Raw genomic sequence first — 96,640 nt, 5'->3', positions numbered from 1 at the left:
AACAATTTGGTGAGGTGTCCGAGTGGCTGAAGGAGCACGCCTGGAAAGTGTGTATACGGCAACGTATCCGGGGTTCGAATCCCCGCCTCACCGCCATATTCTGAGAAGAGCTCGTACGAAAGTACGGGCTTTTTTTTCGCATGTGACCCGTCCTGGCGGGGTGAGAAGCCCGGACCCGGGTTCGACAACTGGCGGCAGCCAGTTGGACAGACCGCGAACGCAGTGAACGGGCTGCCCGCAGGGCGAGCGAAGCGAGTCAATCCCCGCCTCACCGCCATCTTCTAAGAAGAGCTCGTACGAAAGTACGTGAAAATCAGTGGCTGATTACTATACCCACTAGTCGTAGGATACGGCAAATATGGCTTTGCTTTGGACTTCTCCAGGCTGTAGTGCTTCCTCCTTCACGCGGACATATTTCGCGGTAATCGGGAAGGTGTACTGATTCTCAATGGCCGCCATTTTAGTTAGTTTGTTCATCAGAGTATCGCCCAGTTTTAACGGTGTCGTTGCGTTACCATTATAAATCTGGAACCCAACCCCCTTAGCACCATTAAGCGATGTGTTTTTCAGAATGGTTCCACTATCATCCCATTCACCGCGCGCAACTTTAAAAGTCACAGGATTAGTCGTGACGTTATAAACACTGTCACAATTTAAAACCAGATCTATAGAACCTGATTTTGTGTTATTGGCAGATTGCATCTCACTTATCGTTGTTTCTGGCATTCTTATTTCGTAAGTCGGTTGCGAGAAACTACAGGTTGTAGGTTTGTGTTTGATGCTAAATTCTATATTCTGAGTATAAGAAACATCACTATTTAGTCGCCCAGAAAACCAACAATAAAGCCATGATATGATATTATTATTGCAAGAGTTATCTGTTAGTATGCTAATAGCGGGGCGCGGGATGGTTATCTTGTCGATATTGGTGGTTATTGTATGGTCTACTTTACTCGTTGGTGCAACATATTCTGCCTTAAGAGTGAATGGCTTGGTATTTATAACATCCTGAGTGTTATATTCTTTTGGAGAAGCACCCAAGGAATCAGTTCCAGTAGAAACAGGAAAACCACTACTCTCAAGGTTAAATTTCATAAAAATTGATTTCCCCGAATCCGACTCTCTAAGTTCAACGATATAATCTTTTAACGGTGTTGCATAATACATTTTATCGCTTGTTGCATTACATGTGAACGTATCCACTAAGTTTGTATTAATCACAGCCGTTACCGTATCTTGTGCCATATCTAGTTCTATCGTTTGGCTTGCTGTTGTATTAGGCCCCAAGGTACATTTAGCCTGTCCCAAAAATGGCAAAGCCAGTAAAAACAAAAACCAATATTTCTTCATAAACAAATCCTTTAACGACAAATATAAACTTTATTCTCATCAATAACGTTATCAAAGGTAATAGTGCAGAATTGTTCCTGCTGTTTATTAACCGAGACGCGAATCGACGCGGGAACATCATTGGTGCGAATAAATATCCGGCTTCCCTGTCCTACTAAGCCCACATTGTTGCCGCTTTCATCTTCAACCTCATAACCAAACGGCAACGGAGAGCCATCAGGGCGTTGGGAGATGAAATACCAGGGCTTGCGTTTATCAGTCTCAAACTGCGTCATCACTACCGCCCCACGATAAGGAACGGTGTTTTTACGGTTACCCAGTAGCGCCACATCGCTTTTACTGTCGGCAATATCCAACATCAACGTATTTTCACGATACGGCGTCAGGTTGTCATAAATAGCGTAGCCTCTGCTATCCGTGGTCAGGTAACGATATCCCTGCACCGCCGCTCCCTCCAGTCCCGGCGCTTTGACGATGGCGAACGTATCGGAAAGTCTGGGAGCCAGTGCCACCCCGTCCGACCACGCGACTAAACCGCCTTGAATATTACCGCTAACTTGTTGATATCTTTTCGACTGGCTATAGCTGCCACCAATAGTCGCCAATGGCGCACGCCAGGTCAGGTTTCCACCTGCTGTTGTTTCGCTGCCCTGGTGTTGATGGCTTAAGTTAGCCCCGTAGCTGAACTGATCGCGACTCCCCGCTACACCGCTGAGGCTGGTATTATTCGACCGATAGCCGTCTTTATCAAAAGTGGTCGAGTTAGAAACAAATAAATCTCGTCGTTTTTCAGTGATTCCATCGCCCCACGAGAAGGGAATTGAGAAATATAAGTTAATGCGTCTATCTTCGCGGTTATCTTCATCGTAGGTCTGGCTAACAGACAAGGTATAACTAAGGCGTTCCCAGGAGTTCGAATAGCTGAGTTGATAATCTTTCTCTGTCCCGCTGCGTTCCCAATAATCCCGCCATTGACCGCTGACCGACAGATATCCCCAATTTTCCGGTAATGACTGGTTTATATTTACAGAAAAGCTGTTCTTACGACCAAAATCGTACTGATAATAGTCGGCGATATCATAAACTGAGTCATCTTCTCGATTATAGCTTTTCCTGTTATTTGCCCAGACGTGATCGTTAAAAGTACGATAATCTCGAGAAGAATAACGCCAGGCCGCCAGCGAAAATTGCGTTCCACTTTGAGAGAGATATTTGTTCCAGGCAATCTGATAACTTTGACCATTAAACACATCACCGTTATCTTGTTCACTGTGGGAATGGGTAAAATCAACCGATACAGCACCAATCGGTGTATTCCATCCCGTGCCGAGAACAAACGATGAGTAATTATCAGACAACTGCGTGCCAGCATAGAGTGTCAGCAAATTATTAAGGCCATACTGATAGCTTCCCTGAATAAAATCTGACTGATCGCTGGCTCCCTCAATACGACTACGTCCGGCAGCAAATTCATATTTCGAAACGCCCGGTTGCAACATATTTGGTACAGATGAATAAGGTACACGATAACGCGACACCGAACCGTCAGCTTCTTTAACGGTTACTTCCAGATCTGCACCACCACCAGCAAGTTGCAAATCATCAATGGCGAATGGACCTGGCGGAACCTCTTTCTGGTAAACCACAAAGCCATTTTGTTCGATAGTGACAAGTGCGTTACTTTGGGCAACACCACGCACCACTGGAGTAAAGTTCTGTTTAGAGTTCGGCAACATCTGCATATCGCGCCACAGGCGTACACCGCGAAAACGCACGGAATCAAAAACATCAGAACCGGTATACATTTCACCAGCACGCAATGTGCCAAGAATCTGTGGAATTCCGCGCTCCAGATATAACGTGTTACTCTTCCATTTACCGCTGCTCTCGTCACTTTTCGTATAATTGGCATTTGAATGCAACTGCCAGCCCAGAAGATTCAAACCACTATTCAGATTTAAATAGCTACTTTTATTATCTCCTCCGTGCTTATAATTACTGTAATACTGACTGGCATAATAAGACGTATATAATGCGTTAATCCCGCGATCCCATGCCTCAGGCGGGACATATCCGCGTTCATACTCAACGACATAGGCCTGGGGTACACTTAACTTCAGGTTAAAATGCCCAATATCATAGTCAACGCTGCCGCCCTGTACCGCTTCCCGAAGTGGTACACATTCTACACTTTTATCGATATTAATGCCTTCAGTGAGGATACCTATTTGCTTTAACTGCTCCCAGGATAAACATGTTGCATCCGGATCATCTTTAATATCGACATTATAATGTCCGCGCCACTGATTATTCAGGTAAACATCCATATCATAGATACCAGGCATCGGCTTATCACTATCAATATGATAGTCAGAAATTTTTTCCCCATTTAATCCGCCAATCATAAAATGGGTGTCAAATGTTTCATCTTCCGCCCATGCAGGAGAAGTAGCCAACACCGACAGGATAGCCAGCGTAATAGAATTAAGTTTAGACATAATCAATCCCTGATCTATTTGACGGTTTTTACTTTTTCACTCAAATAGTTTCCATTATCATCAATAAGTGTAATTGTATATTGATTGATGGCTGAGGCTGTGGTTATAGTCTTATCTGACCAGGGGGCTAATAACAACGTTTCCTTATTTATCTTTGCATTCCCGGTAAACTCAGGAATAGTTATCCAGTTTGCGGAGTTGTTTTTGATATTAACACCGCCATTGGCATGTTTAATACTCAGACGACGAAAACTTTCTTTATCCACGCCAGTAAGCCCTTCAGGGCGGTAGATAAATTTAATACGGTTTTGCATGGCGAATTTAATGCCATTCTTATCTTCTAATTCGGGGCAATTAGGTGGGATGTCTAGCACATTGAGGAAGAACAGGCTTTCGCGATCTTTTGGTAGTGTATTCGCCAATTTTTTGATTTTGAGTTGTTGCCCTTCCCCCCCTTTTACGTGAGCGACCGGTGGCGTCAACACAAACGGAACATGAATTTTTTCTGGGGGTAGGCTGGTATCGCCATCATCAATCCATGACTGAACCAGGGCGCTACGATTACCTTCATTCATTAACTGAACGGTAATCTCTTTTTTCTGTTCTGGATAAATAACACGAGTGCCGTAGATATAGACACCCCCCCACGCAGGCGTGACCATGCCGGCCAGCAAGAAGGCTATAAATTTTTTCATGATAACAATCCTTGTTATTGAAAATCGGCGACCGAAGCCGCCGATAAACACGGTATTAATCTGTCACGACAGTCATTGTCAGGGCAGATTTAACATCACCCGGGGTCACTGTTTCACCAGACTTTGCATATTTTGCACTAAAGTTAAGCGTATACAAACCATCCACACCTTGTCCATTTAATTCAATAACACCATCCTTTGTGATTTTCTCTTCGTTACCATTATTAACATAATAGACAGCAAACCCTGCGCCATTATCCGAAGCAGTATTAACCGTAATATTGTTATTAGAGTCAATGAATTGAGAACTGGAAAACGTAATTCTTGGCGTTTTATCTCCAACACATTGAACTTTTAGAGGCACGGTAGTTGTATTTGAATAAGTATCAACGGTATTGCCAACAGCTACATTTTCAAATTGATCAGCACCAATTTCGTTCATAGCAATGGTTGCAGTACTACCGTCGATAAATTGACAAGTAGTTCCTGCAACTTTACCGGTAATAATCAACTCGCCCTGTTGATTCCCTTCTGCAAAAGCCCCTGCGCTCATAAAAAGAGAAGATAATACTGCAACTGCAATAATTGAACGTTTCATAGTCTATTCCTTAACTAATTTATTCCAGGTGATTAAGAGTCTTTGTCCTCTCGGAAATGAATTTCGCAAATTACATTTGCTATCGCAATGTAAACAAGTTGTTTTCGTGATTCAAATCAAATTATAAAAAATACATAACAAACAAAAAATACCCATAAAAATATTCACCTTGTTTACTATTCGGCATTATTTGATGTCTTTGCACGGTAGATTAATACGTATAATTAATTGCGGGTTGTTTATTTTAAATAAATATCCGTATACTGATGACAATGTTAGGTATTGAACTCTTTATTCTATTTCCAGCCAGAAATAGGCTTTTCAATAGACAAAAAGACCTGACGGTAAGGCCAGGTCTTTTATACATTACATTACAACTAACCAATCAAAACCAGGGAATTGTAGCGGTTGCGCTTAATCCATAACTACTGAATACCCCTTTAACCGGTTCTGTACGCAAATCCCCGTGTCGGATAAACAACTTGAACTGTTGCTGACTCGACAAACTCTTCATATTAAGAAAAGGTAAGTCGGTCCGCTGTTCAGCTTGCGTCGCCAGTCGCTCAATCGCCTGTTCTTCAGTAAGCCAGCCTTTTTTCACTGAACGCCTTAACAGACGCTGGGGGTTACTTTTAACCTGCACACGGCTTACGACTCGCCAGCCCTTTATTTCTGGAACGGGAGTGACAGGTGAACATTGGCAATAGTCCGTTAGTCCTTTACGCCACGCTGAGGCTTCAAGCGCCTGTAATGTCTGGGCGCTACCATGCAAGCGTAAACGCGCTCCTGGCATAACATTTACGTCCGGGAAACTTACGCCGATATCGCCTTGCCCTCTTGCACCTAATGCCCGATGCAGTTTGGCAACTAACGCCGCCATCAACATTTCGCTCGAAAATTCAGGATCTGGCAGAACGCGGATCTCAAGGTAGTGATCCATTGGCAGCTCCTTATTCCGATTTCTCACCAAAGACACCGCCGCGGATCAGCACAGCCATCACGTAGTGCTGCTGCTCAACGTCTGGTTTCATCCCTTTCGTCACCCAATTGTCCAGTAAGGTATAAAAGTCGAGTTTTTCTTTCGGTTGACGGCAGGCCACACCGCGACTGGTTACAGAACCGTATGGTTCCACGGCGATAGCACCTAATTCATCCACTTTTGGATGCCAGGTATCGATGGTACGTAAAGCATTGCCAATCTTCTGAGAGTGGATACCGGCAATGCCAGCCACCTGGTATAACACGCGACTTTTGCTACTGTTACTGTCGAGTACCAGATCCTGCGACGGGAAAACTTCTTGCCCGGCGCCAAGACGGACCTGCGCTTCAACGGTAAGCATCACCCACTCTTTTCCGCTCAATCCTTGTTCAATCGTTGCCGCCAGTTTCGTGACGCTACTCTGGCCCTGATCAAATTGACGTAAAGAGAAGTCATGGCTGTTAAAAGTCCATGATTTGTCGTTAGCGGTGACTTTCACCTGAATTTGCTCGGCACCGATACGGTTACGCCACAGAAAACGGCCATTTGCCAGATTCAGGGCATAGCGAAGCGCCAGTTCTTTAAAGCCATGTTCGCTGATATAACCTTCAATAACGTCAGAAAGCACCTCCTGATAGGCCATATCATTACATACTGAAGGTGAGGATAAATTACCCAGCACGCGCAGCGTAAACATCACTTTTAGCGTATCCGCATCTACCGGAAGCGCTGCCACATCTACCCGCTGCAAGTTGGCTTTTTGGATTTCTGCATTCAGCTTTAACGCATTACTGGAAATTGCATCTTTCAGGCGATTGGAGATGGTTCCGCGAACCGCTTTCTCCTGAATCTCAATAGGTTGCCATTCATTTCCTTGCCAGTTACCTGCGTACATCACCGCGTCAGAGGTTGCCAGTTTGCGCTCAAATGCCAGTACCGACGCCGTTTTTATTGTTACAGGAGCCTTTGCCATAATTATGTCCTTATTCTGTATCGTCATCTTCATTAGTAATAGGGTCGTCAACGACTGGTATTGCCGAGCAATAGTAGCCAGTGTCCGTTGTACGGTAACGCCACATCAGCGGTTGCAAGCCAGTAATACGATGTAATCCGCGCCATTCGCCAATGCCATAAACTGCTTCGGCAAAGGCAAATGGTGTTGAGGTATCGCGCGCATTTTCAACTTCACCGGGTGCGTAAACAGGAGAAATGCGTTGGTAGCCACACATTAACGGTACCAGGAAACCAGGCATTGGCTTCGGCTGGTATACCCATTGTGCGCTGTTGTCTTCTGCCGGAGATTCGGCCTGATATTTAACGGCAGCAAAATCAAGCCAGGCATCAAGCAACGATATATCGGGATGTTGTTGGTGATGATCAGCCAGCCATTCACTGCGATCGTAAAGCGCATAGCCAGGCATTAAACGCCAGATGATTTTACGCAGTTGCTTTTCATCTTCAGGGGCATGAAAAAGCTGTGGTTCGCGCATGTCAACAATGCTGCCGCCCGCCAGTTTGTGGCTCTGGCAGAGCATTTTCAGATGGTCGCAAAGAGCTTTTCTGCCATATTCACCATTGGTAATTTCGCCATTACATTCAATCAGCAGAGAAACCGTCAGGTGCATACGGCCCTCTTCATTGAACGAGGCGGTTTTACCTTCTCTGGTTAATGGGTTACGGGTGAGAGCGAATTGAAAATCGCGCCCGGAGCTGTACGCCTGAATATGCTGTTCATGGCTTACTACCGCACAACCGTCAAAACTTACGCCAAATTCATCCACGACTTTTCGAGAAAGCGCATGGACATAACCGAGAAAATGGGTCATCGACGGGAATCCCCAGGTCAACCCGGAGACGGCGTTAGCGTTTTCGATGCGTACATGGGGTAACAAGAGCAGATAACTCATTTCAGCGCCTCCTGCAAAACGGCTTCCATTTCACGCATCCGTTGAGTAAACAGGGACTGACTGCGCCACTCCCTTTGCTCGACAGCACCGACATCGAAACGGGCTTTTTTCAGGCGATAGTTCAGCCAGCGCGCGAAATCATCGGCTACCGTCTCTTGCCAATCATTTTTCTCACGTTCCAGTTTGAAAGTCTCATCTGAGAGGCTTCGCCACGGGTCCAGCCAAAGTTGTTGGTGGCGAGGTAAGTCTGGTGATTGCGCGGACCATCCCTGCCATTTTTCTTGCTGAAATGAAGACGCCTGCATGAACAGCAAATCAATCAACTCGTCAATATATTTCGCCCGCGCAGTACGGATATGAACATTGTTTATGTCAACCTTCAGCAGGTAAGTCATCCGGGCTATGATGCCTGAAGCCGCCCGATTGAAATCGCCGCGTAGGGAAAAAATACTGCGCATGTTTTGTGGTGCGCGATCCAGCGTCTCCCAGGTAGGTGGCATTGATGGCAACAGCCAGACACGGCCACCACGCACACTATTGAGCAGAGAAATATTCTGCGGTTTTGTGCCACCAAAATGCATTTCGGCAAGATTAGGAAACCGGATATCTGGCTGAGAGTGCCATTTTCCTGCTTTGCGGGCATCGCGAATGGCTTTCGATTCCTCACTAAAGCGAACAGCCGTTAGCTTTTCATACATCGCCTGCGCCAGTGAACTGGAAAACAGCGGGCAGAGCAGATGATAGCCATCATCGACAGGGAAATAGATTTGCTTCGAAAGTTTATGCGCTTTAATCCACTCCGAAGCATATGCTTCACTAAAGCATTCAACCCATTGTTTTAATTGTTCAACATCCAACGCAAAAGCATTTAATGATTGATAATCGCCACGTTTTAAACTGGCGAGTAATGAATCACCGTTGACTTTCGTTAGCAGTAGCTTTGCAACATCAAAAACGGCTGCGTTACCTTCTGCATCCTCTTTAATAATTGCCAGTGATGCTGTATTTAAATATCCTTCGCTGACGAATTTCTCCAAATAACGTCCATATGCTTTGGAGTCACCATTACTATATTTTGTCCCGTGGGAGATTATCCTTATAGTACGAACACGCTTTGCCGCATCCGTTAACCAGTTACGTGGCAGGTAGCGTGCTTCGAGTTCCTGTCGCTCCAGAGCGATAACGCTGGCGTCCTCGCCCTGCTCCAGTCGCTTTGCTGCTTCTTTTTCAAAGGCTTCGATTTTGGGTTGCCTTCGCGAAGCGATGTAGTCAGTAATAAATTGTATTAGCGCCGTTTTTTCCATCTCGGCTCCTTTCGTTAATCCATCAAATTGAAGTTGCTCCCTGACTTCACTGAAAAATCTCCGTAGCCCAACCAGGCTTCAGTACAACGACACACACAGCAAAAGGGGCAACGCCCGTGGTGATAATCATGGATAGTTCACCTAGAGGTATCTACGTTTCAATCTAGTTAAACCCATGCAATAACCAAGAGTAATATTACCATGCATAAAATATTTGCCACACAATGGTTTAATAACTAACATTCACGCACTGCCATCGGCAGCTAAGAAATAGAGGTATCTCCGGATACGGACTTGTAAACTGCCGTACAGGCAGCTAGCGCCCCATCACAGGTTGCGAAACACACCTAACCAGGGGTGATAACGCCAGTCATCGACCGCATCTTCTTCACTGGCCGGTACTCTCACTTCAGCAAACATTTCTCCAACACGCTGTATTTCACAACCTTGCTTATCAGCTAAATTCAACAAAACGTGTTGGTAATCCATCACGCCCCAGCAAGCGACGCCGCTGGCGCATCTCACCTCTTCTCGCCTGAAATTCCCTTGCGCTTTACGCTCGTTGTCGCCCGTGCGGGAATAGAAACGCGCTTCGCTTTCTTCATCATCCATATGCAGAAAAAACACCGCCTCCGGCAAAGGGGAATATCGAAATGGCGTCTGGCGCTGCATCCAGCCGTTCCAGCTTAGCGGTGCACGCCACCATTGCGCCGCCACCACATGTTTGCTTTTACTGCTCATCAATTCGGCGGATAAACGACTATGTTCAAGATCAGCCAGTTTGTTGTCATTATTGGCAGACAGGATCCGCGGCAAGGCGTTAATCGTCCGGTAGTCCGCGATCGGAATCAGTTCGCAAATATCGTGGCTATCCAGCAAGTGTTCTTTTGTTTCGAAACCAGGCTTACAAAATGCGGGGGCTTTTTTCTGCAATGATTTGATATTGCTACGCAAAATAACTAGATTCTCACTGGTCGGCACATTTCTACGGTGGCGCTGAATACGTCCGGCAAATTGAATAATCGAACGCATGGAGCTTGGTTCAATAATTCCCCAGTCCGCATCCCAGTCACGCCCCACTTCTATAACCGATGTCCCCAACACCACAAAAAGATGGTGCGATTCCGGACTGTTATGTAAGGCATCTGCGATATCTTCGTTGCTCCAGAAATCGAGTTCGTTATGACGAGTAAAAGCGCGATCCAGCCGCTTCTCAATATCTGAACGCACCGCCAGCGGGTGTCGGGAGTGGTAAACACAGTAATGAATGCAGACATCTTCTGGTGAAGGAATGGCAATCAGGGCTTTGGTCACCGCAACCAGTGGGTTGATATTCGCGAAACGCACCAGGCCAAGCGAAACGGTTTTACCGCTTTCGTGTCGCTGGCGATGCGCCTGATGCAACTTCAGCATTTGCGTATGCACCGTCTGGGCCACACTTTCGGTAACGTCTTGTATCGCGCTTGATGCAGATGAAATTGAAGCTACACGCCCGAAATGCAGTCGCTCTTTTTCAGCCAGCATCACCGCTCGCCGTGCAACAAATTTGGCATGTGCATCACGAAACCCAGGCCCGTCGCAAATGTGCGTTGCATCAGCATCTTTTTCATCAAACCAGGCACAGCAGATATTGACGGGCCTACCGTTGGTACCACAAGACGTCTGCCACATTTTACGCCCGGCGAGATAAGCCGCGAACAACGCCTGAATCAGCCCTGGAGGTAGCGTCGCCGAGGAAAGTAATACCCGCGCTCCCAGCATCCCGGCCCAGTTAATCAAACGACATACCGCATGAAGATCGGCAATATCAAAGTCATCAGGTTCGTCGAGCACTAAATCGCTGGTTAACAGGCGCAACATCGCCGGAAGCTGTTTCCCGCCACGCACACCCTCGGTCGCAGAAATAAGATGATCAATCGTCGAGACCAGAATCGGCGCGGTCACTAACTCCTTAAGTTTGCTGTCATCCTTCAACCATTTTTCCAGCGCCCCGGTATGCAGGCTGCCTTCGTACTTAACGAACTGTTGCTCCTCTGTTGGCGACTCTTGTGAAGCACTTCCGTAATCATTGTCTATTTTTTCCTGCTGCCACAGTTGCTTAACTGCCGACGAACCAATCAGTACCGCCAGCTCATCCTCACCCAGTCCAAGCCGACTGCGCAGAGCATCGCCGGTTTGCAAAGTCAGCGTGCGCAATCCCAGCGCAACGGTAAAGCGGCACCCTTCTCGCTCGTCGGCAAGTGCATACATAATGCGGGCGTTCGCAAAGGTTTTACCACACCCCGTCGAGGCCATATTGACGCCGAAAAATCCCTCTTCCCGACTTCGTTCACGTAGCGCTCGCGCCACATCCCAGGCTTTATCTTGCCAGCGATATTTCACATCTGTGACCCGCTGGCTAAAACCTTTATGTCGGGCAATTGCCGGAAGCGATGCCCGTGTGTGCATCAGTTGCCGCCCAAGCAGATACGCATGATGCGCGACGCCCACAAGGTGCTCGTCTACCCGTTGTTTGAGCGTGCCGCTTTGGCGATCGCTATTTGCCCAGACGATATATTCCGGGTCCTGCCATTTTTGCTGCGCGTCATTAGATGAATAGTAGTGATCGGCAAGCATCAGGCAAAAACGCGCCATATGTAAGGGGAACAACTGTTCCATCTGCCCGTATGTCTTTAAACCGAGCGCGTTGCTTGCCCGGCGAGAAATCTGACGCGCTTTTTCCCGCCAGCTCGCGCTTTGAAGCGGCGTTCCTGACGGAAACTGCCAGACTTGCTCAAAATCCTGTTGCGTCCAGTCATTTTTGCGGTGGTTAACGGCATTCCAGTCAGCATTCAGTTGCTTCTCCAGCCAACTTTCACACCCTTTGCATGATTGTTCCGGCTGTGGAGAAAGATTCTCCGGCATTCGATGATGGGAAAGGATCAGCCAACCTACCGTCCTGGCTAGCGGTTGCAGCGAACTGAATGGACTATTTGAAAAATGAGGCGTGTCTTTTTGCAGACGTTCAAGAATCGCAACTTCATCATCTGCCGTTAATTCCCCGAGTTTCTCCAGCCACACATCGTCTGGCTGTTCACCAACAAACGCCTGAAAGAGCCGCAGTGAGATCCATTCATGCCGATAAGGTTGATAACTGCGTGCGCTCTTATGGGTCAGGCTTTGCTGAAAGCTGCGTCCTGCTTTACCAAAATCATGAAACAACCCGGCGATAGCCGCCAGCAGCGCAATGCTCTCCGCGCATTGCCAGCGATTTTCTTCTTTGTTCACCAGGCTGGTTTGGGTTGTTCGATTCGTGGGAACGCGTCCCTGTGCATTAAAACGACGAATATTACCCACAATCCACATCAACTCCATTTGCCCGTTCTTTTTCAGCCAGTGACATGCCACTGCGGTATTTCGCCTGGCAGTTTTGCGCAGTAAACGGCGGAGTGTATTAACGCCTTCCAGAGTAATCACTGTTTGCCATGCGGCATCACCGGTGCGTTCAGCAAACTGATCAATAATACGGCAGCTTTCCACGCGGGCGTTTTTTGTACAGCGCGAGATAATCAGAACATTCATTGATCAGCCTTAGCCAGTGCCTGGGCCGTATCTTGCAAAGAGGTGATCATGACATCCAGCGCATCCGCTTGTTGAAAGATATTGATGCAGCGTTGACGAAACTCCTGAGCATCTTCTCCCGCCATTGCGGCAATAAATGCTTGTGGCATAACCAGGGCATCTTTAATCAGATCGGCAAGGTCAAAAACGAGGCCACCGCGACGTGTTTTACCGTGCATTACTGCTAAACCGTGCGGGATCCCGGTTACCCACGCTGCCACTGCTGCCAGCCCATAAGCCAGATAATTACCCTGATCGAGGAAGCGGTTAGCCATATCAATCCCACCGCCCCGTTTTGCGCGAGTAAAGTCGCCATAGCCCACGGTTTGGCTCACCATTTTGTAGAGTGCTTTGGTCAATTTGGCCTCTACGAGCATAAGCTGCGTATGGTTTTCCGCCGCGTCTATTTCTTCACGAGTACGATTTAGTAGGGTCTGCAGTGCATTAGCATCAGGCTGAAAGGCGTGTTCACGCTGCATTTTCGCGCTGGTCCAGTGCTTATCGATATGTGTCAGGCGGATTAACTGAAAACGTTTCGCGGCGGCAAGTCGTTTATCTTCAGCAAACCAAAAAGACACCCACTGCTGAAGATATTCTGTAGGGCGATATTCACTTTGCGGACTGAGCCAGGAGACATCAACTTTATTTGCCGAATACAGCGGCGTGCCATCCGTACCACAAAAACCCACCATCACCCCGGCATGGGCAAATTCACGCATCGCCGCCTGAGTAACGGATGTTCCCATCCCCAACATCAATGCCGTGGTATTCGCAATGGGGATATTCCAGTAGTACGACTCCTTACCTTCACTGGTAACATATTCCACTCGCCCACCATTCACCTGCACCCGGCATTTTTCCAGATAATAAATATTGGCGCGTTTAGAGTGGAGAATGGTTTTGAGGTCAGATGGAGTAAGGTAATTGGAAGACATAAACACATCCTGTGATTATTTTTATTTGAAGGAGTTAGGATTAGTACAACATTGATTTCTGTGCGAGAAATTGATTTCTATCGCAATTATCACAATTGTTATTGCGTGTTGTGGCTAATGGTTCGGAGTTGAGAACGCCATAACGCAGCTAAATTTCTGCCATCATCGTATTTGTGAAACTGCCTGTACGGCAGTGAACGATGTATCTGACCCCGATTACATTGCTCAACATTTCTAAGCTGCCTGTGCGGCAGTGAACCGGCAGCAGCCAGCTCCGGGACAGAAACTACCTTTCTAAGCTGCCTGTACGGCAGTGAACGCCCGAATTCGCGAGAAAGGCCTGAATGTAGATTTCTAAGCTGCCTGTACGGCAGTGAACTTACTGACGAGAGCTGGAGTAAGCGTCATGGTTTTCTAAGCTGCCTGTACGGCAGTGAACATCAATCGGGCAGCGCTGCGGGTCAATCAACTTTTCTAAGCTGCCTGTACGGCAGTGAACTTGGGCGATATTAATGATCCGGGTGCCACCCTTTTCTAAGCTGCCTGTACGGCAGTGAACTGGCCAGCTCGGTGAAAACGGCGTCGCCGGTTTTTCTAAGCTGCCTGTACGGCAGTGAACGTTTATCTCTATCACGCGTATCTCGCGTACATTTTCTAAGCTGCCTGTACGGCAGTGAACGGTTTCAGCTAATCAATGAAATCGCGCGGACATTTCTAAGCTGCCTGTACGGCAGTGAACCATTAATTTGTTCACGGGCCTCATCCGTGTATTTTCTAAGCTGCCTGTACGGCAGTGAACTCTTAAAGTAGTTGCTGTTTAGGCCGTGTTGTTTTCTAAGCTGCCTGTACGGCAGTGAACGTGGTATTGCGATTTAGTGGGTGGCACTGAAGTTTCTAAGCTGCCTGTACGGCAGTGAACTGGGTTTTGTGGGTACGGACTTTGTTCTTAATTTTCTAAGCTGCCTGTACGGCAGTGAACGCCGAATCTCGGCGCGACGGCACCCGCCACCGTTTCTAAGCTGCCTGTACGGCAGTGAACTTCGTCCAGTAGTTGCACGTTTACAGCGAAACTTTCTAAGCTGCCTGTACGGCAGTGAACAAAAATCGGACTTGAGCTGTTCGGCCCGAACTTTTCTAAGCTGCCTGTACGGCAGTGAACTCAAATACTACACGTTTAGCCCGTTGTTAATAAAGCAAAACCATCTCATTTTCCTGCTGCAACCCTTTTTTATTCTTACCTTTCAGCAGCGTTAATTATCAACAACTTACCATCATCATCAAAAAAAGGGTCCGAACTTCCCCCACCCCATAAACAAAAAGTCCGTAACCTCTGACGAGATTACGGACTTCACCAACCTACTTAACAATCTGATTAATGCGCGGCTTCCGGTTTATGCTTTTGTGCACTCTGGAACCCGTAGGTCAGCTCATTTTTATCTTTATCCAGCGCGACTGTCACCTGGCCACCATCCACCAGCGAGCCAAACAGCAGTTCGTTAGCGAGCGGTTTTTTCAGGTTATCCTGAATCACACGAGCCATCGGACGTGCGCCCATCGCCCGGTCGTAACCTTTCTCAGCCAGCCAGTTACGCGCTTCCTGGCTCACTTCCAGAGAAACACCTTTCTGATCCAACTGAACCTGCAACTCGACGATAAACTTATCAACCACCTGGTGGATCACGTCTGTAGAGAGATGATCGAACCAGATAATGTTGTCGAGACGGTTACGGAACTCCGGCGTAAAGATCTTCTTGATCTCTTCCATCGCATCGGTGCTGTTATCCTGCTGGATAAGACCAATGGATTTGCGCTCGGTTTCACGCACCCCGGCGTTGGTGGTCATCACCAGTACCACGTTACGGAAATCGGCCTTGCGCCCGTTGTTATCGGTCAGCGTGCCGTTGTCCATCACCTGCAACAGAATGTTGAATACGTCCGGATGCGCTTTCTCGATTTCGTCCAGCAGCAGCACCGCGTGCGGATGCTTGATGACCGCATCGGTCAACAGACCGCCCTGATCAAAACCAACGTATCCTGGAGGCGCACCAATCAGGCGGCTGACAGTATGACGTTCCATATATTCGGACATATCAAAGCGCAGAAGCTCAATACCCAGTGCTTTGGAAAGCTGTACCGTCACCTCGGTTTTCCCGACCCCGGTTGGACCAGCAAACAGGAATGAACCAACAGGTTTATGTTCGTGACCTAAACCCGCACGCGCCATCTTGATGGCCTCGGTAAGCGCTTCAATGGCTTTATCCTGACCGAAGACCAGCATTTTCAGGCGATCGCCAAGATTTTTCAGCGTATCGCGGTCACTCTGAGAAACGCTCTTCTCAGGGATACGTGCAATACGGGCTACCACGGACTCGATATCCGCCACATTCACCGTTTTCTTGCGCTTGCTTACCGGCATCAAACGTGCGCGAGCGCCCGCTTCGTCGATAACGTCAATCGCTTTGTCCGGCAGATGACGATCGTTAATGTATTTCACCGCCAGCTCCACCGCCGCACGCACCGCTTTCGCGGTATAACGCACATCGTGGTGCGCTTCGTACTTCGGTTTCAGGCCATTGATGATTTGCACAGTTTCTTCGATCGACGGTTCAGTAATATCGATTTTCTGGAAGCGACGCGCCAGAGCACGGTCTTTCTCGAAAATGTTGCTGAACTCCTGATAGGTCGTCGATCCAATCACGCGAATTTTACCGCTGGAGAGCAACGGTTTGATCAGGTTGGCTGCATCTACCTGCCCGCCAGACGCTGCGCCCGCTCCAATGATGGTATGGATCTCATCGATAAACAGGATGCTGTTAGTATCCTGTTCCAGCTGCTTGAGCAACGCTTTAAACCGTTTTTCAAAATCGCCGCGATATTTGGTGCCTGCTAACAGGGAGCCGATATCGAGAGAGTAAATCGTACAGTCAGCCATGATTTCCGGCACATCGCCCTGAACAATTCGCCAGGCAAGACCTTCAGCAATCGCAGTTTTACCGACGCCAGACTCCCCAACCAGCAGCGGGTTGTTTTTACGGCGGCGGCAGAGAACCTGAATGGCGCGCTCCAGTTCCTTCTCACGACCAATCAGCGGGTCAATTCCGCCCACGCGTGCAAGCTGGTTCAGATTAGTCGTGAAATTCTCCATACGGTCCTCCCCACCAGCTTGTTCTTCACTGCTCGGCTGGTTTCCTGGTTCAGAAGACTGAGATGGCTCGTCTTTACGCGTGCCATGAGAAATAAAGTTCACCACATCAAGACGGCTGACTTCATGTTTGCGCAACAGATACGCCGCCTGCGACTCCTGTTCACTAAAGATAGCGACCAGAACATTCGCACCGGTAACCTCACTGCGACCGGAGGACTGAACATGGAAGACCGCACGCTGCAATACACGCTGAAAACTCAAGGTCGGCTGCGTGTCGCGCTCCTCTTCACTGGCGGGCAGAACAGGTGTGGTTTGTTCAATAAAGGCTTCCAGTTCCTGACGGAGCGCAACCAGGTCCACGGAACACGCTTCCAGCGCCTCCCGGGCCGATGGGTTACTGAGCAATGCCAGTAACAAGTGCTCGACGGTCATAAACTCATGACGGTGCTCGCGCGCTCTGGCGAAAGCCATATTTAAACTGAGTTCCAGTTCTTGATTGAGCATAGGCACCTCCCCCAATTTTTATACCTGCATTCAGGCTTTTTCCAGCGTACACAGCAATGGATGCTCGTTCTCCCTTGCGTACTTGTTCACCATCGCCACTTTGGTTTCTGCAACCTCAGCGGTAAAGACTCCGCAAATGGCCTTCCCCTGGTAGTGAACAGCAAGCATCAATTGCGTTGCACGTTCTACATCATAAGAAAAGAATTTTTGTAACACGTCAATAACAAACTCCATTGGAGTGTAATCATCATTGACTAATATCACTTTATACATAGATGGCGGTTTTAGCGCGTCGCGAACTTTTTCTTCCGCCAGTTGATCAAAGTCCAGCCAGTCGTTCGTTTTACCCATTGTCAGTTATCATCTTCGGTTACGGTTACCGGCAGAACGCTCTGCCGCTGACAAGAGCGTATTTGCCTGACCAATCTACTCCACATGATAGATAATTATCATCTATCGTTGGTATAAGCGACATCAGTGACATTACTGTCAATAGCGTTAACTGCTTCAAATTTTTGATGCATACCTACCCCCTGGCCCCTGTCAAACGCTTGACGACTCGCCCCATTTCTCTAAATTGTATTTCAAGAGTTGGCGAGGTTTTGAACTGCCCCCTCTCTGACCCCGGTTTATTCCATCTTACTTATATAAGATTTGCGAAGGATGTCGAAGCATGGAAAAGGGTACTGTTAAGTGGTTCAACAACGCCAAAGGGTTCGGTTTCATCTGCCCTGAAGGCGGTGGCGAAGATATTTTCGCTCATTATTCCACCATCCAGATGGATGGTTACAGAACGCTAAAAGCTGGACAACCCGTTCAGTTTGATGTCCACCAAGGGCCAAAAGGCAATCACGCCAGTGTTATTGTGCCCGTCGAAGTAGAAGTAGCAGTCGCATAGCTCTTCTGTCTCATTGTGTACATCCTAAAGGCAAAATGCCAGCCCGATCGGCTGGCATTTTTATCTCAAAAATCACTCTCGCGCCAAAGCATCCACTGGATCCAGCCGTGCCGCATTTCGTGCAGGTAGCCAGCCAAATAAAATGCCCGTAACGGTTGAGCATAAAAACGCCAGCAGCAACGCCAGTGGAGAAAAGCCTATCTCCCAGCCGGGTAAAAAAAGCTGTAGGGTGAAGGCAATTAACAGCGACAGCATTATCCCCATCGCGCCGCCCACCAGGCAAACCAGCACGGCTTCAATCAGAAATTGTTGCAGAACATCGCTGGCACGCGCGCCAACAGCCATGCGAATACCAATTTCCCGCGTCCGCTCCGTTACTGACACCAGCATAATATTCATAACGCCAATGCCGCCTACCACCAGCGAAATCACCGCCACCAGAGTCAGAAACAGTTGTAAAGTACGTGTGGTTTTTTCGACTGTTTTCAAGACGCCGTCCATGTTCCAGGTAAAGAAGTCTTTTTTGCCATGGCGCAGCGACAACAAACGGGTGAGTTGTTGTTCCGCTTCGGTGCTGTCAAAGCCTTCTTTTACTCTTACAGTGATGGAGTTCAGCCACGACTGGCCCATAACCCGCCCGGACATGGTGCTGTAAGGTAACCAGACGCGCAGCACTTTACTGCTACCAAACATCGACTGTTTTTCTTCCGCCACGCCGATGACTCTCGCAGGCATATTACCAACCAGAATGACCTCACCAATCACATCGGCCTTATGCGGGAAAAGCTGGCGGCGGGTGTTACTGTCGAGAACCACCACCTGTGCGCGGCCGTTCAGTTGCTCCTGGTTAAAGGTGTTCCCTTCGCTGAAGGTCATGCCGTAGACATTGAAATAATCGCCGCTCACACCGTTGGCGCTGGCGGCAACATCAACATTGTTATAACGCAGGCGCAGGTTTTGCGAGACAGCGGGCGTGGCAGAGGCGACCCACGGTTGTTTTTGGATGGCGATTAAGTCGTCGTACTTTAGCGCCTGCTGATATTGCGGATCGTCATCGCCAAAATCTTTCCCGGGATAGACATCAATAGTATTCGTACCAATAGAACGAATATCCGCCAGCACCATTTGTTTGGCGGCATCGCCCACCACGACGATAGAAACCACCGACGCAATACCAATAATAATCCCCAGCATGGTCAGTAAGGTGCGCATTTTATTCGCTGCCAGCGCCCGCCACGCCATCGTCAGCGCCTCATTAAAACCACTGACGAATTGCCGCCAGCCAGACGCCGTTTTGACTATCGATTCCGTCCCCGTGGCGGCATTCACCTTTTCAATGGCGGGAGGATTACGCACAATTTCGCCGTCACGAATTTCGATTACCCGCTCCGCCTGAGCCGCAACCTGTGGATCGTGGGTAACGATAATCACCGTGTGCCCGCGATCGCGCAGCTGATGCAATATCGCCATCACCTCTTCGCCAGAATGGCTGTCCAGTGCGCCGGTAGGTTCATCGGCGAGGATCACCTGCCCACCGTTCATTAACGCACGAGCAATACTGACACGCTGCTGCTGGCCACCGGAAAGCTGGGCCGGATAATACTCTGCACGGTCTTCCAGCCCCAGTCGTTGCAGCAACTCCTGAGCGCGCAGCAATCGCTGTTTCCGCTCAAGACCAGCATAGACGGCGGGTACTTCAACGTTCTGCTCGGCGGTTAAGTGCGAAAGCAAATGGTAACGCTGGAAAATAAAGCCGAAATGCTCGCGACGAAGCTGCGCCAGCGCATCGGCGTCCAGCGTGGCAACATCCTGGCCGGCAACGCGATAGGTTCCACTGGTCGCTTTATCCAGGCAGCCGAGAATATTCATCAGGGTCGATTTACCGGAGCCCGAAGCACCGACAATTGCCACCATCTCACCTGCATAAATATCCAGGCTGATGCCCTTTAGCACCTCAACCTGCTCGTCTCCAGCAGGATAGCTACGGCGAATATCCTTTAGTTCGAGCAAGGGCGTCATTGTTCAGCTCCTGGTTTGGCCTCACCAATCACCACTTCATCGCCCGCTTCCAGCCCTTTGACAATCTCAACATCGGTGTCATTGCGCGCGCCAATCGTCACTTCGCGCTCGCGTATTTCGCCATTACGCAGCAGTTTGATTTTATAACGTTTATCACCAACCGAATCCCCCAGTGCCGACAACGGAATGGTGAGTACGTTTTTCACATCAGTGAGTTGAATGTGGACTTGCGCAGTCATATCCAGGCGCAGTAAACCATTGGGGTTTGGCACTTCAAAACGGGCGTAGTAGAAAATGGCGTCGTTGACCTTTTCTGGCGTCGGCAGCACATCTTTAATCTGCCCCTCGTAGCGCGTCAGCGGATCGCCAAGCACGGTGAACCAGGCTTTTTGACCGGGTTTCAGGTGAATGACATCTGCTTCCGACACCTGCGCTTTCACCAGCATGGTACTCATATCTGCCAGCGTCAGAATGTTTGGCGCTTGTTGTGCGGCAATTACCGTCTGCCCTTGCAGAGTGGTGATTTGCGTAACTTCACCTGCCATCGGGGCAACGATGCGGGTGTAATCGAGATTCGTTTTCGCCGTGTCGAGTGACGCCTGATTCCGTTTGATTTGCGCGTCGATAGTGCCTATTTGCGCCTGTTTAACTGCCATCTCCGTCGCTGCGGTGTCGAGATCCTGTTGCGAAACCGCCTGCGTTTGCGCCAGTCGTTGCTGGCGTGAGTATGTCACCCGTGCCAGTTTCAGTTCTGCTTCTGCCTGTTGCCTTTGCGCACGCAGCTCCATCAGTGTCGCTTCCACTTCCTTGATCTGGTTTTCAGCCTGTTCAGGATCAATAACCCCTAAAAGCTGGTCTTTTTTTACTTTATCGCCAATCGCCACCGACAGCGTTTTCAACTGACCGCTGACCTGCGCGCCCACGTCAACCTTACGCAGCGCGTCCAGCTTTCCGGTCGCCAGCACGCTTTGCTGCAAATCACCGGGGCGGACAATCAATGTCTGATAAGTCGGCACGGGCGCGTTGAGTGTTCTCCACAACGCAATCAGCGCAGCGATGACTATCACCAGCGCAATAGCGTAACGCTTCTTAAGGTTTTTTCGCTTTTTCATAAATACTCTGAATGCTCCATATGCGCGCACGGGGCTGCCAACTTCAACGAAACATCAACAAAAATCTAAAATTTACGTTAGTAATTATACGATTGATGTTTGGTTAAGATGCCCGATGGTGAAATCGGTGTTACGTATAATCATTGATTTTATGAATATGTCTCAGATCACTGAACGCGCATTTACACCATCTGAATCTCTTAGCAGCATGTCTCTTTTCCTTAATCTGGCAGGGGGTCAGTGGCGGCCGGGTAAATTCTGGCATCGCCGTCGGTTTCGCCAGAAATTTTTGCTGCGCTCTTTGATTATGCCGCGTTTAAGCGTTGAGTGGATGAACGAACTCTCCCACTGGCCTAATCTCAGAACGCTGTTAACGCGTCAGCCGCGCCTGCCGGTTCGCCTGCATCGCCCTTACCTTGCCGTGAATATGACCCGTAAGCAATTGCTGGAGGCGTTACGTTACCATTATGCGTTGCTGCGCGCGTGCATGTCGGCGGAAGAGTTCAGCTTATATTTGAACACCCCGGGACTGCAACTTGCGAAGCTGGAAGGAAAAAACGGCGAGCAGTTCACGCTTGAACTGACCATGATGATCTCAATGGATAAGGAAGGTGACAGCACAATTCTATTCCGCAACAGCGAAGGTATTCCTCTGGCGGAGATCACATTTACACTGTGTGAGTATCAGGGGAAAAGGACGTTATTTATAGGCGGGCTGCAAGGTGCGAAATGGGAAATTCCACACCAACAGATCCAGAATGCGACGAAAGCCTGCCACGGGCTATTTCCCAAACGACTCGTGATGGAAGCGGTCTGCCTCTTCGCCCAACGCTTACAGGTCGAACAAATTATTGCTGTCAGCAATGAAACACATATTTACCGCAGCCTGCGTTATCGCGATAAGGAAGGAAAAATCCATGCTGACTATAACGCGTTCTGGGAATCGGTCGGTGGCGAATGCGACGCTGAACGCCATTACCGCCTTCCAGGTCAGATAGCACGAAAAGAGATTGTGGATATCGCCAGTAAAAAACGGGCTGAATACCGTCGACGCTACGAGATGCTTGACGCTATTCAGCCGCAGATGGCAAGGATGTTTTGCGGTTAATCAGCCCGACCGCGCGCCAGCCACAGCACGCGTGAGAACATTTTTTTCAGCAGCGTCGGTACGGAGTCCACACCACGACGTCCGGCCTCCATTGCCACTTCAATGGCAAGGTCGGGCTTGGAAGAGCGATGGATCGCTTTTGAAATAATTTTGCGCAAATTCATCGGCACGTTTTCCGGGATCTGCGCCACGCGATGGAACACGTCGGAAAACCCCTGGCGATACATAAAATGTTCCATATCCAGCGCCGGTAACGTTGTCAAATGTTCACGTTCAGCTTCGCGATCGTTATTCAGCAGGCTGCGCACCGTTGCGGCATATTTCTTCCCGGCTTCATCGCCATCGACCAGCACATGCCACTCAATCCCCATCCGCCGGGCAAATTTCACCAGTGGTTTTAGCCCGGACTGAGCAAACTCAATGACCTTAATCCCTTCGGCATCGAAATGGTGTCCACACTGGCGCGCCAGTTCGTTGATAACCCAGGTTTCTGTTTCCCCTTCCACCAGCAACCAGCAGCGAGCAAACAGCGATGACGGACGATTAAAACGAATGTGAAAAGAGATGCGGCGGCTGTCTTCGGTGCTCAAGCCACTTGGCCCCAGACGCCAGGCGGCAACACGAGAAGATTCACGCACCAAGCGGCAAACATGTTCCACTGGAGTTAACGAAAGCAGCTCGCCAGAGTTGGTGGTAGCAATACGTTGTAAAGGCAAAAGATTCAACAGATGCCAGGCAACGGAAAGCATAATCGGATGCAGGCGGGTTTCTGGATCTTCAATTAGCAATAACGGACGCGCGTCTTTATCCAGTCGCAATGACCCTTTTGCCTGCAATAAAGTGGCAAACAGGCCGAGTAAAATGACTCGATACGAACGCCCCCCTGGTCTGTCAATCATCCGGTTGATGATATCGAGGTAACGCCAGCTCCGTTGCTCATTGCTGGCTCGCCGACGCATTAAGCGATATCTCGCCTGCCCGGCCCCTTGCTCCGAGAAATAATGCTCAAGCAGTTGCACCATTGCCGAAAGCCCCTGACGAATCTGCCCATCGGAGAGATTTTGCGGGTGTGAGGATAACTCGCGGGCGAGAAAATCCAACTGGCGCGCGGTGACTTCCACATTGGGTACATTTGGTACAGTTCCATTGCGAATGCGGCGCATAAAACGGGCGTCGCGCAAACGCAGAACCGGCATTAAACGCACCACATGACGCGCCTGATCGTTAATATCTTCGACATCAATCGGATGACCGTCTTTATCAAGAAAGCTGCGTAACGTCATCACGCTACCGTCTTCCGCACTTTCCCCTTCCAGGCGATAAAAAATGCGGTGATAACCATCGGTGCATGGCGTCCAGCACGCTTCCAGCGGACGATAACGGCGCACCCGATGCCGTCCTGGCTGCAACTCACGAAAGGTCAGAATGATATGCAAATGATGTTCTCGCCCGTTGATATCCCCCGGCGGAAACCAGAAATCATCGCGCTCAAAATGGTAGAGATCTGACTCTGGCGATAACAGCAGGGTTAAGGCGTCCAGTAAACTGGATTTACCCCACGCGTTCTCCCCAATCAGGACGTTGTTTTGTTCCAGCATCAATGACAATCGATTAATGCCGCGAAAGCCCACAATTTCAACGCGCTCAAGAATCATATCCCCTCCAGAAATATGTAACTTATCCTTTACCCCAGCAGTATAACGAGAAAGGCTGTAGCAATACGTGATGACATCACAATTAAGCATGGCAAATGTCTGAAAAATGAGCGAATAATTGTGTCAGATGCCTTCTCGCTGATTTCTCCCGAAAAAACAATGAAATCAAATAATTAACCTTGTGGATTATTTTTATTACCCCCAAAGGTTTAATTTCGTGGTTTGCACTACACTGTCAATCAGGCAAATGACTATATGAGGGAACTGACTATTGCCCTAAATCAAAATTACTGGATTTATTTATCTGGCGAATAGCTCGTCTTCGTTTTTAAAATACCCACGCATTATTTCTGTCGTCACTTTTTTACGACGACCCGATAAAACGACCATATTTTTCACAGGGTCAATTTTTAATTGAGGTGGATATGTTCAGAAAATTAGCAGCAGAATGTTTTGGCACTTTCTGGCTTGTATTTGGTGGCTGCGGTAGCGCAGTGCTTGCAGCAGCATTCCCGGAATTAGGTATTGGCTTTGCCGGTGTTGCACTGGCGTTTGGTCTGACCGTGCTGACCATGGCCTTCGCTGTCGGTCATATTTCTGGTGGTCATTTTAACCCGGCGGTCACTATTGGTTTATGGGCTGGTGGCCGTTTCCCGGCAAAAGAAGTCGTTGGTTACGTGGTAGCCCAGGTTATCGGCGGTATTGTTGCGGCGGCACTGCTGTATTTAATCGCCAGCGGTAAAGCTGGGTTTGACGCAGCGGCCAGCGGCTTTGCTTCTAACGGTTATGGTGAGCATTCACCGGGCGGCTATTCCATGCTTTCTGCACTGGTGGTTGAACTGGTATTGAGTGCCGGTTTCTTGCTGGTGATCCACGGTGCAACCGACAAATACGCGCCGGCAGGCTTTGCGCCGATCGCGATTGGTCTGGCGTTAACCTTGATTCACTTAATCAGTATTCCGGTGACTAACACTTCCGTTAACCCGGCGCGCAGCACCGCAGTTGCCATCTTCCAGGGCGGCTGGGCGTTAGAACAGCTGTGGTTCTTCTGGGTAGTGCCAATTGTCGGCGGTATTATCGGTGGTCTGATTTACCGGACCCTGCTGGAAAAACGCGATTAATTAGCATTGGCATTTTATCTGCCCTGATTGTTTTATCATCGACGTTACAAACCGCACGGGTGTTGGTGGCGTCAAAATCGCTGAAGCGTTCCCCGAAGGCCGGGGCAGCCCACATGGATGTGGGCTGAGGGCGCGTCTTACAGGGACGTTACCTCGCGCCCGACCCGGTAGCCGAAGGGGATAAGCTGAAGGTACCGCGCAGCGGCGATTTTGTTCGCCAGAGCCCGGGGGTGCAGGGGGCGGCGGCGATTGGCCGCCCCCTGCGTGCTCCCTGCGCCAGTGGCTTTATATGGCATTGCACATGAAAGGAGCGCAACAATGCTAAACACTCATAGAGAATTAAAAATCCCCCTCTGATGCATAACATTTCCTTTTAATTGCAACTTTACTCGTCCTTCCGCTTTCAGTAGTGTGTCATCGCGCATTTCGACTTCTTCTTTGCAAGGACTGGGTTTTCATGTTTTCTGGGCTGTTAATCATTCTGGTTCCCCTGATTGTGGGTTACCTCATTCCGCTTCGCCAAAAAGCTGCGTTAAAACGCATTAATCAGCTATTAAGCTGGATGGTTTATCTCATTCTCTTTTTTATGGGTATCAGTCTGGCGTTTCTCGATAATCTCGCCAGTAACCTGTTGGCGATTCTGCATTATTCCGCTGTCAGTATTACCATTATTTTACTGTGCAATATTGTCGCCTTGCTGTGGCTGGAACGCGGTTTGCCGTGGCGCAATAGCCACCAGCAAGAGAAATTGCCGTCGCGTATTGCGATGGCACTGGAATCGCTGAAACTGTGTGGCGTCGTGGTGATTGGTTTTGCTATTGGCCTTAGCGGATTAGGTTTTTTACAGCACGCTACCGAAGCCAGCGAATACACGTTAATTCTGTTACTTTTCCTCGTCGGTATTCAGCTGCGTAACAATGGCATGACCTTAAAGCAGATTGTCCTTAATCGCCGGGGAATGATTGTCGCCGTGGTGGTGGTTGCCAGTTCTTTAATTGGCGGTTTAATTAACGCCTTTATTCTTGATCTCCCCATCAATACCGCGCTGGCAATGGCCTCCGGTTTCGGCTGGTATTCTCTTTCCGGTATTTTGTTGACCGAATCTTTTGGTCCGGTAATCGGGAGCGCGGCGTTCTTCAATGATTTAGCGCGTGAGTTGATCGCCATTATGTTGATCCCTGGCCTGATTCGCCGTAGCCGCTCTACTGCACTGGGCTTATGCGGTGCCACATCAATGGATTTCACCCTGCCCGTTCTTCAGCGTACAGGTGGGCTGGATATGGTCCCGGCAGCGATTGTTCACGGTTTTATTCTCAGCCTGTTAGTGCCGATCCTCATCGCCTTTTTCTCCGCATAATACCTCTCTGGCGGTAGATCCCTGCCGCCAAAATTGCGCTAAATCAATCTCCCTTAAAGTTGCATGAAAAATCCCTTTTATCCCCGCGTTAAGCGACTTAACCTTAAACATGTATATTAAATATAACTTTAAAAGGTGTGATCATGTTTTGTGTGCAATGTGAACAAACTATCCGTACTCCGGCAGGAAACGGCTGCTCATACGCGCAGGGGATGTGTGGTAAAACGGCGGAAACCTCTGACCTTCAGGATTTACTCATCGCGGCGCTGCAGGGGCTTTCTGCCTGGGCTTTAAAAGCGCGTGAATACGGCATTATCAACCACGATGTAGACAGCTTCGCGCCGCGCGCATTTTTCTCAACCCTGACCAACGTTAACTTCGATTCTCCGCGTATTGTCGGCTACGCTCGTGAAGCGATTGCCCTGCGCGAGGCGCTGAAAGCACAATGCCTGGCTGTAGATGCCAACGCCTGCGTCGATAACCCGATGGCTGACCTGCAACTGGTGAGCGATGATCTCGGCGAACTGCAACGTCAGGCAGCTGAATTTACGCCAAATAAAGATAAAGCCGCGATTGGCGAAAACATTCTCGGCCTGCGTCTGCTGTGCCTGTATGGCCTGAAAGGTGCGGCGGCCTATATGGAACACGCCCACGTTCTCGGTCAATACGACAACGATATTTATGCCCAGTACCATAAAATCATGGCGTGGCTGGGGACCTGGCCTGCCGATATGAACGCGCTTCTTGAGTGTTCAATGGAAATCGGCCAGATGAACTTCAAAGTGATGAGCATTCTGGATGCAGGCGAAACCGGTAAATACGGTCACCCGACGCCAACCCAGGTCAACGTCAAAGCGACGGCGGGCAAATGTATCCTGATTTCCGGTCACGATCTCAAAGATCTCTACAACCTGCTGGAACAGACCGAAGGTACGGGCGTTAATGTCTACACCCACGGCGAAATGCTGCCTGCTCACGGCTACCCAGAGCTGCGTAAATTCAAGCATCTGGTCGGTAACTACGGCAGCGGCTGGCAGAATCAGCAAGTGGAGTTCGCTCGCTTCCCTGGCCCTATCGTGATGACTTCGAACTGCATCATCGATCCAACCGTAGGGGCTTATGACGATCGTATCTGGACCCGCAGCATCGTTGGCTGGCCGGGCGTGCGTCATCTGGATGGCGAAGATTTCTCTGCGGTCATTGCCCAGGCGCAACAAATGGCGGGCTTCCCGTACAGCGAAATTCCGCACCTGATCACCGTGGGCTTTGGTCGCCAGACGCTGCTTGGCGCAGCAGATACGCTGATTGATCTGGTGAGCCGTGAAAAACTGCGTCATATCTTCCTGCTTGGTGGCTGTGACGGCGCACGCGGCGAGCGTCACTACTTCACCGATTTCGCCACCAGCGTGCCGGATGACTGCCTGATCCTGACCCTCGCCTGTGGTAAATATCGCTTTAACAAACTCGAGTTTGGCGATATCGAAGGTCTGCCGCGTCTGGTGGATGCTGGTCAGTGTAACGATGCTTACTCAGCGATTATTCTGGCTGTCACTCTGGCAGAAAAACTGGGCTGTGGGGTGAACGATCTGCCGCTGTCGCTGGTGCTCTCCTGGTTTGAACAGAAAGCGATTGTCATTCTGCTGACACTGCTTTCTCTGGGCGTGAAAAATATCGTCACCGGCCCGACGGCACCTGGTTTCCTGACACCAGATCTGCTGGCGGTGCTGAACGAGAAATTCGGCCTGCGTTCTATCACCACTGTTGAAGAAGACATGAAGCAACTGTTGAGCGCGTAAGGAGTTTGTCGATGACGATGCCAACGAATCAATGCCCGTGGCGGATGCAGGTTCATCACATTACGCAAGAAACGCCGGATGTGTGGACGATTTCCCTGATTTGCCACGATTACTACCCATATCGCGCCGGGCAATATGCACTGGTCAGCGTGCGAAACTCAGCGGAAACGCTGCGTGCTTACACCATTTCCTCCACGCCTGGCGTGAGTGAATACATCACACTGACCGTGCGGCGGATTGATGACGGTGTTGGCTCCCAGTGGCTGACCCGCGATGTAAAACGCGGTGACTATCTCTGGCTTTCGGACGCGATGGGGGAATTTACCTGCGACGATAAAGCAGAAGATAAATTCCTGTTACTGGCGGCAGGCTGCGGCGTTACGCCAATTATGTCGATGCGTCGCTGGCTGGCGAAAAACCGTCCGCAGGCCGATGTGCAGGTGATCTACAACGTGCGTACGCCGCAGGATGTAATTTTCGCCGATGAGTGGCGTCATTATCCGGTAACACTGGTGGCGGAAAATAACGTTACCGAGGGGTTCGTTGCCGGACGCCTGACTCGTGAACTGCTGGCAAGCGTTCCTGATTTAGCCTCACGTACCGTGATGACTTGTGGTCCGGCACCGTATATGGATTGGGTGGAACAGGAAGTGAAGGCGCTCGGCGTGACGCGTTTCTTTAAAGAGAAATTCTTTACGCCAGTGGCGGAAGCGGCGACCAGCGGTCTGAAATTCACCAAACTGCAACCGGCGCAAGAATTTTACGCTCCGGTTGGCACCACGCTGCTGGAAGCGCTGGAAAGCAATAAAGTTCCGGTTGTCGCCGCCTGTCGTGCGGGTGTTTGCGGCTGCTGTAAGACGAAAGTGGTTTCCGGTGAATATACGGTGAGCAGCACAATGACGCTGACCGACGCCGAAATCGCTGAAGGTTACGTACTGGCCTGCTCCTGCCATCCGCAGGGAGATATGGTGCTCGCGTAATCGCCTTATGCCCGATGATATTCCTGTCATCGGGCTGTTTAACCGTTAGTGCCTCCTTTTTCTCCCATCCCTTCCCCCTCCGTCAGATGAACTAAACTTGTTACCGTTATCACATTCAGGAGACGGAAAACCATGAAACAAACGGTTGCAGCTTATATCGCCAAAACACTCGAATCAGCAGGCGTAAAACGCATCTGGGGAGTCACGGGTGACTCTCTGAACGGTCTTAGTGACAGTCTTAATCGCATGGGCACCATCGAGTGGATGCCTACCCGCCATGAAGAAGTGGCTGCCTTTGCCGCTGGCGCTGAAGCACAACTTTCAGGAGAACTGGCGGTCTGTGCCGGATCGTGCGGCCCCGGCAACCTGCACTTAATCAACGGCCTGTTCGATTGCCACCGTAATCACGTTCCGGTACTGGCGATTGCCGCCCATATCCCTTCCAGCGAAATTGGCAGCGGCTATTTCCAGGAAACCCACCCGCAAGAGTTATTCCGCGAATGTAGTCACTATTGCGAGCTGGTTTCCAGCCCGGAGCAGATCCCACAAGTGCTGGCGATTGCCATGCGCAAAGCGGTGCTTAACCGTGGCGTTTCCGTTGTCGTGTTACCGGGCGACGTGGCGCTAAAACCTGCACCAGATGGGGCGACCACGCACTGGTATCATGCGCCACAGCCAGTCATAACACCGGAAGAAGAAGAGTTACGCAAACTGGCGCAACTGCTGCGTTATTCCAGCAATATCGCCCTGATGTGTGGCAGCGGCTGCGCGGGGGCGCATAAAGAGTTAGTTGAGTTTGCCGGGAAAATTAAAGCGCCTATTATTCATGCCCTGCGCGGTAAAGAACATGTCGAATACGATAATCCGTATGATGTCGGAATGACGGGATTAATCGGCTTCTCGTCAGGTTTTCACACTATGATGAATGCCGACACCTTAGTGCTGCTCGGCACACAATTTCCCTACCGCGCCTTCTACCCGACCGATGCCAAAATTATTCAGATTGATATCAACCCAGCCAGCATCGGCGCGCATAGCAAGGTAGATATGGCGCTGGTCGGCGATATCAAATCAACCCTGCGCGCATTGCTGCCACTGGTGGAAGAAAAAACCGATCGCAAGTTTCTGGATAAAGCGCTGGAAGATTACCGCGATGCCCGTAAAGGGCTGGACGATTTAGCTAAACCGAGCGAGAAAGCCATTCACCCGCAATATCTGGCGCAGCAAATTAGTCATTTTGCCGCCGATGACGCCATCTTTACCTGTGACGTTGGCACACCTACGGTATGGGCGGCACGTTATCTGAAAATGAACGGCAAGCGTCGCTTATTAGGTTCGTTTAACCACGGTTCGATGGCTAACGCCATGCCACAGGCGCTGGGCGCGCAGGCAAGCGAGCCAGAACGCCAGGTGGTCGCCATGTGCGGCGATGGCGGTTTTAGCATGTTGATGGGCGATTTCCTCTCGGTAGTGCAGATGAAGCTGCCAGTGAAAATTATCGTCTTTAACAACAGCGTACTGGGCTTTGTGGCGATGGAGATGAAAGCTGGTGGTTATTTGACTGACGGCACCGAACTACACGACACCAACTTTGCCCGCATTGCCGAAGCGTGCGGCATTACGGGTATTCGCGTGGAAAAAGCCTCTGAAGTCGATGAAGCCCTGCAACGCGCTTTCTCCATCGACGGTCCGGTGCTGGTGGATGTGGTGGTTGCCAAAGAAGAATTAGCCATTCCACCGCAGATCAAACTCGAACAGGCAAAAGGTTTTAGTCTGTATATGCTGCGCGCAATCATCAGTGGACGCGGCGATGAAGTAATCGAACTGGCGAAAACAAACTGGCTAAGGTAAAAAGGGTGGCATTTCCCGTCATAATAAGGACATGCCATGATTGATTTACGCAGTGATACCGTTACCCGACCGAGCCGCGCCATGCTCGACGCGATGATGGCCGCCCCGGTTGGGGACGACGTTTACGGAGACGACCCTACCGTTAATGCTCTGCAGGACTATGCGGCAGAGCTTTCCGGTAAAGAAGCCGCCATTTTTCTGCCTACAGGCACTCAGGCCAACCTGGTCGCTCTGCTCAGTCACTGCGAACGCGGCGAAGAGTATATTGTCGGTCAGGCGGCGCATAACTATCTGTTTGAAGCCGGTGGCGCAGCAGTACTGGGCAGTATTCAACCGCAACCCATCGATGCTGACGCCAACGGCACGTTACCGCTGGATAAAGTGGCGATGAAAATCAAACCCGACGATATTCACTTCGCCCGCACCAAATTGCTCAGTCTCGAAAACACCCACAACGGCAAAGTGCTGCCGCGTGAATACCTGAAAGAAGCATGGGAATTTACCCGTGAGCGCAATCTGGCGCTGCATGTTGACGGTGCGCGCATCTTTAACGCCATCGTGGCTTATGGCTGCGAACTAAAAGAGATCACGCAATATTGTGATTCGTTCACCATTTGTCTGTCGAAAGGTCTTGGTACGCCAGTAGGTTCGTTACTGGTCGGTAACCGTGACTACATTAAACGTGCCATCCGCTGGCGGAAAATGACCGGCGGCGGGATGCGCCAGTCCGGGATCCTGGCAGCCGCCGGGATGTATGCGCTGAAAAATAACGTCGCGAGGCTGCAGGAAGACCACGATAACGCCGCCTGGATGGCGGAGCTGTTGCGTGAAGCAGGCGCAGATGTGATGCGTCAGGACACCAATATGCTGTTTGTTCGCGTCGGGGAAGAAAATGCTGCCGCGTTAGGCGAATACATGAAAGCGAGAAACGTACTGATTAACGCCTCGCCGATTGTCCGCCTGGTGACGCATCTTGACGTCTCACGCGAGCAACTGGCTGAAGTCGCCGCCCACTGGCGCGCATTCCTGGCGCGTTAAGGAGAGAGACGTGCCGCAACGCATTTTAGTTCTCGGTGCCAGTGGCTACATTGGTCAGCATCTGGTGCGTACACTCAGCCAGCAAGGGCATCAGATCCTGGCGGCGGCACGTCATGTCGACAGGCTTGCAAAGCTGCAACTGGCAAACGTCAGTTGCCATAAAGTCGATCTCAGCTGGCCGGATAACCTTCCGGCCCTGTTGCAGGATATCGATACGGTCTATTTTCTGGTGCACAGCATGGGCGAAGGCGGCGATTTTATCGCTCAGGAGCGTCAGGTGGCTCTCAACGTCCGTGATGCGCTGCGCGAAGTGCCAGTTAAGCAATTAATCTTTCTCAGCTCGTTGCAGGCTCCGCCACATGAGCAGTCGGATCATCTGCGCGCCCGTCAGGCCACGGCGGATATTTTGCGTGAAGCCGGTGTGCCGATTACTGAATTGCGCGCCGGAATTATCGTTGGCGCAGGTTCAGCGGCGTTTGAAGTGATGCGCGATATGGTCTACAACCTGCCGGTATTAACGCCGCCACGCTGGGTACGTTCACGCACCACGCCCATCGCGCTGGAAAACCTGCTGCACTATCTGGTGGCACTGTTAGATCATCCGGCCTGCGAACATCGGGTCTTCGAAGCCGCTGGGCCAGAGGTGCTCAGTTATCAACAACAATTTGAACATTTTATGACCGTGAGTGGTAAGCGCCGCTGGTTGATCCCCATCCCCTTTCCCACCCGCTGGATTTCGGTGTGGTTTCTCAATGTGATTACTTCCGTACCGCCCACCACCGCCAAAGCGTTGATTCAGGGGCTGAAACACGATCTGCTGGCAGATGACACCGCGTTACGTGTACTCATTCCACAACCGCTGATCGCTTTCGATGATGCGGTACGTCGCACATTGAAAGAGGAAGAAAAACTGGTCAACTCCAGCGACTGGGGATATGACGCGCAGGCTTTTGCTCGCTGGCGACCAGAATACGGTTACTTCGCCAAACAAGCCGGTTTTACGGTTAAAACGTCCGCCAGCCTTCACGCGCTATGGCGGGTAGTCAATCAAATCGGCGGTAAAGAACGTTATTTCTTTGGCAATATTTTGTGGCAGACCCGGGCGCTAATGGACCGCGCGATCGGTCATAAACTGGCGAAAGGTCGCCCTGAGCGGGAATATTTGCAGACGGGAGATGCGGTAGATAGCTGGAAAGTGATTGTCGTTGAAGCGGAAAAACAACTTACGTTGTTATTTGGTATGAAAGCACCGGGACTGGGGCGGCTTTGTTTTACGCTGGAAGATAAAGGCAACTACCGCACCATAGACGTTCGCGCTTTCTGGCATCCGCACGGCATGCCAGGCCTGTTTTACTGGCTTTTCATGATCCCTGCGCATCTGTTTATTTTTCGCGGTATGGCAAAACGAATCGCCAGACTTGCAGAACAAATCACAGATTAATCGAAAAAAACCTGCGTGATTCTTTCATGTTTCCCATTGCATCAAGGGGGAAATCACGAAAGAATGCGCACGTCGTCTTATCAACAACAGTGGAATGATATGAAGGTACTGGTTACCGGCGCTACCAGCGGCTTAGGTCGAAACGCGGTTGAATTTTTATGCCAGAAAGGCATCAGCGTGAGAGCGACCGGTCGCAACGAAGCGATGGGCAAATTGCTGGAAAAACTGGGCGCAGAGTTTGTCCGGGCGGATCTGACCGAACTTGTCTCATCGCAGGCTAAAGTGATGCTCGCAGGCATTGATACGCTGTGGCACTGCTCCAGCTTTACTTCGCCGTGGGGAACGCAGCAGGCTTTCGATCTGGCCAACGTTCGCGCTACGCGTCGCCTGGGCGAATGGGCTGTTGCCTGGGGAGTGCGTAACTTTATTCATATTTCTTCGCCTTCACTGTACTTCGACTATCATCACCACCGGGATATCAAAGAAGATTTTCGCCCTCACCGCTTCGCTAACGAGTTTGCCCGCAGCAAAGCTGCCAGCGAAGAAGTGATTAATATGCTTTCGCAGGCGAATCCACAAACGCGCTTTACTATTCTGCGCCCACAAAGTCTGTTCGGACCGCACGATAAAGTGTTCATCCCCCGCCTGGCGCATATGATGCACCACTACGGCAGCATTCTGTTACCGCATGGCGGCAGTGCGCTGGTCGATATGACCTACTACGAAAATGCCGTGCATGCCATGTGGCTGGCAAGCCAGGAAAACTGCGACAAACTGCCTTCCGGCAGGGCATACAACATTACCAATGGTGAGCATCGTACACTGCGCAGCATCGTGCAGAAGCTCATCGACGAACTGAATATTGATTGTCGTATTCGTTCAATTCCCTACCCGATGCTGGATATGATCGCCCGCAGCATGGAGCGTTTAGGCCGCAAATCAGCGAAAGAGCCGCCGCTAACCCACTACGGCGTCTCCAAGTTGAATTTTGACTTTACGCTGGATATTACGCGTGCACAGGAAGAGTTAGGTTATCAGCCTGTCATCACGCTGGATGAAGGGATCGAGAAAACTGCCGCCTGGTTACGCGACCACGGAAAACTGCCGCGCTAATCCTGACCGTATTTCTCCAGCAACGCTTGTGCAATTGCCAGAGTTTCTGCATCCGCTTCGCCGTTATATAACGTCGGGCGGAAGTGCATCTGGAAAGCCATAATCACTCGTTGCTGTTCGCCAGGAGTCATTTCTGGTTTCACGTCATAGCCATAACGGGCCAACAGTTCCAGCAATGAGACGGTATCTACCGGTGTGTGCGGCGCGCGCCCGGCAAGATAAAAGTTCACCCGCTGCGCATCAGGCCAGGCACCAATCCCCTCTTGTGCCAGTTGCTGCCAGGGAAATAATGGACCGGGATCATCTTTGCGCTGCGGCGCAATATCTGCATGAGCCACTACGTTTTCCGGTTTGATGTGATAGCGGGCGATAATATCCTTCGCCAGTGGAATGAGCGCCTGAATTTGTGTCGGTTCAAATGGCGCAAAATATTTCACCCCCGCTGATGTTTTCCAGCCGCGATTTTCCAGCTCAATGCCAATAGAGGTGTCGTTAAGGCGAGTTGCCCCGCGCCAGGCGCTAATCCCCGCATGCCAGGCCAGTTCCTGTTCCGGTACCAATTGCCAGATACGCGGCTTGCCGTTGTAAAGTGGTGGCTCGGCAGGAACCAGGTAATGCGAACTTACGTGCTTATCGGTCAGTGTCGCCAGTGACGTATCAAAGTCCTCTGCGGTGTAGTGGATCACCAGCACTTTAATGCGCGGATACGCCGCCTGCGCCTGGCGTCGGGTATCAAGCTGGTATCCCTCTTTCTCGACAATGCCTTTTTCGCCTGCACACCCAGCCAGGAATAAAGCGGCGGCAACCAGCCAGAAGACTCTGCTCATCGACGCGTTTTCACCGCCGTTCCGCTGACGCTAACCATCAGCATACTGCCGTTTTGCCCGACCGTTTCGTAGTCGATATCAATGCCGACCACGGCGTCAGCCCCCAGCGCTCGCGCCTGCTCACCAAGTTCCTCAAAGGCTATCTCCCGCGCTTTACGCAGTTCTTTTTCATACGCACCGGAACGTCCGCCAACGATATCGCGGATCCCCGCAAAGAAATCGCGAAAAATGTTAGCGCCTAAAATCGCTTCGCCGGTCACCACACCGCAATATTCAACGATGGTCTGGCCTTCAAGTGTTGGGGTTGTGGAAAATTGCATGATCGATCTCCTTGTTTGCTAAGCCTTCGATCTTCAAAGCATTATCGGACTGATACGCTATTATTGAAAGGATATCATTATTATCGTAGAACGCTTTCAAGGTGTTCGCTTATAAGGAAATCATTATGCGCTACAGCAAATTGACTATGCTTATCCCTTGCGCACTGTTACTCAGTGCTTGTACCACCGTCACGCCTGCCTATAAAGATAATGGCCCCCGTACGGGATCTTGCGTTCAGGGCGGACCTGACAGCGTGGCCCAGCAGTTTTATGACTACCGCATTTCGCACCGCAGTAACGACATTACCGCTCTGCGTCCATATTTAAGTGACAAACTGGCAACTTTGCTGAGTAATGCCAGCCACGATAACAGCCATCGTGAATTATTAAGCAGCGATCCGTTCTCCAGTCGCACCACTTTGCCTGACAGCGCACAAGTTGCCAGCGCCTCGACCATCCCAAATCGCGATGCGCGCAATATTCCGCTGCGGGTGAATCTGAAACAAGGCGACCAGAGCTGGCAGGATGAAGTGTTGATGATTCAGGAAGGACAGTGTTGGGTGATCGACGATGTACGCTATTTAGGTGGCAGCGTACACGCACCTGCCGGCACTCTGCGCCAGTCCGTTGAGAACCGCTAAAACCTTGATTAAACGATAACCCCCATAAATTGTCTGGCATTCTGTGAAGAATGCCGACATTTATGCTCGCCGCCCTTCGCCGCCGTTATTTTGTGCTATGTTTATTGAATAATGCGCTTTGCTTTTAACTTTTAAAGCAGAAATATTGCATAATTATTCTGTCAAAGGTACTATCTTCGACTTCAATAGCTATCCGACTGCCAGTATACGAGTGTCAATGAGTATTCAATTAAACGGCATTAATTGCTTCTACGGCGCGCATCAGGCGCTGTTCGATATCACGCTGGATTGCCCGCAAGGCGAAACGCTGGTGTTACTTGGCCCCAGCGGCGCGGGGAAAAGCTCGCTGCTGCGTGTACTCAATCTGCTAGAGATGCCGCGCTCCGGTACGCTCAACATCGCAGGCAACCATTTCGATTTCACTAAAACGCCATCTGACAAAGCGATCCGCGAGCTGCGTCGTAACGTCGGGATGGTGTTTCAGCAATACAACCTATGGCCGCATCTGACGGTACAGCAAAACCTGATTGAAGCGCCCTGCCGCGTGCTGGGGTTGAGTAAAGATCAGGCACTGGCCCGTGCAGAAAAACTGCTGGAACGTCTGCGTCTCAAACCTTATAGCGATCGTTACCCGCTGCACCTGTCTGGTGGTCAGCAACAACGTGTCGCTATCGCCCGCGCGCTGATGATGGAACCGCAGGTACTGCTGTTTGATGAACCGACCGCCGCGCTGGATCCGGAAATTACCGCACAAATCGTCAGCATTATTCGTGAGCTGGCGGAAACGAATATTACCCAGGTGATCGTCACCCACGAAGTTGAAGTGGCGCGTAAAACCGCCAGCCGTGTGGTGTATATGGAAAACGGTCACATCGTAGAACAAGGCGACGCGAGCTGCTTTACCGAGCCGCAAACCGAAGCATTTAAAAACTATCTCTCTCACTAAGATTCGGGATAACAACAATGAAAAAAGTTCTGATTGCCGCGCTAATTGCAGGTTTTAGTCTTTCCGCCACAGCTGCCGAAACCATTCGTTTTGCTACCGAAGCCTCTTATCCTCCGTTTGAATCGATGGATGCGAATAACCAGATCGTCGGTTTTGACGTCGACCTGGCGCAGGCGCTGTGTAAAGAAATTGATGCGACCTGTACTTTCTCTAACCAGGCGTTTGACAGCCTGATCCCAAGCCTGAAATTCCGTCGCGTAGAAGCGGTGATGGCCGGGATGGATATCACCCCGGAGCGTGAAAAGCAGGTGCTGTTTACCACCCCGTACTATGACAACTCTGCCCTGTTTGTGGGTCAGCAAGGCAAATACACCAGTGTTGATCAGCTGAAAGGCAAAAAAGTCGGCGTGCAGAACGGGACGACACACCAGAAGTTCATTATGGATAAGCATCCGGAAATCACTACCGTTCCGTATGACAGCTACCAGAACGCAAAACTGGATCTGCAAAACGGTCGTATCGACGGCGTCTTCGGAGACACCGCGGTGGTCACCGAGTGGCTGAAAGATAACCCGAAACTGGCGGCAGTGGGCGACAAAGTGACCGATAAAGACTACTTCGGCACTGGTCTTGGCATCGCGGTACGTCAGGGCAATACTGAGCTGCAGCAGAAACTCAACACTGCGCTGGAAAAAGTGAAGAAAGATGGCACTTACGAAACCATCTACAACAAATGGTTCCAGAAGTAATTCCTGATGAATGAATTTTTTCCTTTAGCAAGCGCCGCCGGGATGACCGTCGGCCTTGCCGTTTGTGCATTGATTGTCGGGCTGGCGCTGGCGATGTTCTTTGCGGTATGGGAGTCAGCAAAATGGCGTCCTGTCGCGTGGGCAGGTTCGGCGCTGGTGACGGTTCTGCGCGGCCTGCCAGAAATTCTGGTGGTGCTGTTTATCTATTTTGGCTCCTCACAGCTGCTGCTGACGCTTTCGGATGGCTTCACCATCAATCTTGGGATCGTACAGATCCCGGTGCAGATGGACATCGAGAACTTCGACGTGAGCCCGTTCCTTTGTGGTGTCATCGCTCTGTCGCTGTTGTATGCCGCCTATGCCTCGCAAACGCTACGCGGTGCATTAAAAGCGGTGCCAGTTGGCCAGTGGGAATCCGGTCAGGCGCTGGGGCTGTCGAAATCGGCTATTTTTTTCCGCCTGGTGATGCCGCAGATGTGGCGTCATGCGTTGCCTGGCCTCGGTAACCAGTGGCTGGTGCTGCTGAAAGATACCGCGCTGGTCAGTTTGATTAGTGTGAATGATTTAATGCTACAAACCAAAAGCATCGCTACCCGTACCCAGGAACCATTTACCTGGTACATTGTGGCGGCGGCGATTTACCTGGTGATTACTCTATTGAGTCAGTACATTCTCAAACGCATTGACCTGCGCGCGACACGTTTTGAGCGGAGGCCCAGCTAATGTTTGAGTATTTACCCGAACTGATGAAAGGGCTGCACACCAGCCTGACGCTAACCGTTGCCTCGCTGATTGTAGCGCTGATTCTGGCGTTAATTTTTACCATCATTCTGACGCTGAAAACGCCGGTGCTGGTATGGCTGGTGCGGGGTTATATCACGCTATTTACAGGTACGCCGCTGTTGGTGCAGATCTTCCTGATTTACTACGGTCCGGGCCAGTTCCCGACGTTGCAGGAGTATCCGGCACTGTGGCATTTACTGTCAGAACCGTGGCTGTGTGCACTGATTGCGTTATCGCTGAACAGTGCGGCGTATACCACGCAACTGTTTTACGGTGCCATTCGCGCGATCCCGGAAGGTCAATGGCAATCCTGTAGCGCCCTGGGAATGAGCAAAAAAGACACGCTGGCGATCCTGCTGCCGTATGCCTTTAAACGCTCGCTCTCTTCTTATTCCAACGAAGTGGTGCTGGTGTTCAAAAGTACCTCTCTGGCTTACACCATTACGTTGATGGAAGTGATGGGTTACAGCCAGTTGTTGTACGGACGCACCTACGATGTAATGGTGTTCGGTGCGGCGGGGATTATTTACCTGATCGTTAACGGCCTGCTGACGCTGATGATGCGCCTGATCGAGCGTAAAGCGCTGGCGTTTGAGCGACGGAATTAATATGGCTGCGTGCTGATGCCGGATGCGGCGTACATTAGCTGGATGATTTGTAGGTCTGATAAGACGCGTCAGCGTCGCATCAAACACCAGCACATACCCCACATAGTGCATAAATTATTATAATAAAGACGGACAACCCACTAAGTTGTCCGTCTTTTTTTATTCCAATTAAATTATTTAATCATATTTATTGCATATAAATTCACTTAATGGCATTGTTATCACATGCCGCAGACACGGCCAAAAATCATAAGATTGACAGACGGGAGTTCCATCATGAAAAAGTTAGTTCTTGCCGCATTACTTGCATCCTGTGCGTTCGGCGCTTCTGCCGCGGAGAAAATCAATTTTGGCGTATCAGCGACCTATCCTCCGTTCGAGTCGATGGATGCCAATAACCAGATTGTCGGCTTTGATATCGACCTGGCAAAAGCCTTGTGCAAACAAATGCAGGCAGAATGTACTTTTACTAATCACGCGTTCGACAGCCTGATCCCGTCGCTGAAATTCAGAAAATATGACGCCGTTATCTCCGGTATGGATATCACGCCAGAGCGTAGCAAGCAGGTATCGTTTACCACGCCCTACTATGAAAACTCAGCCGTCGTAATTGCCAAAAAAGATACCTACAAAACGTTTGCCGATCTGAAAGGTAAACGTATTGGGATGGAAAACGGCACCACGCACCAGAAATATATTCAGGATCAGCACCCGGAAGTGAAAACTGTCTCCTATGACAGTTATCAGAATGCCTTTATCGATCTGAAAAATGGCCGTATTGATGGGGTATTTGGTGATACAGCGGTGGTGAACGAATGGCTGAAAACCAATCCGCAACTGGGCGTTGCGACTGAGAAAGTGACCGATCCGCAATACTTCGGCACCGGCCTGGGTATCGCTGTACGTCCTGATAACAAAGCTCTGCTGGAAAAACTGAATAACGCGCTGGCAGCGATTAAAGCAGACGGCACATATCAGAAAATCAATGACCAGTGGTTCCCGCAGTAATTGAGACTGATGACAAAAGTAAGATTGCCTGATGCACTACGCTTATCAGGCCCGCATCAACTCTGCAATGTATTGATTTAGCATGATTTTGTAGGCCGGATAAGGCGTTCACGCCGCATCCGGCATGAACAAATCGCACCTGATCAGCAATCTGAAGCCGCACCTGCGGCTTTTTTATTGCTTCACCAGCAGCGTCAGCACTTCATAGTGCGCGGTGTGCGGGAACATATCAAAAAGCTGTACCCGCTCAATGCGATAACCAGGCAGTTCGCGAATATCTTTGGCCATCGTTTGAGCGTTACAGCTGGAGTAAATGATAAAACGTGGTGCCATCGTTGCGAGATAATCACACAGCGGTTTACCAATGCCGCGGCGCGGCGGGTTAACCAGCACCAGCTCCGGCACATCTCCCTGAGCGGTGGCAAACTGAGTGGAATCCAGCGCCTGAAATTGCAGACGCGTTAAGCCCAGTTCAGCGGCTGATTGCTTCGCACAGGCAATGGCTTCTGGCGCAATTTCGATCCCGGTTAACTGCATGTCAGCCGTCGCGCAGTGTAAACCAAACCCCCCCACGCCGCAGAACAGATCCCACATATGTTTAACCGGCAGCAGCCGTACCCAGTCGCGCGCGGTGGCATACAGCTGGCTGGCGACCGCCGGATTAGTCTGGAAGAAACTTTGCGGGCGGATCCACAGCGGCACATCGTTAAAACGCTCTGCCAGCGACTGTTGTTCCGTCAGGTAGATCTCCGTCTCCCCTTCCATAATCGCCATATGTACCGGCTGAATGTTGACGGTAATGACTTTCAGCTGCGGCAATTGTGCCTGTAACCACGGCAATGCCTTACGCAGTTGTGCCAGTTTGGTTTCAGAACGCAGTACAAAGCGCAGCATCATGCCGCCATCACTCTGGCTTTCAGTCAGCAGAATGTATTTCAGTTCGCCACGCTTACGCGCCACGTTGTAGGGCGTTAACCCCGCACGGGCGATAAACGGTTTTAACACCGCAAAAACGGGCGCAAATGAGGCAGGATAAAGCGGGCAATCGCAAAGATCTTCCGGCGTGCCGTCGCGATGCAGCATTCCGAGCCGTGGTTTTTCAACACTGCCACTCACCACCATTTTGGCTTTATTACGAAACCCTTGTTTCGGGCCAGACACCGGCGCGCACCATTCCTCAACCGGAAAATCGGCCAGCAGATTCTTAAGATCGGCGGTTTTAGCGGAGAGTTGCTGTGGTATCGGCTGCGTTATCCACTGACAGGAACGACAGCGACCCGCGTCGTAAAGTGCGCACTGCATACATTGACCTTCACATCATCAGGGGCGACGATTATACACATTATTGCAACTGGAAGAACCGCCGACTGGTCGAGGGAACGAACAGCAGCATCAGGATGAGCATATCCGGCAGCTTCTGCAGCATCAGGCTATGGAAGATTTCACGTTTTGATTCACCGGGAATGCTGAACAACTCCGGATAACCATAACCCAGCGAAGCAGCCCACAAGTAACTGGCGGCCGTGATTTGTGTCAGCAGATACAGCCAGCGCGCCCAGCGACGCCCTTTCACCAGCGAAAACGCACACCAGATCTCAATAAAAACCAGCGCCAGACTGCTTAAAAAGACCAGTGTTAAACTCCAGGTTTGTACGCTGCGATGAATGAACTCGCCAATACCGCGCACGCCTAATGTATTGAAAATCATCAACACGTCGAGGCCACGGATCATAATAATGGCGAGCGCCGCCACCTGCACCAGCGCAGGCACATTCAGGCGAGCATGTGATGAAGATGTTTTCTTAAAAAATCCCAACGGTTCGTCTTCCATGAAAACAATGCCGCGACATGCGCGGCATTATGTAGCCAGGTTGGCAAATTTTAGTGTCTTCAGCCACGTCTTGCACGCTGGATATCGCGTATCCGCTGCTTTTCTGCGCGAGCCATCAGATACCAGGCGATAAATCCGACAATTCCGACCGCACCGAGAATTAACGTTGCAAGTGCGTTAATTTCTGGATTCACCCCCATCCGCACGCTGGAGAAGACCAGCATCGGTAACGTGGTGGCTCCCGGCCCGGAAACAAAGCTGGCAATCACCAGATCATCAAGCGACAAAGTAAAAGCCAGTAACCAGCCAGAAATGATCGCGGGCATGATCATCGGTAGCGTAATGACGAAAAACACTTTCAGCGGCATCGCACCGAGATCCATCGCCGCTTCTTCTATCGATCGATCCAGTTCCCGCAGACGCGACGAAATAACGACTGCCACATAAGCCGTACAGAAAGTGACATGCGCCAGCCAGATGGTGAGCATACCGCGGTCCGCAGGCCAGCCAATGGCATGAGCAAGCGCGACGAATAACAACAACAGCGACAAGCCCGTGATGACATCTGGCATCACCAGCGGCGCGGTGATCATAAAGGCAAAACCATTTGATCCGCGAAACCTGCCAAAGCGCACCAGCACCACCGCCGCAATTGTCCCGAGGATCGCCGCCGCCGTCGCCGCACAGGCCGCAATTGTCAGGCTTAAACCAACCGCACTCATCATTGCGTCATCGCGCAATAACTCACCGTACCAACGCGTTGACCAGCCCGCCCACACCGTCACCAGCTTCGAGCTGTTAAATGAATAGATAACCAGCATCAGCATTGGCGCATAAAGAAAGGTGAAGCCCAGCAGCAAAATCACAATCCGCCAGGGCGAACGAACGACCGGTAAATTATTCATCCGTGTTCTCCCACACTTTTTTGCTGATACTTGTGGAACCACATAATAGGCACGATTAGCAGCAACAACATGATAATCGCCACTGCCGAGGCGACAGGCCAGTCACGGTTATTGAAGAACTCCTGCCACAGCACGCGGCCAATCATGATGCTATCCGGACCGCCGAGCAGTTCCGGGATCACAAACTCGCCAACCGCAGGAATAAAGACCAACATCGATCCGGCAATAATTCCGCCTTTGGTGAGTGGCACGATCACGGTAAAGAAAGTTTTCAGCGGTCGTGCACCGAGATCCAGTGCCGCTTCCACCAGCGAATAATCAATACGCATCAACGCGGTGTAGATTGGCAGCACCATAAACGGCACATAGGCGTAAACAATGCCAATATAGACCGCCAGGTTGGTATGCAGAATGGTCAGTGGTTGATCGATAACGCCCAGCCACAGCAGGAAGTTATTCAGCACACCATTGTTTTTTAATATTCCCATCCAGGCATAAACGCGGATCAGAAACGAGGTCCACGACGGCAGGATCACCAGCAGCAATAAGATATTGCGGGTCGAGGGTTTACTGTGCGCCACCGCCCACGCCAGCGGGTAGCCAAGCAATAAGCAGCAGATGGTCGAAATCGCTGCCACCTGTAACGACTGGAGATAAGCATCGAAATAGAGCGGATCGTCGGTAAGTTGCAGGAAATTACCAAGATTGAGGGTGATTGACAGTTGCCCGTCGGCCCACTCCATCAGTTCGGTATAAGGCGGAATAGCTCGCGCCATCTCTGCAAGACTTATTTTAAAGACAATCAGAAATGGCAGCAGGAATAGCAAAATTAACCAGATATACGGCAGGGCAATCACCAGTTTGCGCCCGTGCTTCATCTGCCACTGCGTAAGCCACTGTTTTAACCCGCCCGGCTGGACAGGAGGTTCAAGTGTACTCATCTTTGCTCCTTAAACCGTCAGCACCACACAACTGTCCACTTCCCAACATAAACGAACTTCATCACCCCAGGTCGGTAGCCCTTTGCGGTGACGATGCGCGTTTTGTAGCTGGGCGCTAATCATCTGCCCGCTTTTCAGTCGAACGTGATACACCGAAAGATCGCCGAGATAGGCAATGTGTATCACCTCCCCCACCGCGAAGTTACAACCATTGGCGGGCGGCTCCTCGCAAAGCATGATTTTTTCCGGTCGCAGCGCCACATGTACCGGCACGTTATCGACCACTGACGCCAGCGGATCGACTTTCAGCGGATGGACCAGCCCCGGTGAATCGAGCAACAGGCCGTCTTCCTGACGCTCTTTTAGTAGCCCTTCAAAGACGTTGACTGAACCAATAAACTCGGCGCTGTAGCGGGTAGTCGGATGCTCGTAAATCTCTTCCGGCTCGCCAATCTGAACAAATTTCCCGCGATTCATAATGGCGATACGCCCCGCCATGGTCATCGCCTCTTCCTGATCGTGAGTCACCATTACGCAGGTCACGCCGACACGCTCCAGAATATCCACCACTTCAAGCTGCATCCGGTCACGCAATTTTTTATCCAGCGCGCCCATCGGCTCGTCGAGCAGTAATAGTTTCGGGCGCTTGGCAAGGCTTCGGGCCAGGGCCACACGCTGGCGTTGGCCACCGGAAAGCTGATGCGGTTTGCGTTTGGCGAACTCCTGCATATGTACCAGTCCGAGCATCTCGTTGACCCGGCTGGCAATTTCCGCTTTTGGCAATTTGTCCTGCTTCAGGCCAAAGGCGATGTTCTGTTCCACGGTCATATGCGGAAACAACGCGTAAGACTGAAACATCATATTGATGGGGCGTAGATAAGGAGGAACCCGTGACAGGTCGACGCCATCAAGCATAATCTGCCCGGCAGAAGGTTGTTCAAAACCTGCCAGCATACGTAGCAGCGTGGATTTACCACAGCCGGATGCGCCCAGCAGTGCAAAGATTTCGCCTTTATAAATGGTCAGACTGACATCATCGACCGCATGTTGACCATCGTAGGATTTGGTCAAATTACGGATTTCTAATAGTGGTGTCAGCGACTTACGACTTTTCGCCTGCGGGCGAGGGATAGCGTCATTCACGGCTGCTCTCCGGCATTGAATGTGTGCAAGCGCACCATGATGGTGCGAATTGCCGGCGGGTGTGGTGCACCCGTCCGGCATCTACAACAGCAGATTATTTTCCGCTCTTCACTTTGGTCCAGGCACGAGTGCGCACTCGATCGATTTTTGGATCCTGCACTTGTAGTGTGAACATTTTGGCGCGAACGTCCGCAGGCGGGTAAATTCCTGGGTTATCACGGACTTCCGCACTCACCAGCGGCGTGGCTGCTTTATTGGCGTTAGCATAGAACACATGGTCGGAGATATGCGCGACCACATCCGGACGCAGCAGGTAATTCAGGAACTGATACGCTTCGTCTTTATTTTTGGCATCCGCAGGCATGGCGAATACATCAAAGAATGCCATCGCCCCTTCTTTCGGAATCGAGAAAGAGACATTCACACCGTTTTTCGCTTCTTTCGCGCGGTTAGACGCCTGCCACACATCGCCCGCCCAGCCAATAGCGACGCAAATATCGCCGTTTGCCAGATCGTTAATGTATTGAGATGAATGGAAATAACGAATATTCGGACGCAGCTTTAACAGCAGATCGGTTGCCGGGCCAGTGTAATCATCCGCTTTGGTGCTGTTGGGATCTTTGCCGAGATAATTCAGCACGGTGGCAAACACTTCTTCCGGCGCATCGAGGAACGAGACTCCGCAGCTTTTCAGTTTTTCCAGATTTTCAGGTTTGAGGATCAAGTCCCAGCTATCGACTGGCGCGTTTTCGCCCAGTACCGCTTTGACTTTATCGACGTTGTAGCCAATTCCGGTGGTCGCCCACATATACGGCATGGCAAATTTATTGTCGGGATCGTGTTTTGCCACCAGCTTCAGCAGTTCTGGATCGAGATTCTTCCATTCTGGCAATTTGCTTTTATCCAACGGCTGGAATACACCAGCAGTCAGCTGGCGTTCAAGAAAACTGGCTGATGGAACGACAAGATCAAAGCCGGTGCTCCCCGCCATTAACTTGCCTTCCAATACTTCGTTGGAATCGAAAACATCGTAGACGACTTTTATACCCGTCTCTTTTTCAAAATTTGCCACTGTATCCGGGGCGATATAATCAGACCAGTTATAGATGTGGAGTGTTTTTTGTTCAGCCGCGAGCGTGCCGACAGAGACGGCCATCAGAGCACCTGCAACCAGACCCGATAGCCATTTTTTATTTAAGGCGGTCATATCTCTTTCCTTCTGAAAATTCGTTAACAAACGAACAAAAGTTGTCACACTGAAAGATATGCAATAAACGTGCATATTTTTTATCGGCGCGGCGCAAGAAAAGAGAACTCTCTCCCGGCCAGCATTGCTCGCTATATAAAAGCCTTGCAAGAATAACTTTAGCCAGGGTTTGAAACTATAGCTGTAATTAAAAAACAGTATTTAACAAATTTTTATGCGCATTTGCTCTATGTGATAAAGCAAATTCGGCATAAGACAAGTGAAAAAATCTTTAATAGAAGGTTAAATTTAGCAGGAAATATTATAATGCGCAGTCACTGCGGCAGCGACTGCGTGCTCAAAAAGAATTATCAGTGAAGGAAATAGTTTTCGGTAACGTTATTTTGCCCTTCATCGTCAGTCGGCAACAGCAGTTGATGGGCATTGGCTTCAAGGATGACCATCGAAATCTGCTCTTCACTCTGGCGTACGAACCATGCAAATTGTTCATAGGTTACGCCCTGCATAACGGATAAAGACTGGCAAACCACCAGCTTTGGCAGATTATCATCCTGCATATCAAGAAATGCTTTCACAGTCAGCGAACTGGCATTGATGGCCGACAAATCCGCCGCCAGCGGCAACACGGCTGAAGGTCTGACTTCCGCCATGGCAGAAAACAGGATCGTGTTATCAATCAGGTCGATTTTGGCATCAAAGACACCGTCAAAATTCTGCATATGCGGCAGATGTAGCGCCTGACAGTTATCACATTCAAAAAAACTCATCCCCAGGTCATCGAGCCATTGACGCAACGTATCCAGACCAGGAACGACCAGCGATGTCATAATTTTGTACAACCTCTTCCGATAAAAAGACTGGCACAGCTTACGCAAAAAGCGCAGGCAAAACCATGATCAGTCACGTTATTGCGACTAACCACCGGTTTTTAAGCAATATTCTGCCGTGGCGTGACGCTCAATCCAGCGGATCATTTTACCCGCGATGTCGATACCGGTGGTTTTCTCTATTCCTTCCAGACCGGGCGACGCATTCACCTCCATCACTAACGGTCCGCGATTTGCACGCAGAATATCCACACCAGCAACATCCAGTGCCATCGTTCGTGCGGCTTTTATGGCGATTTCACGCTCCTGCGGCGTAATACTGGCAATGCTTGCCGCGCCGCCACGATGCAAATTGGAACGAAAATCGCCCTCCTTCGCCTGCCGTTCAATTGCCGCGACCACTTCATCGCCAACGACCAGACAACGAATATCACGGCCTTTTGCTTCTTTTATATATTCCTGCACCAGAATATGCGCATTAAGACCGCGAAAAGCGTCAATTACGCTTTCTGCTGCCTGACGCGTCTCTGCCAGCACCACTCCAATCCCCTGCGTGCCTTCGACCAACTTGACCACCAGCGGCGCACCACCGACCATCTCGATTAAGTCGCTGGTATCATCCGGCGAATGCGCCATGCCTGTTACAGGCAGGTCAATGCCCTGTCGCGCTAACAGTTGCATGGAACGCAATTTGTCACGCGCACGGGCAATCGCAACCGATTCGTTCAACGGATAGCTCCCCAGCATTTCGAACTGGCGTAACGCCGCAGTCCCATAAAAGGTAATGGCGGTGCCAATGCGCGGGATCACCGCGTCAAAATGGGGTAGCTTGCGGCCTTTATAATGAATAGAAGACGCCGCAGGATTAATGTTCATATAGCAAGAAAGCGGATCGAGAATTTCAACCAGGTGACCGCGCTGTATAGCGGCTTCACGCAGCCGCTTACACGAATAGAGCGTTCCATCCCGGGACAATATGGCAATTTTCACCCTGCACCTCTCTGTCAGACCTGGTCAAAAGCCCGCGTATAATACATCGGCGTTACGGTTTTAGCGCGTCGCCCAACCTTGTTTATGCAAATAATCGAGAATAAAAGGACGGCTTTCTTTGATAATCGTCCGACGAATATGATCGCTCCAGGTATCCCGACGATTATTGCTGCCACGGGTGAGATAATATTCCGCCAGTTGCTCGTCATACTGCGCCAGAGCGTCTTTATCCAGCGGTTGATAGCTGTTTTCATGCACCACAATAGAGGCGGGTAAACGCGGTTTGAGATCCGGTTTATCCGCAGGCCAGCCAAGACACAGACCAAATAGCGGCAAAACATGCTTCGGTAACTTCAGCAGTTCCGTCACCGCTTCGATATTATTGCGTAGGCCACCAATATATACTCCGCCCAATCCCAGCGATTCCGCTGCAGTTAACGCATTTTGCGCCATCATTGCCGTATCAACGACACCGAGCAACAATTGTTCCGCCAGGCCAAGTTGTGCATCCGGACAGATCTGTAAATGACGGTTAAAATCGGCACAGAACACCCAGAATTCCGCCGCTTGCGCCACGTGTTTTTGCCCCCCGGTCAGCGTTACCAGTTCTTCACGCAGCGTTCTATCGGTAATGCGAATAATGCTACTGCATTGCAAAAAACTGGAACTGGAAGTCGCTCGGGCGCTGTTGATAATCGCCTCACGCTGCGCCTCAGAAATGGGGTCATCAGTGAAATGGCGAATAGAGCGATGGCCACAAATAAGTTCAATGGTTGGCGTCATTATCTTTTTCTCTTTCTGAACGTGAAGATTCCAGTGGACGATTCATCAGTTGTGGGGCAAGCCGTTTTGCCACCTGAAGAATAACCACCACCGCAGCGGGAAGCATGAGCAAAACACCGAGAAAAATCATCAGAATTTGTATCTCTGGCGTCGAAAACGGCACCGGAAGCGAAAGGTAATGGCTTAACGACAGCAGCGCCGTCACCAGTAACATCATGCCGATGAATTCCAGTATCAACACGCTTTTAGGTAATTTACCGATCGCGCGCATAAGCTTCCCTCTGCAAAGTGAATTGCTATTTTAAAACCTTTCGTTGCGTTGTGCTTAACAGTTATAGCTTTAAGCAATCAATGCAACAGGTTAAACCTACTTTCAGCGAATAAATTTTGGCGTAATCATGGCGGACATAAACAGATGAGGAGAGAAACAATGCAAACCGTTATTTTTGGTCGTCCGGGTTGCCCTTACTGCGTGCGTGCTAAAGAGTTGGCAGACAAACTGAGTAATGAACGCGATGACTTTGAATATCAGTATGTTGATATTCGTGCAGAAGGGATTAGCAAAGAAGATTTACAACAGAAAGCGGGTAAACCAGTAGAAACCGTACCGCAGATTTTTGTCGATCAGCAACACATCGGCGGCTATACCGATTTTGCTGCCTGGGTGAAAGAGAATCTTGAAGCCTGATTGCCGGATAAGCCCTCTCTGTTTGAGGGCTTTATTGATTTTTTCTGTGCTGTGACTTGAACAAACTACTAATAAACAAGAAACACAACGCCCCCAACGCACACCAGAAGACGGCGCTCAATAACCATGCCAACTCTTGCCAGAATGAGCGTGTTGGTGAAAAAAACAGACGCATAATTAACATAGAACACGGTGCCGCCAGCATTGCGCCAAACAGCGGTTTAAGGACTTCTCTACGCTGCGAAAAAAAGCTGGCAACCGCCCCAGGAAGAATGAAAAACAGCAAGCCGATTTCAGGATGCCCGGCAGCCCGAAAAGCGCCTTTCATTTGCGTCGCCAGGAACAGGCACACTACAATGAAGAGGACAAAACAGCAGATTGCCCCCGCCCAACGTTGTTTATGTTTCACTCGCTCCTCCTGACACTGCCTCTATCGAACACATTTTCGCCACTATGGCGTTCAGTAAGATAAAGCCGCTTCGCATTCCATGCTAATATAGGCCAACGCAATTTTTATAGCCGTTGGTACTTAATGTGATTACACTAGTAAAATATATTGTTTCTTTACTATTGCTTATGTGCGCTGAATGAATCCGCGCCCTGATTTCAGGTAAAAACATTATCTTAAATTACCATTTCTTTCAACAGCTTACTCGTAAACAAGAAGTTAGTCTCCGTGAATATAAACGTCGCCGAATTGTTAAATGGGAATTACATTCTGTTATTATTTGTAGTCCTTGCGCTTGGACTATGTCTAGGAAAATTACGACTTGGTTCAATCCAACTGGGTAATTCCATTGGCGTTTTAGTCGTATCGTTACTATTAGGGCAACAACATTTCAGCATTAACACCGACGCGCTTAATCTTGGCTTTATGTTGTTTATTTTCTGCGTCGGGGTCGAAGCCGGACCCAACTTTTTTTCCATTTTTTTCCGCGATGGGAAAAATTACCTAATGTTAGCTCTGGTGATGGTTAGCAGTGCGCTGGCGATCGCCTTAGGGTTGGGTAAGCTGTTTGGCTGGGATATCGGTCTGACGGCCGGTATGTTGGCTGGCTCCATGACATCGACACCGGTTCTGGTCGGTGCTGGCGACACATTACGCCATTCCGGTATGGAAAGCGGACAGCTCTCCACAGCACTGGATAATCTAAGCCTTGGGTATGCGTTAACTTATTTAATTGGCCTGGTGAGTTTAATTGTCGGCGCACGTTATTTACCGAAGTTGCAACATCAGGATTTACAGACCAGCGCCCAACAAATCGCTCGCGAACGTGGCCTGGACACCGATGCCAGCCGCAAAGTTTATTTGCCGGTGATCCGCGCCTACCGTGTCGGCCCGGAGCTGGTGGCCTGGACCGACGGCAAAAATCTGCGTGAATTGGGTATTTATCGTCAAACCGGTTGCTACATTGAACGTATTCGTCGTAACGGGATTCTGGCAAATCCAGATGGCGACGCCGTACTGCAAATGGGCGATGAGATAGCGTTAGTGGGATATCCAGACGCCCATGCCCGCCTCGATCCCAGCTTCCGTAACGGTAAAGAAGTTTTTGATCGTGACCTTCTCGACATGCGTATTGTCACTGAAGAGGTCGTTGTCAAAAACCATAACGCGGTAGGTAAACGTCTGGCACAACTAAAGTTGACCGATCACGGTTGCTTCCTTAACCGCGTCATCCGCAGCCAGATTGAGATGCCAATTGATGACAACGTTGTGCTTAATAAAGGTGATGTTTTACAGGTGAGCGGCGATGCCCGTCGCGTGAAAACCATTGCTGACCGCATCGGCTTTATCTCGATTCACAGCCAGGTCACAGACCTGCTGGCATTCTGCGCGTTCTTTGTTATTGGCCTGATGATCGGGATGATTACCTTCCAGTTCAGTACATTTAGCTTTGGCATGGGTAACGCTGCTGGCTTGTTATTCGCCGGCATTATGTTGGGCTTTATGCGCGCTAACCACCCGACCTTCGGTTACATTCCGCAGGGGGCGTTAAGCATGGTGAAAGAGTTCGGCTTGATGGTGTTTATGGCAGGCGTTGGTTTAAGCGCCGGTAGCGGTATTAATAACGGCCTGGGCGCGATCGGTGGTCAGATGTTAATTGCCGGATTGATTGTCAGTCTGGTGCCGGTGGTGATCTGCTTCCTGTTCGGCGCTTATGTACTGCGTATGAACCGCGCACTCCTGTTCGGCGCGATGATGGGCGCGCGTACTTGTGCGCCGGCAATGGAGATCATCAGCGACACCGCACGCAGTAACATCCCAGCCTTAGGTTATGCGGGCACTTATGCAATAGCTAACGTACTGCTAACGCTGGCCGGGACAATCATTGTCATGGTATGGCCAGGACTCGGATAAAACTGAAGTTGCCCTGAAAATGAAATTTTTTTGTACAATCGGCGAACTTTTCTTTGGGGCATCAGTCTTAATTAGTGCCACTGCTTTTCTTTGATGTCCCCATTTTGTGGAGCCCATCAACCCCGCCATTTTGGTTCAAGGTTGATGGGTTTTTTGTTGTCTGAAATTTATCTCCTGCCCCGCCACTCGTGCCACCATCCGTAAAATCTCCTCGCGCGATAGCGGCTTACGGTCAGTGACAAAATGCAGCGTCATCCCTTCAATAAAAGCATCCAGAGCCCTGGCCGTTCCAGGTTCAAACCATTGTTCGAGTGTTTGCTGACTGCGCTGCATCCAGTTTTGCATCACTGTTTTTAATAACGGTTTTCGACTGGCCAGCGCGTAGAGTTGATACATCAGTTCCATGTTGTCCGGCGTTGCAACCTGCGAGCTGTAGATCATTTCAGTGATGGCCAGGCAGGCACTGGGGGCATCGCTGACATCGAGAAAAAATGCCTGATATTGCCGTGACATAGTCTGCGTAAAGCTACTGAACGCCTCCAGTAATAGCTCATCAATTCCTGAAAAATAGTAGGTCATCGACCCTAACGGTACCCCGGCAAGGGTAGCTATTTTACGGTGCGTCACGGCATGTATTCCGTAAAGTTTCACCGCCTCGAGAGTGGCCTGGATGATTTTTTCTCGCCGTTGTGGATCGTTAGCGCGACGCATGTCATTTCCTCTCTCTGCAATTGTGTACAAATGTACACAACCTTGCTAAGGTTGTCTTCTCTCTTCTTTTTTTGACGTGATCTATGACAGTAAATTCTTCACGTAATGCCTTGAAACGCCGTACTTGGGCGCTGTTCATGTTCTTCTTTTTGCCGGGCCTTCTAATGGCTTCCTGGGCAACCAGAACGCCCGCTATCCGCGACATTCTTTCTGTCTCTATCGCCGAAATGGGCGGAGTGCTCTTTGGTCTGTCAATCGGTTCGATGAGCGGCATTCTCTGCTCGGCGTGGTTAGTAAAACGCTTTGGGACGCGTAATGTCATCCTGGTCACGATGTCCTGCGCATTGATCGGGATGATGATATTAAGTCTGGCGCTCTGGCTGACATCTCCTGTGCTCTTTGCCGTTGGTCTTGGCGTTTTTGGCGCCAGTTTTGGTTCCGCAGAAGTGGCGATAAACGTTGAAGGTGCTGCCGTTGAGCGAGAAATGAATAAAACGGTTTTGCCGATGATGCATGGCTTCTACAGTCTCGGTACGCTGGCGGGGGCTGGTGTAGGGATGGCGCTGACGGCCTTTGGAGTTCCGGCAACTGTTCACATTTTGCTGGCGGCGCTGGTGGGCATCGCGCCTATTTATATCGCTATTCAGGCAATCCCTGACGGTACGGGAAAAAATGCTGCCGATGGCACGCAGCATAGTGAAAAAGGGGTTCCTTTTTATCGCGATATTCAGTTGCTATTAATTGGTGTCGTGGTGCTGGCAATGGCTTTTGCAGAAGGTTCTGCCAACGACTGGTTACCCTTATTAATGGTTGATGGCCACGGATTTGGCCCAACATCCGGCTCATTGATATACGCAGGTTTCACATTGGGGATGACCGTTGGACGTTTTACCGGCGGCTGGTTTATTGATCGCTACAGCCGCGTTGCCGTGGTACGTGCCAGTGCACTAATGGGTGCGTTGGGTATCGGGCTAATTATTTTTGTTGATAGCGCCTGGGTCGCCGGGGTATCTGTCGTTCTTTGGGGACTGGGTGCCTCGCTGGGCTTCCCGCTGACCATTTCAGCCGCCAGTGATACCGGCCCCGATGCACCAACCCGTGTCAGCGTAGTGGCCACGACCGGTTATCTGGCTTTCCTCGTCGGGCCGCCACTGCTGGGCTATCTCGGCGAACATTATGGATTACGTAGTGCAATGCTGGTTGTACTGGCGCTGGTTATTCTCGCGGCTATCGTCGCAAAAGCCGTCGCCAAACCCAATACAAAAACGCAGACTGCGATGGAGAATAGTTGATGGGCATTAAATTAATTGCGGTAGACATGGACGGTACTTTCTTAAGCGATCAAAAAACCTATAACCGCGAGCGGTTTATGGCCCAATATCAGCAGATGAAAGCACAAGGTATTCGCTTTGTGGTTGCCAGCGGGAATCAATATTATCAGTTGATCTCATTCTTCCCCGAAATTGCCGATGAAATTGCTTTTGTGGCGGAAAATGGTGGCTGGGTAGTGAGCGAAGGCAAAGATGTTTTTAATGGTGAGCTATCGAAAGATGCTTTTGCCACTGTCGTGGCGCATTTGCTGACGCGCCCGGAAGTGGAGATTATTGCCTGCGGCAAAAATAGCGCCTATACCCTCAAAAAATATGACGATGCCATGAAAACCGTGGCGGAAATGTATTATCACCGTCTGGAATACGTCGATAACTTTGACAACTTAGAAGATATCTTCTTCAAGTTTGGCCTGAATCTTTCCGATGAACTGATTCCACAAGTGCAGAAAGCATTACATGAAGCCATCGGCGATATTATGGTGCCAGTGCATACCGGCAACGGCAGCATCGATTTAATCATCCCCGGCGTGCATAAAGCCAATGGCCTGCGTCAACTCCAGAAATTATGGGGAATAGACGACAGCGAAGTCGTGGTCTTTGGCGATGGCGGTAATGATATTGAGATGCTGCGTCAGGCAGGATACAGCTTCGCAATGGAAAATGCCGGCAGCGCGGTTGTTGCAGCGGCGAAATATCGTGCAGGTTCCAATAATCGTGAAGGCGTACTGGACGTGATTGATAAAGTTCTTAAACACGAAGCGCCATTTAATCAATAAAACGGCAGCACGCCCGGCAACACAACGCCTGAATGAAGGCTGCATAATTCGCAGAAATTAACTCACCGGATTATTTCAGGCGAAATGATTATGAAGAATTATGTTTTGCTGGGCGCGTTTCTCATGAGCTTTACCGGTGCAACGATGGCGCAAAGCGTTACCGTCGATGTGCCAAGTGGATACAAAGTGGTAGTGGTCCCTGATTCTGTCAGCGTTCCACAAGCCGTCAGTGTCGCTACTGTGCCGCAAACCGTCTATGTGGCTCCTGCTCCGGCTTACCGTCCACATCCGTATGTTCGTCACCTTGCCAGCGTTGGCGAAGGAATGGTTATCGAACATCAGATCGATGACCATCACCATTAATACGAAAATGCCTGATTGCATTGTGCAATCAGGCATTTTTTTACCCTTCGTGCGAATTTCCTACCTGTTTATCTTTTAAAAAGATAAACATCAGCAGCAGCCACAAAATTCCGTTGGCAAGGTTGAAGAGATTAAACAGACCATTGCCGCCGTTCAGATACGCGTGTTTACTGATCTCAATACCGACAGTGAAAATCAGCATTTGCAACATCCCCATCGCCGCAGAAACCGTACCTTTACTCATATCGCTGGCAAACAACGTCAGACGCACCAGTCCCGCATTCGCCAGACCAATACCAAAAGCATAAATACTTAACCCAGCGGTCATCCACAAATACGCGTGCGATGAGATGACCGTTGCCGCAGCGGCGACCAACAGACCAATCATAATCGGCCAACCGCCCATAATGATCAGCGAACGTACGGTGCGACGCGAGGTCAGTCGCGCCAGCAGTAGGTTCCCCGCAATTAATGCGCCGAAAATGGGAACTTGCAGCAAACCATATTCATAGCTGCTCAACTGCTCGCCGGTTATGATAATAATCGGCGACTGGGCAATCCACGCCAGCAACGGCAGACTAACAAACCCCAGTGCCAGCGCCCCCGCAACAAAGCGACCATTCTTCAGCACCAGCTTGTAGTCACGCCCGAGCTCTTTCAGCGACAGTTTCTCACCTATACGCGTGGCGGTTTCTGGCATGGCACGTTGCAGACCGAAGAAGGAGATCGTTGCCAATGCGGCAAATAATACAAACATCCCTTCCCAGGGCAGCACATGGATCCACGCCGCTCCCACCAACGGGCCGAGTAGCGGAGCAATCAGCGCCACGTTCGCCATCAGCGCGGTGATCTTGATACAAACCGCCTCTTCGAAGGATTCCTGAATTGCGGCGTAACCCACAGCGCCAATGAAACAGAGGCTTATGCCCTGCAAGAAGCGCAACAGCGTGAATTGTTCAATGTTTTGCGCCAGTAATATCGCCAGACAAGTGATGATAAACCACACTACGCCCGCCAGCATCACCGGACGGCGACCAATACGATCCGACAATGGCCCCAGCAGCCACTGTAAAAACATCCCACCCGCAAGGTACGCGGTCATCGAGGTAGGAACCCAATCAATGCCCGCCTGGTACTGTTCCACCACGGCCAACATACCGGGCTGAATCATATCGTTACCGATATAGGTTGAGAATTCGTAGAGCACCAGACAGAGAGGGAAAAGTAATGCCTGACGTCCAAGTCTGGCACCATTAGCTAATCTATTTTGCATGCAATTTCTTCGCCAAGAATAATCGCGCAAAGTTTAATAAAAGCGCGGCTAACGAGAAAGCAATTTTTGCGCCTTAAGCACATTCTTACATTAATCGGCGATTAGACTCTCTTTTTTTAAGCTTTATTTAACTACCGCGCGTTACCATTACTTCACATAATACGGGCCGCTTATGAGAAATAAGACGATGCCGCTTTACCCTGTTTAACATGCACCTTATTCTCACCGCCTTGCCTGACGGCTCCCCATTAAACACCTTATGAGTCTGGAAGTTATGCTGGAAAATCTCAATTACTCATTATTCTCTCTAATTAATGCCACGCCAGATTCTTCTCCGTGGATGATCTCGTTGGCGATTTTTATTGCCAAAGATTTGATTACCGTGGTGCCGCTACTGGCCGGGGTACTTTGGCTGTGGGGACGTACGGCGCAACGGCAGATAGTGATAAAAATAGCGATCGCACTGGCTGTAAGTCTGTTTGTTTCCTGGGGGATGGGTCATTTATTTCCACATGACCGCCCGTTTGTCGAGAATATCGGCTATAACTTCCTGCACCATGCGGCGGATGACTCTTTCCCAAGCGATCACGGTACGGTGATCTTCACCTTCGCTCTGGCATTTTTAATCTGGCATCGTTTGTGGTCCGGATCGCTTCTCATGGTGCTGGCCGTAATTATTGCCTGGTCGCGGGTCTACCTTGGCGTCCACTGGCCACTGGATATGCTTGGTGGGTTGTTGGCGGGAATGATTGGTTGCCTTAGCGCGCAGATTATCTGGCAAGCTGCGGGGGCGATGCTCTACCAGCGGCTGCAATCGTGGTATCGCTTCTGTTTCGCCTTACCGATCCGTAAAGGCTGGGTACGTGGCTGATTTCGGATAAAACGTGTAATATCAGGCGGCTCGCTTCAATAACTATTCAGAGGGAATATGGAAACACGTCGCGAAGAGCGCATCGGGCAATTACTCCAGGAATTAAAACGCAGCGATAAGTTACATCTGAAGGACGCCGCCGCCCTACTTGGGGTTTCAGAGATGACGATTCGTCGCGACCTGAATAACAACAGCGCCCCCGTCGTATTACTCGGCGGCTATATCGTTCTCGAACCACGCAGCGCCAGCCATTACCTGCTAAGCGACCAAAAATCCCGTCTGGTAGAAGAAAAACGCCGCGCTGCGAAACTGGCCGCGACGTTGGTAGAACCCGGTCAGACCCTCTTTTTTGACTGCGGCACCACTACGCCCTGGATTATTGAAGCGATTGATAATGAAATCCCTTTCACCGCCGTTTGTTATTCACTGAATACCTTTCTGGCGCTGCAAGAGAAACCACATTGCCGGGCGTTTCTTAGTGGTGGAGAATTTCACGCCAGCAACGCCATCTTCAAACCTATCGATTTTCAACAAACGCTGAATAATTTTTGTCCGGATATCGCTTTTTATTCCGCTGCGGGTGTACATATCAAAAAAGGCGCAACCTGTTTTAATCTTGAAGAGTTGCCGGTAAAACACTGGGCTATGTCGATGGCGCAAAAGCATGTGCTGGTTGTCGACCACAGTAAGTTTGGTAAGATACGTCCGGCACGCATGGGCAACCTGAAACGCTTTGATATCGTAGTAAGCGATCGTTGTCCAGAAGATGAGTATGTGAAGTACGCGCAAACGCAGCGTATTAAGTTAATGTATTAATTAAGCATCGCCGGATGACGTCAACGCGCCATCCGGTCATCTAAAGATTAAGAGAACCAGCTACCAAACCACTGATGGAATTTCATCATCACGAAATCCCACATCCGACCAAAGAATCCCCCCTCTTCCACATTCTCCATTACGATCAGCGGACGCTGTTCAATAGATTTACCGTTAAGCTGGAAATCAATGGTTCCGACGACCTGGCCTTTTTTCAGCGGTGCGGTGAGCTGCGGTTCGGTTAATGTATAACTGGCTTTCAGGTTTTTCAGTTGTCCACGCGGAATAGTCACCGATCCGCCTTCGCCAGCACCGAGATTCACTTCACTCTTATCGCCAAACCAGACTCGCTGGGTCACAAAGGTGGCATCAGGTTTAATTGGTGTCACGGTTTCAAAGAAACGGAAGCCCCAGGTGAGCAACTTTTCGGACTCATTAAAACGGATACGATCGGTTTTCGCTCCCAGTACCACAGAGATCAAGCGCATGTCGCCCTGGGTCGCGGAGGCCACCAGGTTGTAGCCGGCTCCTGCCGTAGTACCGGTCTTCATACCATCGACATTGACATTACTACTCCACAGCAGACGGTTACGGTTTGGCTGGCGAATCTTGTTGAAGGTAAATTCCTTCTCTTTATGAATGGCGTACTCTTCCGGTACATCGTGGATTAACGCTTTGCCCAGCAAGGCCATATCGCGTGCGGTACTGAACTGCCCCGGAGCGTCAAGGCCGTGCACCGTCTGGAAGGTGGTGTTGGTCAGGCCCAATTTTTTAGCATAACCATTCATCAAGCCAATAAATGACTCCTGACTGCCCGCGACGTAATCTGCCAGCGCAATACAGGCGTCATTACCGGACTGAATAATCACGCCTTTGTTTAAATCGGCCACTGAAACCTGATCGCCCGGTTTGAGGAACATCACCGACGAACCGCGCAGCGCCGGATTCCCCGTCGCCCAGGCATCTTTACCGACCGTCACCATATCGGTGAGTTTAATCTTATCGGCCTTGAGCGCCTGCCCAACCACATAGCTGGTCATGATTTTGGTCAGACTGGCTGGGTCCAGTTTCTCATCCGCATTACCTTCAGCCAGCACTTTTCCGCTGGCGTAATCCATTAAAATCCATGCACGCGCATCCACGCTCGGCGCGTCAACGGTCTGTTCCGCCGCGAATGCCGTTGGGGCAAAAAGAAATAAAAATGCAGAACCCGCTGCAAGACCACGAAGGAGAGAGGAGTATTGCGTCATAAATGCCACCCGAGTATCCATTCAAAAAAAATACGTTATATCGCCGTATGATAAGTTCGGTGATTAATAACGCACACACAAACTTAAAGAAACCGTAAGTTGGTAAAGTTTTTAAAGTTTATGCAATATCCTGCCGCTCCGCTGCTTCTGGCGTCATTTTTTTGCCAACTGTTGCTTAAAAGTTAACTTTACTCCACCATCAGAGTCCTGTTCAGCCGGTGGCTGCCTGTGTAAAAAGGGGTGAGTATGATTACGCTGTGGGGTCGGAATAATTCAACCAACGTAAAAAAAGTGTTGCTGACGCTCGAAGAACTGGATCTGCCTTATGAGCAAATTCTCGCGGGCCGTGAGTTTGGAGTAAACCATGACGCCGATTTTCTGGCGATGAATCCCAACGGGCTGGTGCCGCTGTTGCGCGACGACGAAAGTGATTTAATTCTCTGGGAATCGAACGCCATTGTCCGCTACCTGGCAGCACTGTACGGGCAAAACCGCTTGTGGATCGACTCGCCAGCACGTCGTGCAGAAGCGGAAAAATGGATGGACTGGGCAAACCAGACGCTCAGTAATGCCCATCGCGGGATCCTGATGGGATTGGTCAGAACACCGCCTGAAGAGCGCGACCAGGCCGCCATTGATGCCAGTTGCAAGGAATGCGACGCTCTGTTTGCCCTTCTTGATGCGGAACTGGCAAAAGTGAAATGGTTCTCTGGTGATAAATTTGGCGTGGGTGATATCGCTATTGCACCGTTTATCTACAATTTGTTTAACGTCGGTCTGACCTGGACACCGCGCCCAAATCTGGAACGCTGGTATCAACAGCTCACTGAACGCCCCGCAGTGCGTAAAGTGGTGATGATCCCCGTTAGCTAATTATTACGTGGACTTACTTTCAGTAATTCGCCATTGGACTCGTCGGTCAATACGTACAAATAACCGTCGGGCCCAGTGCGAACATCACGAATTCGCTGCCCTCTGTCCGTTAATATGCGGCCATCTTCTGTCACTTTGTCGCCGTTGACGCTCATCACGATGACATCTTTGTCTTTTAACGCGCCAATAAATAATTTTTGCTGCCACTGGGGGAATTTGTCGCTGTTATAGAAGGCCATACCGCTCACGGCGGGCGAATCTTTCCAGTAGAAAATCGGTTGTTCGGTACCGGCAACGATTCCCCCTTTCGCTTCCGGTATTTTAAGTCCCGAGTAATTGATGCCCCAGGATGCCAGCGGCCAGCCGTAATTTTTGCCTTTTTTCGGGATATTAATTTCATCACCACCGCGCGGACCATGCTCATTCAGCCACAGCGCATTGCTCCACGGATTCATCGCCATCCCTTGCGGATTACGAATGCCGTAAGACCAGATCTCAGCGCGCATGCCGGATTCCTTTACAAAAGGATTATCATCCGGAATCTCGCCCTGGTCGGTCAGACGCACCAGTTTGCCCTGTAATTTATCCAGATCCTGCGCCGTCGGGCGCTGATTGTTTTCCCCCAGACCAATAAACAAATAACCTTTGCCGTCAAACACCAACCGTCCACCAAAATGGTTACCGGTAGAAAGCTTAGGCATCTGACGAAAAACGGTGCGGAAATCCGTTATTTTTGTCAGATCATCGCTCAAACGGCCATAACCTACGGCAGTACCGGCTTTGTCATCATCTCCCTGTTCCGAATAACTTAACCAGATGCGGCGAGACTGGGCAAAATCAGGCGCTAAAGCTACATCCAACAAGCCTCCCTGCCCGTGCGCCCAGACTTCCGGCACACCAGCCAGCGGCGCAGATAATCCTTTTCCTTCTTGCCAGTGGCGTAACTCGCCACCACGCAGCGTGATTAACATACCGTGATTATCGGGTAAAAAGGCCAGCGCCCAGGGATGGTCGAGTTTGTCTTGCAATACCTCGACATTTACCGTTGCAGGCGCCGCCCAGAGAGCGGAAGAAACACAGAAAAGGGTCACAAGGAAAAGGGATTGTCGATGCATAACGCCTCCGGATTGACTCTGGCTTAAAGCGTAGTCAGTCAAAAGCGCAACAAATGCATTTTTACATAAACTTAAACATGAAGGGGGAGATGCATTCTCCCCCTTAGTTTTCAGGCCTTCTCAAGCATGGTGTGCTTTTCAAGGCTCTGGATACTCAGCGTTAAGCTCATCAGACAATTTTCAAGCTTATCGGCGTTGACGGTAATAACAGTCGGGCAATCATGATGCCCGCTCATCAAACATACTGCGGCTGTTGCTAATGCTTCTTCAGCGTGATGAAGAGCACCCCACTCTTCCTGATCCAGATGAAGATTCAACCGCAGCGATTTATCGTGCAATTCGCGATGCAGTTTAAAAAAGTTATCTCGTAGATGATTGCTTTCGCTGACGGACATGTATCCTTTGGCCTTCCTCAGATGCACGTATGCAGCGAGGTCAACTTGTGCGTCTTTCAACCGGTTCAGCAGGTCGCTTCGCTGTCTGTCAACGAACATACTTCGATCCTCCTCTTTTCAACCTTGTTGCAATTAAATAGTATGGCTATTTTTTGAGCAAAATGCTGTCAAGGATCAATACTTCACATCTTATTAATAAGAATTTACATTATTTCTCTTTCCAGTACCTCACATCCCCACGGCGCCAGTTCTAATTCTTGTGAACAAGCCTTGCCCGTTTCCGCCACTCGCCACGCTCCAGGAAGCACAACATTTTGTACATGAGCAGTGTAATTTTGTACAAAAACCCATTCCTGATCGCCGTCTGTCCGACGCGTTGCAATAACGCCAGCAGGAAGTTCAGTAGCAAGTGCTTTTGGGAGATGAAGTGTGTTGATCAACATCGCGGCAAACGCTTGATGAAATGACGCATCATTACGCGAAGCCACATAGAAAGCACGACCTTGTCCGACGTGATTTACCGTTAACGCAGGTGTACCCGCATAAAAATCCTCACCATAGCGCGCCAGAACCTGAGCACCTTCGGCGTGAATAACCGCACATAATTCCCGTGCCTGCCATTGCCCCTGCAGTCCATACGCATTCGGCTCGCAGATAACGTCGTTATGCTGATAATCATTAAGACTATCAATCTCTTCAGCCCATACGCCCATCAGGTCACGCAACGGGCCAGGGAACCCACCCAGGTGACATAAATCGGTTTCATTGACAATCCCGGACCAGTAAGTGATAACAAAATTGCCACCAGCTTCGACATAGGCACGAGCACGCGCAGCAAATCCATCGCGAACCATATAGAGCATTGGAGCGATAACTAACTGATAACCCGTAAGATCACAATCAGCATTGATAATATCGACCGCCACGCCCTGCTCCCAGAAAGGTCGGTAATGCTCCACTACCGTTTGTTCGTAGTGGATCCCGCAATTGCGCGGCCCGGCAGCATCATTGACCGCCCAGCGGTTTTCCCAGTCGAAAATAATGGCAACTTTGGCCTGCGTTTTCGTCCCAACCAGTTGTTTAAGATGAGCCAGCCGTTGCCCCAGTTGTATGACTTCACGCCCGGTACGCGTCTCCAGATGACCGACGTGATCAACCACCGCACCATGAAACTTCTCCACGGCACCACGACTCTTACGCCACTGAAAATAGTGCACGCCGTCTGCGCCGTGAGCGACGGCCTGTAAGGAAGAAAGAATATTCATTCCCGGCTTTTTCAATTTGCTGGTTGGCTGCCAGCTTGTCTGGCTGGGCGTGGATTCCATCAGAATAAACGGTTTATTTTTCAAGGTACGCATCAGGTCGTGATACATCGCGGTTTTACAGGCTACGGCGCGTTCATCTTCCTGTTTGTGCCACATGGGGTAGCTATCCCAACTCACAAAATCAACCACTTCGGCTAATGCCCAGTAGTTGTAGTCATTGAAATACCACATAAAATTGGTCGTCGCAGGTAAATCGGGGCGTTCTGCTTTTAACGGCGCGATTTCCATTTGATAGAACTCTTTTACCTGCGATGTGACAAAGCGCCGCCAATCAAGATTCAAACCGTGGTTGGACATTTCACCTATTGGGGAAGGAGATTCAATTTGTGACCAGTCACTGTATGTATGACTCCAGAAGCCAGTCCACCATGCCTGATTAAGCGCCTCAAGAGTGGTGTAACGCGTCTGCAACCAACGGCGAAACGCCTGTTGGCATCCATTACAATGACACTCTCCGCCATACTCATTACTGATATGCCATCCCAGAACCGCCGGATGATTGGCGTATCGCTGCGCCAGCTTACGGTTAATTTGCGTCACTTTATCTTTATACACTGGCGAAGAAAGACAGTGATTATGGCGACCACCGTGAAGCATTTTCTCGCGTGAGGCGCTAACTCTCAGAACCTCTGGATAACGAGCAGCAAGCCAGGCGGGTTTGGCTCCGCTTGGTGTTGCGAGGAAGACAGAGATCCCACCAGCATGAAGTTTATCCAGCACCTCATCCAGCCAGTCAAAGCGATACTCACCCTCTGTGGGTTCCAGCATTGACCAGCTAAAAATGCCCACTGACATGGTGTTACAACCAGCCTGTTGCATCATAGCGATATCTTTTTCCAGAATCCCAGGGACATGTAACCATTGCTCCGGATTGTAATCAGCGCCATGAAGTAACCATGGGGCTCTGGGGATGATCGGTGGGTACTTGTCCATGTTGACTCCTGAATTGTTTTAAACAGACAAAAAATGTTATTCGTTCACAATAATGTCATCTAGTAATTTATTGCTTCGTTATGCAAGGAATGTCCGGCAGGAATGTGATCAAGTACGCGTTTTTCCCTTCAAACAGGTTCGTCGGTTCAGCTTACCGGCACTGAGACAGGTGAGCGTGATACGTATGACATTCACTGCGGTATACTGTGACAAATCTTTTAGCCGGGGCGAATATGAAAACCAAAGCTGCAACCCTTGCCGATGTTGCTCGTCATGCCAATGTTTCTTATCAGACAGTGTCGCGGGTGCTTAACAATTCAGCGAACGTGTCTGCTAAAACACGTCAAAAAATTGAACAAGCCATTGCCGAACTTAAGTACGTTCCAAATCGCGTAGCTCAACAGTTGGTAGGGAAAGAGAGCAAAACGGTCGGGCTGGTTACAACTTCACTTGCCCTGCATGCCCCCTCGCAAATTGCGGCAGCAGTGAAAAAATATGCCGGAGAACAGGGATATCAGGTGCTGATATCCATGATTGACGATGTTGATATTAAAGGTATTCAAGCTGCAATTAATGAATTAAAAGCACAACGGGTAACAAAGATTATTATCAACGCACCGCTGGAAACGGCATTGGCTGAAACACTGGTTGCTGAAAACAGCGATGTATTGTGTTTGTTTCTCGACGTGGACCCTTATAGCCCGGTATTTAACGTCACTTTTAATCCCGCAGAAGGTGCACGCGCCAGCGTGAAACATCTTTACGATTTGGGGCATCGTCAATTTTGCTTGATCTCTGGCCCTGAAAATTCAGTACCAGCGCGGCTACGACTCAATACCTGGCGCGACACCCTCGCTTCACTCCAACTGACGCCGCTGGCCATTCATTATGGTAGTTGGGACGCTCAAAGCGGCTATCTGGCGACGTTACAAATGCTACGTGAAACACCACAGGTAACCGCTCTTCTGATCGCCAATGATCAGATGGCATTGGGGGCATTAAGCGCCTTACATCAACAAAAACGTAAAATCCCGCAAGATATTTCTGTCATAGGCTATGACGACACCTATGAGAGTGCATTTTTTGAACCTTCGCTAACGACGGTCGCAATCGACTTTGATTTACAAGGGAAAATTGCCATTCAACAAATTTTACAGCCGGACGATGAACACGCGATGCTCCGCTCTTCAACCATCCTTCCCAGTCGCCTGGTCGTGCGTAACTCTGCTGGTCCCCTGCACTCACCACAGACTGATCTGATGAATATTGCTGAACACCTTCGCACACTGGCAGATGAGCTAACACGAAAGGCATAAAAGTAATACGTTCTCATAAAAAGATTTAGTGATCTGTTTCGCTAAATCTTTTTTATTATCAGCAATAATTGTGATGTAAATCTCAAACATTCATTTAACACATTGCCTAATCATCGCGGTCAGGGTCAGAGTAAAAATGAAATTGTTAACGTATGACATTTCCGGAGATGCATACCAAAACAATAACCAGTAAGCACAGCTAATGCCTGTGCCAACGGTAAATGACCCAACGCCAGTGATTGAGGATATGGCTATGTTATTGCCCGGTAAACGTAATTATATTTTGCTCAGTATTTTCGATTTTCTGTACCTCTTCGCCTGGTCGGCAACGATGGCATTTTTTGTCATATGGACGACACAGCATCTGGAAATTACCGCCACACGCACAGGATTGCTTTATTCCGTTAATGCTTTCATTGCGTTATTAATGCAGCCGTTCTTCGGTTTCATCTCCGATAAATTTGGTCTTAAGAAACAACTCATCTGGCTCCTCGTCGCATTATTACTTCCCGTAGGCCCATTCTTTATTTATGTGTATGCCCCGCTTCTGGTTCATAACTTCTGGCTGGGCGCTGTTTTGGGTGGCGTTTACCTGGGGATCATTTTTAATTCTGGCTGTGGCGTTCTGGATTCCTGGATAGATAAAGTTTCGCGCCGTTATCATTTTGAATATGGTCGCGTAAGAATGTGGGGCTCTCTGGGATGGGCCGCTGCCGCGTGGATTGTGGGTAAATACATTGATACCAGCCCTAATCTCTCTTTCTGGCTGGCAAGCTGTGCCATTGTGATCGCCGCAATCTGCTTTATGTTTACCAAAATTGAACTGACCGAGGCGGAAATTGAAAAAACCAATTCGTTGAAAGCTATCCATGCGCTTGAACTGGCGAAAAATAGTCAGTTCTGGTTTTTATTGATGTTCACTCTGTTCGTAACGCAAATTTATGACACCTACGATCAACAATTCGCACAATATTTTTCGCTGCAATTCCCGACGCCAGAAGAAGGCAATCGCTGGTACGGGATTCTGGCTTCTATCCAGGTCTGTGGAGAAACCTTATTTCTCTGTCTGATGCCGTGGTTTGTTAACCGCACTGGCGCCAAATGGGCATTAGTGATTGCCGGAACCATTATGTCGCTACGCATTGCCGGTTCTGCTATCCAACTGGGGCCAGTGTGGATTGCGGCCGTTAAAATGATGCACGCCATCGAAAAACCACTGATCCTGGTGTCTGTGTTTAAATTTATCGCGGCTAACTTTGATCATAAACTCTCTTCGACGGTATACCTGCTGGTGCTTTTTGTGGCATCCATCGCCACGGCAATCTATTCACCCATTGCCGGCTATCTGTATGACACCATTGGCTTTGCTGAAACCTATCTAATCCTGGGGGCGATTGCCGGTTGCTTCACACTTATTTCGGTCTTTACGCTGCGGGACAAATCCAGCAGCCAGCCTGCGGAAGCGCTAACTGAAAACCCAGTAGCATGACAATCATTTGCGCCCCGATATTTGGGGCGTTTTCCTCGCCTGTTGACCAGATTACGATACAAATTTTATCCAGAACTCTGTAGAATCCCTGCCCTGACCTTTCCTGTAACTGAATATTTTTTAAGCTATGAGCAAAGTAACTCCCCAGCCGAAAATCGGCTTTGTTTCCCTCGGCTGTCCGAAAAACCTCGTCGATTCAGAGCGCATTCTTACCGAACTGCGTACTGAAGGTTATGACGTAGTACCGAGCTATGACGACGCAGATATGGTGATCGTCAACACCTGCGGCTTTATTGACAGCGCGGTGCAAGAATCTCTGGAAGCCATTGGCGAAGCGTTGAATGAAAACGGCAAGGTGATTGTGACTGGTTGTCTGGGAGCAAAAGAAGATCAGATCCGCGAAGTTCACCCGAAAGTGCTGGAAATCACCGGGCCTCATAGCTACGAGCAGGTTCTGGAGCACGTTCATCACTACGTGCCAAAACCGAAACACAATCCGTTCCTGAGCCTAGTGCCGGAACAGGGTGTTAAGTTGACCCCGCGTCATTACGCTTATCTGAAGATTTCCGAAGGTTGTAACCACCGCTGCACCTTCTGCATTATTCCTTCAATGCGCGGCGATCTGGTGAGCCGCCCGATTGGCGAAGTATTAAGCGAAGCGAAACGTCTGGTGGATGCGGGCGTTAAAGAGATTCTGGTGATCTCACAGGATACTTCCGCCTATGGCGTTGATGTAAAACACCGTACTGGCTTCCACAACGGCGAGCCGGTAAAAACCAGCATGGTCAGCCTGTGCGAACAGTTATCGAAACTGGGGATCTGGACACGTCTGCACTACGTTTACCCTTATCCGCACGTGGACGACGTCATCCCGCTGATGGCTGAAGGCAAAATCCTGCCATATCTGGATATTCCGCTGCAGCATGCCAGCCCGCGCATTCTCAAACTGATGAAGCGCCCAGGTTCGGTTGATCGCCAACTGGCACGTATCAAAAAATGGCGTGAAATCTGCCCGGAACTGACCCTGCGTTCAACCTTTATTGTCGGCTTCCCTGGCGAGACGGAAGAAGATTTCCAGATGCTGCTCGACTTCCTGAAAGAAGCACGTCTGGATCGCGTTGGCTGCTTTAAATACAGCCCGGTTGAAGGCGCAGATGCCAATGCTCTGCCGGACCAGGTCCCGGAAGAAGTGAAAGAAGAACGCTGGAATCGCTTCATGCAACTGCAACAACAGATTTCCGCCGAGCGCCTGCAGGAGAAAGTTGGCCGTGAAATTCTGGTGATCATCGACGAAGTGGATGAAGAAGGCGCGATTGGCCGCAGTATGGCTGATGCGCCGGAAATCGACGGCGCGGTCTATCTCAACGGTGAAACCAAGGTTAAGCCGGGCGACATCCTGCGTGTGAAAGTCGAGCATGCCGATGAGTACGATTTGTGGGGTAGTCGAGTTTAATTAATGCCAGGCCGGGCAAATTTATTTTCCCGGCCTGCTAATAAACATTATTGCCAGCTAATCTGCGCCCTGCCGTTTTTCTTACTCTTATACAGTCGCTCATCTGCCAGCATTTTCAGCCGTTCAACGGTGGTACATTCATTTGAATGCGCTACGCCGATACTGGTGCTTAAATTAATGCTTCCCACCTGGAAATGAACGATTTCTTTTAATATCGATAGCAACTCTTCCAGCGTTCCACCTGTATAAATCACCGCAAATTCGTCGCCGCCAAAACGATAGACTTTGCCTTTATCCACCGGAATTTGTGATTTAAGGATTTTCACAACCTTAATCAACACTTCATCGCCCAGCAAATGACCGAAGGTGTCGTTAATGTTCTTGAATTTATCGACGTCAAACAGGCACAAATATCCGCCTTTTTCCGGCAAGGCTTTTAAGTCTTCGTCAAAGGATTTTCTGCCCATCGCTTTGGTCAGGTCGTCAAGAAACGCTGAGTTATACATACTGTAGAGTTTTTTGACATCCGCCGCCGAGAAGAAAAGCCCACCGTCCAGCACACGGTCAAAATGGTTATTAATAATGGCTTCTTTTTCAACAATGCCCTGATTGATCACTCTGCGTACCAGATAGAGGCAGCTGGCCCCTGATATAACCGCCACCAATGCGGCAAAGAAGATGATCAACGTACATACCTGAAAATAAACGTCTTTTTTATAGGCAAACACATACAATCCTGTCGGCAAATAGGAGAAGTGCTCCATCGCTTCCGAAACAGTGAAGATGGCGTTTTTGGCGTTATATTCATCACCAGTAACCGATTTGCCATTCTTAAAAAGTGAGAACATCAGGTTATCGCTGTCCATTGCCAGTGATTTTGACAGTAAAGAAAAGCGCTCCAGCCCAAGCAAAAATATCAGACTACGATTATGGCTAACCGGGTAGAGATAATAGACGAAGGTTTTACCGTCAAAAGAGATAAACCCCGTATTCTTAACATGCAAATACTTAACCACCTGCATGATATTTGTACAATAGTTATTCTCGTACTCCTTTACCTGAATACACTCATCACTGGAAATCAGATAAGGTCCAACATCATACAAATAAGAAGGAGAAACCGAATCGGCATAGGCTGTGCGTAAGCCAACCAGCAATTGTTCTTCCGTAGGGTTTAGCGTATTGATGAGATCAATTGCCACACTACGCCGATATTCAGCAATATTTGCCACCGCAAAAGCAGTATCAATAACGGACTGTTTCAGGCCATACACCCGTTCTTTCACCATTTGAGTGTAGATCCCGCAGGCAACTGCCGAAATCATAATAAAAATCAGCAGACTGACTGTAAGTACGAATTTATTGATTCTGGACATACCTAAACTACTCTTTTACTAACTTTCCACTTTTATCCCAGGCAGAGAATGGCATAGGCTTCTGGTACAGATACCCTTGGGCCTGAACACAGCCTAATTTGATTAATTCACGCGCAACCTCTTCGCTCTCAACACCTTCTGCAATCACCGGAATCTGGTTATAGCGTGCCAGGTCGAAGATAATGCGTACAATTTTTCCCGCGGTGCCGAAAATATCGCCGGTAAATTGTGAATCTACTTTTATGCTGTCAGGGTTAATTTCATAAAAACGTTTCAGGTTTGACAGCCCTGTGCCAAAGTCATCAATCGATATCCCTACCCCTTGTTTACGCAGTTGTGCAATATTGAGATAAAAATGTTCATTAATTCGTTCGATCACTGTTTCAGTGATCTCAATACAGATACTATTCGCCTGCAGACCATGTTCTTTCATGATAGTTGTAAAATGCTCATGAAAGTGTGGTTCGTTTAGCTGCCAGGGTGACACATTAATATGCAGTAAGAAACCGTCCTTCAGGGTCGCACGCTGGCTAAAATGCCTGAATTCACGCATTGCGGTTTTAATAATTTGATAGCCAAGCTCATTGATAAACCCAATGTCTTCAGCAATCGTAACAAACTTCAGCGGTGAGATTATTCCTCGTTCCGCAGAGATCCAGCGGCATAATGCTTCTGCGCCGATAATGTCTCTGGTTTTCATATCAACAATCGGTTGATAGACTAAAAATAATTCGCCTATTTCCATTGCATGGCGAATATTACGCGCAATCCAGATATTCTCTTCAATTTCGTTGAGTTTCGCGTCATCACAGAAAATAAACTCAGAGAACATATGGTCACGGATACTGGAAATCGCCAGTTTCAGTTTTTCGGCATAACTCCAGGCATTTTCACCTTTCAAAGGTTCACAAATGGCAGATTTGTGTATACGCAGATTACGATAACCAAAGCTGCTGTCAAAATCATTTACCATCGCTATCTTGCGGGTAAACGTCTGTACATTTTCCCGGCACAATAATAAATAGAGATCGGCATTGAATGTCACTATATCGCAGCATTGCGCATATTTCTCGGCAATTCGCTGACACAGTTTCCTGACGATTTTATTGCGTTCCTCGACGCCAAACACAGCTTCGACGGCTTCCAGTCCGCACAGTTTGATGATCCCGACGGCCAGATATTGGCTATTATTAGATTCAATAATCGCCATGTTTTTGATAAAACCACTCTCCTGATCGTAGGAGATTAGCGAGAGCAGTTTATTCGAACGTTCAATTTCGGCATCTTTCATTTCCGCTATGGAATTTTTGATGCTGATAATCTCTTTCGCATCGCCTTCACGGATTTTCAGCGCCTGCATTTGTTCAGTAGAATCGGGCAAAAACTCCAGCGTATTGACCAGTTCTGTCATTTCGGAAAATTGTCGACGAAACACACGCGTGGTCATTAAGTAAACCAACAGCAGTACGATAATAATAAATACAAATGGTAGATAAAAGAGTTTATCTGATGCGTTAAATAAATTACCTGTTGGATAATAAAAATATATTTCAAACAACGAGTTATTTGGAACTTCTGATGTTCTTGCGATATATTCCGTGTCGAAAGAATCAATAATGTTATAATTTCCTTCGCTATTATAAATAATCAGTTTTTCACGGGCGAGTTGGTTTTTGGCGATGATCTCATGGCCTTGTTTCAAAAACAGCACTTCATCAGTCGAACTGATTTGATCAAGATATTCATTCAGATAGCGCCAGTTTAAGTCGACATGAATCTTATTAACCGCCAGTAAGTCACGGTCTTTGCCATTAATTCGTAGAGTAAAAGAGATACACTTTTTCCCTGGCCGATCAAAGCAGTTGTAGGCCGGATTCCAGCTACTACCCGAGTCGTCTGATGCCACCGACCAGGGCCGCTGGGACGGGTTAAAGTCGGCAAAGATGACGCGTCCTGCCTCATCGACAAGTGGCCCATTTACTTTTTCCTGATGGTAAACAATGATTTTATCATTCGCCCGACGGGTAAAGAGATAATATTTATTATCATCAAGTACCAATCCTACCGAATCCAGAAATGGCATCATTTCCATTTTCAGAATGACGGCACGTTTAATTTCTTCACTGTTTTTTAATAAATACAACGAGTCCTTTAACGTTAAGGCAGAACGCTCAATATCTTTAAAAAAATAACCTACGTTTTTTTGAATAAGTTCAAAGCGGCTATCGGCACGTTTTACCGCCCTTTCCGATACCAACTGATAGTTAATGATGAAAAAAAGACCAATAAATGACAGCGTAGCTAACAAAAATAAAATAATCAGTCTTATCTTTATCTTTTCGTATAAACTAAGCATGTTAATACACGTAACAAAATAACTATCAGTACGCTGCCCTGCTGCATAAATAGACTTTTACAGCAGCATATTTACCCAATTACCTGATTCTACAAAATCGGCAGAAAGTTACAACATTTGCGTATAGCAATAATTTCCTATGACGCCATTACATTTTTAAGCAATATTCTGCCGTGGCTATGCTTTAATTTTCGGGTCCAGCGCGTCGCGTAAGCCATCGCCCAGCAAGTTGAAAGCCAGCACGGTAAGGAAGATAGCGAGTGCCGGGAAAACCGCCACATGCGGCGCGATGACCATATCCGCTCGCGCTTCATTGAGCATAGCCCCCCATTCTGGTGTCGGCGGCTGCGCCCCCAGGCCAAGAAATGAAAGGCTGGCAGCCGAGATGATCGAAGTGCCAATACGCATTGTGAAAAAGACGACAATGGAAGAGACAGTCCCGGGCAAGATATGGCGCAACAAGATGGTCATGTCGCTGGCACCAATACTGCGCGCCGATTCAATAAAAGTTTGCTGTTTCAACACCAGCGTGTTGCCACGCACCAGACGGGCAAAAGCCGGAATGGAAAAGATGGCGACTGCGATAATTACGTTGGCAATACCGCTTCCTAACACCGCAACAACAGCAATCGCCAGTAAAATACCCGGGAAGGCAAACAGCACATCGCAAATACGCATAATCAATCGGTCCCACCAGCCTTCGTAATATCCCGCCAGTAAGCCCAATAGCGTACCGATCGCCGCACCAATAAAGACAGCAAACACACCCGCCGCCAGCGAGATTTGCGCGCCGACCAGGACACGGCTGAAAATATCACGCCCCAGCGAGTCGACACCAAACCAGTGTTGCAAAGAAGGTCCGTTATTCAGGTTGTCATAATCGAAAAAATTCTCGGCATCATAGGGGGCGATCCAACGGGCAAAAATTGCCACCACAATCAGCAAAATGACGAACAGTGCGGCGGCCATCGCCATATGCTGACGGCGAAAACGTCGCCAGAACTCATGCCACGGTGTACGTACCTGGTCAGGTTTTACCAGTGGCATAGCGTTTAACACCGCCTGACGTCGCCAGTTAAATAGTCGCATCCTTACTTGTACCTGATAGCCGGGTTAATGGCGGCGTAAAGCACATCCACCACTAAGTTGATAAGAATAAACTCCAGCGAGAAGAGCAGAATTTCTGCCTGAATCACCGGGTAATCACGCATTTCTACGGAGTCAACGAGTAAGCGTCCAAGTCCGGGCCAGTTGAAAACTTTCTCCACCACAATGGAACCACCGAGCAAAAAGCCAAACTGCAATCCCATCATGGTGACCACAGGGATCATGGCGTTGCGTAAACCATGCTTGAGGACAACCCAGGTTTCGCTTACCCCTTTTGCCCTCGCGGTACGCATATAATCCTCACTTAAAACATCAACAAACGAGGCGCGGGTAAAACGCGCCATCACTGCCGCCACCGCCGCGCCGAGCGTCAGAGAAGGTAATATGTAATGCTGCCAACTGTCTGCACCTACGGTAGGCAACCAGCCCAGTTCAACAGAGAAAACCTGAATCAGCAGTATTCCGAGCGCAAATGCCGGAAATGAAATCCCTGATACTGCGATGGTCATACTTAATCGATCCGGCCAACGGTTACGCCAGACGGCGGCGATAATACCCGCCGCCATGCCGAACAGCACCGCCCATGTCATACTGGTAATGGTCAACCACAGCGTAGGCATGAAACGGCTGGCGATCTCCTCGGCAACCGGACGACGCGACACCATCGACAGACCAAAATCCCCCTGCACGGCATTGCTGATATAGTGCCAGAACTGGTGATACAGCGGCTGATCCAGCCCCAGTTGCTGACGCACCAGTTCGATGACCTGCGCATCGGCTTCTGGACCGGCAATCAATCGCGCCGGGTCGCCGGGTAGCATATGGACAAACAAAAACACCAGCACCGAGACAATAAACAGCGTCGGAATCAGCCCCAGCAAGCGTTTGATAACGTAATTAAGCATTCCTCTCCCTGCGCTACTTATTGCAAATCCGCATCTTCAAAGCTAAAGCCAGTGTCTGGCATAATCCAAAAACCGCTCAGTTTTTTGCTGTGTGCCGACACCAGTTTTTCTACCACCAGCGGGATCCACGGCGACTCTTGCCAGATGGTATCCTGCGCCGCCTTATACAAGCGCGCCTTTTCCGCCGGATCGTTGGTTTTCAGCGCCTGGGCAAGCTCGTCATCCACCTGCTTATTGCTGTAAAACGCAGTATTAAACAGCGTCGGTGGCCAGTTCTGAGAGGCGAACAGCGGCGATAGCGCCCAGTCAGCTTCACCGGTCGAGGCTGACCAGCCAGTATAGAACATTCGCACGCCGCTCTCTTTCTGCCCTTTACCTTCAACTTCTGCCGCCCGCTGCCCGGCATCCATCGCCGTTACCTGGGCTTTAATCCCCACCTGCGCTAGCTGTTGCTGGGTAAATTGCAGCACTTTCTGCGCGGTACTGTGATTATGTGATGACCACAATGTGGTACTGAAACCGTTGGGATATCCCGCCTCTTTTAATAGTTCGCGCGCTTTAGCCGGATCGTAAGGCCACGGTTTATAACTTTGCGCGTAGGCAATACTCGGTGGCACCACACCAGTGGCAGGAACTGCATATCCCGCGAAGGCCACTTTCACCAGTGCCTGACGGTTGATTGCGTAATTCAGTGCCTCACGCACTTTTGGGTTATCGAATGGTTTCTGCGTCACGTTCATACTGATATAACGCTGCATAATCGACGGGCTGGCCATCAGCTCGATATTTTTGTTCTTGTCCAGTAGCGCAGCTTGTTCATAAGGGATAGGGAAAGCAAACTGCGCTTCACCGGTTTGCAGCATTGCCGCGCGGGTATTGTTGTCCGCCACCGGACGCCAGGTGATGCTGTCCAGTTTGGGCAAGCCTGGCTGCCAGTAACCCGCAAATTTTTTAACCTTCACAAAATCGGTCTGGTTCCAGGTATCCAGTTCATACGGTCCGGTTCCGACCGGGTGAAAACCAATCTCCTTGCCATATTTTTCCAGCGCCGCCGGTGAAATCATCGCGGTCGCCGGGTGAGCGAGGATGTTAATAAACGCGGAGAACGGTTGCCTGAGCGTAATCTTCACCGTTGTCGGATCGACCGCTTCAGTTTTGGCAATATTTTTGTACAGGTTATAGCGTTTTAGATGATTTGCCGGATCGCTGGCTCGGTCCAGATTCGCTTTGACGGCTGCGGCGTTAAAGTCGGTGCCGTCCTGGAACTTAATCCCTCCGCGCAATTTCACGGTGTAAGTGAGGCCGTCATCGGAAACGGTATAACTCTCCGCCAGCACGTTTTTCAGTTTCATCTCTTTATCCAGACCGAACAGTCCCTGATAAAAAGATTTCGCTACGGCCTGAGATAACGTGTCATTCGCGTCATACGGATCGAGCGTAGTGAAGTTCGATCCCACTGCCACAACCACATCTTTGGCAGCGAATGCACAAGGTGCCATCAACGCTGCGGCAATGCTCAGCGCCACTAACCCACTACGGTGTACAGCTCTTGCCATTTTATTCTCCGCCTGAATGTTATCTACGCAAAAATGCGTACTCTGATTGTGGTTGTGCGACGTAATGCCCTGGCCCGACGCATTGCAACGAGACGGCGGCAACTTCTTCGCCACGCAGATGAATATTGCTGGGAAGATCATCCGACAGCAGCACGCGCTGCGGTCGTAGTCGGGACGGTTCAGCGACCGGAACTGCCGCCAGTAATTTACGTGTATAAGGGTGCTGCGGATTTTCAAAGACCGCACGCCGTGGACCAATTTCAACGATTTGCCCGAGATACATCACCGCCACACGATGACTGATCCGCTCTACAACGGCCATATCGTGGGAGATAAACAGAAAGGCGATGCCAAACTCGCGCTGGAGATCGAGCAACAAGTTGATGATTTGCCCGCGAATAGAAACATCCAGCGCCGAGACAGCTTCATCGGCAATAATGACTTTGGGATTCAACGCCAACGCACGAGCAATGCAGATGCGCTGACGCTGACCGCCGGAAAACTCATGCGGGTAACGCCACGCATGTTCAGGTAACAGGCCAACGCGTTCCAGCAACCACGCAACGCGTGCAGCAGCTTCTTCACCTTGCAATAAACCGTGTACGCGCAGCGGTTCCATAATCGAATCGCCAACCGTCTGGCGCGGGTCCAGCGAGGCGTAAGGGTCCTGAAAAATAAACTGGATGTCGCGACGCAATGCCTGAAGTTTGCCAAGTGAAAGGGTATCGATTCGCTGCCCTTTGAAGATGATTTCGCCGCCCTGGGATTCAACCAGGCGCAGCAACGCCCTACCGGTGGTTGATTTGCCACTCCCGGACTCTCCCACCAGCGACAACGTTTCGCCAGGCCAGAGATCAAAACTGACCTTCTCAACCGCATGCACTTCTCGCGTAACGCGATTCAGTAAGCCACTACGTAAAGGGAAACGGGTCACCAGATTACGCACCTGTAAAACAGGGTCGCCATCAACCACCGTTTTCTGCTCGACAGGTCGTTCATGTTTAGCCGGATGTTCAAGTGATATCAGCGGGAAACGGCGAGGATAATCTTGCCCTTTCATCGCCCCCAACTGCGGCACGGCAGCCAACAGCGCGCGGGTATAAGGATGCTGTGGCGCATGAAAAATCTGTTCAACGCTGCCCGTTTCGACCGCTTCGCCCTGATACATCACCAGCACCCGATCGGCTATCTCCGCCACCACGCCCATGTCGTGAGTAATAAAGATGACGCCCATCGACATCTCTTTTTGCAATACTTTGATTAATTGCAGGATCTGCGCCTGAATGGTGACGTCCAGCGCGGTGGTTGGTTCATCCGCAATCAGCACCGCCGGGCGACATGACAGCGCCATTGCAATCATCACTCGCTGGCGCATCCCGCCGGAGAGTTGATGCGGATAACGCGAAAGAATGGTTTGGGCTTCCGGGATGCGAACCTGATCCAGCATCCGCTTCGCCTCTACCATCGCCTGTTCACGACTGGCGTTTTGATGCAAACGGATAGACTCGGCGATCTGCTCACCCACAGTAAATACCGGATTCAGCGAGGTCATCGGCTCCTGAAAAATCATCGCGATATCTGCGCCGCGCACATGCTGTATTTGACTGGCACTCTGCTCGTTAAGCTCAATCACTTCACGACTGCGTCGCCGCAACAGCATTTTATCGCACTGCACCAGACCGCCTGTTTGTTCCAATAGACGCATCAATGCCAGTGCTGTGACAGATTTACCGGAACCTGATTCCCCGACAATGGCCAGCGTCTCGCCGCGTCGCAGCCGAAAAGAAAGATTGCGCACCGCAGCCACTTTCTGCTGGTCCTGCATAAAGGCAATGTTGAGATTATCGACCGCCAGGACATCACCGGCATCAAGTTCATCACTGTGTGGCAACGGTGTCCCCTTTTTCGCGGTAGATACCAGTGGTTGGTGTATCGCCTGCATAGCCCCAGGCGCGATACATTCCTTCGGTGTTAAACGGTAGTGCGACGTTACCTTCGTGGTCGATAGCGATTAAGCCACCGCTGCCGCCAAGCGCTGGGAGTTTTTCCATCACCACCCGCTCGCAGGCTTCCGCGAGGCTTAGACCGCCATAATCCATTAACGCGCCGATGTCATACGCCGCCAGCGCGCGGATGAAGACTTCGCCCGTACCAGTACAAGAAACCGCCACACTGGCGTTATTGGCGTAGCATCCGGCACCCACTAAGGGACTATCGCCCACTCGTCCGGGTAATTTATTGGTCATTCCGCCCGTGGACGTGGCGGCCGCCAGATTGCCGTGTAAATCCAACGCCACGGCGCCCACCGTACCCATTTTTTGTTTTTCATCCAGCGGAGCGCCGCTATGGTCGAGGACGGTTTCCCCACACTCACGCGCCGCCAGCAGCTGTTCATAACGCAAAGGCGTAGAGAAAATCTCCGGCGAGACGCGCTCCATGCCATGAGAAAAAGCAAAGTTTTCCGCCCCCTCACCAATCATCATCACATGCGGGCTTTGCTCCATCACCAGACGAGCGGCAAGAATTGGGTTGCGCAGATGGCTAACGCCCGCCACCGCCCCCGCTTTCAGGGTGTTGCCATCCATCACGCAGGCGTCCAGTTCATGCGTTTCATCACGCGTAAAGACGGCGCCAATTCCGGCGTTAAAGAGCGGACACTCTTCCAGCAGGCGCACCGCTTCTGTCACCACATCCAGCGCGCTTTCGCCCGCTTCGAGCATTTGCTGTCCGGTTTCAACAATGGCAGACAGCGCCTCAATGTAGCGTAATTCCTGTTGCAGACTCATCTGTGCGCGGCTAATTGCGCCTGCGCCGCCGTGGATTGCAATGACTGCTTTGCCCATAGTCTTCGTCCATTAAGGGTGGCTCGCCACTTTTGCTATAAATATCAGAATTTTTATGAATTACTCATTCAATTTTTGAATATAGAAAGATGTATATGGCATGTAAAGGAGAGCGTCTGCTCTACGACCGAGGTGGCATACAGTCTGTGGCGTTTTTCTGACATAATAGGCAAATTCGATTTTGCCTCCGCAGGAGTGTTTTCATGGAATTTACCACCGGATTGATGTCGCTCGACACCGCGCTTAATGAGATGCTTTCTCGCGTTACCCCACTGACCGCCCAGGAAACGCTGCCACTGGTACAGTGTTTTGGCCGTATTCTGGCGAGCGATGTGGTTTCGCCGCTGGATGTCCCAGGGTTTGATAACTCCGCAATGGACGGTTACGCGGTACGTTTGGCCGATATCACCTCCGGACAACCGCTGCCCGTTGCCGGGAAGTCGTTTGCCGGTCAGCCTTATCATGGCGAGTGGCCCGCTGGCACCTGCATCCGCATTATGACTGGCGCACCAGTACCGGAAGGCTGCGAAGCAGTGGTAATGCAGGAACAGACTGAACTAACGGACAATGGCGTACGTTTTACCGCTGAAGTGCATAGCGGGCAAAATATTCGCCGTCGCGGTGAAGATATCTCTGCGGGCGCGGTTGTTTTTCCGGCAGGTACTCGCCTGACTACCGCTGAACTGCCAGTGATTGCTTCGCTAGGGATTGCCGAAGCTCCGGTGATTCGTAAAGTGCGAGTGGCGCTATTTTCCACGGGTGATGAGTTGCAGTTACCCGGTCAGCCTCTGGGCGATGGGCAAATTTACGATACCAACCGCCTCGCGGTGCATTTGATGTTAGAACAGCTGGGTTGTGAAGTAATCAACTTAGGGATTATTCGCGACGATCCACATGCCCTGCGCGCCGCATTTATTGAAGCCGACAGCCAGGCGGATGTGGTGATCAGTTCCGGTGGTGTTTCGGTTGGTGAAGCGGATTACACCAAAACCATTCTCGAAGAACTGGGCGAAATTGCGTTCTGGAAACTGGCGATTAAACCGGGCAAACCGTTCGCGTTTGGTAAACTCTCCAATAGCTGGTTCTGCGGCCTGCCGGGCAATCCGGTTTCTGCGACGCTGACCTTCTATCAATTAGTACAACCTTTGCTGGCCAAATTAAGCGGCAATACCGCCAGTGGCCTGCCCGCGCGCCAGCGCGTACGCACGGCATCTCGTCTGAAGAAATCCCCTGGACGTCTTGATTTCCAGCGCGGCGTGCTGCAACGCAACGCCGACGGCGAACTGGAAGTCACGACCACCGGGCATCAGGGTTCACATATATTTAGCTCCTTTAGCCTCGGCAACTGCTTTATCGTGCTGGAGCGCGATCGCGGCAATGTTGAAGCGGGCGAATGGGTGGAAGTCGAGCCATTTAATGCGTTGTTCGGAGGCCTGTAATGGCGGAACTCAGCGATCAGGAGATGCTGCGCTACAATCGGCAAATCATCCTGCGTGGTTTTGATTTTGACGGTCAGGAAGCATTGAAAGATTCCCGCGTGCTGGTAGTTGGCCTGGGCGGCCTCGGCTGCGCTGCCTCGCAGTATCTGGCAAGCGCCGGCGTCGGTAACCTGACGCTGCTCGACTTCGACACGGTTTCGCTCTCAAATTTACAGCGCCAGACGCTGCACAGTGATGCCACGGTCGGGCAACCGAAGGTAGAATCAGCCCGTGACGCACTGGCGCGGATCAATCCACATATCGCGATTACGCCGATAAACGCGTTGCTTGATGACGCTGAACTGGCTGCGTTGATTGCTGAACACAATCTGGTGCTCGACTGTACGGATAACGTTGCGGTACGTAATCAACTGAACGCGGGCTGTTTTGCCGCGAAGGTGCCGCTGGTTTCCGGCGCGGCAATTCGTATGGAAGGGCAAATCACGGTCTTTACTTATCAGGACGGTGAGCCGTGCTATCGCTGCCTTAGCCGTTTGTTTGGCGAGAACGCGCTAACCTGCGTGGAAGCGGGCGTAATGGCACCGTTGATTGGGGTGATTGGTTCATTGCAGGCAATGGAAGCGATCAAACTGCTGGCAGGTTATGGCAAACCTGCCAGCGGGAAAATCGTGATGTACGATGCGATGACTTGTCAGTTTCGCGAAATGAAACTGATGCGTAATCCGGGGTGTGAGGTGTGCGGGCATTAATTGCCAGCTCCGGGCCTGATAAGATGCGGCAAGCGTCGCATCAGGCATTTGCTCCAGGCGCCAGATGCGGCGTGAACGCCTTATCTGGCCTACGGTTCGGGCGCAGATTTCCAGGTCTGATAAGACGCGGCAGGAATCAGTGCACTCCGCCACGTCAACAGCAATTTATGAGGATGACAAGCGCCCTGTTAAATCGACGTTCTGCCAAACGCCCCCTGCCAGTCCTGCTCAAACTTCGCCACGGCGGCATCAACTGCCGGATAGCTAATCATCTGTTGCGCGACATCCAGCGGCAGTGTGATTGATTCGCATCCTGCCAATAAGCAGTCCAGCGCCTGACGCGGGGTTTTGAAACTGGCTGCCAGCACTTTCGCCTGTGGCGCGTGCATTTTCAGTAACTGGTGTAAGTCGGTCACCGTCTGAATACCACTCCCGCCCTGGGAATCAATTCGGTTGACGTAAGGCGCAACATACTCTGCCCCCGCCAGCGCCGACAGCAGCCCTTGCGCCGCGCCATACACCGCCGTACCCAACGTCGGAATACCTTCCGCTTTTAATAGCTTAATCGCTGCCAGCCCCTCTGCAGTCACAGGTACTTTAACCACGATATCCGCAATAATAGAACGCAGTTTACGCGCATCGTTCACCATACCTTCAGCAGTAGTAGACATGACCTGCGCAAACAAACGCCCCTGTCCGCCCATCGCCTCATGTAACTCAGGAAGTAAAACTTCCAGAGGCTTCTTACCTGCCGCCACAATACTTGGATTAGTGGTCACACCCGCCAACGGAAAAACACGAGCCAGCGTCTTCACTGCGGCGACGTCTGAAGTATCCAGATACAGTTCCATAGTCATCCTCTAAATCTACTTTTGTATGAAATCAGACTATCACGAAAAAACTCTCTGAACAGTTGATGCACATCAATCTAACTTTCATTCGAAAGTATTTTAATGTTTGAACGAAAAAGAGGGGCATCTATGATTTTCAACATTCAGCGCTATTCGACCCACGACGGTCCCGGTATCCGCACGGTAGTTTTCCTTAAGGGGTGCTCGCTGGGCTGCCGCTGGTGTCAGAACCCGGAAAGCCGCGCCCGCACGCAAGATCTGCTGTATGACGCACGACTGTGTCTGGAAGGCTGCGAACTATGCTCAAAAACCGCTCCGGAAGTGATTGAGCGCGCGCTGAATGGTTTACTCATTCACAGGGAAAAGTTAACGCCTGAACATCTGACGGCGCTGACCGACTGCTGTCCGACTCAGGCATTAACCGTGTGCGGTGAAGCGAAAAGCGTTGAGGAGATCATGGCGACCGTTCTGCGCGACAAACCGTTTTACGATCGCAGCGGCGGCGGCTTAACGCTTTCCGGTGGTGAGCCGTTTATGCAGCCGGAAATGGCAATGGCACTACTGCAAGCCAGCCACGAGGCCGGTATTCATACTGCGGTAGAAACCTGTCTGCATGTGCCGTGGAAATATATCGCCCCTTCTCTGCCCTATATCGATCTGTTTCTTGCCGATTTAAAACACGTTGCCGACGCGCCGTTTAAACAGTGGACTGACGGCAGCGCCGCCAGAGTGCTGGATAATCTGAAAAAACTCGCGGCGGCGGGCAAAAAAATCATTATTCGCGTGCCGCTGATTCAGGGCTTTAATGCCGATGAAGCCAGTGTGAAAGCCATTACCGATTTTGCCGCCGATGAGTTGCACGTTAGCGAAATTCATTTCCTGCCCTACCACACGCTGGGCATCAACAAATATCACTTACTTAATCTGCCCTATGACGCCCCGGAAAAACCGCTTGATGCGCCAGAACTGCTCGACTTTGCCCAGCAGTATGCCTGCCAGAAAGGGTTAACCGCGACCTTACGAGGATAACAACCATGACCACACTGAAACTGGACACGCTCAGCGACCGCATTAAAGCGCACAAAAATGCGCTGGTGCATATTGTGAAACCGCCGGTCTGTACCGAGCGCGCACAGCACTATACTGAGATGTATCAACAACATCTCGACAAGCCAATCCCGGTACGTCGCGCGCTGGCGCTGGCGCACCACCTGGCGAATCGCACCATCTGGATCAAACACGATGAGTTGATCATCGGCAACCAGGCCAGTGAAGTCCGCGCCGCGCCGATCTTCCCGGAATATACCGTCTCCTGGATCGAAAAAGAGATTGATGATCTGGCGGATCGTCCGGGGGCTGGTTTTGCAGTGAGCGAAGAGAACAAACGTGTTCTGCATGAAGTGTGCCCATGGTGGCGCGGTCAGACCGTACAGGATCGCTGCTATGGCATGTTTACCGATGAGCAAAAAGGCCTGCTGGCGACTGGCATCATTAAAGCGGAGGGCAATATGACCTCCGGCGATGCGCACCTGGCGGTCAATTTCCCGCTGCTGTTGGAAAAAGGGCTTGATGGTCTGCGCGAGAAAGTGGCAGAGCGCCGCTCACGTATCAACCTGACTGTGCTGGAAGATTTGCACGGCGAGCAGTTCCTGAAAGCGATTGATATCGTACTGGTGGCAGTCAGTGAACACATTGAACGTTTCGCTGCTCTGGCGCGAGAAATGGCCGCCACCGAATCCCGCGAAAGTCGTCGCGATGAACTGCTGGCGATGGCAGAAAACTGCGACATCATCGCCCACCAGCCGCCGCAAACTTTCTGGCAGGCGCTGCAACTGTGCTACTTCATCCAGTTGATTTTGCAGATTGAATCTAACGGTCACTCGGTGTCGTTTGGTCGTATGGATCAGTATCTCTATCCGTACTATCGCCGCGACGTTGAACTCAACCAGACGCTGGATCGCGAACACGCTATCGAGATGCTGCATAGCTGCTGGCTGAAACTGCTGGAAGTGAACAAGATCCGCTCCGGCTCGCACTCAAAAGCCTCTGCGGGAAGTCCGCTGTATCAGAACGTCACCATTGGCGGGCAAAATCTGGTTGATGGTCAGCCGATGGACGCGGTGAATCCACTCTCTTACGCAATCCTCGAATCTTGCGGTCGCCTGCGTTCGACTCAGCCTAACCTCAGCGTGCGTTACCATGCGGGAATGAGCAACGATTTCCTCGATGCCTGTGTGCAGGTGATCCGCTGCGGCTTCGGGATGCCTGCGTTCAACAACGACGAAATCGTGATTCCGGAATTTATTAAACTCGGTATTGAACCGCAGGACGCTTACGACTACGCAGCGATTGGTTGTATCGAAACCGCCGTCGGCGGTAAATGGGGCTATCGCTGCACCGGCATGAGCTTTATCAACTTCGCTCGCGTGATGCTGGCGGCGCTGGAAGGTGGTCGTGATGCCACCAGCGGCAAAGTGTTCCTGCCACAAGAAAAAGCGTTGTCAGCGGGTAACTTCAACAACTTCGATGAAGTCATGGACGCGTGGGATACGCAAATCCGTTACTACACCCGCAAATCAATCGAAATCGAATATGTCGTCGACACCATGCTGGAAGAGAACGTGCACGATATTCTCTGCTCGGCGCTGGTGGATGACTGTATTGAGCGAGCGAAAAGTATCAAGCAAGGCGGCGCGAAATATGACTGGGTTTCTGGCCTGCAGGTCGGCATTGCCAACCTCGGCAACAGCCTGGCGGCAGTGAAGAAACTGGTATTTGAACAGGGTGTGATTGGTCAGCAACAACTGGCTGCCGCGCTGGCGGAAGACTTCGACGGCCTGACTCACGAGCAGTTGCGTCAGCGTCTGATTAACGGCGCGCCGAAGTACGGCAATGACGATGATAGCGTCGATACGCTGCTGGCTCGTGCTTATCAGACCTATATCGACGAACTGAAACAGTATCATAACCCACGCTACGGTCGTGGCCCGATCGGCGGCAATTATTACGCAGGTACATCATCTATTTCCGCCAACGTACCATTCGGCGCGCAGACTATGGCAACGCCGGACGGACGTAAAGCGCATACCCCGCTGGCAGAAGGCGCAAGCCCGGCCTCCGGCACCGACCATCTCGGCCCAACGGCGGTCATCGGCTCAGTGGGTAAACTGCCTACCGCAGCGATTCTCGGCGGTGTGTTGCTCAACCAGAAACTGAACCCGGCGACGCTGGAGAACGAATCTGACAAGCAGAAACTGATGATCCTGCTGCGCACCTTCTTCGAAGTGCATAAAGGCTGGCACATTCAGTACAACATCGTTTCCCGCGAAACATTGCTGGAAGCGAAAAAACATCCGGATCAATACCGCGATCTGGTGGTGCGCGTAGCAGGTTATTCCGCCTTCTTCACCGCGCTCTCTCCAGACGCACAGGACGATATCATCGCCCGTACCGAACATATGCTGTAACTCTTCCGCCCGGCGGCCACCGTCGCCGGGCTATATCATTCACAGTATCAATTTCTCGCTCAATTACATTCGAAATAAATTTGTGCCCTGCGTCACATTGTTATTACACTGTGGCGGTTTGCATTCATTGCCAGGAGCACTTCTTATGAGCGTAAAAGTTATCGTCACAGACATGGACGGTACTTTTCTAAACGACGCCAAAACGTACAATCATGAGCGTTTTATGGCGCAATATCAGGAACTGAAAAATCGCGATATTGAGTTCGTTGTCGCCAGCGGTAACCAGTATTACCAGCTCATTTCCTTCTTCCCTGAGCTAAAAGATGAAATCTCTTTTGTTGCAGAAAACGGCGCTCTGGTTTACGAACACGGCAAGCAGCTTTTTCACGGCGAACTGACCCGACATGAATCGCGGATTGTTATTGGCGAGTTATTGAAAGATAAACAACTGAATTTTGTTGCCTGTGGTCTGCAAAGTGCATACATCAGTGAAAATGCCCCGGAATCATTCGTTGCATTGATGGCAAAACACTACCATCGCCTGAAACCTGTAAAGGATTACCAGGACATTGACGACGTACTGTTCAAATTTTCTCTGAACCTGCCGGATGAACAGATCCCACTGGTGATAGACAAACTGCACATTGCACTCGACGGCATTATGAAACCGGTGACCAGTGGTTTTGGGTTTATTGACCTGATTATACCTGGCCTGCATAAAGCGAACGGTATTTCACGGTTGATAAAACGCTGGGATTTGTCGCCGCAAAATGTGGTAGCGATTGGCGACAGCGGTAACGATGCGGAGATGCTGAAAATGGCGCGTTATTCCTTTGCGATGGGCAATGCTGCGGAAAATATTAAACAAATCGCTCATTACGCTACCGATGACAATAATCATGAAGGCGCGCTGAATGTGATTCAGGCAGTGCTGGATAACATCGCTCCTTTCAATCGTTGATCTTCCCCCGGGCCGGAGTGACCACTTCGGCCTCTCGCCTTTTTGCTCGCTTTGTGCGGTGACTCAAGATCTTTATCTTGCGTTAACTTATTTTTAACTTAAAGTATCAATCGTAATCATTTTACTTTCGAACGAAAGATGAGAGGTTGATATGACTTTTTCCTGTGAGACGCTGCCCACAGATGCGAAAGCGGCTATCCGAGAAATGAAAGCTGCGCTGCGGGAACAGCTCGGTGATGTACAACAGGTTTTCGATACACTCTCTGCAAAAATCGAAACGCGTGTTGCTGAAATCGATGCCCTAAAAGCGCAAGGGCTGCCGGTTTGGCCGGAAGTTTCTTATAGCGATATTGCCGCAGGGACAGTAAGCGATGTCACTCGCAATGAAATTAAACGTCGCGGCTGTGCAGTAATAAAAGGTCATTTCCCTCGCGAGCAGGCGCTGGCGTGGGATCGTGCCATGCTCGATTATCTCGATATCAATCATTTTGATGATGTTTATAAAGGCCCTGGCGACAGTTTTTTCGGCTCACTGGAGGCTTCTCGTCCCGAAATCTATCCCATTTACTGGTCACAAGCACAGATGCAGGCGCGGCAGAGCGAAAATATGGCTGCTGTGCAATCTTTCCTGAACCGCCTGTGGAAGTCTGAAAGCAACGGCAAGCAGTGGTTTGATCCTGATATCAGTGTGATTTACCCGGGCAGGATCCGTCGCCGCCCTCCAGGTACTACATCTAAAGGTCTGGGCGCGCATACCGATTCTGGTGCGCTGGAACGGTGGTTATTGCCCGCTTATCAGCGCGTTTTTGCCAATGTGTTCAATGGTAATTTCGATGATTACGATCCCTGGGATGCTGCACACCGGACTGATGTCGAAGAGTACACGGTGGATAACACGACCAAATGCTCAGTGTTCCGCACGTTTCAAGGCTGGACTGCGCTCTCTGATATGATATCGGGTCAGGGATTGTTGCATGTGGTGCCTATCCCGGAAGCGATGGCGTATGTTTTATTGCGCCCGCTGCTGGATGACGTACCGGACGATGAACTGTGCGGGGTTGCACCTGGCAAAGTTCTTCCCATTTCAGAGAAATGGCATCCACTATTGATTAAAGCGCTGACATCCATTCCCGCGATAACAGCAGGGGATTCCGTCTGGTGGCACTGCGATGTGATTCACTCCGTCGCGCCAGTAGACAATCAACAGGGTTGGGGCAACGTGATGTATATCCCTGCTGCGCCAATGTGCGAGAAAAATCGGGCTTATGCACACAAAGTCAAAATGGCGCTGGAAAAAGGCGCATCACCGGGCGACTTCCCGCGGGAAGATTATGAAGCAAACTGGGAAAGCCGCTTTACACTGGATGATCTGAACATTCACGGTAAGCGCGCACTGGGCATGGACGTGTAAGAGTTGATGGATTATTGGAAGTGAGGTTAAGGAAGTAGGTTCGATGTTGCTCAGATTGCTGACAAAGTGCGCTTTGTTCATGCCGGATGCGGCGTTACCGCCTTATCCGACCTAAAACGGCTTGCAGATTCAATACATTGCAGGTCCTGCGTAGGCCTGATAAGCGTAGCGCATCAGGCAATCTTGCGTTTGTCCTCAGCCACCGTCACCCCGACTGTATCGGGGTGACGGGCAATAACTTACTCGATCCCTCTGCTACGCAGGTAATCTTCGTAATTACCGCTAAAGTCGATCACGCGTTCCGGAGTGATTTCCAGAATGCGGGTCGCCAGGGAGCTTACAAACTCACGGTCGTGAGAAACAAAGATCAGCGTACCCTGATACAGTTCCAGCGCCATGTTCAGTGACTCGATGGATTCCATATCCAGGTGGTTGGTCGGTTCGTCCATGATCAGAATGTTCGGCTTCTGCATCATTAACTTACCAAACAGCATCCGCCCTTTTTCCCCACCGGAAAGCACTTTAGCTGGCTTTTTGATATCGTCCTGGCTGAACAGTAAACGACCGAGAATGCTGCGTACCGCCTGCTCGTCATCGCCTTCCTGCTTCCACTGGCTCATCCATTCGAACACGGTCAGATCATTTTCAAACTCATATTCGTGGTCCTGGGCATAGTAACCAATGCGCGCGTTCTCAGACCATTTTACGGTGCCGCTGTCCGGTTGCAGATCGCCCACCAGTGTTTTCAACAGGGTCGATTTACCGACGCCGTTGGTACCCAGTACCGCCAGTTTTTCACCGACTTCCAGCAGCAGGTTAAGATTTTTAAACAGCGGACCGTTATCAAAACCTTTTGTCAGACCTTCCACTTCCAGCGCGTTACGGAACAGTTTCTTATCCTGCTCAAAACGGATGAACGGGTTCTGACGGCTGGAGGCTTTTACCTCTTCCAGTTTGATTTTATCAATCTGACGCGCGCGCGAAGTCGCCTGGCGAGATTTCGAGGCGTTGGCGCTAAAGCGGCTAACGAAGGATTGCAGCTCAGCAATCTGCGCTTTCTTCTTGGCATTATCAGCCAGCAGACGTTCACGCGCCTGGGTCGCGGCCGTCATGTACTCATCGTAGTTGCCCGGATAAACGCGCAGTTCGCCGTAGTCCAGATCCGCCATGTGGGTACAAACCATGTTGAGGAAGTGACGGTCGTGCGAAATGATGATCATGGTACTGTCACGCTCGTTCAGCACCTGCTCCAGCCAGCGAATGGTGTCGATGTCCAGGTTGTTGGTCGGTTCGTCGAGCAGGAGAATGTCCGGGTCAGCAAACAGCGCCTGCGCCAGCAGCACACGCAGCTTCCAGCCAGGAGCAACTTCACTCATCGGGCCGTAGTGTTGTTCCAGTGGAATACCGACGCCAAGCAACAATTCCCCCGCACGCGATTCTGCAGAGTAACCGTCCATTTCGCCGTATTTCACTTCCAGATCGGCCACTTTGTAGCCATCTTCTTCGCTCATTTCCGGCAAAGCATAGATGCGGTCGCGCTCTTGCTTCACTTCCCACAACTCTTTATGCCCCATGATCACCGTATCCAGCACGGTGTACTCTTCAAAGGCAAATTGATCCTGGCGCAGCTTACCAATGCGCTCATTCGGATCGAGGGAAACGTTGCCCAGCGTCGGCTCAAGGTCGCCGCCGAGGATTTTCATAAAGGTGGATTTACCACTACCGTTCGCGCCAATCAGGCCGTAACGGTTGCCGCCGCCAAATTTGACGGAAATGTTTTCAAACAACGGCTTACTGCCAAACTGCATGGTGACGTTACTGGAAACTAACACAGGCGTATCCTGAAAAGAGATATGACAAACCGCGCATTATGCCATAAGTCTGAAAGAAGATCCCGTCCGTCGCTTAAGGTCTACACTCTTCCCAAAGGCAAAAAATGTGATTTAGTACACATCTGATTTCACTGTTAGCTGGAATGAACATATAATGCGCTTCCAATACTCTAATATTCTCAACCTAATGGCCTGCCAGGCACTAAATCTCGCTTAACATGAATATGAAATTGAAAACATTATTCGCAGCGGCCTTCGCTGTTGTCGGCTTTTGCAGTACCGCCTCTGCGGTAACTTATCCTCTGCCAACCGACGGGAGTCGCCTGGTTGGTCAGAATCAGGTGATCACTATCCCTGAAGGTAACACTCAGCCGCTGGAGTATTTTGCTGCCGAGTACCAGATGGGTCTTTCCAACATGATGGAAGCGAACCCGGGTGTGGATACCTTCCTGCCGAAAGGCGGCACCGTACTGAACATTCCACAGCAGTTGATCCTGCCAGATACCGTGCATGAAGGTATCGTCATTAACAGCGCAGAGATGCGTTTGTACTACTATCCGAAAGGGACCAACACCGTTATCGTGCTGCCGATCGGGATTGGTCAGTTAGGTAAAGACACACCTATCAACTGGACCACCAAAGTAGAGCGTAAGAAAGCAGGCCCGACCTGGACACCGACCGCCAAAATGCACGCAGAGTACCGCGCAGCGGGCGAACCGCTTCCGGCAGTCGTTCCGGCTGGCCCGGATAACCCGATGGGGCTGTATGCACTGTACATCGGTCGCCTGTACGCTATCCACGGCACCAACGCTAACTTCGGTATCGGTCTGCGCGTAAGCCACGGCTGTGTGCGTCTGCGTAACGAAGACATTAAATTCCTGTTCGAGAAAGTGCCAGTCGGTACTCGCGTGCAGTTTATCGATGAGCCGGTAAAAGCGACTACCGAGCCAGACGGCAGCCGTTATATTGAAGTCCATAACCCGCTGTCTACCACCGAAGCCCAGTTTGAAGGTCAGGAAATTGTACCGATTACTCTGACGAAGAGCGTGCAGACAGTGACTGGTCAGCCAGACGTTGATCAGGTTGTTCTGGATGAAGCGATTAAAAACCGTTCCGGGATGCCGGTTCGCCTGAATTAATCGTTAAAACTTAAGCACAAGGCGGAGTGATAAGCCGCCTGAGGCTGCTCATGGCAATACATAATTGCCTGATGCGCTACGCTTATCAGGCCTACGCAGAACCTGCAATATATTGAATCCGCAAGTTTTTGTAGGCCGCATCCGGCATGAACAAAGCGCGTATTACCAACACTCAGAGGCGGACTAATAATCCGCCTTTTTAATTTGTCAGACCTTACCCCGCCGGGATCATAACCAACAAAACATATCCCACCAGCGCCGCCCACAACAGCATCGGTATTGAATAGAGATGGAAACGCCACCAGATACGGCGATCGTTCGCCATCCGTAGCGCAATCAAATTTGCCAGCGATCCGGGTAATAAACCAAAGCCACCTACATTTACCGCCCATGCCAGTAGTAAAGACGGTGGCACATAATTGAGCAGCAAAATCGTGCCCGGCACGTTACTGATTACCTGCGATAAACCAATCGCCGTCAGCCATAATCCAGGTTCAGATAAATGACTCACGTTGCTCAACACGCCCTGTAATACCGGAAGTTGGGTCAGTAAATGGACGTCGATAAACATCGCCATAAACACCAGCAGCAACGTCCAGTCCACGCTCAGCACCACGCGACGCGCCAGAAGCGCAAAGCCCGCCGCCACAATCACCAACCCCCACAGCTCTTGTTTCAACTCCAGCGCCATAAGGAAGACGATATACAGCCCCAGACAACTCCACACCAGCCGAGGCTTCCACTCCGGCATCTGCGAACCAGTATGGTATTGCAGCGCCTTTCCAGGGAAACAACACCAACACAGCAGCAGTAGTGTCAGCATCATCGCACCAGCCAGCGGGGCCATTTGGGCAATAAAACCGACAAACGAAAGATCAGAGCGTCCCCAGATTAGGATATTTTGCGGATTGCCAATCGGCGTCAGCAACGATCCGGCATTCACCGCCAACGCCTCGAAAATAATCAGCCGATTAACCGGGAGCTCACACAGTCTTTTTAGCGTGATGGTCAGCGGAACCACAATAAACAGCGCGACGTCGTTGGTCAGAAACGTAGAAAGCAGCGCCGCTGCCAGCACCATAAACATCGCCAGTCGACGCTCAGTAGCAAAACGGCGCACCATTTTGCGCCCAAGCACATCAAAATAGCCGCTTAACTCGACGCCTTTGGTCAGCAGCATCAGGCCACTTAAGGTAATGATGGTGTGCCAGTCAATAGCGCCAGGCCAGGACTTAGGTGTGAAAGGAACGAAAAAACTTAATCCGATGCCAACAAGAATTAATAACTGAAAAAAGCGATCGCCTTGCAGCGAGCGTAAAAAAGGCAGGCTCATTTAGCACCGTGTTTCTGGGTAAACAAACGAAAGGCGTCCAGCGTCTCCTCACTGACATGGTGCTCCATGCCTTCCGCGTCGCGACGGGCGATTTCCGGGCTAACGCCCAACACCAACAAGAAATTTTCGACGACCTGATGACGCTCGCGACTTTCCTGCGCCAGCTTCTCTCCTTCTGCCGTTAAAAACACGCCACGCCAGGGGATCATTTCAATCAATCCCATTGTTGCCAGTCGCTTAAGCATTTTAGCCACCGTAGGTTGAGAGACTCCCAGACGGGCGGCCATATCAACCTGGCGCGCTTCTCCCACCTCCATCATCAGGTCAGAAATCAGCTCAACGTAATCGTCGATAAGTTCACGGCGATGTGCCTCTCTGACCTGGCGGAATCCTTCAACGTGCTCTTCCACGTTCACTAACTGCGTCACTTTTTTTGCTGTTGGCGTACCTGCGCGACGACTCATTGTGCTTCCTCATTATGGTGACACATACATAGCGTTCTCATTTCGTGCGCACATTGTAAACCAGAGTTGCGAAGGTACAAAAAATTAACGTTTTAGCAATAGCTATATAATATAGCCTGTGCTATATCTGTATGTAATGCAATCATCCCTCATGGAACGACGGGATTAGCAAGTCAGGAGGTCTTATGAATGAGTTCAAGAGGTGTATGCGCGTGTTTAGTCACTCTCCCTTTAAAGTACGGTTAATGCTGCTCTCGATGTTGTGCGATATGGTCAACAACAAACCGCAGCAAGATAAACCTTCCGATAAATAGCGGCGTCGCGGTACGCCGCTTTACTCCTGCTTTATTGCAGGCATAGATTGTTCTGGATTGCCCCCCCCACTTTTTATCGGATTTGCTATTCTCTTCGCAAAAGATTTGTTCCTCAGTAGTTGACCTGAACGGCAGCTCGCTCTATCTTCTTGCAGCCCTGCGTATATTGCGGCTCGCAGATGCGGACCCTTCCCCCTCTTCACGCACACTTGCAGGTATTGACCCTTGACGCCAGGGTAAGCACATGGCGTTTGTTACGATAGTGGCATATGAACTTAACCCTTAAAGAATCGCTTGTTTCCCGTAGCCGGGTTTTTAGCCCGTGGACTGCGTTCTACTTTTTACAGTCGCTATTGATTAACCTTGGTTTAGGTTATCCCTTTAGTTTTCTCTATACCGCCGCTTTTACTGCCATTTTGCTTTTGTTATGGCGGATGTTGCCGCGCGTGCAAAAAACCTTAATAGGCGTCTGTTCGCTGGTGGCGGCCTGTTATTTCCCTTTTGCTCAGGCGTATGGTGCGCCTAACTTCAATACATTGCTGGCGCTGCATTCCACCAATATGGAAGAGTCGACCGAAATTCTTACGATCTTCCCGTGGTATAGCTATCTGGTCGGCTTATTTATTTTTGCGCTCGGCGTGATTGCGATCAGGCGGAAAAAAGAGGATGAAAAAGCACGCTGGAATAAATTCGACAGCCTGTGTCTGGTATTCAGTGTGGCGACATTTTTTGTCGCTCCGGTTCAAAATCTCGCCTGGGGCGGCGTATTTAAACTTAAAGACACCGGTTATCCGGTATTTCGTTTTGCCAGGGATGTCATCGTCAACAATAACGAGGTGATTGAAGAGCAGGAACGGATGGCGAAACTTTCCGGGATGAAAGATACCTGGACAGTCACTGCAGTTAAACCCAAATATCACACTTATGTGGTGGTCATTGGCGAAAGCGCACGTCGCGATGCCCTCGGTGCCTTTGGCGGTCACTGGAACAATACCCCGTTTGCCAGCAGCGTTAACGGCCTGATTTTTTCTGATTATATTGCTGCCAGTGGCTCCACGCAGAAATCTCTCGGATTAACGCTTAACCGCGTAGTCGATGGCAAGCCACAGTTTCAGGATAACTTTGTGACCCTGGCCAACCGAGCAGGATTCCAGACCTGGTGGTTTTCTAATCAGGGGCAAATAGGCGAATACGATACAGCTATCGCCAGCATCGCTAAACGTGCAGATGAAGTGCAATTCCTGAAAAACGGTAATTTTGAAGCAGATAAGAACGCTAAAGACGAAGAACTACTGACAATGACCGCTCAGGTATTGGCGGAAGAACACTCGCAGCCGCAACTGATTGTTTTGCATCTGATGGGCTCACATCCTCAGGCCTGTGACCGGACACAAGGCAAATACGAAACCTTTGTACAATCGAAAGAAACATCGTGCTATCTCTACACCATGACGCAAACTGACGATTTACTGCGCAAACTGTACGACCAGTTACGCAACAGCGGCAGCAGTTTCTCCATGGTTTATTTTTCAGACCACGGTTTAGCCTTTAAAGAACGCGGAAAAGAAGTGCAATACCTGGCCCACGATGATAAATATCAGCAGAATTTCCAGGTGCCTTTTATGGTCATTTCCAGCGACGATAAAGCGCATCGGGTGATTAAAGTCCGCCGTTCAGCCAATGATTTCTTAGGTTTTTTCTCACAGTGGACGGGAATTAAAGCGCAGGAAATCAACATCAACTACCCGTTTATTTCCGAGAAGAAAGCCGGGCCAATCTACATCACCAACTTCCAGTTACAGAAGGTGGACTACAACCATCTCGGAACCGATATTTTCGACCCGAAACCTTAAAAACAAAAATCCGCCCCGAGGGGCGGATTTTTTATATCACCGAAGTGATTAGAAGCGGTAACCAACACCGGCAATCCAGGTGCCTACGTCAACGCTACGAATACGGCTCTGCTCGTAAGAGAAGTCCAGAGCAACGTTTTCGATCGGGTTGAACTGCAGACCTGCGCCGTAGGAGAAACCGTAGTCGCTGGTGTCGTGTTTATAGGTCGGGTAGTTGGTGTCCTGGAATTTACCGTAGCCCACACCTACAACACCGTAGATGCTCGCCCAGTCGTTGATGCGGTATGCCGGACCAGCAGTGATGCCGTAGTACTGGGTTTTGTTGTAATCGCCTGCACTGTTAGTACGACTTTTTTCAGTGTAAGTGAAAGAACCGATCACACCCAGCGGGCTGTTGTCTTCTTCATAGCGGTATTTCAGGTTGAAACCGCCCATTTTGTTCATTTTGCCCTGAGCGTCGCTCTGAGCGTAACCGCCAGTTACGGTAGAAGTAGCAGCTACGGAAGTACCTGCGGTGAAAGCCAGAACTGCGGCCAGTGCTGAAAGACATGCAATTTTTTTCATAACCACCTCAAATGTGATTCAAATAAGTCCTAAGCTTTAAATATATCAAAAATTAATGGGAAACTCTTCGCGATTTGTGATGTCTAACGGGCCATTTCATGTAACAGAACGTTTCCACATGCCGCTATCCATCTAAATTTACATCATTTTTTCAGTAAACTGCGTAAGTATTACGCATATTTTCACTGTCGTTCATCCAGATTATTCCTAATCACCAAGCTGATGAATCAATCAATCCTGGCGCATTTTAGTCAAAACGGGGAAAAATTTTTCAACAAATGCTCAACCAGTTTTAGTTATATCCAGTACACTCCTCGCTTTACCTGACTATACAAATTTATGGGGGAACGGATGCCAGGGACATTACGTAAAATGCCGGTCTGGTTACCGATATTATTATTGCTCGTTGCCATGGCGTCTATTCAGGGCGGGGCCTCATTAGCAAAGTCGCTTTTTCCACTGGTCGGCGCGCCGGGCGTGACTGCACTGCGCCTGGCGCTGGGAACACTGATTCTTATCGCATTCTTTAAACCGTGGCGACTGCGGTTTGCCAAGGAACAGCGCTTGCCGCTGTTGTTTTACGGCATCTCACTGGGTGGAATGAACTATCTTTTTTATCTTTCTATTCAGACCGTACCGCTTGGGATTGCGGTGGCGCTGGAGTTCACCGGACCACTGGCAGTGGCGCTGTTCTCTTCACGCCGCCCCGTAGACTTTGTTTGGGTTGTGCTGGTGGTACTCGGCCTGTGGTTCCTGCTGCCGCTGGGGCAGGATGTTTCGCATGTCGACCTAACCGGCTGTGCGCTGGCGCTCGGTGCCGGTGCTTGTTGGGCTATCTACATATTAAGTGGGCAACGCGCCGGTGCGGAACACGGCCCGGCGACGGTGGCAATCGGTTCGCTGATTGCGGCGCTTATTTTCGTGCCGATTGGCGCATTCCAGGCCGGAGAGACGCTCTGGCACTGGTCGGTTGTTCCATTGGGTCTGGCTGTCGCTATCCTCTCTACCGCTCTGCCCTATTCGCTTGAGATGATTGCCCTCACCCGTCTGCCGACCCGGACATTTGGTACGCTAATGAGTATGGAACCTGCACTGGCTGCCGTTTCCGGAATGATTTTCCTCGGTGAGACATTGGCGCCAATACAACTGCTGGCCCTCGGCGCGATTATTGCCGCCTCAATGGGCTCAACGCTGACAGCGCGCAAAGAGACTAAAATTAAAGAATTAGATATTAATTAAAGCTAGCTTTCTGCATGGTTATGCATAA

General features: G+C 50.2%; 85 protein-coding genes, 1 tRNA gene and 1 CRISPR repeat array. Of the genes, 38 read left to right on the top strand and 48 right to left on the bottom strand.

Going from position 1 to position 96,640, the window contains the following annotated elements:
* Positions 1-8: 8 nt before the first annotated feature.
* A tRNA-Ser gene (locus FEK42_RS08850) sits at positions 9-96 on the top strand.
* Between the two features lie 240 nt (positions 97-336).
* On the opposite strand, the gene FEK42_RS08845 is transcribed toward FEK42_RS08850, so the two are convergent.
* The 13 genes from FEK42_RS08845 to FEK42_RS23010 all read right to left on the bottom strand — a co-directional run bounded on the left by FEK42_RS08845 (position 337) and on the right by FEK42_RS23010 (position 18,039).
* Positions 337-1,350, bottom strand: a complete 1,014-nt coding sequence (locus FEK42_RS08845) for a fimbrial protein (protein WP_135492117.1) — start codon at positions 1,348-1,350, stop codon at positions 337-339.
* Between the two features lie 11 nt (positions 1,351-1,361).
* Positions 1,362-3,848: a fimbrial biogenesis outer membrane usher protein gene (locus FEK42_RS08840; protein WP_135492115.1), complete on the bottom strand. Its 2,487-nt coding sequence runs from the start codon at positions 3,846-3,848 to the stop codon at positions 1,362-1,364.
* Between the two features lie 14 nt (positions 3,849-3,862).
* Positions 3,863-4,543, bottom strand: a complete 681-nt coding sequence (locus FEK42_RS08835) for a fimbrial assembly chaperone (RefSeq protein WP_138211800.1) — start codon at positions 4,541-4,543, stop codon at positions 3,863-3,865.
* Positions 4,544-4,598: 55 nt separating this feature from the next.
* Positions 4,599-5,141: a fimbrial protein YehD gene (gene yehD, locus FEK42_RS08830; RefSeq protein WP_130205269.1), complete on the bottom strand. Its 543-nt coding sequence runs from the start codon at positions 5,139-5,141 to the stop codon at positions 4,599-4,601.
* Positions 5,142-5,526: 385 nt separating this feature from the next.
* Complete coding sequence (gene cas6f / locus FEK42_RS08825) at positions 5,527-6,081, bottom strand: type I-F CRISPR-associated endoribonuclease Cas6/Csy4 (RefSeq protein ID WP_135492113.1); 555 nt, start codon at positions 6,079-6,081, stop codon at positions 5,527-5,529.
* A 10-nt stretch (positions 6,082-6,091) separates the two neighbouring features.
* A complete protein-coding gene (gene csy3 / locus FEK42_RS08820; RefSeq protein ID WP_138211799.1) occupies positions 6,092-7,093 on the bottom strand; it encodes a type I-F CRISPR-associated protein Csy3 in 1,002 nt (333 codons plus the stop codon).
* Between the two features lie 10 nt (positions 7,094-7,103).
* Positions 7,104-8,027, bottom strand: coding sequence for a type I-F CRISPR-associated protein Csy2 (gene csy2 / locus FEK42_RS08815; protein ID WP_135492111.1), 924 nt, complete (start codon positions 8,025-8,027; stop codon positions 7,104-7,106).
* Entirely contained in the window at positions 8,024-9,331 is a 1,308-nt protein-coding gene (gene csy1 / locus FEK42_RS08810; RefSeq protein WP_135492109.1) for a type I-F CRISPR-associated protein Csy1, read from the bottom strand. The genes csy2 and csy1 overlap by 4 nt, the downstream gene beginning before the upstream one ends.
* A gap of 327 nt (positions 9,332-9,658) precedes the next feature.
* Complete coding sequence (cas3f, locus tag FEK42_RS08800; protein ID WP_138211798.1) at positions 9,659-12,892, bottom strand: type I-F CRISPR-associated helicase Cas3f; 3,234 nt, start codon at positions 12,890-12,892, stop codon at positions 9,659-9,661.
* Positions 12,889-13,866, bottom strand: coding sequence for a type I-F CRISPR-associated endonuclease Cas1f (cas1f, locus tag FEK42_RS08795; protein ID WP_135492107.1), 978 nt, complete (start codon positions 13,864-13,866; stop codon positions 12,889-12,891). The genes cas3f and cas1f overlap by 4 nt, the downstream gene beginning before the upstream one ends.
* 171 nt (positions 13,867-14,037) lie before the next feature.
* A CRISPR array of direct repeats spans positions 14,038-15,025; the repeat unit is 28 nt; unit sequence TTTCTAAGCTGCCTGTACGGCAGTGAAC.
* 213 nt (positions 15,026-15,238) lie between these two features.
* Positions 15,239-17,515, bottom strand: a complete 2,277-nt coding sequence (gene clpA / locus FEK42_RS08790) for an ATP-dependent Clp protease ATP-binding subunit ClpA (RefSeq protein WP_131162174.1) — start codon at positions 17,513-17,515, stop codon at positions 15,239-15,241.
* A gap of 30 nt (positions 17,516-17,545) precedes the next feature.
* Positions 17,546-17,866, bottom strand: a complete 321-nt coding sequence (clpS, locus tag FEK42_RS08785) for an ATP-dependent Clp protease adapter ClpS (RefSeq protein WP_000520781.1) — start codon at positions 17,864-17,866, stop codon at positions 17,546-17,548.
* Between the two features lie 98 nt (positions 17,867-17,964).
* Positions 17,965-18,039: a hypothetical protein gene (locus FEK42_RS23010; protein ID WP_214251107.1), complete on the bottom strand. Its 75-nt coding sequence runs from the start codon at positions 18,037-18,039 to the stop codon at positions 17,965-17,967.
* A 149-nt stretch (positions 18,040-18,188) separates the two neighbouring features.
* Here FEK42_RS23010 and cspD point away from each other — a divergent pair, with 149 nt between their 5' ends.
* A complete protein-coding gene (gene cspD, locus FEK42_RS08780; RefSeq protein ID WP_064530179.1) occupies positions 18,189-18,413 on the top strand; it encodes a cold shock-like protein CspD in 225 nt (74 codons plus the stop codon).
* Between the two features lie 72 nt (positions 18,414-18,485).
* Here cspD and macB read toward each other — a convergent pair whose 3' ends face one another.
* Entirely contained in the window at positions 18,486-20,432 is a 1,947-nt protein-coding gene (gene macB / locus FEK42_RS08775; RefSeq protein ID WP_135492098.1) for a macrolide ABC transporter ATP-binding protein/permease MacB, read from the bottom strand.
* Positions 20,429-21,544 carry a macrolide transporter subunit MacA gene (macA, locus tag FEK42_RS08770; protein WP_135492096.1) on the bottom strand — a complete coding sequence of 372 codons (1,116 nt, stop codon included), beginning with the start codon at positions 21,542-21,544 and terminating at the stop codon, positions 20,429-20,431. Before macA ends, macB begins: the two co-directional genes overlap by 4 nt.
* Positions 21,545-21,695: 151 nt before the next feature.
* On the opposite strand from macA, the gene FEK42_RS08765 reads away from it, so the two are divergent.
* Entirely contained in the window at positions 21,696-22,652 is a 957-nt protein-coding gene (locus tag FEK42_RS08765; RefSeq protein ID WP_130261265.1) for a VirK/YbjX family protein, read from the top strand.
* Here the strand turns inward: FEK42_RS08765 and FEK42_RS08760 are convergent.
* Complete coding sequence (locus FEK42_RS08760) at positions 22,649-24,307, bottom strand: ATP-dependent endonuclease (protein ID WP_130205249.1); 1,659 nt, start codon at positions 24,305-24,307, stop codon at positions 22,649-22,651. The genes FEK42_RS08765 and FEK42_RS08760 overlap by 4 nt on opposite strands.
* Before the next feature lie 425 nt (positions 24,308-24,732).
* Between FEK42_RS08760 and aqpZ the strand changes: the two genes are divergently transcribed.
* The 8 genes from aqpZ to FEK42_RS08715 all read left to right on the top strand — a co-directional run bounded on the left by aqpZ (position 24,733) and on the right by FEK42_RS08715 (position 35,004).
* Positions 24,733-25,428: an aquaporin Z gene (gene aqpZ / locus FEK42_RS08755; RefSeq protein WP_130205247.1), complete on the top strand. Its 696-nt coding sequence runs from the start codon at positions 24,733-24,735 to the stop codon at positions 25,426-25,428.
* A gap of 457 nt (positions 25,429-25,885) precedes the next feature.
* Positions 25,886-26,785 (top strand): L-lysine exporter LysO, encoded by a 900-nt coding sequence (gene lysO, locus FEK42_RS08745; RefSeq protein ID WP_130205245.1) that lies wholly within the window; start codon positions 25,886-25,888, stop codon positions 26,783-26,785.
* Between the two features lie 143 nt (positions 26,786-26,928).
* Positions 26,929-28,581, top strand: coding sequence for a hydroxylamine reductase (gene hcp, locus FEK42_RS08740; protein ID WP_130205243.1), 1,653 nt, complete (start codon positions 26,929-26,931; stop codon positions 28,579-28,581).
* 11 nt (positions 28,582-28,592) lie between these two features.
* A complete protein-coding gene (hcr, locus tag FEK42_RS08735; RefSeq protein ID WP_130205241.1) occupies positions 28,593-29,561 on the top strand; it encodes an NADH oxidoreductase in 969 nt (322 codons plus the stop codon).
* A 132-nt stretch (positions 29,562-29,693) separates the two neighbouring features.
* Entirely contained in the window at positions 29,694-31,412 is a 1,719-nt protein-coding gene (poxB, locus tag FEK42_RS08730; protein ID WP_135492094.1) for a ubiquinone-dependent pyruvate dehydrogenase, read from the top strand.
* Positions 31,413-31,448: 36 nt separating this feature from the next.
* Positions 31,449-32,450, top strand: a complete 1,002-nt coding sequence (gene ltaE, locus FEK42_RS08725) for a low-specificity L-threonine aldolase (RefSeq protein WP_135492092.1) — start codon at positions 31,449-31,451, stop codon at positions 32,448-32,450.
* A gap of 10 nt (positions 32,451-32,460) precedes the next feature.
* Positions 32,461-33,891, top strand: coding sequence for an SDR family oxidoreductase (locus FEK42_RS08720; protein WP_135409774.1), 1,431 nt, complete (start codon positions 32,461-32,463; stop codon positions 33,889-33,891).
* A 99-nt stretch (positions 33,892-33,990) separates the two neighbouring features.
* A complete protein-coding gene (locus FEK42_RS08715; protein ID WP_130205719.1) occupies positions 33,991-35,004 on the top strand; it encodes an NAD(P)-dependent oxidoreductase in 1,014 nt (337 codons plus the stop codon).
* On the opposite strand, the gene FEK42_RS08710 is transcribed toward FEK42_RS08715, so the two are convergent.
* Positions 35,001-35,831: an N-acetylmuramoyl-L-alanine amidase gene (locus FEK42_RS08710; protein ID WP_135492090.1), complete on the bottom strand. Its 831-nt coding sequence runs from the start codon at positions 35,829-35,831 to the stop codon at positions 35,001-35,003. The two genes, FEK42_RS08715 and FEK42_RS08710, sit on opposite strands and share 4 nt — an antisense overlap.
* Positions 35,828-36,151, bottom strand: a complete 324-nt coding sequence (locus tag FEK42_RS08705) for a heavy metal-binding domain-containing protein (protein WP_001160732.1) — start codon at positions 36,149-36,151, stop codon at positions 35,828-35,830. The genes FEK42_RS08710 and FEK42_RS08705 overlap by 4 nt, the downstream gene beginning before the upstream one ends.
* Before the next feature lie 125 nt (positions 36,152-36,276).
* On the opposite strand from FEK42_RS08705, the gene FEK42_RS08700 reads away from it, so the two are divergent.
* The 6 genes from FEK42_RS08700 to artJ all read left to right on the top strand — a co-directional run bounded on the left by FEK42_RS08700 (position 36,277) and on the right by artJ (position 40,886).
* Entirely contained in the window at positions 36,277-36,792 is a 516-nt protein-coding gene (locus FEK42_RS08700) for a lipoprotein (RefSeq protein ID WP_135492088.1), read from the top strand.
* A 217-nt stretch (positions 36,793-37,009) separates the two neighbouring features.
* Positions 37,010-37,738: an arginine ABC transporter ATP-binding protein ArtP gene (gene artP, locus FEK42_RS08695; RefSeq protein ID WP_000027211.1), complete on the top strand. Its 729-nt coding sequence runs from the start codon at positions 37,010-37,012 to the stop codon at positions 37,736-37,738.
* A gap of 17 nt (positions 37,739-37,755) precedes the next feature.
* The gene (gene artI, locus FEK42_RS08690) at positions 37,756-38,487 is read left to right on the top strand and encodes an arginine ABC transporter substrate-binding protein ArtI (protein WP_130222141.1); all 732 of its coding nucleotides are present in this window, start codon (positions 37,756-37,758) and stop codon (positions 38,485-38,487) included.
* A 6-nt stretch (positions 38,488-38,493) separates the two neighbouring features.
* Entirely contained in the window at positions 38,494-39,210 is a 717-nt protein-coding gene (gene artQ, locus FEK42_RS08685) for an arginine ABC transporter permease ArtQ (RefSeq protein ID WP_130205229.1), read from the top strand.
* The gene (artM, locus tag FEK42_RS08680; RefSeq protein ID WP_000464489.1) at positions 39,210-39,878 is read left to right on the top strand and encodes an arginine ABC transporter permease ArtM; all 669 of its coding nucleotides are present in this window, start codon (positions 39,210-39,212) and stop codon (positions 39,876-39,878) included. The genes artQ and artM overlap by 1 nt, the downstream gene beginning before the upstream one ends.
* Before the next feature lie 276 nt (positions 39,879-40,154).
* The gene (gene artJ, locus FEK42_RS08675; RefSeq protein ID WP_130222142.1) at positions 40,155-40,886 is read left to right on the top strand and encodes an arginine ABC transporter substrate-binding protein ArtJ; all 732 of its coding nucleotides are present in this window, start codon (positions 40,155-40,157) and stop codon (positions 40,884-40,886) included.
* A gap of 174 nt (positions 40,887-41,060) precedes the next feature.
* Here artJ and rlmC read toward each other — a convergent pair whose 3' ends face one another.
* The 10 genes from rlmC to FEK42_RS08625 form a co-directional block, all read right to left on the bottom strand.
* The gene (gene rlmC, locus FEK42_RS08670) at positions 41,061-42,188 is read right to left on the bottom strand and encodes a 23S rRNA (uracil(747)-C(5))-methyltransferase RlmC (protein ID WP_135492084.1); all 1,128 of its coding nucleotides are present in this window, start codon (positions 42,186-42,188) and stop codon (positions 41,061-41,063) included.
* Between the two features lie 40 nt (positions 42,189-42,228).
* Positions 42,229-42,717, bottom strand: coding sequence for a YbjO family protein (locus tag FEK42_RS08665; protein WP_130205221.1), 489 nt, complete (start codon positions 42,715-42,717; stop codon positions 42,229-42,231).
* A 59-nt stretch (positions 42,718-42,776) separates the two neighbouring features.
* Positions 42,777-43,622 carry a putrescine ABC transporter permease PotI gene (gene potI, locus FEK42_RS08660; RefSeq protein ID WP_130258187.1) on the bottom strand — a complete coding sequence of 282 codons (846 nt, stop codon included), beginning with the start codon at positions 43,620-43,622 and terminating at the stop codon, positions 42,777-42,779.
* On the bottom strand, positions 43,619-44,563 hold the full coding sequence (gene potH / locus FEK42_RS08655; protein WP_130205217.1) for a putrescine ABC transporter permease PotH: 945 nt from the start codon (positions 44,561-44,563) through the stop codon (positions 43,619-43,621). The genes potI and potH overlap by 4 nt, the downstream gene beginning before the upstream one ends.
* A gap of 9 nt (positions 44,564-44,572) precedes the next feature.
* Positions 44,573-45,706 (bottom strand): putrescine ABC transporter ATP-binding subunit PotG, encoded by a 1,134-nt coding sequence (potG, locus tag FEK42_RS08650; protein ID WP_130214734.1) that lies wholly within the window; start codon positions 45,704-45,706, stop codon positions 44,573-44,575.
* Positions 45,707-45,800: 94 nt separating this feature from the next.
* A complete protein-coding gene (gene potF, locus FEK42_RS08645; RefSeq protein WP_130205213.1) occupies positions 45,801-46,913 on the bottom strand; it encodes a spermidine/putrescine ABC transporter substrate-binding protein PotF in 1,113 nt (370 codons plus the stop codon).
* A gap of 350 nt (positions 46,914-47,263) precedes the next feature.
* Positions 47,264-47,740 (bottom strand): YbjN domain-containing protein, encoded by a 477-nt coding sequence (locus FEK42_RS08640; protein ID WP_000203025.1) that lies wholly within the window; start codon positions 47,738-47,740, stop codon positions 47,264-47,266.
* A gap of 87 nt (positions 47,741-47,827) precedes the next feature.
* Complete coding sequence (gene rimK, locus FEK42_RS08635; RefSeq protein WP_130205211.1) at positions 47,828-48,730, bottom strand: 30S ribosomal protein S6--L-glutamate ligase; 903 nt, start codon at positions 48,728-48,730, stop codon at positions 47,828-47,830.
* 60 nt (positions 48,731-48,790) lie between these two features.
* Positions 48,791-49,513 (bottom strand): nitroreductase NfsA, encoded by a 723-nt coding sequence (nfsA, locus tag FEK42_RS08630; protein ID WP_130205209.1) that lies wholly within the window; start codon positions 49,511-49,513, stop codon positions 48,791-48,793.
* Positions 49,497-49,784 (bottom strand): DUF1418 family protein, encoded by a 288-nt coding sequence (locus FEK42_RS08625; protein ID WP_130205207.1) that lies wholly within the window; start codon positions 49,782-49,784, stop codon positions 49,497-49,499. The genes nfsA and FEK42_RS08625 overlap by 17 nt, the downstream gene beginning before the upstream one ends.
* A gap of 159 nt (positions 49,785-49,943) precedes the next feature.
* Here FEK42_RS08625 and FEK42_RS08620 point away from each other — a divergent pair, with 159 nt between their 5' ends.
* Positions 49,944-50,201 carry a GrxA family glutaredoxin gene (locus FEK42_RS08620; protein WP_130205205.1) on the top strand — a complete coding sequence of 86 codons (258 nt, stop codon included), beginning with the start codon at positions 49,944-49,946 and terminating at the stop codon, positions 50,199-50,201.
* Between the two features lie 31 nt (positions 50,202-50,232).
* Here FEK42_RS08620 and FEK42_RS08615 read toward each other — a convergent pair whose 3' ends face one another.
* The gene (locus tag FEK42_RS08615) at positions 50,233-50,610 is read right to left on the bottom strand and encodes an inner membrane protein YbjM (protein ID WP_130205203.1); all 378 of its coding nucleotides are present in this window, start codon (positions 50,608-50,610) and stop codon (positions 50,233-50,235) included.
* Between the two features lie 267 nt (positions 50,611-50,877).
* On the opposite strand from FEK42_RS08615, the gene FEK42_RS08610 reads away from it, so the two are divergent.
* Positions 50,878-52,563 (top strand): aspartate:alanine antiporter, encoded by a 1,686-nt coding sequence (locus FEK42_RS08610; RefSeq protein WP_130205201.1) that lies wholly within the window; start codon positions 50,878-50,880, stop codon positions 52,561-52,563.
* Between the two features lie 135 nt (positions 52,564-52,698).
* On the opposite strand, the gene rcdA is transcribed toward FEK42_RS08610, so the two are convergent.
* The gene (gene rcdA / locus FEK42_RS08605; RefSeq protein ID WP_135492082.1) at positions 52,699-53,274 is read right to left on the bottom strand and encodes a DNA-binding transcriptional regulator RcdA; all 576 of its coding nucleotides are present in this window, start codon (positions 53,272-53,274) and stop codon (positions 52,699-52,701) included.
* Between the two features lie 83 nt (positions 53,275-53,357).
* Here rcdA and FEK42_RS08600 point away from each other — a divergent pair, with 83 nt between their 5' ends.
* The 3 genes from FEK42_RS08600 to ybjH all read left to right on the top strand — a co-directional run bounded on the left by FEK42_RS08600 (position 53,358) and on the right by ybjH (position 55,744).
* Entirely contained in the window at positions 53,358-54,566 is a 1,209-nt protein-coding gene (locus tag FEK42_RS08600) for an MFS transporter (RefSeq protein ID WP_135492080.1), read from the top strand.
* A complete protein-coding gene (gene ybjI, locus FEK42_RS08595) occupies positions 54,566-55,381 on the top strand; it encodes a 5-amino-6-(5-phospho-D-ribitylamino)uracil phosphatase (protein ID WP_130205195.1) in 816 nt (271 codons plus the stop codon). The genes FEK42_RS08600 and ybjI overlap by 1 nt, the downstream gene beginning before the upstream one ends.
* A gap of 84 nt (positions 55,382-55,465) precedes the next feature.
* Positions 55,466-55,744: a protein YbjH gene (ybjH, locus tag FEK42_RS08590; RefSeq protein ID WP_135492078.1), complete on the top strand. Its 279-nt coding sequence runs from the start codon at positions 55,466-55,468 to the stop codon at positions 55,742-55,744.
* Between the two features lie 40 nt (positions 55,745-55,784).
* Here the strand turns inward: ybjH and mdfA are convergent, their stop codons facing one another.
* Entirely contained in the window at positions 55,785-57,017 is a 1,233-nt protein-coding gene (mdfA, locus tag FEK42_RS08585; protein ID WP_130205191.1) for a multidrug efflux MFS transporter MdfA, read from the bottom strand.
* Positions 57,018-57,291: 274 nt separating this feature from the next.
* On the opposite strand from mdfA, the gene ybjG reads away from it, so the two are divergent.
* Positions 57,292-57,888 (top strand): undecaprenyl-diphosphate phosphatase, encoded by a 597-nt coding sequence (gene ybjG / locus FEK42_RS08580; RefSeq protein WP_130215049.1) that lies wholly within the window; start codon positions 57,292-57,294, stop codon positions 57,886-57,888.
* Positions 57,889-57,945: 57 nt separating this feature from the next.
* On the top strand, positions 57,946-58,704 hold the full coding sequence (gene deoR, locus FEK42_RS08575) for a DNA-binding transcriptional repressor DeoR (RefSeq protein WP_138211797.1): 759 nt from the start codon (positions 57,946-57,948) through the stop codon (positions 58,702-58,704).
* Between the two features lie 47 nt (positions 58,705-58,751).
* Here deoR and dacC read toward each other — a convergent pair whose 3' ends face one another.
* Positions 58,752-59,954 carry a serine-type D-Ala-D-Ala carboxypeptidase gene (gene dacC / locus FEK42_RS08570; protein WP_130214756.1) on the bottom strand — a complete coding sequence of 401 codons (1,203 nt, stop codon included), beginning with the start codon at positions 59,952-59,954 and terminating at the stop codon, positions 58,752-58,754.
* A 246-nt stretch (positions 59,955-60,200) separates the two neighbouring features.
* Here dacC and gstB point away from each other — a divergent pair, with 246 nt between their 5' ends.
* Complete coding sequence (gstB, locus tag FEK42_RS08565; RefSeq protein WP_135492077.1) at positions 60,201-60,827, top strand: glutathione S-transferase GstB; 627 nt, start codon at positions 60,201-60,203, stop codon at positions 60,825-60,827.
* On the opposite strand, the gene yliI is transcribed toward gstB, so the two are convergent.
* From yliI to FEK42_RS08550, 3 genes are all read right to left on the bottom strand, one after another.
* A complete protein-coding gene (yliI, locus tag FEK42_RS08560) occupies positions 60,824-61,942 on the bottom strand; it encodes an aldose sugar dehydrogenase YliI (RefSeq protein WP_135492075.1) in 1,119 nt (372 codons plus the stop codon). The two genes, gstB and yliI, sit on opposite strands and share 4 nt — an antisense overlap.
* 110 nt (positions 61,943-62,052) lie before the next feature.
* A complete protein-coding gene (bssR, locus tag FEK42_RS08555) occupies positions 62,053-62,436 on the bottom strand; it encodes a biofilm formation regulator BssR (protein ID WP_135492073.1) in 384 nt (127 codons plus the stop codon).
* A gap of 104 nt (positions 62,437-62,540) precedes the next feature.
* Positions 62,541-64,595 carry a beta-galactosidase gene (locus FEK42_RS08550; protein WP_135492072.1) on the bottom strand — a complete coding sequence of 685 codons (2,055 nt, stop codon included), beginning with the start codon at positions 64,593-64,595 and terminating at the stop codon, positions 62,541-62,543.
* A gap of 233 nt (positions 64,596-64,828) precedes the next feature.
* Between FEK42_RS08550 and FEK42_RS08545 the strand changes: the two genes are divergently transcribed.
* The 3 genes from FEK42_RS08545 (at position 64,829) to rimO (ending at position 68,853) form a co-directional block, all read left to right on the top strand.
* Complete coding sequence (locus FEK42_RS08545) at positions 64,829-65,911, top strand: LacI family DNA-binding transcriptional regulator (RefSeq protein ID WP_135492071.1); 1,083 nt, start codon at positions 64,829-64,831, stop codon at positions 65,909-65,911.
* 253 nt (positions 65,912-66,164) lie between these two features.
* Positions 66,165-67,400, top strand: coding sequence for an oligosaccharide MFS transporter (locus FEK42_RS08540; protein ID WP_135492105.1), 1,236 nt, complete (start codon positions 66,165-66,167; stop codon positions 67,398-67,400).
* 127 nt (positions 67,401-67,527) lie between these two features.
* Positions 67,528-68,853 carry a 30S ribosomal protein S12 methylthiotransferase RimO gene (rimO, locus tag FEK42_RS08535; protein WP_130205175.1) on the top strand — a complete coding sequence of 442 codons (1,326 nt, stop codon included), beginning with the start codon at positions 67,528-67,530 and terminating at the stop codon, positions 68,851-68,853.
* A 47-nt stretch (positions 68,854-68,900) separates the two neighbouring features.
* Here rimO and FEK42_RS08530 read toward each other — a convergent pair whose 3' ends face one another.
* The 7 genes from FEK42_RS08530 to iaaA all read right to left on the bottom strand — a co-directional run bounded on the left by FEK42_RS08530 (position 68,901) and on the right by iaaA (position 78,996).
* On the bottom strand, positions 68,901-70,229 hold the full coding sequence (locus FEK42_RS08530) for a GGDEF domain-containing protein (RefSeq protein ID WP_130205173.1): 1,329 nt from the start codon (positions 70,227-70,229) through the stop codon (positions 68,901-68,903).
* Between the two features lie 7 nt (positions 70,230-70,236).
* A complete protein-coding gene (locus FEK42_RS08525; RefSeq protein WP_138211796.1) occupies positions 70,237-72,585 on the bottom strand; it encodes an EAL domain-containing protein in 2,349 nt (782 codons plus the stop codon).
* A gap of 177 nt (positions 72,586-72,762) precedes the next feature.
* Positions 72,763-73,674: a glutathione ABC transporter permease GsiD gene (gene gsiD, locus FEK42_RS08520; protein WP_130205171.1), complete on the bottom strand. Its 912-nt coding sequence runs from the start codon at positions 73,672-73,674 to the stop codon at positions 72,763-72,765.
* A 2-nt stretch (positions 73,675-73,676) separates the two neighbouring features.
* A complete protein-coding gene (gene gsiC / locus FEK42_RS08515) occupies positions 73,677-74,597 on the bottom strand; it encodes a glutathione ABC transporter permease GsiC (RefSeq protein ID WP_130205169.1) in 921 nt (306 codons plus the stop codon).
* Positions 74,598-74,614: 17 nt separating this feature from the next.
* Positions 74,615-76,153: a glutathione ABC transporter substrate-binding protein GsiB gene (gene gsiB / locus FEK42_RS08510; protein WP_138211795.1), complete on the bottom strand. Its 1,539-nt coding sequence runs from the start codon at positions 76,151-76,153 to the stop codon at positions 74,615-74,617.
* Positions 76,154-76,172: 19 nt separating this feature from the next.
* Entirely contained in the window at positions 76,173-78,044 is a 1,872-nt protein-coding gene (gsiA, locus tag FEK42_RS08505; RefSeq protein ID WP_135492103.1) for a glutathione ABC transporter ATP-binding protein GsiA, read from the bottom strand.
* A complete protein-coding gene (gene iaaA, locus FEK42_RS08500; RefSeq protein ID WP_138211794.1) occupies positions 78,031-78,996 on the bottom strand; it encodes a beta-aspartyl-peptidase in 966 nt (321 codons plus the stop codon). Before iaaA ends, gsiA begins: the two co-directional genes overlap by 14 nt.
* A 203-nt stretch (positions 78,997-79,199) precedes the next feature.
* On the opposite strand from iaaA, the gene moeA reads away from it, so the two are divergent.
* A complete protein-coding gene (moeA, locus tag FEK42_RS08495) occupies positions 79,200-80,435 on the top strand; it encodes a molybdopterin molybdotransferase MoeA (RefSeq protein ID WP_135489522.1) in 1,236 nt (411 codons plus the stop codon).
* Positions 80,435-81,184, top strand: coding sequence for a molybdopterin-synthase adenylyltransferase MoeB (gene moeB / locus FEK42_RS08490; protein ID WP_130205161.1), 750 nt, complete (start codon positions 80,435-80,437; stop codon positions 81,182-81,184). The genes moeA and moeB overlap by 1 nt, the downstream gene beginning before the upstream one ends.
* Before the next feature lie 188 nt (positions 81,185-81,372).
* On the opposite strand, the gene fsa is transcribed toward moeB, so the two are convergent.
* A complete protein-coding gene (gene fsa, locus FEK42_RS08485) occupies positions 81,373-82,035 on the bottom strand; it encodes a fructose-6-phosphate aldolase (protein ID WP_135492068.1) in 663 nt (220 codons plus the stop codon).
* A gap of 129 nt (positions 82,036-82,164) precedes the next feature.
* Here fsa and FEK42_RS08480 point away from each other — a divergent pair, with 129 nt between their 5' ends.
* The 4 genes from FEK42_RS08480 to FEK42_RS08465 all read left to right on the top strand — a co-directional run bounded on the left by FEK42_RS08480 (position 82,165) and on the right by FEK42_RS08465 (position 87,874).
* Entirely contained in the window at positions 82,165-83,064 is a 900-nt protein-coding gene (locus tag FEK42_RS08480; protein WP_135492067.1) for a glycyl-radical enzyme activating protein, read from the top strand.
* Positions 83,065-83,069: 5 nt separating this feature from the next.
* Positions 83,070-85,502, top strand: a complete 2,433-nt coding sequence (locus FEK42_RS08475) for a glycyl radical protein (protein WP_131162154.1) — start codon at positions 83,070-83,072, stop codon at positions 85,500-85,502.
* 145 nt (positions 85,503-85,647) lie between these two features.
* The gene (gene ybiV, locus FEK42_RS08470) at positions 85,648-86,463 is read left to right on the top strand and encodes a sugar-phosphatase YbiV (RefSeq protein WP_135492066.1); all 816 of its coding nucleotides are present in this window, start codon (positions 85,648-85,650) and stop codon (positions 86,461-86,463) included.
* 151 nt (positions 86,464-86,614) lie between these two features.
* A complete protein-coding gene (locus FEK42_RS08465; protein ID WP_135492065.1) occupies positions 86,615-87,874 on the top strand; it encodes a DUF1479 domain-containing protein in 1,260 nt (419 codons plus the stop codon).
* 239 nt (positions 87,875-88,113) lie between these two features.
* On the opposite strand, the gene FEK42_RS08460 is transcribed toward FEK42_RS08465, so the two are convergent.
* The gene (locus tag FEK42_RS08460) at positions 88,114-89,706 is read right to left on the bottom strand and encodes an ABC-F family ATPase (protein WP_130205149.1); all 1,593 of its coding nucleotides are present in this window, start codon (positions 89,704-89,706) and stop codon (positions 88,114-88,116) included.
* Positions 89,707-89,924: 218 nt separating this feature from the next.
* Between FEK42_RS08460 and ldtB the strand changes: the two genes are divergently transcribed.
* Positions 89,925-90,845 (top strand): L,D-transpeptidase, encoded by a 921-nt coding sequence (gene ldtB, locus FEK42_RS08455; protein WP_001056384.1) that lies wholly within the window; start codon positions 89,925-89,927, stop codon positions 90,843-90,845.
* 214 nt (positions 90,846-91,059) lie between these two features.
* Here ldtB and FEK42_RS08450 read toward each other — a convergent pair whose 3' ends face one another.
* Both FEK42_RS08450 and mntR read right to left on the bottom strand, forming a co-directional pair.
* On the bottom strand, positions 91,060-92,178 hold the full coding sequence (locus tag FEK42_RS08450; protein ID WP_138211793.1) for an anion transporter: 1,119 nt from the start codon (positions 92,176-92,178) through the stop codon (positions 91,060-91,062).
* Positions 92,175-92,642: a manganese-binding transcriptional regulator MntR gene (mntR, locus tag FEK42_RS08445; RefSeq protein WP_130259766.1), complete on the bottom strand. Its 468-nt coding sequence runs from the start codon at positions 92,640-92,642 to the stop codon at positions 92,175-92,177. Before mntR ends, FEK42_RS08450 begins: the two co-directional genes overlap by 4 nt.
* Positions 92,643-92,827: 185 nt before the next feature.
* On the opposite strand from mntR, the gene mntS reads away from it, so the two are divergent.
* Positions 92,828-92,956, top strand: a complete 129-nt coding sequence (gene mntS, locus FEK42_RS08440) for a manganase accumulation protein MntS (RefSeq protein WP_001001761.1) — start codon at positions 92,828-92,830, stop codon at positions 92,954-92,956.
* A gap of 269 nt (positions 92,957-93,225) precedes the next feature.
* Positions 93,226-94,809: a phosphoethanolamine transferase gene (opgE, locus tag FEK42_RS08435; RefSeq protein WP_135492064.1), complete on the top strand. Its 1,584-nt coding sequence runs from the start codon at positions 93,226-93,228 to the stop codon at positions 94,807-94,809.
* A 48-nt stretch (positions 94,810-94,857) separates the two neighbouring features.
* On the opposite strand, the gene ompX is transcribed toward opgE, so the two are convergent.
* Both ompX and FEK42_RS08425 read right to left on the bottom strand, forming a co-directional pair.
* A complete protein-coding gene (gene ompX / locus FEK42_RS08430; protein WP_105289445.1) occupies positions 94,858-95,373 on the bottom strand; it encodes an outer membrane protein OmpX in 516 nt (171 codons plus the stop codon).
* Between the two features lie 52 nt (positions 95,374-95,425).
* Positions 95,426-95,491: a protein YliM gene (locus FEK42_RS08425; protein WP_120795379.1), complete on the bottom strand. Its 66-nt coding sequence runs from the start codon at positions 95,489-95,491 to the stop codon at positions 95,426-95,428.
* A 233-nt stretch (positions 95,492-95,724) separates the two neighbouring features.
* On the opposite strand from FEK42_RS08425, the gene rhtA reads away from it, so the two are divergent.
* On the top strand, positions 95,725-96,612 hold the full coding sequence (gene rhtA / locus FEK42_RS08420) for a threonine/homoserine exporter RhtA (protein WP_135492063.1): 888 nt from the start codon (positions 95,725-95,727) through the stop codon (positions 96,610-96,612).
* The last annotated feature ends 28 nt before the right edge of the window (positions 96,613-96,640 follow it).

This window comes from Escherichia sp. E2748 (genome assembly GCF_005781125.1).
In the GTDB taxonomy this organism is placed as follows: domain Bacteria; phylum Pseudomonadota; class Gammaproteobacteria; order Enterobacterales; family Enterobacteriaceae; genus Escherichia.
The sequence above is the reverse complement of the archived record's forward strand: the minus strand, read 5'-3'. Positions and strand labels throughout refer to the sequence as shown.

Coding starts and splice junctions, on each gene's coding strand:
- FEK42_RS08545 (WP_135492071.1), top strand. CDS start 64,829: ATGAAAACCAAAGCTGCAACCCTTGCCGATGTTGCTCGTCATGCCAAT.
- FEK42_RS08450 (WP_138211793.1), bottom strand. CDS start 92,178: ATGAGCCTGCCTTTTTTACGCTCGCTGCAAGGCGATCGCTTTTTTCAG.
- csy2 (WP_135492111.1), bottom strand. CDS start 8,027: ATGAGTTATCTGCTCTTGTTACCCCATGTACGCATCGAAAACGCTAAC.
- FEK42_RS08840 (WP_135492115.1), bottom strand. CDS start 3,848: ATGTCTAAACTTAATTCTATTACGCTGGCTATCCTGTCGGTGTTGGCT.
- rhtA (WP_135492063.1), top strand. CDS start 95,725: ATGCCAGGGACATTACGTAAAATGCCGGTCTGGTTACCGATATTATTA.
- nfsA (WP_130205209.1), bottom strand. CDS start 49,513: ATGACGCCAACCATTGAACTTATTTGTGGCCATCGCTCTATTCGCCAT.
- iaaA (WP_138211794.1), bottom strand. CDS start 78,996: ATGGGCAAAGCAGTCATTGCAATCCACGGCGGCGCAGGCGCAATTAGC.
- FEK42_RS08715 (WP_130205719.1), top strand. CDS start 33,991: ATGAAGGTACTGGTTACCGGCGCTACCAGCGGCTTAGGTCGAAACGCG.
- gsiB (WP_138211795.1), bottom strand. CDS start 76,153: ATGGCAAGAGCTGTACACCGTAGTGGGTTAGTGGCGCTGAGCATTGCC.
- artP (WP_000027211.1), top strand. CDS start 37,010: ATGAGTATTCAATTAAACGGCATTAATTGCTTCTACGGCGCGCATCAG.
- FEK42_RS08835 (WP_138211800.1), bottom strand. CDS start 4,543: ATGAAAAAATTTATAGCCTTCTTGCTGGCCGGCATGGTCACGCCTGCG.
- cas1f (WP_135492107.1), bottom strand. CDS start 13,866: ATGTCTTCCAATTACCTTACTCCATCTGACCTCAAAACCATTCTCCAC.
- hcp (WP_130205243.1), top strand. CDS start 26,929: ATGTTTTGTGTGCAATGTGAACAAACTATCCGTACTCCGGCAGGAAAC.
- bssR (WP_135492073.1), bottom strand. CDS start 62,436: ATGTTCGTTGACAGACAGCGAAGCGACCTGCTGAACCGGTTGAAAGAC.
- moeB (WP_130205161.1), top strand. CDS start 80,435: ATGGCGGAACTCAGCGATCAGGAGATGCTGCGCTACAATCGGCAAATC.
- yehD (WP_130205269.1), bottom strand. CDS start 5,141: ATGAAACGTTCAATTATTGCAGTTGCAGTATTATCTTCTCTTTTTATG.
- ompX (WP_105289445.1), bottom strand. CDS start 95,373: ATGAAAAAAATTGCATGTCTTTCAGCACTGGCCGCAGTTCTGGCTTTC.
- csy1 (WP_135492109.1), bottom strand. CDS start 9,331: ATGGAAAAAACGGCGCTAATACAATTTATTACTGACTACATCGCTTCG.
- FEK42_RS08760 (WP_130205249.1), bottom strand. CDS start 24,307: ATGATTCTTGAGCGCGTTGAAATTGTGGGCTTTCGCGGCATTAATCGA.
- potH (WP_130205217.1), bottom strand. CDS start 44,563: ATGAGTACACTTGAACCTCCTGTCCAGCCGGGCGGGTTAAAACAGTGG.
- artJ (WP_130222142.1), top strand. CDS start 40,155: ATGAAAAAGTTAGTTCTTGCCGCATTACTTGCATCCTGTGCGTTCGGC.
- macA (WP_135492096.1), bottom strand. CDS start 21,544: ATGAAAAAGCGAAAAAACCTTAAGAAGCGTTACGCTATTGCGCTGGTG.
- clpS (WP_000520781.1), bottom strand. CDS start 17,866: ATGGGTAAAACGAACGACTGGCTGGACTTTGATCAACTGGCGGAAGAA.
- gstB (WP_135492077.1), top strand. CDS start 60,201: ATGATTACGCTGTGGGGTCGGAATAATTCAACCAACGTAAAAAAAGTG.
- aqpZ (WP_130205247.1), top strand. CDS start 24,733: ATGTTCAGAAAATTAGCAGCAGAATGTTTTGGCACTTTCTGGCTTGTA.
- FEK42_RS08625 (WP_130205207.1), bottom strand. CDS start 49,784: ATGCGCGCGATCGGTAAATTACCTAAAAGCGTGTTGATACTGGAATTC.
- fsa (WP_135492068.1), bottom strand. CDS start 82,035: ATGGAACTGTATCTGGATACTTCAGACGTCGCCGCAGTGAAGACGCTG.
- gsiC (WP_130205169.1), bottom strand. CDS start 74,597: ATGCTTAATTACGTTATCAAACGCTTGCTGGGGCTGATTCCGACGCTG.
- hcr (WP_130205241.1), top strand. CDS start 28,593: ATGACGATGCCAACGAATCAATGCCCGTGGCGGATGCAGGTTCATCAC.
- mntS (WP_001001761.1), top strand. CDS start 92,828: ATGAATGAGTTCAAGAGGTGTATGCGCGTGTTTAGTCACTCTCCCTTT.
- potF (WP_130205213.1), bottom strand. CDS start 46,913: ATGACCGCCTTAAATAAAAAATGGCTATCGGGTCTGGTTGCAGGTGCT.
- artM (WP_000464489.1), top strand. CDS start 39,210: ATGTTTGAGTATTTACCCGAACTGATGAAAGGGCTGCACACCAGCCTG.
- potI (WP_130258187.1), bottom strand. CDS start 43,622: ATGAATAATTTACCGGTCGTTCGTTCGCCCTGGCGGATTGTGATTTTG.
- FEK42_RS08620 (WP_130205205.1), top strand. CDS start 49,944: ATGCAAACCGTTATTTTTGGTCGTCCGGGTTGCCCTTACTGCGTGCGT.
- ybjG (WP_130215049.1), top strand. CDS start 57,292: ATGCTGGAAAATCTCAATTACTCATTATTCTCTCTAATTAATGCCACG.
- FEK42_RS08640 (WP_000203025.1), bottom strand. CDS start 47,740: ATGACATCGCTGGTCGTTCCTGGTCTGGATACGTTGCGTCAATGGCTC.
- FEK42_RS08525 (WP_138211796.1), bottom strand. CDS start 72,585: ATGCTTAGTTTATACGAAAAGATAAAGATAAGACTGATTATTTTATTT.
- FEK42_RS08845 (WP_135492117.1), bottom strand. CDS start 1,350: ATGAAGAAATATTGGTTTTTGTTTTTACTGGCTTTGCCATTTTTGGGA.
- FEK42_RS08765 (WP_130261265.1), top strand. CDS start 21,696: ATGAATATGTCTCAGATCACTGAACGCGCATTTACACCATCTGAATCT.
- deoR (WP_138211797.1), top strand. CDS start 57,946: ATGGAAACACGTCGCGAAGAGCGCATCGGGCAATTACTCCAGGAATTA.
- ltaE (WP_135492092.1), top strand. CDS start 31,449: ATGATTGATTTACGCAGTGATACCGTTACCCGACCGAGCCGCGCCATG.
- FEK42_RS08480 (WP_135492067.1), top strand. CDS start 82,165: ATGATTTTCAACATTCAGCGCTATTCGACCCACGACGGTCCCGGTATC.
- FEK42_RS08540 (WP_135492105.1), top strand. CDS start 66,165: ATGTTATTGCCCGGTAAACGTAATTATATTTTGCTCAGTATTTTCGAT.
- ldtB (WP_001056384.1), top strand. CDS start 89,925: ATGAATATGAAATTGAAAACATTATTCGCAGCGGCCTTCGCTGTTGTC.
- FEK42_RS08700 (WP_135492088.1), top strand. CDS start 36,277: ATGCGCTACAGCAAATTGACTATGCTTATCCCTTGCGCACTGTTACTC.
- FEK42_RS08705 (WP_001160732.1), bottom strand. CDS start 36,151: ATGCAATTTTCCACAACCCCAACACTTGAAGGCCAGACCATCGTTGAA.
- FEK42_RS08465 (WP_135492065.1), top strand. CDS start 86,615: ATGACTTTTTCCTGTGAGACGCTGCCCACAGATGCGAAAGCGGCTATC.
- FEK42_RS08710 (WP_135492090.1), bottom strand. CDS start 35,831: ATGAGCAGAGTCTTCTGGCTGGTTGCCGCCGCTTTATTCCTGGCTGGG.
- poxB (WP_135492094.1), top strand. CDS start 29,694: ATGAAACAAACGGTTGCAGCTTATATCGCCAAAACACTCGAATCAGCA.
- FEK42_RS08600 (WP_135492080.1), top strand. CDS start 53,358: ATGACAGTAAATTCTTCACGTAATGCCTTGAAACGCCGTACTTGGGCG.
- opgE (WP_135492064.1), top strand. CDS start 93,226: ATGAACTTAACCCTTAAAGAATCGCTTGTTTCCCGTAGCCGGGTTTTT.
- ybjH (WP_135492078.1), top strand. CDS start 55,466: ATGATTATGAAGAATTATGTTTTGCTGGGCGCGTTTCTCATGAGCTTT.
- yliI (WP_135492075.1), bottom strand. CDS start 61,942: ATGCATCGACAATCCCTTTTCCTTGTGACCCTTTTCTGTGTTTCTTCC.
- FEK42_RS08665 (WP_130205221.1), bottom strand. CDS start 42,717: ATGGAAGACGAACCGTTGGGATTTTTTAAGAAAACATCTTCATCACAT.
- mdfA (WP_130205191.1), bottom strand. CDS start 57,017: ATGCAAAATAGATTAGCTAATGGTGCCAGACTTGGACGTCAGGCATTA.
- rimO (WP_130205175.1), top strand. CDS start 67,528: ATGAGCAAAGTAACTCCCCAGCCGAAAATCGGCTTTGTTTCCCTCGGC.
- FEK42_RS08550 (WP_135492072.1), bottom strand. CDS start 64,595: ATGGACAAGTACCCACCGATCATCCCCAGAGCCCCATGGTTACTTCAT.
- macB (WP_135492098.1), bottom strand. CDS start 20,432: ATGACGCCCTTGCTCGAACTAAAGGATATTCGCCGTAGCTATCCTGCT.
- FEK42_RS08475 (WP_131162154.1), top strand. CDS start 83,070: ATGACCACACTGAAACTGGACACGCTCAGCGACCGCATTAAAGCGCAC.
- cas3f (WP_138211798.1), bottom strand. CDS start 12,892: ATGAATGTTCTGATTATCTCGCGCTGTACAAAAAACGCCCGCGTGGAA.
- dacC (WP_130214756.1), bottom strand. CDS start 59,954: ATGACGCAATACTCCTCTCTCCTTCGTGGTCTTGCAGCGGGTTCTGCA.
- moeA (WP_135489522.1), top strand. CDS start 79,200: ATGGAATTTACCACCGGATTGATGTCGCTCGACACCGCGCTTAATGAG.
- clpA (WP_131162174.1), bottom strand. CDS start 17,515: ATGCTCAATCAAGAACTGGAACTCAGTTTAAATATGGCTTTCGCCAGA.
- ybiV (WP_135492066.1), top strand. CDS start 85,648: ATGAGCGTAAAAGTTATCGTCACAGACATGGACGGTACTTTTCTAAAC.
- gsiD (WP_130205171.1), bottom strand. CDS start 73,674: ATGCGACTATTTAACTGGCGACGTCAGGCGGTGTTAAACGCTATGCCA.
- artI (WP_130222141.1), top strand. CDS start 37,756: ATGAAAAAAGTTCTGATTGCCGCGCTAATTGCAGGTTTTAGTCTTTCC.
- rlmC (WP_135492084.1), bottom strand. CDS start 42,188: ATGCAGTGCGCACTTTACGACGCGGGTCGCTGTCGTTCCTGTCAGTGG.
- cspD (WP_064530179.1), top strand. CDS start 18,189: ATGGAAAAGGGTACTGTTAAGTGGTTCAACAACGCCAAAGGGTTCGGT.
- artQ (WP_130205229.1), top strand. CDS start 38,494: ATGAATGAATTTTTTCCTTTAGCAAGCGCCGCCGGGATGACCGTCGGC.
- mntR (WP_130259766.1), bottom strand. CDS start 92,642: ATGAGTCGTCGCGCAGGTACGCCAACAGCAAAAAAAGTGACGCAGTTA.
- ybjI (WP_130205195.1), top strand. CDS start 54,566: ATGGGCATTAAATTAATTGCGGTAGACATGGACGGTACTTTCTTAAGC.
- rcdA (WP_135492082.1), bottom strand. CDS start 53,274: ATGCGTCGCGCTAACGATCCACAACGGCGAGAAAAAATCATCCAGGCC.
- FEK42_RS08530 (WP_130205173.1), bottom strand. CDS start 70,229: ATGTCCAGAATCAATAAATTCGTACTTACAGTCAGTCTGCTGATTTTT.
- lysO (WP_130205245.1), top strand. CDS start 25,886: ATGTTTTCTGGGCTGTTAATCATTCTGGTTCCCCTGATTGTGGGTTAC.
- csy3 (WP_138211799.1), bottom strand. CDS start 7,093: ATGGCAAAGGCTCCTGTAACAATAAAAACGGCGTCGGTACTGGCATTT.
- cas6f (WP_135492113.1), bottom strand. CDS start 6,081: ATGGATCACTACCTTGAGATCCGCGTTCTGCCAGATCCTGAATTTTCG.